The sequence below is a fragment of the Acinetobacter sp. 161(2023) genome, assembly GCF_037027805.1.
Lineage (GTDB): Bacteria > Pseudomonadota > Gammaproteobacteria > Pseudomonadales > Moraxellaceae > Acinetobacter.
The window spans coordinates 115,344-212,510 of sequence record NZ_JAZEYD010000008.1; the positions used below are offsets into that span (position 1 = coordinate 115,344).

General features: G+C 37.7%; 95 protein-coding genes (1 of these 95 cut by a window edge). 37 read left to right on the forward strand and 58 right to left on the reverse strand.

What is annotated here, in order from left to right; genetic code table 11:
* The 3 genes in view from WA249_RS09605 to WA249_RS09615 are tightly spaced (at most 17 nt apart) and all read right to left on the reverse strand, a layout consistent with a single transcriptional unit that may run on beyond the window.
* Positions 1-369 carry the 5' portion of a histidine phosphatase family protein gene (locus WA249_RS09605; RefSeq protein ID WP_336168238.1) on the reverse strand. Its footprint begins 330 nt before the window's first position, so 369 of the gene's 699 nt are visible here — the first part of the coding sequence; its start codon is at positions 367-369; the stop codon falls past the left edge of the window.
* A complete protein-coding gene (locus WA249_RS09610) occupies positions 366-1,487 on the reverse strand; it encodes a phosphotransferase family protein (RefSeq protein ID WP_336168240.1) in 1,122 nt (373 codons plus the stop codon). Before WA249_RS09610 ends, WA249_RS09605 begins: the two co-directional genes overlap by 4 nt.
* Positions 1,488-1,504: 17 nt before the next feature.
* Positions 1,505-2,749: an acyl-CoA dehydrogenase family protein gene (locus tag WA249_RS09615; protein ID WP_192453920.1), complete on the reverse strand. Its 1,245-nt coding sequence runs from the start codon at positions 2,747-2,749 to the stop codon at positions 1,505-1,507.
* An 88-nt stretch (positions 2,750-2,837) separates the two neighbouring features.
* Here WA249_RS09615 and WA249_RS09620 point away from each other — a divergent pair, with 88 nt between their 5' ends.
* Together WA249_RS09620 and pcaU are read left to right on the forward strand one after the other, a co-directional pair.
* Complete coding sequence (locus WA249_RS09620; RefSeq protein WP_336168244.1) at positions 2,838-3,758, forward strand: LysR family transcriptional regulator; 921 nt, start codon at positions 2,838-2,840, stop codon at positions 3,756-3,758.
* Positions 3,759-3,800: 42 nt separating this feature from the next.
* Positions 3,801-4,613, forward strand: coding sequence for an IclR family transcriptional regulator PcaU (pcaU, locus tag WA249_RS09625; protein WP_336168246.1), 813 nt, complete (start codon positions 3,801-3,803; stop codon positions 4,611-4,613).
* A 53-nt stretch (positions 4,614-4,666) separates the two neighbouring features.
* On the opposite strand, the gene WA249_RS09630 is transcribed toward pcaU, so the two are convergent.
* The 20 genes from WA249_RS09630 to WA249_RS09725 form a co-directional block, all read right to left on the reverse strand.
* Positions 4,667-5,533, reverse strand: coding sequence for an MBL fold metallo-hydrolase (locus tag WA249_RS09630; RefSeq protein ID WP_336168249.1), 867 nt, complete (start codon positions 5,531-5,533; stop codon positions 4,667-4,669).
* A gap of 4 nt (positions 5,534-5,537) precedes the next feature.
* On the reverse strand, positions 5,538-5,951 hold the full coding sequence (locus tag WA249_RS09635; protein ID WP_336168251.1) for a DUF6691 family protein: 414 nt from the start codon (positions 5,949-5,951) through the stop codon (positions 5,538-5,540).
* Positions 5,952-5,955: 4 nt separating this feature from the next.
* Positions 5,956-6,369, reverse strand: coding sequence for a YeeE/YedE family protein (locus tag WA249_RS09640; RefSeq protein WP_336168253.1), 414 nt, complete (start codon positions 6,367-6,369; stop codon positions 5,956-5,958).
* A 135-nt stretch (positions 6,370-6,504) separates the two neighbouring features.
* Entirely contained in the window at positions 6,505-6,963 is a 459-nt protein-coding gene (locus tag WA249_RS09645) for a DUF6438 domain-containing protein (protein WP_336168406.1), read from the reverse strand.
* Between the two features lie 650 nt (positions 6,964-7,613).
* Positions 7,614-10,043: a glucose/quinate/shikimate family membrane-bound PQQ-dependent dehydrogenase gene (locus tag WA249_RS09650; RefSeq protein ID WP_336168255.1), complete on the reverse strand. Its 2,430-nt coding sequence runs from the start codon at positions 10,041-10,043 to the stop codon at positions 7,614-7,616.
* A gap of 81 nt (positions 10,044-10,124) precedes the next feature.
* Positions 10,125-11,444 carry a carbohydrate porin gene (locus tag WA249_RS09655; RefSeq protein ID WP_336168257.1) on the reverse strand — a complete coding sequence of 440 codons (1,320 nt, stop codon included), beginning with the start codon at positions 11,442-11,444 and terminating at the stop codon, positions 10,125-10,127.
* A gap of 69 nt (positions 11,445-11,513) precedes the next feature.
* On the reverse strand, positions 11,514-12,968 hold the full coding sequence (locus WA249_RS09660) for a right-handed parallel beta-helix repeat-containing protein (protein WP_336168259.1): 1,455 nt from the start codon (positions 12,966-12,968) through the stop codon (positions 11,514-11,516).
* Positions 12,969-12,987: 19 nt separating this feature from the next.
* Entirely contained in the window at positions 12,988-13,815 is an 828-nt protein-coding gene (aroD, locus tag WA249_RS09665; RefSeq protein WP_336168261.1) for a type I 3-dehydroquinate dehydratase, read from the reverse strand.
* 75 nt (positions 13,816-13,890) lie between these two features.
* Positions 13,891-14,526: a protocatechuate 3,4-dioxygenase subunit alpha gene (gene pcaG / locus WA249_RS09670; protein WP_336168263.1), complete on the reverse strand. Its 636-nt coding sequence runs from the start codon at positions 14,524-14,526 to the stop codon at positions 13,891-13,893.
* 8 nt (positions 14,527-14,534) lie between these two features.
* Complete coding sequence (pcaH, locus tag WA249_RS09675) at positions 14,535-15,260, reverse strand: protocatechuate 3,4-dioxygenase subunit beta (RefSeq protein ID WP_016137964.1); 726 nt, start codon at positions 15,258-15,260, stop codon at positions 14,535-14,537.
* 10 nt (positions 15,261-15,270) lie between these two features.
* A complete protein-coding gene (gene pcaC / locus WA249_RS09680; RefSeq protein WP_005306044.1) occupies positions 15,271-15,684 on the reverse strand; it encodes a 4-carboxymuconolactone decarboxylase in 414 nt (137 codons plus the stop codon).
* 15 nt (positions 15,685-15,699) lie between these two features.
* Positions 15,700-17,055 (reverse strand): MFS transporter, encoded by a 1,356-nt coding sequence (locus WA249_RS09685; protein WP_336168266.1) that lies wholly within the window; start codon positions 17,053-17,055, stop codon positions 15,700-15,702.
* A 42-nt stretch (positions 17,056-17,097) separates the two neighbouring features.
* A complete protein-coding gene (pcaD, locus tag WA249_RS09690; protein ID WP_336168268.1) occupies positions 17,098-17,883 on the reverse strand; it encodes a 3-oxoadipate enol-lactonase in 786 nt (261 codons plus the stop codon).
* A complete protein-coding gene (locus tag WA249_RS09695) occupies positions 17,880-19,238 on the reverse strand; it encodes a 3-carboxy-cis,cis-muconate cycloisomerase (protein ID WP_336168270.1) in 1,359 nt (452 codons plus the stop codon). The genes pcaD and WA249_RS09695 overlap by 4 nt, the downstream gene beginning before the upstream one ends.
* 2 nt (positions 19,239-19,240) lie before the next feature.
* Positions 19,241-20,452 carry a 3-oxoadipyl-CoA thiolase gene (pcaF, locus tag WA249_RS09700; protein WP_336168272.1) on the reverse strand — a complete coding sequence of 404 codons (1,212 nt, stop codon included), beginning with the start codon at positions 20,450-20,452 and terminating at the stop codon, positions 19,241-19,243.
* A 12-nt stretch (positions 20,453-20,464) separates the two neighbouring features.
* Positions 20,465-21,118, reverse strand: coding sequence for a 3-oxoacid CoA-transferase subunit B (locus tag WA249_RS09705; protein ID WP_032006418.1), 654 nt, complete (start codon positions 21,116-21,118; stop codon positions 20,465-20,467).
* Positions 21,119-21,136: 18 nt separating this feature from the next.
* A complete protein-coding gene (locus WA249_RS09710) occupies positions 21,137-21,808 on the reverse strand; it encodes a 3-oxoacid CoA-transferase subunit A (RefSeq protein WP_336168274.1) in 672 nt (223 codons plus the stop codon).
* 341 nt (positions 21,809-22,149) lie between these two features.
* The gene (gene ispD / locus WA249_RS09715; RefSeq protein WP_336168275.1) at positions 22,150-22,866 is read right to left on the reverse strand and encodes a 2-C-methyl-D-erythritol 4-phosphate cytidylyltransferase; all 717 of its coding nucleotides are present in this window, start codon (positions 22,864-22,866) and stop codon (positions 22,150-22,152) included.
* On the reverse strand, positions 22,832-23,221 hold the full coding sequence (gene ftsB / locus WA249_RS09720; RefSeq protein ID WP_336168277.1) for a cell division protein FtsB: 390 nt from the start codon (positions 23,219-23,221) through the stop codon (positions 22,832-22,834). The genes ispD and ftsB overlap by 35 nt, the downstream gene beginning before the upstream one ends.
* 517 nt (positions 23,222-23,738) lie before the next feature.
* A complete protein-coding gene (locus WA249_RS09725) occupies positions 23,739-24,467 on the reverse strand; it encodes a sulfite exporter TauE/SafE family protein (RefSeq protein WP_336168279.1) in 729 nt (242 codons plus the stop codon).
* Positions 24,468-24,764: 297 nt separating this feature from the next.
* Here WA249_RS09725 and WA249_RS09730 point away from each other — a divergent pair, with 297 nt between their 5' ends.
* Entirely contained in the window at positions 24,765-25,442 is a 678-nt protein-coding gene (locus tag WA249_RS09730) for a DUF421 domain-containing protein (RefSeq protein WP_336168281.1), read from the forward strand.
* Between the two features lie 217 nt (positions 25,443-25,659).
* On the opposite strand, the gene eno is transcribed toward WA249_RS09730, so the two are convergent.
* From eno to WA249_RS09745, 3 genes are read right to left on the reverse strand one after another with little or no spacing between them, the layout of a single operon-like run.
* Entirely contained in the window at positions 25,660-26,949 is a 1,290-nt protein-coding gene (gene eno / locus WA249_RS09735; RefSeq protein WP_336168283.1) for a phosphopyruvate hydratase, read from the reverse strand.
* Positions 26,950-26,994: 45 nt separating this feature from the next.
* Positions 26,995-27,852, reverse strand: coding sequence for a 3-deoxy-8-phosphooctulonate synthase (gene kdsA, locus WA249_RS09740; protein ID WP_003652054.1), 858 nt, complete (start codon positions 27,850-27,852; stop codon positions 26,995-26,997).
* Positions 27,853-27,882: 30 nt separating this feature from the next.
* The gene (locus tag WA249_RS09745; protein ID WP_252612810.1) at positions 27,883-29,520 is read right to left on the reverse strand and encodes a CTP synthase; all 1,638 of its coding nucleotides are present in this window, start codon (positions 29,518-29,520) and stop codon (positions 27,883-27,885) included.
* A gap of 223 nt (positions 29,521-29,743) precedes the next feature.
* On the opposite strand from WA249_RS09745, the gene WA249_RS09750 reads away from it, so the two are divergent.
* Together WA249_RS09750 and WA249_RS09755 are read left to right on the forward strand one after the other, a co-directional pair.
* Entirely contained in the window at positions 29,744-30,217 is a 474-nt protein-coding gene (locus WA249_RS09750) for an internalin (RefSeq protein WP_336168288.1), read from the forward strand.
* A 244-nt stretch (positions 30,218-30,461) separates the two neighbouring features.
* Positions 30,462-31,307: a metal-dependent hydrolase gene (locus tag WA249_RS09755; RefSeq protein ID WP_336168290.1), complete on the forward strand. Its 846-nt coding sequence runs from the start codon at positions 30,462-30,464 to the stop codon at positions 31,305-31,307.
* Positions 31,308-31,370: 63 nt separating this feature from the next.
* On the opposite strand, the gene WA249_RS09760 is transcribed toward WA249_RS09755, so the two are convergent.
* The 4 genes from WA249_RS09760 to WA249_RS09775 form a co-directional block, all read right to left on the reverse strand.
* Positions 31,371-32,465, reverse strand: coding sequence for a YheT family hydrolase (locus WA249_RS09760; RefSeq protein WP_336168293.1), 1,095 nt, complete (start codon positions 32,463-32,465; stop codon positions 31,371-31,373).
* A gap of 19 nt (positions 32,466-32,484) precedes the next feature.
* The gene (locus WA249_RS09765) at positions 32,485-33,201 is read right to left on the reverse strand and encodes an SGNH/GDSL hydrolase family protein (protein ID WP_336168295.1); all 717 of its coding nucleotides are present in this window, start codon (positions 33,199-33,201) and stop codon (positions 32,485-32,487) included.
* Positions 33,202-33,239: 38 nt separating this feature from the next.
* Positions 33,240-33,647 carry a nuclear transport factor 2 family protein gene (locus tag WA249_RS09770; protein ID WP_336168297.1) on the reverse strand — a complete coding sequence of 136 codons (408 nt, stop codon included), beginning with the start codon at positions 33,645-33,647 and terminating at the stop codon, positions 33,240-33,242.
* A gap of 72 nt (positions 33,648-33,719) precedes the next feature.
* Positions 33,720-35,744, reverse strand: coding sequence for an NADPH-dependent 2,4-dienoyl-CoA reductase (locus tag WA249_RS09775; RefSeq protein ID WP_336168299.1), 2,025 nt, complete (start codon positions 35,742-35,744; stop codon positions 33,720-33,722).
* Between the two features lie 135 nt (positions 35,745-35,879).
* Here WA249_RS09775 and WA249_RS09780 point away from each other — a divergent pair, with 135 nt between their 5' ends.
* Both WA249_RS09780 and WA249_RS09785 read left to right on the forward strand, forming a co-directional pair.
* Positions 35,880-36,440, forward strand: a complete 561-nt coding sequence (locus tag WA249_RS09780; RefSeq protein WP_192835690.1) for a PadR family transcriptional regulator — start codon at positions 35,880-35,882, stop codon at positions 36,438-36,440.
* 2 nt (positions 36,441-36,442) lie between these two features.
* Entirely contained in the window at positions 36,443-37,360 is a 918-nt protein-coding gene (locus WA249_RS09785; RefSeq protein WP_336168301.1) for an alpha/beta fold hydrolase, read from the forward strand.
* A gap of 47 nt (positions 37,361-37,407) precedes the next feature.
* Here the strand turns inward: WA249_RS09785 and WA249_RS09790 are convergent, their stop codons facing one another.
* The 6 genes from WA249_RS09790 to argC form a co-directional block, all read right to left on the reverse strand.
* Positions 37,408-38,463 (reverse strand): 3-deoxy-7-phosphoheptulonate synthase, encoded by a 1,056-nt coding sequence (locus tag WA249_RS09790; RefSeq protein WP_336168303.1) that lies wholly within the window; start codon positions 38,461-38,463, stop codon positions 37,408-37,410.
* A gap of 425 nt (positions 38,464-38,888) precedes the next feature.
* Entirely contained in the window at positions 38,889-39,251 is a 363-nt protein-coding gene (locus tag WA249_RS09795) for a YnfA family protein (RefSeq protein ID WP_336168305.1), read from the reverse strand.
* 3 nt (positions 39,252-39,254) lie between these two features.
* Positions 39,255-41,531, reverse strand: a complete 2,277-nt coding sequence (gene clpA / locus WA249_RS09800) for an ATP-dependent Clp protease ATP-binding subunit ClpA (protein ID WP_336168307.1) — start codon at positions 41,529-41,531, stop codon at positions 39,255-39,257.
* A 9-nt stretch (positions 41,532-41,540) separates the two neighbouring features.
* On the reverse strand, positions 41,541-41,954 hold the full coding sequence (gene clpS, locus WA249_RS09805) for an ATP-dependent Clp protease adapter ClpS (protein WP_336168308.1): 414 nt from the start codon (positions 41,952-41,954) through the stop codon (positions 41,541-41,543).
* A 9-nt stretch (positions 41,955-41,963) separates the two neighbouring features.
* Positions 41,964-42,722, reverse strand: coding sequence for a DUF6776 family protein (locus WA249_RS09810; RefSeq protein ID WP_336168407.1), 759 nt, complete (start codon positions 42,720-42,722; stop codon positions 41,964-41,966).
* 75 nt (positions 42,723-42,797) lie between these two features.
* Positions 42,798-43,853 (reverse strand): N-acetyl-gamma-glutamyl-phosphate reductase, encoded by a 1,056-nt coding sequence (gene argC, locus WA249_RS09815; RefSeq protein WP_336168310.1) that lies wholly within the window; start codon positions 43,851-43,853, stop codon positions 42,798-42,800.
* A 188-nt stretch (positions 43,854-44,041) separates the two neighbouring features.
* Here argC and WA249_RS09820 point away from each other — a divergent pair, with 188 nt between their 5' ends.
* On the forward strand, positions 44,042-45,565 hold the full coding sequence (locus tag WA249_RS09820; protein WP_336168312.1) for a hypothetical protein: 1,524 nt from the start codon (positions 44,042-44,044) through the stop codon (positions 45,563-45,565).
* Here the strand turns inward: WA249_RS09820 and WA249_RS09825 are convergent.
* Positions 45,562-46,242, reverse strand: coding sequence for a YgjP family zinc-dependent metalloprotease (locus WA249_RS09825; protein WP_336168314.1), 681 nt, complete (start codon positions 46,240-46,242; stop codon positions 45,562-45,564). The two genes, WA249_RS09820 and WA249_RS09825, sit on opposite strands and share 4 nt — an antisense overlap.
* Positions 46,242-46,913, reverse strand: coding sequence for a ribose-5-phosphate isomerase RpiA (gene rpiA / locus WA249_RS09830; RefSeq protein ID WP_336168315.1), 672 nt, complete (start codon positions 46,911-46,913; stop codon positions 46,242-46,244). The genes WA249_RS09825 and rpiA overlap by 1 nt, the downstream gene beginning before the upstream one ends.
* 101 nt (positions 46,914-47,014) lie before the next feature.
* On the opposite strand from rpiA, the gene ilvA reads away from it, so the two are divergent.
* From ilvA to WA249_RS09845, 3 genes are all read left to right on the forward strand, one after another.
* A complete protein-coding gene (ilvA, locus tag WA249_RS09835) occupies positions 47,015-48,562 on the forward strand; it encodes a threonine ammonia-lyase, biosynthetic (RefSeq protein ID WP_336168318.1) in 1,548 nt (515 codons plus the stop codon).
* Positions 48,563-48,707: 145 nt separating this feature from the next.
* Positions 48,708-49,358, forward strand: coding sequence for a potassium channel family protein (locus WA249_RS09840; protein WP_336168320.1), 651 nt, complete (start codon positions 48,708-48,710; stop codon positions 49,356-49,358).
* Between the two features lie 17 nt (positions 49,359-49,375).
* The gene (locus tag WA249_RS09845; protein WP_336168322.1) at positions 49,376-50,713 is read left to right on the forward strand and encodes a TrkH family potassium uptake protein; all 1,338 of its coding nucleotides are present in this window, start codon (positions 49,376-49,378) and stop codon (positions 50,711-50,713) included.
* A 37-nt stretch (positions 50,714-50,750) separates the two neighbouring features.
* On the opposite strand, the gene WA249_RS09850 is transcribed toward WA249_RS09845, so the two are convergent.
* The 3 genes from WA249_RS09850 to WA249_RS09860 form a co-directional block, all read right to left on the reverse strand.
* Positions 50,751-51,902 (reverse strand): phospholipase A, encoded by a 1,152-nt coding sequence (locus WA249_RS09850; protein ID WP_336168324.1) that lies wholly within the window; start codon positions 51,900-51,902, stop codon positions 50,751-50,753.
* A 20-nt stretch (positions 51,903-51,922) separates the two neighbouring features.
* Positions 51,923-54,862: an insulinase family protein gene (locus WA249_RS09855; protein ID WP_336168326.1), complete on the reverse strand. Its 2,940-nt coding sequence runs from the start codon at positions 54,860-54,862 to the stop codon at positions 51,923-51,925.
* Positions 54,863-55,113: 251 nt separating this feature from the next.
* Entirely contained in the window at positions 55,114-57,228 is a 2,115-nt protein-coding gene (locus WA249_RS09860) for a TonB-dependent receptor (protein ID WP_336168328.1), read from the reverse strand.
* Positions 57,229-57,658: 430 nt separating this feature from the next.
* Here WA249_RS09860 and WA249_RS09865 point away from each other — a divergent pair, with 430 nt between their 5' ends.
* The 8 genes from WA249_RS09865 to WA249_RS09900 all read left to right on the forward strand — a co-directional run bounded on the left by WA249_RS09865 (position 57,659) and on the right by WA249_RS09900 (position 63,328).
* A complete protein-coding gene (locus tag WA249_RS09865) occupies positions 57,659-58,663 on the forward strand; it encodes an adenosine kinase (RefSeq protein ID WP_336168330.1) in 1,005 nt (334 codons plus the stop codon).
* A gap of 16 nt (positions 58,664-58,679) precedes the next feature.
* Positions 58,680-58,988 carry a Rieske (2Fe-2S) protein gene (locus WA249_RS09870; protein WP_336168332.1) on the forward strand — a complete coding sequence of 103 codons (309 nt, stop codon included), beginning with the start codon at positions 58,680-58,682 and terminating at the stop codon, positions 58,986-58,988.
* A gap of 25 nt (positions 58,989-59,013) precedes the next feature.
* Complete coding sequence (locus WA249_RS09875) at positions 59,014-59,622, forward strand: OB-fold-containig protein (protein ID WP_005306154.1); 609 nt, start codon at positions 59,014-59,016, stop codon at positions 59,620-59,622.
* Between the two features lie 371 nt (positions 59,623-59,993).
* Complete coding sequence (gene cydP, locus WA249_RS09880) at positions 59,994-60,188, forward strand: cytochrome oxidase putative small subunit CydP (protein ID WP_005306157.1); 195 nt, start codon at positions 59,994-59,996, stop codon at positions 60,186-60,188.
* Entirely contained in the window at positions 60,188-61,774 is a 1,587-nt protein-coding gene (locus WA249_RS09885; RefSeq protein ID WP_336168336.1) for a cytochrome ubiquinol oxidase subunit I, read from the forward strand. Before cydP ends, WA249_RS09885 begins: the two co-directional genes overlap by 1 nt.
* A complete protein-coding gene (gene cydB / locus WA249_RS09890) occupies positions 61,771-62,916 on the forward strand; it encodes a cytochrome d ubiquinol oxidase subunit II (RefSeq protein WP_336168338.1) in 1,146 nt (381 codons plus the stop codon). Before WA249_RS09885 ends, cydB begins: the two co-directional genes overlap by 4 nt.
* Before the next feature lie 10 nt (positions 62,917-62,926).
* Entirely contained in the window at positions 62,927-63,028 is a 102-nt protein-coding gene (cydX, locus tag WA249_RS09895) for a cytochrome bd-I oxidase subunit CydX (protein WP_336168340.1), read from the forward strand.
* The gene (locus WA249_RS09900; RefSeq protein WP_016137925.1) at positions 63,029-63,328 is read left to right on the forward strand and encodes a cyd operon YbgE family protein; all 300 of its coding nucleotides are present in this window, start codon (positions 63,029-63,031) and stop codon (positions 63,326-63,328) included.
* Between the two features lie 12 nt (positions 63,329-63,340).
* On the opposite strand, the gene WA249_RS09905 is transcribed toward WA249_RS09900, so the two are convergent.
* From WA249_RS09905 to WA249_RS09930, 6 genes are all read right to left on the reverse strand, one after another.
* Positions 63,341-63,865: a GNAT family N-acetyltransferase gene (locus WA249_RS09905; RefSeq protein ID WP_336168344.1), complete on the reverse strand. Its 525-nt coding sequence runs from the start codon at positions 63,863-63,865 to the stop codon at positions 63,341-63,343.
* A gap of 78 nt (positions 63,866-63,943) precedes the next feature.
* Positions 63,944-64,615, reverse strand: a complete 672-nt coding sequence (locus WA249_RS09910; protein ID WP_336168345.1) for a YccT family protein — start codon at positions 64,613-64,615, stop codon at positions 63,944-63,946.
* A 216-nt stretch (positions 64,616-64,831) separates the two neighbouring features.
* Complete coding sequence (locus WA249_RS09915; RefSeq protein WP_336168347.1) at positions 64,832-65,428, reverse strand: nitroreductase family protein; 597 nt, start codon at positions 65,426-65,428, stop codon at positions 64,832-64,834.
* Between the two features lie 187 nt (positions 65,429-65,615).
* Positions 65,616-66,728, reverse strand: coding sequence for a signal recognition particle-docking protein FtsY (gene ftsY / locus WA249_RS09920; protein WP_336168349.1), 1,113 nt, complete (start codon positions 66,726-66,728; stop codon positions 65,616-65,618).
* 120 nt (positions 66,729-66,848) lie between these two features.
* A complete protein-coding gene (locus WA249_RS09925) occupies positions 66,849-67,175 on the reverse strand; it encodes a hypothetical protein (protein ID WP_004791944.1) in 327 nt (108 codons plus the stop codon).
* Positions 67,176-67,279: 104 nt separating this feature from the next.
* A complete protein-coding gene (locus tag WA249_RS09930) occupies positions 67,280-67,639 on the reverse strand; it encodes a hypothetical protein (RefSeq protein ID WP_336168351.1) in 360 nt (119 codons plus the stop codon).
* A 217-nt stretch (positions 67,640-67,856) separates the two neighbouring features.
* Here WA249_RS09930 and WA249_RS09935 point away from each other — a divergent pair, with 217 nt between their 5' ends.
* The 3 genes from WA249_RS09935 to WA249_RS09945 all read left to right on the forward strand — a co-directional run bounded on the left by WA249_RS09935 (position 67,857) and on the right by WA249_RS09945 (position 69,506).
* Positions 67,857-68,090, forward strand: coding sequence for a hypothetical protein (locus tag WA249_RS09935; protein WP_003652111.1), 234 nt, complete (start codon positions 67,857-67,859; stop codon positions 68,088-68,090).
* Positions 68,091-68,555: 465 nt separating this feature from the next.
* Positions 68,556-68,930 carry a DUF2750 domain-containing protein gene (locus tag WA249_RS09940; RefSeq protein WP_336168353.1) on the forward strand — a complete coding sequence of 125 codons (375 nt, stop codon included), beginning with the start codon at positions 68,556-68,558 and terminating at the stop codon, positions 68,928-68,930.
* Between the two features lie 144 nt (positions 68,931-69,074).
* A complete protein-coding gene (locus WA249_RS09945) occupies positions 69,075-69,506 on the forward strand; it encodes a CBS domain-containing protein (RefSeq protein ID WP_336168355.1) in 432 nt (143 codons plus the stop codon).
* A gap of 53 nt (positions 69,507-69,559) precedes the next feature.
* Here the strand turns inward: WA249_RS09945 and WA249_RS09950 are convergent, their stop codons facing one another.
* Positions 69,560-70,768: an aspartate aminotransferase family protein gene (locus tag WA249_RS09950; RefSeq protein WP_336168357.1), complete on the reverse strand. Its 1,209-nt coding sequence runs from the start codon at positions 70,766-70,768 to the stop codon at positions 69,560-69,562.
* 227 nt (positions 70,769-70,995) lie between these two features.
* On the opposite strand from WA249_RS09950, the gene grxD reads away from it, so the two are divergent.
* Complete coding sequence (grxD, locus tag WA249_RS09955; RefSeq protein ID WP_004643080.1) at positions 70,996-71,337, forward strand: Grx4 family monothiol glutaredoxin; 342 nt, start codon at positions 70,996-70,998, stop codon at positions 71,335-71,337.
* Positions 71,338-71,384: 47 nt separating this feature from the next.
* On the opposite strand, the gene WA249_RS09960 is transcribed toward grxD, so the two are convergent.
* Positions 71,385-71,708, reverse strand: coding sequence for a hypothetical protein (locus WA249_RS09960; protein ID WP_336168359.1), 324 nt, complete (start codon positions 71,706-71,708; stop codon positions 71,385-71,387).
* A 243-nt stretch (positions 71,709-71,951) separates the two neighbouring features.
* On the opposite strand from WA249_RS09960, the gene WA249_RS09965 reads away from it, so the two are divergent.
* Positions 71,952-72,851: a LysR family transcriptional regulator gene (locus WA249_RS09965; protein ID WP_336168361.1), complete on the forward strand. Its 900-nt coding sequence runs from the start codon at positions 71,952-71,954 to the stop codon at positions 72,849-72,851.
* A gap of 42 nt (positions 72,852-72,893) precedes the next feature.
* Here the strand turns inward: WA249_RS09965 and map are convergent, their stop codons facing one another.
* Complete coding sequence (map, locus tag WA249_RS09970; protein ID WP_336168363.1) at positions 72,894-73,688, reverse strand: type I methionyl aminopeptidase; 795 nt, start codon at positions 73,686-73,688, stop codon at positions 72,894-72,896.
* Positions 73,689-74,040: 352 nt separating this feature from the next.
* Between map and brnQ the strand changes: the two genes are divergently transcribed.
* The 3 genes from brnQ to WA249_RS09985 all read left to right on the forward strand — a co-directional run bounded on the left by brnQ (position 74,041) and on the right by WA249_RS09985 (position 76,462).
* Complete coding sequence (gene brnQ / locus WA249_RS09975) at positions 74,041-75,342, forward strand: branched-chain amino acid transport system II carrier protein (RefSeq protein ID WP_336168365.1); 1,302 nt, start codon at positions 74,041-74,043, stop codon at positions 75,340-75,342.
* A gap of 191 nt (positions 75,343-75,533) precedes the next feature.
* Positions 75,534-75,953, forward strand: coding sequence for a GlcG/HbpS family heme-binding protein (locus WA249_RS09980; RefSeq protein WP_009392680.1), 420 nt, complete (start codon positions 75,534-75,536; stop codon positions 75,951-75,953).
* A 266-nt stretch (positions 75,954-76,219) separates the two neighbouring features.
* Entirely contained in the window at positions 76,220-76,462 is a 243-nt protein-coding gene (locus tag WA249_RS09985; protein ID WP_336168366.1) for a hypothetical protein, read from the forward strand.
* Positions 76,463-76,499: 37 nt separating this feature from the next.
* Here WA249_RS09985 and WA249_RS09990 read toward each other — a convergent pair whose 3' ends face one another.
* Positions 76,500-76,955 carry a hypothetical protein gene (locus tag WA249_RS09990; protein WP_336168368.1) on the reverse strand — a complete coding sequence of 152 codons (456 nt, stop codon included), beginning with the start codon at positions 76,953-76,955 and terminating at the stop codon, positions 76,500-76,502.
* Positions 76,956-77,099: 144 nt separating this feature from the next.
* Here WA249_RS09990 and WA249_RS09995 point away from each other — a divergent pair, with 144 nt between their 5' ends.
* The 8 genes from WA249_RS09995 (at position 77,100) to WA249_RS10030 (ending at position 88,788) form a co-directional block, all read left to right on the forward strand.
* Entirely contained in the window at positions 77,100-77,957 is an 858-nt protein-coding gene (locus WA249_RS09995) for an alpha/beta hydrolase family protein (protein ID WP_336168370.1), read from the forward strand.
* Positions 77,958-78,279: 322 nt separating this feature from the next.
* Positions 78,280-81,135, forward strand: coding sequence for a phosphoenolpyruvate--protein phosphotransferase (gene ptsP / locus WA249_RS10000; protein WP_336168372.1), 2,856 nt, complete (start codon positions 78,280-78,282; stop codon positions 81,133-81,135).
* A 15-nt stretch (positions 81,136-81,150) separates the two neighbouring features.
* Positions 81,151-82,098: a 1-phosphofructokinase gene (pfkB, locus tag WA249_RS10005; protein WP_336168373.1), complete on the forward strand. Its 948-nt coding sequence runs from the start codon at positions 81,151-81,153 to the stop codon at positions 82,096-82,098.
* Positions 82,085-83,803 (forward strand): fructose-specific PTS transporter subunit EIIC, encoded by a 1,719-nt coding sequence (locus tag WA249_RS10010; protein ID WP_336168375.1) that lies wholly within the window; start codon positions 82,085-82,087, stop codon positions 83,801-83,803. Before pfkB ends, WA249_RS10010 begins: the two co-directional genes overlap by 14 nt.
* Positions 83,804-84,646: 843 nt before the next feature.
* Positions 84,647-85,111 carry a MarR family winged helix-turn-helix transcriptional regulator gene (locus WA249_RS10015; RefSeq protein WP_004791909.1) on the forward strand — a complete coding sequence of 155 codons (465 nt, stop codon included), beginning with the start codon at positions 84,647-84,649 and terminating at the stop codon, positions 85,109-85,111.
* A 193-nt stretch (positions 85,112-85,304) separates the two neighbouring features.
* Positions 85,305-85,520 carry a hypothetical protein gene (locus WA249_RS10020; protein WP_336168377.1) on the forward strand — a complete coding sequence of 72 codons (216 nt, stop codon included), beginning with the start codon at positions 85,305-85,307 and terminating at the stop codon, positions 85,518-85,520.
* 599 nt (positions 85,521-86,119) lie between these two features.
* A complete protein-coding gene (locus WA249_RS10025) occupies positions 86,120-88,216 on the forward strand; it encodes a sensor domain-containing protein (RefSeq protein WP_336168379.1) in 2,097 nt (698 codons plus the stop codon).
* 128 nt (positions 88,217-88,344) lie between these two features.
* On the forward strand, positions 88,345-88,788 hold the full coding sequence (locus WA249_RS10030; protein ID WP_005046644.1) for a universal stress protein: 444 nt from the start codon (positions 88,345-88,347) through the stop codon (positions 88,786-88,788).
* 57 nt (positions 88,789-88,845) lie between these two features.
* Here WA249_RS10030 and WA249_RS10035 read toward each other — a convergent pair whose 3' ends face one another.
* The 6 genes from WA249_RS10035 to kynU all read right to left on the reverse strand — a co-directional run bounded on the left by WA249_RS10035 (position 88,846) and on the right by kynU (position 95,520).
* Positions 88,846-90,285 carry a glucose/sorbosone family PQQ-dependent dehydrogenase gene (locus tag WA249_RS10035; protein ID WP_336168382.1) on the reverse strand — a complete coding sequence of 480 codons (1,440 nt, stop codon included), beginning with the start codon at positions 90,283-90,285 and terminating at the stop codon, positions 88,846-88,848.
* 676 nt (positions 90,286-90,961) lie between these two features.
* Entirely contained in the window at positions 90,962-91,075 is a 114-nt protein-coding gene (locus WA249_RS10040; RefSeq protein WP_336168384.1) for a hypothetical protein, read from the reverse strand.
* Positions 91,076-91,255: 180 nt separating this feature from the next.
* Positions 91,256-91,531 (reverse strand): DUF6527 family protein, encoded by a 276-nt coding sequence (locus WA249_RS10045; protein WP_336168385.1) that lies wholly within the window; start codon positions 91,529-91,531, stop codon positions 91,256-91,258.
* Between the two features lie 543 nt (positions 91,532-92,074).
* Positions 92,075-92,815, reverse strand: coding sequence for an alpha/beta hydrolase (locus WA249_RS10050; RefSeq protein WP_336168387.1), 741 nt, complete (start codon positions 92,813-92,815; stop codon positions 92,075-92,077).
* Between the two features lie 7 nt (positions 92,816-92,822).
* A complete protein-coding gene (locus WA249_RS10055) occupies positions 92,823-94,229 on the reverse strand; it encodes an amino acid permease (RefSeq protein ID WP_336168389.1) in 1,407 nt (468 codons plus the stop codon).
* A gap of 40 nt (positions 94,230-94,269) precedes the next feature.
* Entirely contained in the window at positions 94,270-95,520 is a 1,251-nt protein-coding gene (kynU, locus tag WA249_RS10060; RefSeq protein ID WP_336168391.1) for a kynureninase, read from the reverse strand.
* A gap of 147 nt (positions 95,521-95,667) precedes the next feature.
* On the opposite strand from kynU, the gene gigD reads away from it, so the two are divergent.
* Together gigD and WA249_RS10070 are read left to right on the forward strand one after the other, a co-directional pair.
* Positions 95,668-96,117 carry an Lrp/AsnC family transcriptional regulator GigD gene (gigD, locus tag WA249_RS10065; RefSeq protein WP_004791887.1) on the forward strand — a complete coding sequence of 150 codons (450 nt, stop codon included), beginning with the start codon at positions 95,668-95,670 and terminating at the stop codon, positions 96,115-96,117.
* Positions 96,118-96,146: 29 nt separating this feature from the next.
* Positions 96,147-96,686, forward strand: a complete 540-nt coding sequence (locus tag WA249_RS10070) for a GNAT family N-acetyltransferase (protein WP_336168393.1) — start codon at positions 96,147-96,149, stop codon at positions 96,684-96,686.
* Here the strand turns inward: WA249_RS10070 and WA249_RS10075 are convergent.
* On the reverse strand, positions 96,668-96,961 hold the full coding sequence (locus WA249_RS10075; RefSeq protein WP_336168395.1) for a hypothetical protein: 294 nt from the start codon (positions 96,959-96,961) through the stop codon (positions 96,668-96,670). The genes WA249_RS10070 and WA249_RS10075 overlap by 19 nt on opposite strands.
* Positions 96,962-97,167: the final 206 nt, after the last annotated feature.

The following is a 97,167-nucleotide window of genomic DNA, read 5'->3' on the forward strand; positions in this document are numbered from 1 at the left end:
TCCAATTGCACCTTCAAATATTTTGGCAAGATATGCACGTGGGTTCTGTTCTTGTGCTACGTCAGCTTTTAACAGTTCAGGCTGTTCAAAACGCGGTTCATAACGGGCAAAAACCTGTTGATGATTAAACTCATTCCATAAATTTTTATGATGAATCACCGCATCTGGAAAGCATTCAGTGAGTGCGAGCTTTGCAGTTTGTTCGTGGCGCTGCATAGTTCCAGCAACCACATACGGTTGTTCTTTCAATATTTGCTTAAAATAACGACCTAACAAAGTCGCCTGAGCCTCACCATTTTCAGACAGCTCATCATAGTTACTTTTACCAAACGATGCCTGTCCATGTCGTACCAGATAAATTGTGGTCATCTTCTTAAAATACCCTGTATTTTCTGTAGAGATTGTTGAGCAAATTCAGATTCTTGCAATTTTTGCTGTGCGATAAGTTTTAAAGCTCGGATATGTAGCGCATGAATCACTATCCAGAAATCTTTAAAAGCAGGGTTTCGGGTTTGTTTATGGTAATAACGGTAATAGATTTGCTGGGCAATCACTGCTAAACGGAATACACCAAACACTTCATAAAAAGCCCAGTTTTGAGGTTCTAATCCTGTTTTTTGCAAATAATAGTCAATGACTTCTTTACGAGAAAACATTCCCTTTAAGTGAGTCGGCTGACGGCGTGTTGATCTAAAAATCATGTTATCCGTTAGCTCAACCCAATAAGCTAAAGCACTACCCAAATCCATTAGTGGATCACCCAAGGTCGCCATTTCCCAATCGAGCACGCCAATCACTTCTGTTGGATGCTCTGGATCTAAAATCACATTATCAAAACGCCAATCATTGTGAATAATACAAGTGGTGGAGTCTTGAGGGATATTATCATTTAGCCATTTTCGGACATATTTAAATGAAGGAACATTGATTGTGCGGACTTTTTCATAGCGTTTATCCCAACCTTCAACTTGTCTACGGCAATATCCTGTTCCTTTGCCTAGTTCAGCTAAAGGCGTGTTCTCATAGGGAACTTGATGTAGCTCAATCAACTTATCAATAACATTCACACAAAGTTGATGAACATTTTCTTCATTAAAGCCAAGTTCAGGCGGCAATTTTGCACGAGGAATAATGCCTTCAATGCGTTCCATGACATAAAAATCACAGCCAATGACCAATTCATCCTGACAAAGTGCCACCATTTTAGGAAGCACTGGATAATAAGGCGCAAGATTTTTTTGCACCATATATTCACGGGCCATATCGTGGGCCGATTTCGCTTTTGTTCCTTTTGGGGGACGTCGTAAAATTAAATCGGTATTTTCATATTTTAAACGATAAGTCCAATTCGACGCCCCACCTGTATATTGAGTAACGACTGCTAGACCAATCAACTCAACACCTTGGTTTTTTAACCAGTTTTCAACTGCCCCAATATTAAGTTCTTCACCTTCACGTACTTCACCGCCTATATCAATTACCGACATCTTCACTTCCTTTAAACTTATACTTTCTTATGACGACCGAAATAACCACGTTTGGCCAACTCTAATTTGGCAATCATGCCTTTATGTACTTCATCTGGACCATCAGCTAAACGTAAACTGCGTGCTTGAGCAAAGAAACCCGTTAATGGTGTATCTCTCGAAAGGCCCGCACCGCCATGTAGCTGAATCGCCATGTCGACTACTTTTTCTAAAACACTCGGAGCCACTACTTTAATTGCAGATATTTCTGTTAAAGCAGCCATATTTCCTAAAGTATCCATTTTATAAGCAGCATACAAGGTTAAAAGTCTGGCTTGATCTATGGCTACTCGAGCATCGGCTACGCGTTCGAGGTTTCCACCGAGTTTTAAAATTTCTTTACCAAACGCAGTTCTAGACATGCCTCTATCAATCATAAGTTCTAGAGCTTTTTCTGCAGCTCCAATACAGCGCATGCAATGGTGAATACGTCCTGGCCCTAAGCGCCCTTGTGCAATTTCAAAACCTTGGCCCGCTCCACCAATAAAGTTTTCAAGAGGCACTCGAACATTATTAAAGTGAACCTCACCGTGTCCATGCGGTGCATCGTAGTCACCAAACACAGGTAACATCCGTTGAATCTCGACACCTGCCGTATCAATCGGTACTAAAACCATAGAGTGTTGATGATGGCGGTCTTTGGTTTCATCTGGTGTATGTGCCATAAAAATAATGACTTTAGCATTTGGATCACCTAAGCCAGACGACCACCACTTTTTGCCATTTAAAACAATTTCATTACCATCGATGAGTGCAGTTGCTTGCATATTGGTTGCATCGCTTGATGCAACATCAGGTTCAGTCATGCAAAAAACCGAACGAATTTTTCCGTCTAATAAAGGCTGTAACCATTGTTGTTTTTGCTGTTCACTGCCATAGCGCCATAACAATTCCATATTTCCTGTATCTGGTGCATTACAGTTAAAAACGGTTGGTGCCAATAAGCTACGGCCAGTTAATTCAGCTATGTGTGCATATTCTTGAACAGTTAACCCTGCACCCAGCTTTTCATCGGGTAAAAACATATTCCAAAGACCAGCTTGCTTTGCTTTAGATTTCAAAGTTTCTAAAAGCTCAGGCCATTGCCATTTTTTCCAGTTTCCATCTGGATTTAACTCGTGAACTTCTTCCCAAAATTTTGCTTCGACAGGTTCTATTTCTTCTAAAATAAATTTTCTTGTTCGCTCAGTAAAATCCTGAGCTTTCTTGGAGAGTTCAAACATTCTTTTTCCTTTACATCATTATCTGGTCTTTACATCAACATAACTTGAAACTTAATATGAATGAAATGATTTTATTAAATAACACCTCATGAATAATATTCATAACTTGCATGGCCTAGACTTAAGTTTTTTCCACCGAATTGATATCAATTTATATCCGCTATTTATTGCGATTTATGAGCAAAAAAGTATTTCAAATGCGGCAAGCAGTCTCAATATTACACAGTCAGCAGCAAGTCATGCTTTACAACGACTACGCCAACAACTTGAAGATGATGTATTCATACGTGTAGGCAATAAAATGTCTGCAACGCCCTTTGCAGAACAGATTTATCCAACTGTTAAGCAAGCACTTTTAACGATTCAAAATATTAGTCAACAGAAACATGTTTTTGATCCAACCAGTTTAAAAAGCTTAAAAATCGCCGTGCATGATGAGATTGAACCGATTATTCTTCCAAGGCTTGCTCAACATTTTCAAAGTCTTAATTTAGATTTGCAGTTTGTCAGTATGAAGCTAGATCGAAAACATATTATGGCGGACTTGGCGACGCAGCAGCTCGATTTCGTGATTGACCTAGAACAATACTTATCTCCAAAAATTACCTTTGATCATTTGGTAACAGATGAGTTCGTCATTTGCAGTCAACTTAAAGAAGTCGATTTATCTCGTTATATTAATGGACGACACATTGGTGTTTCATCACGCCGTACGGGCGCTTTGCTTGAAGATATTTATTTAAACCAGCATCAAAAAATTTCAAGAAATGTATTTATGCGCTGTCAAAACTACTCAACGGCGTTACAAGTTCTGGCGGCTCAGGCCAACGCAATACTGACCATGCCTCGTATGATTTTGCAGCATTTATCTTATAGTCCTGAAATTTGCTTACATTCTCTGCCTTTTGAGATAACCAATATTAAAATGGGTATGTTTTGGCACGAAGATTTAAGGGATAATTTAAGACATCAATTTTTGCGAAATGAAATTATTAAACTTTTTCAATAAAGCAAATTGATCTACTAAGCTTCTATCGTACAAGGACCAGTAATGAGTAAAGATGAACGGATAATCCAGAATCAGGACAACAAAAAAACGATTCGTCATGAAGATTACATTGCTGGCATCGGTAAAGGCATGGCTATTCTAGATAGCTTTAGCAGTAATCAACATCGTTTAAATATTTCTATGGCGGCTGAAAAAACCGGGCTCACCCGAGCGGCAGCAAGACGTCATTTATTAACTTTAGAATATTTAGGTTATCTTGAGTCAGATGGCCACTATTACTATCTAACTCCCAAAGTTCTTAAATTTTCAGGAGCTTATTTGGGCGCAGCTCAGCTTCCAAAAGTATCGCAGCTTTTATTAAACCTATTAACTAACCAAACCTCTCTTATTTATTCGGTCATGGTACTTGACGGTTATGAAGCCATTACCATTGCACGTAGTGCGGCACACCAACAAACTGACCGTGTAAATCCATACGGCCTACACTTGGGTAATCGTTTACCTGCTCATGCGACCTCGGCGGGTAAAATTTTACTGGCGCATTTAAGTCAAGAAGAACAATTGGACTGGCTTCAAAAATACCCGCTACAGCGTTTAACCAAATATACGCATATTGAAAACGATAAATTTTTAGAGTTGCTACAAGAGATTCGAGAACAAGACTGGTGTTATTCACGTGAAGAACACGAATTAGGCGTTCACGCACTCGCCGTACCGATTTATGGACAAGACTTTAAAGTTGTTGCAGCCTTAAATATTGTTTCTCCCACCATGAAAACAACTAAAGAATATTTAATTCAACACATTCTGCCATTATTGCAAGAGACTTCGCGGGATTTAAGACAAGTTCTTTAAATCTTCCTTAGGCTATTTCCATGAGGTAATTTCATTATTTGCTTAGGCTATTTCTAGAAGTAGTTGAAAGGAATTTTCAAATACCGGATGCCATTCGATTCTGGTTCCGGAAAGTTTCCACCGTTCATATTAATTTGAATTGAAGGCAAAATTAATTTTGGCATTGCCAAAGTTGCATCTCGTTCTTGGCGCATTTTTATGAATGAGTCTTTGGAAACGCGTCGATTTAAATGAATATTACTTTGCTTTTGGGTTTTAATATCTGTTTGACAGACATATTCATCACGACCTTCGGGCTTATAGTCATGGCATAAAAACATGCGCATGTTGTCAGGAAGTGTATAAAGCTTTTGTACCGAATCATAAAGTGCAGCCGCACTTCCTTTAGGAAAATCGCATCTGGCCGAACCATAATCAGGCATAAATAAAGTATCACCTACAAAAACAGCATCGGCAATCACATAACTTAAGCAAGCGGGTGTATGCCCTGGTGTAGGAATGTTATAGGCTTCTACATCCCCTATTTTGAAATGTTCATGATCTTCGAATAAATAATCAAACGGTTGATTTTCATTGAATTTCTTAAAATCAAAATTATAAATAGCGGAAAATGTTTCTTGTACCACTGAAATTTTTTTACTAATGGCAATTGTGCCACCCAATTTAGATTTTAAATATTGGGCAGCAGTCATATGGTCTGCATGTACGTGGGTTTCTACAATCCATTGCACTTTGAAGTTTTGAGCTAAAACATAATCGATAATCAAATCAGCATTGGTTGTTTTCGTAGTCGCTGAAGCTGCATCGTAGTCAAGTACACTGTCAATAATGGCACATTGACGAGTCGCTAAATCCGCAACAACATAACTAAAAGTATTAGTATTTTCATCAAAAAAATCTTTTACTAGAGGTCGTTGCATAGGTTTAATTTCCTTTATTTAAAACTCGGTAAATAAACATTCCTAATAACATTGCCACAATAAAATAGAGTGCTTCAAAATGTCCTAATCCAATAAGTGTTAAAGCAGGAGCTGGACATATCCCCGCTATTCCCCAGCCTATACCAAAAATAAACGCACCAACAATTAACCTTTGGTCAATCTGTGTATTCATTGGTAATTGAATTTGTTCATTAAAAAGAGTTTTAGGTCTTTTTATAGCCCGTTGAAATGGAATAAATGCCACAGCAATCGCACCTAACATTACAAACATTAAGCTGATATCCCACTGACCAAAGATATCTAAAAAACCTAATACCTTTTCAGGATTAGACATACCAGAGATCATTAAACCCAATGAAAACAAGCTACCAAATATAAAAGCAAAGATATTTTTCATTGGATTACCCCAACACATGACGAATGATATAAACCGTTAACATGCCAGCAAACATAAAAACTGCTGTCGCTATCATTGAGCGTTTTGATAGCCTACTCATGCCACAAATGCCATGGCCACTTGTACAACCTGATCCTAGCCGTGTTCCAAAGCCAACAAGTACGCCAGCTAAAATAAGTGCAAATGTATTGGCTTTAATTTCAATTTGAGGCTGATAAAAGTAACCATATATGAAAGGTGTAATCACGAGTCCTGCAATGAACCAGAATGCAGAACTTTTAAAAGTATCTTTAGTAGGATTTATAACTTGAGCAAGTAATCCACTAATTCCGGCTATACGACCATTTATATATAAATATCCAACTGTTGCGATGCCGAGTAATAAACCACCCAAAAAGGCATAGACAATATTTGACATATAACCACTCTTAACAATATATGTTTTTATAATCTGTATTATACGCTGATTCTTTTAGAAATACTTAAAACCAAACTCTCACGTATATAATTCTTCTTAACAAGAAAAAGCCCCAAGAGTTTGGGGCTTCTATCATTAAATTAGATCTTTAATGCCTAATTGTTCAGGCAGTTTTTCCATAACTTTATTCAATCTATTATTTGCAGGAGAGATACAACCTGTGTAATGGCTTAATTTTGTTTCTGTACCATTTGGTTTAATCCAAGTAATGTAGTAGCTAGACATATCAGTTGCCGTCTGCTGACAACCCGCAGTTTTAGATTGTGTACCTGTTTCAGGACGATAAGCTTTTAGATCATCTGCAAGTTTTTTATAATCTTTTACGCTACCTTGAATTTCTTTAACACCGATAGCTTTAGTGTATTGCTTGCCTTCAAAACGAATTAAACCCGTAGGTGTTACTTCTACAGAATAGATTGGGCATGCGCCAAAGCATGGACTAGAAGCATAACGAATAGTTTCTTGTGTATTCGGTGCTTGCTGAACAGATGCACAACCCATCAAAGCTAAACCAGATAAAGTTGCAAGAACCAAAAATCTCATCGTATCACCTATTATTATCAAGTGGCTTTAATTTAACAAATCATACAGTTCTTGTCATTAAAGACTATTTTTTGTGATTGTTTTCATTAATTCATACAGCTTATTGCTTAGGCTATTTTATAATAATTAAATATTATGATCTAAAGCGCATAAAAAAAGGCCCATCTTGCGATGAGCCTTAAGCCAATAAAAGCTTAAATTCCTGAAATACAAATTATTACTGGGTAGTAATAACCTGCGATGACCATTCTAACGTAATGCTATAAATTATATAAATATAATATAAATATATATTTACGCTTGTTTTTCCAGCAAAAAAAAGCTGTTTTTTAGAATTTAGAGGTCAATAATGTTTATTTTTAATTAAAATTCACAATCTTAAGTTAAATAAAACTTAATAAACAAATAAGATTTAGTTATAGGTAAAACATTGTGAAAAAATATCTACGAGTTCGGCTACATCTAGTGTTCAAGCATTATCAATCTTAGGAATATTTTAGGTTTTGCAATAAGTTAAAGCACTTTTTTACTATTTGGTAAAGCTATCTAGTTAAAATAATAGGATTTACTACCAGACTTTAATACAAAAAATATATTAAAATTAAAGGCAAAAGAGAATTGCTCCCTTTTGCCTTATTTAATTATTTTTCTAAGCTATAAGCGACTACATAATCACCATGATCAGGTGACTGGCGAGCTCCGCCTGCAGTAACAACCACATATTGTTTACCTGTTTTCGGTGAAACATAGCTTATTGGAGTTCCTTGGCTACCTACTGGCATGCGTGATTTCCACAGTTCTTTACCTGTAGATGAATCAAATGCACGTAAGTAGTAGTCCTGTGTTGCTGCAAAGAAAACCAAACCACCTTGTGTAGCCATTGGTCCACCAATAGTTGGCATACCAATCGGTGCTTTTAGGCCCATCTTGATACCCATAGGTCCTGTATCTTCAACCGTACCCAGTGGTACTTGCCATGCGACTTGACGAGTTTTCATGTCAATTGCAGTCATAGTACCAAATGGTGGTTTCTGACAAGGAATACTTAGAGCAGACATAAAGCGGTTTTTATTCACTTTATATGGCGTACCTTTCATTGGTACAGCACCCATACCTGTATTTACTTTTTCACCCCCACTCGCCTGAATCTTAATATCTTCAGGTGTTTGCTCCATTAATTGAACCCATAAACCAAGGCGCATATCGTTGACGAACATATAGCGATGAGTCGGATCAAATGCAATACTACCCCAGTTCATGCCACCTAAAGAACCTGGGAAGCTTAATGAAACATCAGTACCCGGTGCAGTAAATAGACCTTCGTAACGCATTGACTTAAAGTTAATACGACACATGAGCTGATCAAACGGCGTTGCACCCCACATATCTGATTCAGTTAAAGTCTGATTACCAATTTGAGGCATTTCAACAGAACGTGGTTGAGTTGCACTGTATTGCTCACCCGGAATATTTGCAGCTTTAACGGGCTGTTCAATCACTTTAGTTAGTGGTTTACCGGTTACACGGTCAAGTACAAAGAATTGTCCAGATTTGGTTCCAATCACAACAGCTGGTTTAGTCGTACCATCTTTTAATGGGAAGTCGACTAGACTTGGTTGCATTGGTAAATCAAAGTCCCATAAATCATTATGAACAGTTTGATATACCCACTTCTCTTTACCTGTTGTTGCATCAAGTGCTAAAACAGAAGTATTGTATTTATGATCTAACGGATTACGATTACCACCCCAAATGTCGACAGATGAACTACCCATAGGTAAGAACACCGTATTCATTTGCGGGTCATATGACATTGCAGCCCAAGAGTTTGCCGAACTACGTTTATAAGTTTCACCCGGTTTTAGAACATAGTTAGGATCTGGATTACGCGCGTCAAATGCCCAGCGAAGTTTACCAGTAATGACGTCATAACCACGAATAACACCACCCGGCATATCTGCGGCTACGTTATCGGCAATACGACTCCCCACCACAATAGTTGTTCCAGCAATAGTCGGTGCAGAAGTCACTTCAAACCGTGGTGCTTTCGTTCCAGCCCCAAGACCTTCTAACAAATCTACTGTTCCATTTACACCAAAATCAGCACAGCGCTGACCGTTATCTGCATTCACTGCAATTAAACGACCATCAGGTGTATTGGTATATAAACGGCGCGGACATGCCGTATTTGCTGCAACTGTGGTTACTGCATTTGCACCAGCCAAAGTTGGTTGTACAAGTGGCTTGGTCGAATCAAAATATGCAACCCCACGGCAACGTTCCCAAGCATCGGCTTTAGAGTTCACTTCAGCTTTCCAGAGTTGTTTACCCGAGTCAGCATCTATCGCAAAAATGTTGTTATGTGGTGTACATAAAAAAACTTTATTTCCAACTTGTAGCGGGGTCATTTGGTCTTCAGCACCATTACCACTACCTGTTGTAAAATCGCCTGTTCTAAAACGCCAAGCTTCTTTTAGTTTATGAACGTTATCTCGGTTAATTTGATCGAGAGCAACAAAGCGACTACCACCTGCATCATTTCCATAATTTTCCCAATTCACCTGTTTTTTAGCAGGGTCAACTGGTACTAAAGGTAGCTTTTCACCTGAACTTGCTACTGTTGGATGCGGTTGGAACATTTGATAGAACGCAATCAACATACCGATTACAACTAATCCACCCACTGCATAGGATGAAGATGCCAAACCGCTTTGGAATTGGTAACGTCGAATTGAAGGCAAGGTAAATAACAATGCGGCAAAAAGACCAGCAGGAAACATTAACCGCGAGAATAACGGCCAAAATTCCCATCCTGCATCAACAAATGACCAAATGACTGTGCCAACAAAAACAGCCGCAAAAATCCAGACACCAAGTGCCTTTTTACGAAAAATACTAAATGCAGAAATGGTGATCAACAGTCCTGCGACTAGGAAATACCAAGATCCACCTAATGAAACTAGCTTGCCACCGCCTACGATGTAAAAAACACCAGTAGCCAATAAAACTAGGCCTAATAAAAAACACCATATTTTGAATAAGATATGAAACTTAGAATCTGACTCAGACATAGATGCTACTCCACATATACTGAACACAATAGTTCAAGCATTTGGGCCAGTTAAACTATGTCTAACCAGCCATCAACATTGTTAAAAATTGACTTTAACGCTTAAGCCCGCCACCCAAGCATCATCGACCGCTTTTACACCAGCAGGTTGATGGATATATTGAATGTTTGGACGTAACATAACGGCCGGAGACCATTGATAGGTATAATTCAATTCAACATTTAGCTCATCGTCTTGAATTGGAATATAGTCAGATGCAATCGCATCATAGCTATAATATCCACGACTTTCGTTTGTTGCGATTTGCTTATCTTTAGCGCGATCATTGACGACATAATTGGCAATACCAAAACCAATCGAATCATTTGGACGGCTATCAAATGGCCCTTTATACCAAAGAGCAAGTTGTTGGGTACTTTGAACAAAGGTCGTCGCCTTATCATTTACAACACCGTTCAAGCTTACGTATAAACCACGTTTAGGGTCTTCACCTTTATGGGTAAGTTGTTGCTGAGCATTAACCCAGAAACTTTGTTTTCCATCATGAACTTTACCCGCGGTTTTAATATCATTCGCTTCTGCGGTTGAGTACAGCGCACCGACTTTATATTCACCCGGTAAACCATTAAAAGCAGCAAGTTTTGGTTTCCATGCGAGCTCAACCGGTATAGTTGCACCCTTCACGTTGTTCATATCCAGATTAAAACCATCACTATTTGATTCGGTTTTAATGTTGTCTGGATTTACCTCATAAACACCGACACCCAAAGTCCACTCAGGCACAAACTGATATTTAACGTTTGCAGCCCAAACACCAACTGGTGAGTTGTACCAAATTGAACCAATTGATTTTCCTAGCTGCCCACCGCAAAGCAATAAGTTCTGAAACTCACATTGAGAACCATTAAAGTCTTCTGACATGCCCATACGGCCAACTTTGACCTGTACGGTATTATCAACAAAGCCTTTCTTTACCCATGCTTGAGACAGACGCCAGATTTTACCGCGGCCATAAATCTCTTGAGCATTACCTAATTGGCTAGAACGAGGGTCTTTAATACGCTCCAAAGTAAGCGCATTCCCGTCACGTTTAGTCACGACTAAACTGGCTGTTGTATCTTTCCACCCAGCAATCTTTTCTAAATCGAAGTTTGCACCTAAAGAAAGCTGCGCGGCATTTTCAAAAGTATTGTTGTCGTTGTAACCACCATCTAAATTTGTGGCACTTTGGCTCATAATAGAAGCTGTAAATTTATAGCCTTGTTGCTCTAGCTGCTGGCGTTCACCATTCCAGTCGCCTAGCAACCATTGACGGTCTTGTGACCAAGGCTCATTAGCAAGCGCAAATTGACTGCCCAATACTGCGATTGTTAACACACTCAGTTTCATTATATTTGGCATTTCAAGTCCCTTTTATCATTTCTATATTTCTATGCTGCGCCTCGGTTTGAGGCGCTTCCCTTATTGTTATTATTTAGTTTGTACGGCCGAACTAAGTTCAGACGTCGCTCCAAAACGATCAGTTACATTCGCTGTAATTGAAGCAACTTTGAGAGTTGGCTTCCAATTCGCTTTTGCATTGCCTTCAGCATCTGTGGCAACGGTAACCGCTCCTAAATATTGCTCAGCTTCTTTTGATGCCGCATTTTGATTTCCAAAGAACTCAACTTGATAGCGTTGGTTTGGTAAACCATTAATTTCTACAGCAACTGAACCTTTATTACCGGTTAACTTAGGCGCTTTAATGCCCTGATTCGGCTGAGCATTACAGTTTTGTTGATTTGGTTGAGTACATGTTTTTTGTTGCTTAGATGGATCAACAACTACACCGCCACCACGAGAACCGACAAAACCTTCATGCTCAAGTGCAGGTACACCAAATACAATTGCACCTAAACGCTGATTTGGTGCACATGAACCACCAGCTTCACAGCGCTTAATATCTTTACCATTGTCCCAAATCAGGTTTTTAGTCAATGTAATTTTTGCGTTTGCATCTTTTTCCGAACGAATAGCAACACCAATACGGTTGCCATGCACTCTATTGCTATCAAGAATGTTGCCATCACCTGTCATGTTAAAACCAATCGAGTTATTGGTCATTTCGTTGTAGGCAATATAGTTACGCTTGCCCCAGTTAATCTGTAAGCCATCCGAGTAGTTTTCGAATTTATTACCGACTACGGCATTGTCATTACCCCACAAAATTTCAATACCTTGTGATGGTTCTGGGTTTGCTTTCGTTGAAACAAAATGGTTATTTGCAATTAAGTTAAACGCAGCGCCACGTGTCAGTTCTAAACCATCACCATTGTCTTGGAAGATATTGTCTAAAACTTTGTTGTTATTGGTCGTTGTTGCAGTTGGGTTACCTTGCCCATCATCACCAGTAAGCATGACACCTGCACCACCGTAGTTATTACTAATACGGTTATGTTGAATAAGATTATTGCTTGAACGGTTAACCAAAACACCAATACAGAAACGATGAATGTCTAAACCTTTTAAAGTGACATTGTTGACGTCACGTAGTACTAAGCCCGGTAAAGTCATGGTACGGACATTTGTTCCATACTGTTCAGGGTTTGCACCTGGGCAAGCTTTTGCACCTTCGCCTTTAATATAATTTGATCCATCAATTGCGATGTATTCACCAGTTTTATCCCACTGGGTACCAATGATTTTGACAGGTGCTTTAATTTCAGGAAGTGCGCTATTTAATTTAATCGCATAAGGTGCTTTGCCTACAGCCTGAATCAAGATCTCGCTCGCTTCGCTTGAATTTACATTGGCTTGTTCAATTGCCCAGCGTAAAGAGCCTTTGTTGCTATCATCCTGATAACGGTCAACAACATAAGTTTGTGCCGCAGCAATTCCTGAAACCATCAAACCTAATGCAAGAGTAGTTAAACGTAATGTATTCATTTCATCATATCCTTATGATTTATGGGTTTGTTGGCTGAACGGTTTTTAAAATCTGTTTGAGCTTAGTCACATCAATTTGACCCGGTGCTGACGCCTCACCAATCATGCCAAAGCTATAACTTCCACCCATATTGGCAGTCGCAACACGAGAAATCGTACCAAGTTGTCCCATCGACATCGTTAACAATGGTTTAGTGGTTTGCTGACTTACTTTTAAAGTTGCGTTCATTAAAGTGAAAACGTCTTGTTTAGATTTTGGCATTACGGCAATTTTTAGAATATCTGCCCCCATTTGATCTTGTTTTAACAGGCGTTTTTCAATTTCGTCTTGGCTTGGTGTTTTTTGGAAGTCATGATTAGACATCACAATCAACACTTTCTTTTGATGTGCTTTTTGAACAATTTCTGAAACTACTTTTTGATCACGGAACATTTCAACATCTAACCAATCCATGAACGGATTTTTTAAATAAGCCTGATAAGTCTTACCATAATCCACATCGCTAATTTCAAGCTGACCACCTTCGTTTTTGGTACGAATTGTGGCAATCATTGGTTTATTGCCTAATATCTTTTTCAATTCATGCCCCAAAGCAATCACTTGTTTTGTATCACTCGCAAAACTGAGTAAATCGATACGGAATTCTGCTAAATCAGCATCTGCTGTATTTGCAATCACTTGTGCTTGCGCTAAAGCTTGTTCTTTGGTTTTTGCTGTAATTGGAACAATTGTTTTAACTGCTGTAGTCGCAGGTTGTGTTTGAGTAGCTAAAGCAACAGGTTCAGCATTTACCTGTGCTGTAAAAAATGGGAGTGCAAGCAAACTTAAGCTTAATAATGTTTTCATTTTCATCTCTTTCATACCATCCTTTAAAAAGGCTACACGCATCCATGGAAAATCATGTGTAGCCTTAGGTGTTTCTTAAATATCAAAAAATACTGTTTCGTCATCGCCTTGAATACGAATATCAAAGCGGTAAACAATTTCACCATTTTCTTCAAAACGTTTTGCAATAAGAGTTTGGCGACGCGGTGCCCACTCAATGCTATTTAAAATAGGGTCATTGCCATTTGCTTCGGCTTCATCTTCAAAATAAACACGTGTATGAAGACCTAAGTTAATACCGCGAGCGAAAATCACTAATGCAATATGAGGTGCCTGAATTGAACCTTTGCGACCTGCTGTAGCACCTGGCTTAATTGTATTAAAGCTCCAGATCCCTGTTTCAAAGTCAGCACCAGTACGTCCCCAACCCTGAAATGCAGGATCTGCTTTTTGCTCACGCGTATCTGCCTGACTTGGGTAAATACCATTTGCATCAGCTTGCCAAATCTCAATCAGCACGTCGCGCAGCGGTAAACCTAATCCGTCAAATACTTGACCTTCAAGACGAATACGTTCGCCTTTGGTTTGGTCTTGTAATAACTGGTTATTAAAGTTGTTTTCAAACACTTCAATATTTGCTTGTTGTGGCAATAAACCAATGTGAACGTAAGGACCACCTGTTTGAGATGGAGTTTCTTTTAATTCCTGAAAATTCCAGTTATTCATGCTCATACTCCCGATTAAGTCAAATCATTTTCGAAGTAAGTCGCTCGACGGCCACGTAAAGTGATGTCAAAACGGTAACAACGGCTATCAGCTTCGATAAAGTTGTTTTTATCTTCTAGTGCAATCAATGCACGACGTTGATCTTCAGAAGGAATCGTTTTTAAAATCGGGCAAGTGTCAATGAGTGTATCGCCTTCAAAATAAAACTGTGAAATTAGGCGCTGAGCCCAACCATCAGCAATTAAAGAGAAGTGAATATGAGCTGGACGCCATTCATTAATACGGTTACGCCACGGATATGGACCTGGTTTAATGGTACGGAAAATATAAAAACCATTTTCGTCAGTTAATGTACGGCCACAACCACCGAAGTTAGGGTCCATTGCACCAATAAACTTATCGTTTGGATGGCGATAACGACCTGAAGCATTGGCCTGCCATACTTCTAAAAGTGCATTTTTTACAGGACGACCAAACTGGTCACGGACATAACCATGAACAATGACACGTTCACCAATTGGTAAACCATCTTTGGCATAGTTCAAAATCAAATCATTATCTTTTGGACCAAATAGGTTTGAAGAAAAATGCGGTGAAGTAACTTCAGTTAAAGTCTCATTAATAGAAATCAATGCATTTTTTGGCGAACGTAAAACACTTGTCTTATAACCTTCCGCATATGCAGGTGGATGATCTTCTGTATTACGTTGGGCGTAAGCACCCCAGCTATGTTGTGACATCTTTATCTCCTTAATCCTGTTCTTTTGCTGCAACTGAGTTGACTTCTATTCCCAACTCTTTAAAGACTTCTTCGGCCATATGCATTGCAGCGTTTGCAGCAGGTAAACCTGCATAGAGCGAGCTATGTAAGATCAACTCTTTTAAATCTTCTTTAGTTACACCATTGTTGAAACAAGCACGTAAATGCATGCGTAGTTCATCTTCACGTCCAAGCGCCAATAGAATTGCGATCGTCACTAAACTACGTGTATGGCGTGGCAAGCCCGGACGAGACCACACTTCACCCCATGCGTAACGGCTAATAAAGTTTTGAAAATCTTGGTTAAAGTCATTTAAGTTTTGCAAAGACCGACCAACATGCTTTTCACCCAAAACTTCAGTCCGCACCTCAATGCCTTGTTTATAGCGTTGTTCATCATTCATTGTGATAGACCTCTATTAAGTTGCATCGGTATGCGCAACAAGTGATTTAACAAATACAGCAACAGCCGCAGCAGTCGCTGGAATTAGTAATAAACTGAGAATGGCAGTAAACGACCAATCATTACCAAGTAGTACGGCACCAATCCAAGCACCAAATACCGCACCGAAACGTCCAATACCTGTCATCCACGACACACCCGTTGCACGGCACTGCGTTGGATAGAAACGTGCACTTAATGCTGGCATTGAAGATTGCGCACCATTAATCGCGATACCTGCGCAAAGAACCAATACAGCAAGTAATGTTGAGTTTCCTAAACTTTGACCAACAGCAATCGCAAATAGACCCGCAGCAAAGTAGAAAATGGCAATAACTCGGTTCGGGTTAAATTTATCCATCGCCCAACCGATGAATAATGCACTTACCACACCACCGAACTGGAACAATCCACCAATAAATGCAGCACGCTCCATTGAAGCACCTGTTTCACGCATCAGTGTTGGTAACCAGCTTGTAAGCAAGTAAACAACCACTAAGCCCATGAAATAGGTCAACCAAAGTAAAAGTGTTCCTTTCGCATATGGCTTAGAAAACATAATTCCAAAGACATTTTTCTTTTGAGCTGTTTCAGTTTTCTCTTCAGGTACGTGGAATGCAGTCGCATTTTGAATTTGAGCAGGTGCGATATGATTTAAGATCTTGCGTACTTTCTCTGGGTTCTTACCTTTAACAATTAAAAAGCGGTAAGACTCAGGTAAGACAAAAATTACTAAAACCATTAAGATCAAAGGTGACCAGCCGCCAAGTAAAAATAGACTGTGCCAACCATAGGTCGGGATGAGCCAGCTACTAATAAAACCGCCTGTAGCCATTCCTAAGTTATAACCACAAAACATACATGTCACGAGTAATGAACGTATACGAGTTGGACAGTACTCAGAAAATAATGTAGTGGCATTTGGCATAGCCGCGCCCAAACCAATACCTGTCAAAAAGCGTAAAACGACAAGGCTATCTAAGTTGGTTGCATACGCAGATGCTAAAGTAAAACCACCAAACACAAGCATCGAAAAAGCTAAAACGATTTTTCGACCAAAACGGTCAGCTGTTGGGCCAGAAACTAAAGCTCCAATAATCATTCCACCAAGTGCAGCACTCATCACTGGGCCTAACTGAGAGCGATCAACACCCCAGTCTTGAGCCAAAGCTGGAGCGATAAAACCCATTGCAGCAGTATCGATACCGTCAGTAAAAATAATTAAGAAACAGATGATTGCAATCATCCATTGATACTTACTGAGTGGAGCATCATTAATTAATGCTTGAGCATCGATACTTTTATTTGGTGCAGCGTAATCCTGAGACGCCATATTTGCCTCCTTAAGGCCAATTCCTTTTAAACGACTAAGCTATTAGATTTGCTGAATAAACCTAGTCAATTCCTGAGTAAATCTTTGCGGTTGCTCAATATTAGAAAGATGAGATGCTTCCAATTTAGCAATTTGACTGTTCTTGATAGCATTCTGCATAAACTCAGCATCTGCTACTGTTGTCACTGGATCTGCCGTTCCTGCAATTAGCAATACCGGCACTTGGATTTGTGTAATCTCATCTCTTAAATCAGCATGTGCTAAAGCACGACACGCATTGGCATAACCTTGTGCTGGTGTGTTTGCCAGACTTTGAATCGTCGTTTGTGCAACCACATTATGTTGATAGTCGAATTTTTCACTAAACCAACGTGTATGCGTGGTTTTAACCAATTCAGCCAGTCCATTTTGTTCTACTGATTCTGCGCGACTCAACCACGCCTCAACCTGTCCAATTTTTGCCGCCGAATTTGCGACAGTAATGCTTAGAAAGCGCTCTGGGTAATGGATAGCTAACCAAAGCCCTGTTATTCCGCCCATTGAAATGCCACAAAAATGAGCTTTTTCAATGTCTAAGGCATCTAAAATATCAGCAACATCTTCACCTAAATTTTGTAAAGATGATTCAGCGATTACATCACTTTCGCCATGACCACGTGTGTCGTATGTAATGACATTAAAATGACTTTTAAGTTCATCTACTTGCGGCTGCCACATTCCATGATCTGTTCCTAACGAGTTAGATAACACAAGTGCTGGAGCATCTTTTAAACCGTCGGTATATACAGCGAGCTGTTTACCTTGTCGATTGGTGATAAGCTGTTTCACTTTATGTCTCCTCCTTGTGCTTCTTGCAGAACAGCATCAATTTGAGCTTGAATGTTGCCCAAATAGTTTTCTGCTTTAAATATTTCCAAAATTTCTTTTTGACTAAAATGTTCTTTTACTTCATCTAACTGACTAACAACCTCAGATAAATGCTGCTTTTGAGCCACGGCTGTTTTACAAGCTGCTTCAACAACATGATGCGCAGTTAAACGTCCAATTTTTGGAGCAAGCGCCATCATCACAGCTTCTGCCATAATCAGCCCGTTGGTACAGTCAAGGTTCTGCTGCATACGCTCAGCATTAACTTCGAAACCTTGTAAAACTTCACCAGTACGAGTTAATGCTCCAGCACAAAGCTGAAAAATTTCAGGGATTGCTAACCATTCTGCATGCCATGCGCCTAAGCTACGCTCATGTTCCTGCACCATACTTTGATAGATACTAGACATAAGTGCTGGTACGCGATTCGCTGCTGCAAGTACTGAAGCTGCTGCCACTGGATTACGCTTATGAGGCATGGTCGATGAACCACCACGACCTTTTGCAGTTGGCTCAAACAACTCTGCAATTTCTGTTTGCATCATGAGTGACCAGTCACGCGCCATCTTGCCCGTATTCCCAACAATCATGCCGAGCACACTTGCGATTTCTACAATACGGTCACGCTCACCATGCCATGTGCTTGTGGGTACAGTCAGATTCAACTGCTTAGCAAATGCATTTACCACAAGCGAACCTTGATCTTGCAAAGAAGCTAATGAACCCACAGCACCGCCTAACTGAGCAGTGAGCACTCGTGATTTCATTGCTTGTATACGGTCTAAATCACGTTTAAATGCAGAAGCCCAACGTGCAAGCTTATGTCCTAAAGTAATTGGCAAAGCTTGCTGTAACCATGTACGCCCAATCATGACCTGATGGCGATATTGCTTAGCTTGTTGTAATGCAGTGGTGTAGCACTGTTGAAGTTGTGCTTCCACAATGTTTAACGCATCGCGGCATTGCAAAATACAAGCTGTGTCTAAAATATCCTGACTCGTTGCGCCCCAATGCACATAGCGTGAAGCATCTTCATCAACATCTTTAACAATTGCCGTAAGCTGCTTTACAAATGGAATTGCGATATTTCCAGCTAAGCCAGTTGCTACAGCCAACGCTGGAAAATCAAACTTTTCTAGTGCCTGCTCAGCTACTTGGGCAATTGTATGAGCAGCATTTTGAGGAATCACGCCAACTTGTGCCTGTGCTTGAGCTAGCGCAACTTCAACCTGAATCATATATGTGATTAAAGATGAGTCACTAAAGATGTCAGTGACGTCTTTTTGATAAAACAAGCTGGCATATAACTGGCTCATGATTAGACTCTCTCAATAATCAAAGCGATGCCTTGACCTACACCAATACACATTGAACACAAGGCATAACGGCCACCTGTCTGTTCAAGCTGGTTTAATGCTGTAGTGACTAAGCGTGCACCTGACGCACCAAGCGGATGACCCAAAGCAATTGCACCACCGTTTGGATTTACTTTGTTGCTATCGTCTGGCAAACCTAAATCACGGGTCACTGCCAAAGCCTGTGCCGCAAAAGCTTCATTGAGCTCAATCACATCCATCTGATCTAAAGTCAGGTTGGCTTGTTTAAGTAATTTTTTAATCGCTGGCGCCGGAGCAAAACCCATAATGTGGGGTTCTACACCCACTGCTGTTGAAGCAATGATCTTGGCACGTGGTTTTAAGTTGTAAGCTTGAACTGCATCATCAGAAGCAATCAGTAGAGCTGCTGCACCATCGTTAATGCCTGAAGCATTACCTGCAGTCACAGAACCATCTGCTTTGACAACAGGTTTAAGTTTGCTTAAAGCTTCAAGTGTAGTTAATGCACGTGGATGTTCATCGGTATCAATCACAACAGCATCACCCTTGCGCTGAGGGATTTCAACTGCCACGATTTCTTTAGAAAAAAAGCCTTTGGCTTGCGCGCTTGCGGTGCGTTGTTGGCTCACCAAGGCAAACTGGTCCTGATCTGCACGATTCACGTTAAACTGTTCAGCGACGTTTTCGGCAGTCTGGGGCATGGTGTCTACACCATACAATTCTTTAAGTTTTGGGTTAATGAAACGCCAGCCCATGGTGGTGTCTTCAATCTTCTGGCTACGGCCAAAAGCACTATCTGACTTACCCATCACATAAGGTGCACGGCTCATGCTTTCTACACCACCTGCAATCACCAAGTTCGCTTCACCTGCTTTAATGGCACGGGCAGCAATGGCAATTGCATCGAGTGAAGAACCACACAAGCGGTTAATAGTCGTTGCTGGTACTTGATACGGTAAACCCGCAAGTAGTGCTGACATACGGCCGACATTACGGTTATCTTCACCGGCTTGGTTAGCACAGCCATAGATCACATCATCGACCTGTTCCCAATTTACATTTGGGTTACGCTGCATGAGCGCTTTAATCGGCACAGCGCCAAGGTCATCAGCACGGACAGGAGCAAGACCACCGGCATAACGGCCAAATGGAGTACGGATGGCATCGATGATATAAGCGTTTTTTAATGTCATTTCCCTACTTCCTTACCCTTGAGTCGCATCAATCAAAGTTGCACCAGTCAAAGCCTGTAACTCTTCAAAGCTAAGACCTTCCACTTTCTCAATCACCTTTAAGCCATCTTTAGTCACATCAATTACGCAAAGATCGGTGTAAATACGGTCAACGCAGTGTTTACCCGTTACCGGATAAGTCAGCTCAGCCACAATTTTCGGCTCACCTTGTTTGGTCACATGATCTGTGGTGATAAATACTTTCTTGGCACCCACAGCTAAATCCATCGCACCACCTACTGCAGGAATCGCATCTGGTGCACCTGTGTGCCAGTTCGCCAAGTCACCATTCGCAGCAACCTGAAATGCACCAAGCACGGCAATATCAAGGTGACCACCACGCATCATCGCAAATGAATCGCCATGGTGGAAAAAGCTGCCACCTTCAAGCATGGTCACAAACTCTTTACCCGCATTAATCAGTTCAGGGTCTTCTTCACCTGCGGCTGGCGGTGGGCCAAATGCCAATAGGCCATTTTCAGAATGAAGGAAAATATCTTTGTCGTTAGGTAGGTAGCTTGCAATCTTGGTTGGTAAACCAATGCCTAAGTTCACATAGGCGCCATCTGGAATATCTTGTGCCACACGTTTTGCAATCTGGTCACGGCTGAGTTTCTGGTAGCTCATGTTATTTCTCCTTATTGCTTACTGTGAGGGCTGTACTTGGACAACATGCTGTACAAAGATACCCGGGGTGATGATGTGCTCTGGATCTAGTCCACCTAGCTCAACGACCTCAGACACCTGAACAATGGTGACATCAGCGGCCATGGCCATGATCGGGCCAAAGTTACGTGCAGATTTACGGTAAACCAGATTACCCCAGCGATCGCCCTTGTAAGCTTTAATCAAGGCAAAATCAGCTTTAATCGGATATTCGAGTACGTAATCTTTACCATCAATATGACGGGTTTCTTTGCCTTCAGCTAAAAGTGTTCCAAAGCCTGTTGGGGTAAACACAGCACCAAGTCCCATACCTGCTGCCTGAATACGACATGCCAGATTACCTTGTGGAACCACTTCAAGCTCTACTTTTCCGGCACGGTACAGCTCATCAAACACATAAGAGTCTGACTGACGAGGGAAAGAGCAAATCACTTTTTTAACCGAACCGGCTTTAAGCAGTTTAGCCAGACCGTAATCGCCATTACCGGCATTATTACTCACAATAGTCAGGTCTTTAATACCCAGTTCAATCAGTCCGTCAATGAGTTCAGCGGGTTGTCCTGCGGTACCAAAACCACCAATCAGGATGGTTGCACCATCTTTAATCTGCGATAGTACCTCGCTTAGAGAGGACTTACTTTTGTCAATCATTAGACAACTCCATTGTGCTCATTCAGGAAGGAATAGATAAGAGATTTAGACACACAGAGGCAGAATGAACAGATAGATATTTCACTCAATCCCGAGTGTTTCCCTTAGATTTCCTTTTAAACATTCTTGATAATTTTTGTAAATTGATCTAGTTATCAAACTATGGTTTTGTTCGGTATAAATATTTTTTGTTCGATGATCGAACATTATCTAGTATAGTTGTACGATCTTGATAAATCCTAAAACTTATCAATGTAAAAGAATATGAGTGGTTATAAATAGATATGTAGAAAACTTGCTTAGATGGGCAAATCATCCAAGCAAGTTAAAAAATAATAGAATTAAGACTGAGATTGAAGAATCAAACGCGCAAGTTCTAAATCATCGGGATAGGTAATTTTTATATTATCCGAGCGCCCCATCACGACCTGTACAGTTTCACCCATATACTCGAGTGCACTTGCCTCATCGGTAATAGTGACGTTATTTTCTAAAGCATGTTCAATTGCTTTTTTTAGTTTACCGATTTTAGTAATTTGAGGAGTTTGAGCTTGCCACAATAAATCTCGGCTTACCGTTTTATCAATTTGATTACCTGACTTAACCTGCTTTAAAGTATCACGAACAGGAATTGCTAAAATAGCACTCTCATTTGATTCAATTGCATTTGCCACAAGTGCATTTAGACAATCAATGGTTACACAAGGGCGAGCCGCATCATGCACAAGGACCCAATCATTTTCATCGGCAAAATTTAAAAGATGATTTAAAGCATTTAACACTGAATGAACTCGCTCAGCCCCACCAGTGCAAAAATGCGCCTTATCTATATTTTGAAATGCAAGAGTCTGAGCAAAGGTATCTTGTGCACCAATTGCCAAAACGTAACCATTTAATGGAAGTTGACTTATACGGCCAATAGTATGTTCTAAAACAGTCCTATCCTGAATATATTGATACTGCTTCAATTCAGTTTTAGAAAATCGACTTCCTGATCCTGCAGCTGGAATCACTGCCCACAATTTAGTCTGGGATATCTGGGGATGCAGGTGTCTCATTCGTTTCCAAATCAACTTTAGCGTTCGGGTCAATATAAATAGGCTTATAATGGGTACTGATTGTACTCATTTGAACAAACGTCTCGTGAGGTTTAACCAAACCAAGATCAAGGCGAGCATGCTCTTCTATTGCTTCTGTACCATTTTTCAGGTCAAAAACCTCTGCTGCCAAAATACGGTTTCGTTCTTTAAGCTCTTCATTTACATCAGTTTGTTGCTGAATTTGTTGCATGAGAGCTTGATGAGGGATATAACCACCCTCACCTAACCAAAATTGATATTGCAGTATAGCTATTAAAACAATAACAAGTAGCAATATCAGTTTGCTTGAAGTGGATCGAAATACTTCTAACATATCATTAAGATTTTTAATTAAAAACTTTCGTTAAGAGTTTGTATTGTATAGTAATTAACAAGTAACATACGCAATTCCTGCAAAAATTTAAGCAAAATTATTAATGGGCATATTACTTTAATTGACCATTGTGACATGTTTCATTTTGTCAAAAATGAATGGAATTTGAAAGGGAAATAATATTTATAAGTACAACTGCTTATAAATCAATCTATGGACTTAAGATCAATCTAAAGTATAAGGAAATGATGCTAGGCAAATACCAAAAAAGTCCATCTAAAAAGCTATCTAATAATTTTAGAAAAAGAAGCCACAATAGAAAAGTTATTTAAATCTCATGACCACCGAGCAGCAAAATCTTGATGCACTAATATGAATATTCATCTTGAATGAGCACATTTTGAGTTACGTGAAATGATGAAATTCGCATAAGCTGGACTAAGAGTAGCTTTAGTATCATTCATATATGGATTATTCATTTGATACGTTCACAGTAAAAGAATTAAAAAAAGTAATTTTATTTCAAAGTAATAACTGCAAATATCATTGAGAGCCCTGCAACCATTAACATACAGTCTAACAATAAATTAAATGTTCTTTCCGACATCTTTATTACAAATGTTTTACCAATATAATTACCAATAATTAACGAAGTCCCCACAGCAACTCCAGCAATTAAGATATTTTGCTGCAAAACACCAAGTGCCCCAAAAGTTAAACTTTTAGTTAAGTAAATACCAAACGAGGCTGCTGCTTCAGTCGCTAAAAGTGCTCCCTTCGTTAAACCAAAACCATTAAAAATCGGAAGTAGTAGTGGACCCGTTGAAAAAACAATCCCCGTTATATAGCCTAGTATTCCACCTGCAATTACCATTTGCCAAGAACTAAATTTAAAATTATGGCGTTTGGTATAATGTCTAATCGGTATTAAACATAAGAAAAATAGGCCTATACATAAATTAGATAACATCGGTGACATTACCCATAATGTATTGGCTCCAAGAACCGTTGCAGGTATCCCAAGGCTTATAAATAAAAGAAATGCTTTAATATTAAGTTCATTACGCCACATTATTACACGTGAAATATTTCCCATAATTGAAGCAATTGCCATAATTGGCACTGCAAGCTTCGGCCCAAAAATATAAGCAAGAATAGGTAATAAAATAATAGATGATCCAGTTCCCACTACCCCACTAATTACTCCTGACAGAACCCCAATAATTGCAAGTGCTACATAGATCATGCATAAATAACCAAAATAATAATTATGAGTCTACAATAGTGTATGTTTTAAAAATGTACTATAGCCCTTCTTTTGAAATAGCTTAAAATATTTATATATAAACCTAGAAAGCATCTTCAAAGATACACTGACAATTTTTATTAAATTTTATAAATTCCTTGTTCAGATTTTTATACCATAAAGTTCCATATCTTTCTTATTTTTAACCAATAACTACTCAAAAAGTATATTTTTTCTATTTTTAATTTGCTAAGAATTTCATAAAGATTTCTTCAACCTATTAAAAAAGGAAAAAAAATGGATTTTTTTAATATTTTCATAGGTGACACTACCTGGACCTTCGTTCTGGAAATTTTGGTTCGATGTTTCGTCATGTTTATCATTATTATTAGTTTTCTAAGACTTTCAGGTAAACGAGGTATTCGCCAACTCTCTCTATTTGAACTCGCAATTATTTTATGTTTAGGTTCGGCTGCTGGTGACCCAATGTTTACCAAGGACTTGCCTATCGCACATGCTTTAGTCGCATTTATCGTTATTCTTTTTCTCTATCGTCTTGTAACTTGGGCCATGGTGAAACATCAGAAAATTGAAGACTTATTGGAAGGAAAAGCCCTCTGCGTAGTCAAAGATGGACTTTTAGTCTACAAAGATTTCCAGAAACAATCATATTCACATGATGAGTTTTTCTCAGAAATGCGCCAACAAAATGTTGAACATTTAGGTCAAGTGAGAACAGCCTTACTTGAGTCTGACGGTATCCTTAGCTTACTGTACTATGAAGATGAAGAGGTAAAATGGGGACTCCCCCTATTCCCTGATGCTTATTGCAAAGCTGACGTGCTTAAAATCAATACTTTTTATTCATGTATGAAATGTGGTGAAACGAAAATTCTAAATACACTCGATCAAGAGTGTTCTCGTTGCAAACACCATAGTTGGGCTAAGTCATTAAAAAACCGTCGTCTAGGATAATAAAAACAATTGAGTATTATAAATATCAGATATTAGGTTTTTCTAAAAAGGCGATAAAAGATAGAATTTTTGTATTTTTCAGATGTATAAAAGAAGTCCTAAAAAATGAAAAACTAACTTATTTTTTTATAAATTAAAAAAGGTGCTATTTCCTAATAGAATAGAGAAATAGCACCTTAAAATGTTAAAAAACTAATTTTAACTTTTTATTTAAAGATTAGTTTAAACCTTTAAACTCAGCTTTACCGCGGTAAGCAGCATGTGTCAATTCTTCAATACGAAGTAATTGGTTATACTTAGAAACACGGTCAGAACGGCAAAGTGAACCAGTCTTAATTTGGCCAGCCGCTGTACCTACTGCCAAGTCAGCAATAGTTGAATCTTCAGTTTCGCCAGAGCGGTGAGAAATTACAGTGGTATAACCATTTTCTTTAGCAAGGTAAATTGCATCTAGAGTTTCAGTCAACGTACCAATTTGGTTGTACTTGATTAAGATAGAGTTACCTACTTTCTCATTAATACCACGTTGTAAAATCTTAGGGTTTGTAACGAACAAGTCATCACCCACCAATTGGATTTTGTCACCTAAGATTGATGTCAAGTAAGACCAACCTTCCCAATCTGACTCATCTAAACCATCTTCAATTGAGATAATTGGATATTGGTTTACAAGGCCCGCTAAATAGTCAGAGAACTGGTTGCTTGTGAATGCTTTATTGCCTTCACCTGCAAGAATGTATTGACCATTTTTGTAGAATTCTGAAGATGCACAGTCAAGCGCCAACATAATGTCAGAACCAGCTTTGTAACCAGTTTGACCAATAGCTTCAAGAATAACAGTGATTGCTTCTTCGTTTGAACGCAAGTTTGGTGCAAAACCGCCTTCATCACCCACAGCAGTGTTTAAACCTTTTTTGTTTAACACTGATTTTAGTGAATGGAAAATTTCAGCACCAGCACGTAATGCTTCAGCAAATGAAGTGAAGCCTACTGGCTCAATCATAAACTCTTGAATATCAACGTTATTGTCTGCATGCGAACCACCATTGATGATGTTCATCATTGGTACAGGCATAGTCAAAATCGTTTGACCACGTAAGTCAGCGATGTATTGGAAAAGAGGAATTTTCTTTTCATCAGCAGCAGCACGTGCAGCAGCTAATGACACAGCTAAAGTTGCATTTGCACCCAATTTTTCTTTGTTTTCAGTACCATCAAGTTCGATCATCGTATTATCGATGTCTTTTTGTTCAAATACTGATTTACCCACTAAAGCATCACGGATAATGGTGTTTACGTTGTTAACCGCAGTTTTAACACCTTTACCTAAATAACGTGCTTTGTCGCCATCACGAAGTTCTAAAGCTTCACGAGAACCAGTTGAAGCACCAGATGGTGCACATGCACGACCAACAACCCCAGATTCTAAAATTACGTCTGCTTCGATGGTTGGGTTACCACGAGAGTCCAAAATTTCACGTGCACGGATGTCAACGATTTGGCTCATGAACAATTCCTCTGTTGAATAAATAACAAGATGCAGATTATTGCATCAATGGGTATCTAACTTTTTGAATCCTTTAACTAAAGTATCCAATTCTTTTATTTGCGCCAAGAACGGCTCAAGCTGCGACATACGTAATGCACAAGGTCCATCGCATTTTGCATGTTCTGGGTCCGGATGACCTTCTAAGAACAATCCAGCCAATCCTGTTGCCATTCCAGCGCGTGCTAAGGTTGTAATTTGAGCACGACGACCACCTGCCGAGTCAGCACGACCACCAGGAGTTTGCAACGCATGTGTTACATCAAAGAAAACAGGAACATTCATTTCTTTCATGATGTCAAAGCCAAGCATGTCTACAACAAGGTTGTTATAGCCAAATGCTGATCCACGCTCACAAAGAATAAGTTTATCGTTTCCTGCTTCTAAACATTTATTCAGGATATGACGCATTTCATGAGGTGCCAAAAACTGAGCTTTCTTAATGTTAATAATAGCTTGTGTTTTCGCCATTGCTTCAACAAGATCAGTTTGGCGGCTTAAGAAAGCAGGTAACTGAATAATATCAGCTACCTCTGCCACTGCTTCAGCTTGGTGTGGCTCATGAACATCAGTAATGATAGGTACATTAAAATGCTTTTTAATATCACCTAACCATTCAATACCTTTTTCAAGTCCAGGACCACGGAACGAATGCAGACTAGAACGATTTGCTTTATCGAAACTTGCTTTAAATACATAAGGAATATCTAAGCGTTTGCAAATATCCACATAAGTTTCTGCAATTTCGAAAGCTAAATCTTTTGATTCAAGTACGTTCATTCCGCCAAATAATACAAATGGCAAATGATTTGCCATTTGTATATCGCCTAAACGTACAACTTCTTGTGGTTTTAATTGTGACATTTAAACTTTCCCAGTTTATTTAAAATCGCATTATTTACTTTTTTGATGCTGAGTTTTCGCAGCGCCAATAAAACTAGCAAATAATGGATGTCCATCACGTGGTGAACTTGTAAATTCCGGGTGGAATTGTACAGCAATAAACCAAGGATGTTCAGGAATTTCTACAGTTTCAACCAAATGTTGTGCCGTAGAGTAACCAGAAATCTTCATACCCGCTTGTTCAATCGACTCAATGAAACGGTTATTCATTTCATAACGGTGACGATGACGCTCAGTGATTTCTGCTTTACCATAAACTTCACGAGTTTTTGTGCCTTCAACCAATTCAGATTTTTGTGCACCTAAACGCATAGTTCCACCTAAATCAGATTCTACGCTGCGTTGTTGTAACTCGCCACGCTCATCTAACCATTCGGTAATTAAACCAATCAATGGATACTTTGTAGAACGGTTAAATTCTGTAGAAGATGCTTCTGGCATTGCTGCAACATGACGTGCATATTCAATTACAGCCAATTGCATGCCTAAACAAATACCCAAGAATGGAATTTTGTTTTCACGTGCATATTGAATAGCTTTCATTTTGCCTTCAGTACCACGCTCACCAAAGCCACCTGGGACTAAAATTGCGTCAGCTGTTTGCAAAATAGAAACGTCTTGAGTTTCAAGTTCTTCAGCATTGACATAGTCAATCTGTACTTTCACAAGGTTTTGGATACCAGCATGTAAAAGTGCTTCATTCACAGATTTATAAGCATCTGGAAGTTCTACATATTTACCAACCATCGCAACACGTACCGTGTATTCAGGATTTAGTAATGCTTCAACTACATTATCCCAATCGGTTAAGTCAGCTTCTGGAAGATCATTAAATCCAAAACGTTCACAAATCAAGTCATCAACGTTTTGTTCATAGAATGTACGTGGAATTTGATAAATCGTTTTCGCATCTTTACATACCACAACGGCACGCGCTTCCACGTTAGTGAACAATGCAATTTTACGTTTAGTATCAACATCTACATCATATTCAGTACGGCAGATTAAAATATCTGGCTGAATACCAATTGAAAGAAGCTCTTTCACTGAATGTTGAGTTGGCTTGGTTTTTAACTCAGCCGCAGATTTGATATATGGCAACAATGTTAAATGCATTAGCATGGTACGTTTATGACCAAGCTCAACCATTAACTGACGAACTGATTCCATAAATGGAAGTGATTCGATATCACCAACCGTACCACCAATCTCTACGATTGCAACGTCGTAACCTTCACCTGCGCGAAGTACACGTTCTTTAATGTTATCTGTAATATGTGGAATAACTTGAACCGTACCACCTAAGTAATCACCACGACGTTCTTTATTTAGAACATCTTGATATACACGGCCACTGGTAAAGTTATTCAGTTTGGTCATTTTAGCACGACGTAAGAAACGTTCGTAATAACCCAAGTCTAGATCAGTTTCGGCACCATCCTCTGTGACAAAAACTTCACCATGTTGGAAAGGGCTCATTGTCCCTGGATCGACATTAATGTAAGGATCCATTTTAACCATTGTGACTTTTAAGCCACGGGCTTCCAAAAGTGCAGCAACTGAAGCAGCAGAAATACCTTTACCTAGCGATGAAACCACACCACCAGTAACAAAAATAAAATGGGTCATTAAGTTTCTCGTACAATCAAGCCGAAATCGGCCTACAATGTTGGGCAATTTTACTGTACTCTGCCCCTATAAAGCAAAGTCAAACCGCACCAATTCAAAGATCATTAAACAACTGGCTATTCTATCAGCATTTTTAATAAAAAATTAGGTCAATCTCACATGATTTTTTCATTCTCTTTTGCTGTTATAATGCGAGCTCCTCAATTAAATGTTGTTTAGGGCAATGGCAAATAAAAAACTTTTAATCTGCGCTGCAATTGCGGCTGGACTATTGTTAACCGCATGCGTCAAAAAAGAAACACCTGAAGAAAAGCAAGAAAAGGTTGAAACTGCTGTTTCAGAACCTAAGCCTGCTGAACCTGCAAAATTTGAGTCTTTAGAAAGTGTTAAAACTGAAGAAGCTCAAACTCAGGAACCAACGCAAGTTGAAGTTCATCACGAGGAAACTGCGAATACTACAACTGTAATTCGTAGTGAAACTCGCCCTGCCCATTCTGAGCAAAATTCACAAACAACTGTTTCTGAACAACCTAAAGCAGAGCCGAAGCCTAAGCCAGAACCTAAACCTGAGCCAAAAGCAGAACCGAAGCCTGAAAAAGCTCAGTCAAAACCAGCTAAGCCAGCAGAACCATCTCAAACTGAAGATGATGCTGTTGCCGCTGCAATTGCTGCTGCTACACCAGCGCTTAAAAACTAAGCTCTCGTACGAATATGCCCAAATTGAACAGTTGATTTGGGCTTTTCAAATATTATTAAAATTATCAATTCAATAATCAGTTTTACTTTTCTTATTCCAATTTGTCTTTAAAGTTTTCCCAGATATCAATTTAGGACAATCTACTTCTTTCACTTGAAAAAGCATTGACGTTCCACACTCTGAGATGTAGCTTTTTACCAAGTTCCTTTTTGGAACCTCAATTAAAAGAAGATTGGAGCTTAAAATGACTACTGTATCAAATCGTGCACTTGCCTCATTTCCAGTCCGTCGTATGGACTATAATTTTGAAAATACACCTCGTTACTGGTGTAATAATGAACCCTCTCTTACCCATTATTTTACTGGCTTATCTACTCTGTTTCCTGAAGGTGAATCATATTTTGTTCGTTCAGTCCGAGCTTTACGCGCCAAAGCAAAGTCGAATGAACTTCTAGATCGTGAAATCAGTGCTTTTATTGGCCAAGAAGCCATGCATTCTAAAGAACATCATGCTTTTCACGTGAGTGCACAACAACATGGCTTAGATCCCGAATCTTTAGAAAAAGTAACAGGTCTTGTTTTAAAGAGTATTGAAAAAGTTTTTAGTAAAAAATGGAACCTGCTTGTCACTGTTGGCTTAGAACACTATACAGCTGTACTTGTGGTTAACATGATGCAGTCTGTTAATGAACTAATGACGGATTCAACTATTCGTAATTTATGGTTATGGCACAGTATTGAAGAAACTGAACATAAAGCTGTGGCCTTTGATCTTTATCAACACTTATATGGAAGTGGGCTGAGCGCATATCTCCCACGTATCACTGTTTTCACTTTAAGTTTACTTTTAATTACTGGCTTCTCAACATCCTATCAATTCATTCTTATGAAACGAGATCGCCAACTTCTAAACCTCAACTCTTGGCGTAATTTTTTTAGTTTTGCTAATAAACAATATAGAGCATTGATCCCTAAATTTTTTGACTATTATCGCTTTGATTTCCACCCCAACCAAACAGATGAAAAAGACCTCGTTGCGAGTACCAAAATCAAAATTGGACTAAAAAATTCAAAATTACTTTTATCCTGACCCAATCAAGTCATAAAGCCCATCTATTGAATGGGCTTTATTGAACCAATTACGGCAATACCGTCACTTTTTATGGTCAACCATAAAATAATTCGATATTAATTTAGCAGCCCATGAAGTACTTTTCCAACCCTCGTAAAAACCACAATGACTTCCCTTTTTAGTGGTTATCACTGCAATATTACTCATTTGCTGAATCGTTTCTTTATAAGGTTCTAAATTTTTAATAGAACATACTGGATCATCTTCAGCATTAAGAATCATTAATGGAATTTTGACATTCTCAAATACATAAATTGGATTAATTGCCTGACAATAACTTTGATAGTCCTGAAAGCCAGCCATTTCAAAGTATTCTTTTTCAAACTCTTCGAGACTAGTCGTTGCAAGAACTTTTTCTAAAGAAGCAATCTGATTCCAAGTACTTTGATAAGGATGAATAAAATATTTGAATAACTTTTTGGTCATCATTTTGCTGTAAAACGGGTGAACATTTTTAAAGCCAATCTCTGTGTTGTAGCCTGGACACATTGCAAAAGCAGCTTTAAATGGTGTGTCAGTGCCTTGCTCACCCAAATAACGAACTAATAATCCTGTGCCAGCAGAGGAACCGACTGCGTACAAATCCGATTTAGGAAACAAACTTTCAATATGCGTAAGCTGCTCTTTAAGGTCACTGGTTGACCCAAAAAGAGAAATCTGTGGTACAGGCATAGGTAAACCCGCATGCCCACGGCGTAAGCATAGTGCTATTCTCCATCCCGTATATTGATGAATATCTCTCACTAATTCACGCATACTTTCAGGTGTCCCTGTAATGGTGTGCATGACAACAACTGTAGGAGTAGATTCTGGAAGATTATAACCATACCATGCGATTGCAGTTATACCACCATCTTTCATGCTGAGCTGGTCAATACGGTCATATTCAAGCTTGATGGTTTTTTTTCTAATAATATCGAAATATAAAAGATGGACATGATTGTTAGTTAACCATGGCGTAGGACGATATTTTTGTTTAAGTTGGGGCAACTTATCCAAAACATCTTTAATTTTCCCTTGTGGATCATAATAGACTTTTGGCTGTTCAGCACCGAGTACTGAATCAAACAATTCTGAACCGAAAGCTTTAATTTTATTTAAAGTAGATATGCCCATATCCAATCACGACCTCTGATTATGAGTTAAATGATTGCCGCACTAATGCTGCAACCTGCTGTCCCCAAATTGCATAAATTTCTTTGCTCGGATGAAAACCATCACTTGCCATAGGTAAGTTCATCGCTTGAAAACTTTCAATATCATATTGAATGAATCTAAATTGGTTTTGTGCTGCTACCCATTTATACAACACTTGATTCATTTGCTCCGCATATTTCCCAAACAACCAAGCCAATGGATTTGGTAAAGCTGGAAAATGTTGCATGGGCGGAACGCCAGAAACAATAATTAATTTAGGCTGAAAACGTGCTTGTATATATTCAAATAATTGCTTTTGTTGTTTTATCCATGAGTTTGCTGACGTTAATTTTGTTACATCATTAACGCCAATAGACGTAACAACAACATCATAATTTTGCTGTTCTAAATGCTGTAAAGCTTGAAAAACCTGCTTAGTAGTATCACCTGTTTTTGCGTGAAGCTTCCAACTTATCAAATATTGATCTTGTAACTCAGCAATAATTGCGCCTGATAAAGCATCTTGTTGTGTTTCAACGCCAACTCCCGCTGCGGCAGAGTCTCCTAAAATAAGCAGAGACAATGGTCTGCCCTTGCCAACCATGCCTTCTCTTTCACCACTGGCTTCTAGCAAGCGTGGTGTATTCTTACGAACCTTTGTTCCCTGCACAAAAAGTACAGGCAACAATGCTAAAGTTGAAAGTTTTAACCACATTCTATTAGTCTCTATCTTACTTAGGCTATTTACTAAAATTATTGCGGTTGAAACTTGGCAATTCTTATACCCATTTGTTCAGCCAATGCAGCTAATCCACTCATTGGACGAATCATTACCTCAAAATCAATAATTTTGCCTTGCTCATTAAAACGAATCATATCAATACCTTTTAATGATTTGCCACTGACATTAGCGCTGAACTCAAGCACTACATTCTCGCCATCTTCTGTATAAAACTCACGATGATATGTAAAGTTTTCGAACACCTGAATGACATTGGTAAGAATGAAGAAAACGACCTGCTTTCCTTCGTAAGGTTTATAGGCAACCGGTGAACGAAAAACCACGTCATCTGCCAGCAAATCATTTAGTTCGGACAAGTTACCTGCCTGAATCATGTGATGCCATTTTTCTAAAGACTGTTTTGTTCTTTCAAGTGCCATTGTTATTTTATCCTGTAATTTAACCAATGAAGTTATGGACATTTCCGTTTAAAAGAAATGTCCATATAACATTTATAGTGTCGCTGCTAATTCAGCACCTTGACGTATTGCACGTTTTGCATCTAGCTCACCTGCCTCTTTAGCACCGCCAATTAAATGAACATTTTTACCTTCTGTTTTTAATTGGTCATACATTGCAGTGAAAGATTCTTGACCCGCACAAATCACAACATGATCAACTTCAAGCACACTCGGTTGCCCATCTATAGTGATATGTAAGCCCTGATCATCTACTTTGTTGTATTGAACGCCTGCAAGCATTTTAACTTGGCGATTTTTAAGGCCTGCACGATGAATCCATCCTGTAGTTTTACCTAAACCTGCACCGACAACAGCAGTCTTACGTTGCAGTAAATAGATTTCTCGCTCAGAAGTCTCAACTTTTGGCTGTTTTAAACCGCCCACATGCTCATATTGAGTGTCAATTCCCCATTCTTCATAAAACTTTTCTGGATTTAAACTGCCACTTTCACCTTCATGAGTGAGATATTCAGCCGTATCAAAACCAATACCACCCGCCCCAATAATGGCTACACGCTGTCCCACTGGCACACGTTCTTTTAAAACTTGTAAATAGCTAAGTACTTTAGGATGATCAATACCTTCAAATTGTAATTGACGAGGCGTTACACCAGTTGCGACCACAATTTCATCAAAATTTGCTTGGCTTAATTCTTCATAAGTTGCTTTATGGTTCAAAATCAACTCAATGTTTGGTCGTAACTCAATTTGGCGAGCAAAGTAGCGTAAGGTTTCATAGAACTCTTCTTTTCCAGGAACAGTCTTTGCAATATTAAATTGGCCACCAATTTGATGACTAGCCTCAAAAATTTTAACTTGATGTCCACGGTCAGCTGCATATACAGCAAAACTTAAACCCGCAGGTCCCGCCCCAATAACAGCAATATTCTTTTGGACTTGTGCATCTTTAAAAATAAGTTCAGTTTCATAACATGCACGCGGGTTCACTAAACAAGTTGCAATTTTCATTGAGAAAATGTGATCTAAACAAGCTTGGTTACAGCCAATACATGTATTAATTTCATCACTACGGCCTTCACTTGCCTTTAAGACAAACTCAGCATCAGCGAGCATTGGCCGTGCCATAGACACCATATCAGCATGACCAGATGCCAACACATGTTCAGCCATTTCTGGTGTATTAATTCGGTTAGAAGTGACTAAAGGAATAGAGACTTCACCTTTAAGTTTTTCAGTAACCCACGTAAACGCAGCACGAGGAACTTTGGTCGCAATTGTTGGGATACGAGCTTCATGCCAGCCAATCCCTGTATTAATAATAGTTGCACCTGCTTTTTCAATTTCTTTTGCAAGCTGAATCACTTCTTCAATACTTGAACCACCTTCAACTAAATCAAGCATCGATAGACGATAAATAATGATAAAGTTTTCACCCACTAAAGCACGTGTACGTTTTACAATTTCAATAGGAAAACGAATACGGTTTTCGTAACTACCGCCCCATTCATCATCACGATGATTCGTACGTGCGGCAATGAACTCATTAATTAAATAACCTTCAGAACCCATGATTTCCACGCCATCATAACCCGCATACTGAGCAAGTTTGGCGCAGTTTGCAAAGTCATCAATGGTCTGCTGCACTTCGGCAGAACTTAAAGCTTTTGGCTTAATTGGGTTAATCGGTGCTTGAATTGCTGAAGGAGCAACGTTATTTGCCTGATAGGAATAACGCCCAGTATGTAAAATCTGCATAGCAATTTTACCCCCAGCGTCATGAACAGCTTGGGTAATCACTTTATGTTTTTCAGCTTCTTCAACTGTATCCAACTTCGTACCATGGCTAAATACAACACCATCATCATTCGGAGAAACACCGCCAGTTACAATCAACCCCACATCACCTTTTGCACGCTCAGCATAAAACGCAGCCATGCGTTCATATCCCTGTGGTGCTTCTTCTAAACCAATATGCATAGACCCCATAAGCACACGGTTTTTTAAAGTAGTAAAGCCTAAATCAAGTGGCTTCAATAAATGCGGATAAGCTGACATATTTTCTCCTTTGGCTAGCAATAAGCTTGCTAATGCAACTTGTTGCATTAATTTATAATCAAATTTTGACTTTTATGCAACATGTTGCATAATCTCATCAGTCACACTTTACTTTTGCTTACAAACCGGATTGCTATGTCACTTCCTCATGTTTTATTAACCAGTTTGCTTGAACGACCAAGTACAGGGTTCGAACTTGCCCGCCGGTTTGATCGTTCAATCGGTTTTTTCTGGAATGCTACCCATCAGCAAATTTATCGTGAACTCAATCACATGCTTAAAAAGGGTTGGGTTTCAACGCTAGAAAATGAAATGGAAAATAGTCGAAAAAAGACCTATCAAGTTGAACAATTGGGACGTATTGAACTAGCTTCATGGATGACACAACAAAGTGAACCCGCGCAGCTTCGTGATGATTTAATGGTTAGATTGCGTGCTGAAGCACAATTGAGCAATAATCAGATATTACCTGAGCTATTAAGGCATCTTGGTTTACATCAAGAGAAACTAAAACTTTATCAAAGTATTTATGATAAGGATTTTAAAGATAACGATGATCTAGATAACCGTGTGTTATACATTCACAAAATGATCTTAGAACTTGGGATTACGATGGAAAGCGAATGGATCAAGTGGTTGGAACAAGTCATCCCTCAATTAAAACGCTTTGCCCAAAATAGCGTAGCCGGAGAATAGTCATGCCATATTACACCATGCCCGATCGGGAAAATTTATTTGTACGTCGTGTTGGTCGTGGTGAACCAGTTTTAGTTTTATCTGGTCTTGGCATGCAAAGCTGGCAATGGCTCCCTTTTATTTATGCAAACCGTAAAGAATATGAGTTTATCATTCCAGATTGGCGTGGTTTTGGGGGTTCAAAGAACTGTGCAATCCCTGAACAAGATGCAATTTCTAGCCACTGGCAAGATGTCGCCCATTTAATAGAACAATTAAAACTCGATAACTTTATCTTGATGGGTTATTCAATGGGTGCCACGACAGCCATGCATGGTATGAAACATGCACATCTGGCGCAGCAGTTAAAGGCCTATTTACATATCGATCAAACACCCAAAATATCTGTGGATTCAACATGGGAATATGGTCTATTTGGCCCTCTACATCCCCAGTTCAAACAATTATTAAATGATATCTATCAATTGTTATCAAAGCATAAAAATGCCAAATATCTTTATGAATTAGCGCTTCCAGATCGACAAGAACTGGTTCGTCTTTGGGTAGATTTTATTGAGTTACAAAGCAGCAATCCATTTAGCCCTTTAGTTTTTAAAACAGCGCTCAAACAGCCTTTTCTACAAAAATATTTATTACCAATTCAGCGTTTAGATTATTTATTTTGGTATGTCGAAAATTATCTTTATCACAATGAAGATTATCGTGAAGCCATTCAACAATTACAATGCCCAACAACTTTCTTTATTGGTCGTAATTCGACGCTTTATCCAGAAACTGGTCAGACACTTATTGCACATAGTGTTGAACACGCCAAAGCAATATATTTTGAGCGCTCAGGCCATACGCCTTTATTAACCGAGCCGAAAAAATTTGGGCATGAAATCACTACATTCTTATCAGAACTAAAACATGCTTCTTAAAAAATAAAGGGATCTATTCGTAGATCCCTTTTTAAGTCGACAAATGTTTAAGCAGAGTGAGCTAACTCTTTCACTTTTAATTGCTCAGAAACACTTAATAAAAGTTGCTCAGTTTTTTCCCAACCTAAACAACCATCAGTTACTGACTGCCCATAAGTCATATCACAAGAAATCTTTTGGCTACCATCAACCAAATGACTTTCAATCATGACACCCTTTACTTGTGTTTTTAAACGTTCAGCAACGATTTGCTGTAAAACTTCTGGCTGACGCAACGGATCTTTACTGCTGTTGCCATGACTACAGTCAATGACTAATGCAGGAAGATTTTGTTTGTGTTTTTCTCTTATCGCCTGAATTGAAGCTAAATCGTAATTTGGCCCATGATTTGCTCCGCGCAAAATCAAATGTGGTAATGGATTGCCAGCACTCTGAATCACTGAAGGCAAGCCTTGTTGATTCATTCCTAAAAATTGATGCTCATTTTGTGCTGACTGAATTGCATCTAATGCAATCTGAATTGAACCATCCGTACCATTCTTGAAACCAATACTGTATGGCATATGACTTGAGATTTCACGGTGAATCTGAGACTCGCTGGTACGAGCACCAATTGCGCCCCAAGCCAATAAATCATCAAAATAACCAGTTGCCATTGGGCTTAAAATTTCACTCGCAATTGGCAAACCCTTTTCAATAATTTGCAGGTAAAGTTCACGAGACTTTTCTAAACCAAGTTGTAAATTTGATGAACCATCTAAATTTGGATCGTACATGAAACCTTTCCAACCCACGGTTGTACGAGGTTTTTCAATGTATGCACGCATCACGATAAAAATCTGATCTTTTACTTTTTCTTGTAATTTTTGCAATCTTTCAGCGTATTCAAGTACTGCAACCGGATCATGAATTGAACAAGGCCCTGTAATTACCATTAATCGAGGATCTTTGCCGATAAGAATATTTTGAATAGTTTGGCGATGTTCGGCAATTTGACGCACGAAAGAATGTGCAAGCGGATATTTTGCTTTTAACTGGAGAGGTAAACTAACTGGTGTTTCTTTTGTATTGCTTTGTGTCAATAAAGTATTTAGGGCATTCATTGGTCTTTCCTTAGGACTGCAATCTATTCAGTCCGATCATTTATTTGAGCGTTTTGGATCTATTCGTTGGTAAAGGTAAGCAAAAGTAAAACCAATAAAAGTTGCTAAAGTATGAATAAGTCATGTTGTTCATTTTAAGTTCCTCGATTCAAAAAAGATAAAGCATAAAAAAACCTGATCGGGGTTGCCGATCAGGTATTAACTGTGATGGGCAACTTTCTCATGCCCGAATACGCTCAGGCAACTATCTAAATTGCCAAAAATAATAATATGCGTTAGTGTTCACAGATAGATTTAACATCTTTATCTCAAATATAAAAAAATGTTCCTTAAATCTAAAATACGCATTGTTGAGGGCTTTGACAAGTCTTTTTTTTGAAAAAAACTTTTTATTTTCACGCTTAAGATTTGATTCACTCATTGTTTTAACGAATCAGCCCTTGAGGTTGTAAAATAATTAAGCCAGCTCCACAAAGCACGATTAGACCACCCAATATATCCCATCTTGTTAATCCGACCTGATCTACAAAACGTAACCACATGAGAGCAGTAAAAATATAAATACCGCCATATGCAGCATAAATACGCCCAGAAGCCGCTGGATGTAAAGTCAGCAGCCAGACAAAGATAGCTAAACTTAAAGCTGTAGGTAGCCACAGCCAAGCAGACTTGCCTTCTCTTAAAATCAGATAAGAGAAATAACAACCAAGAATTTCAGCAATTGCTGTGATAATAAATAACCCGAATACACTCAGTATTCGGGTTATTGCAAGACTATCAATTAACATGAGTTACGCTGGTTCTGCCGTATGATGATCTTCAAAAACTTCTAGCTTTAAGCCGACAGCTTTGCCATCTTCATTTTTCACTGATACAGCCACATTACCACCATGATCTGCAAGTTCGCCAAACAGAATCATTTCAGCTAATGGTTTCTTCAAGTGTTCTTGAATGAGGCGTTGCATTGGACGTGCGCCCATCAAGCGGTCATAACCATTTGTTGCCAACCAATCACGAGCACTTTGATCGACATCAAGTACAACTTGTTTGTCATCCAGTTGAGCTTGTAATTCTGTTAAGAATTTATCAACCACAGACTCAATCACAGTTGTTGGTAATGACTTGAATTGAATAACACTATCTAGACGGTTACGGAACTCTGGTGAGAAAGCACGTTTCATTGCTTCTTGGTTATCAGAACTATGATCTTGTTCAGTAAAACCAATACTCGCGCGAGAAATACTCTCTGCCCCCACATTCGTAGTCAGGACAATAATGACGTTTCTAAAGTCTGACTTACGTCCGTTGTTATCCGTTAAAGCACCATGATCCATGATTTGCAGCAAGAGATTGAACACATCTGGATGTGCTTTCTCAATTTCATCTAGCAATAAAACACAGTGCGGATTCTTATGGATCGCATCAGTTAACAGCCCACCCTGGTCATAACCCACATAACCCGGAGGCGCACCAATCAAACGTGAAACAGCATGACGTTCCATATATTCAGACATATCGAAACGCACCAGCTCCACACCTAACAACTTCGCCAGCTGTTTAGTCACTTCAGTTTTACCCACACCTGTTGGGCCAGCAAAAACAAAACTACCTACTGGCTTATCTGGTGATTTCAACCCAGCACGAGATAACTTGATCGCTGAGCCTAATGCAGTAATCGCCTCATCTTGACCAAACACAACACGTTTTAAATCACGCTCAAGATTTTCAAGCACTGACTTATCATCTTTAGAGACAGTTTTTGGCGGAATACGAGCAATCTTAGAAACGATATCTTCGATATTCTCTACCGTAATTAAACTATCATCGCTTTCAGCTTTCAAACGACGCTGAGCACCAGCTTCGTCAATCACATCAATTGCCTTGTCCGGCAAGAAACGATCATTAATGAATTTAGCAGAAAGCTCTACAGCTGATACCAATGCTTTATCTTCATACTGTACGTGATGGAAATCTTCAAATTTAGATTTTAAGCCACGCAAAATATCAATTGTTTCAGAAATACTTGGCTCATTAACATCAATTTTCTGGAAACGACGTGATAACGCATGATCTTTTTCAAAAACCTGACGATATTCTTGGAACGTCGTTGAACCGATACAACGTAAAGTACCATTAGCCAAAGCCGGTTTGATCAAATTCGAAGCATCCATTGTGCTGCCCATACTTGAGCCTGCGCCAATGATCATATGAATTTCATCAATGAATAAAATCGCATTTGGATTTTTCTTCAAAGCATTAAGCAATTGTTTTAAACGTTTTTCAAAGTCACCGCGATATTTGGTCCCAGCAACTAATGCACCAATATCTAAGCTATAGACTTCAGCCTGACTCAAAGGTTTAGGCGCCTTGCCATTCACAATTAACCATGCCAAACCTTCAGCAATCGAGGTTTTACCAACGCCCGGATCACCTACGAGTAATGGATTATTTTTGCGACGGCGGCACAGAATTTGTGCAGTACGCTCAATTTCTTTTTCACGACCAATCAGCGGATCAGTTTTGCCTTTTTGCGCTTCAATATTTAAGTTCAGCGTATAAAGCTCTAATGGCCCTGCATTGCCCGTACTCGTTTCACCTTCAATATCTTCAACTTCTTCTTCAACTTGCACTTCGTCTTTACGCGTCCCATGAGACAAGTATTGAGTCAATGTCAATCGATTGATTTGATGACGTTTAAGTAAATACACAGCAAAAGAATCACGCTCTGAATACATTGCGACCAGCACATCTGCACCTTCAACAGTACGGTCGCCGCCACTAGATTGAACGTGGAAAATAGCACGCTGCAATATGCGGTCAAAACTTTCTGTTGGATGAGGAGCTTGCTCGCTATTTTCGCCAAGCTTAGGAGTATGTTGTTCTACATATTCTTCTAATTCTTTACGCAAAGAAACTATATCAGCCCCACATGCTTTTAAAGCATTTACGGCCGAATCGTTGTCGAGTAATGCTAATAATAAGTGTTCAACTGTAAGAAACTCATGTCTCTTTTGACGAGCCATGCTAACAGCCAAACGTAATGATACTTCTAATTGACGACTGAGCATGTAACCCCCTTATGCTTTAGGCTCAATCTGGCAAAGTAATGGATGACCTTGCGATCGAGCGTAATTATTAACAAGGTTTGCTTTGGTTTCCGCGATGTCTCTTGGATATACCCCAGCAATACCTTTACCTTCATAGTGTACTGTTAGCATTACTTGAGTTGCTTGGTCAAGATTCATTGCAAAGTATTGTTGTAAAATTTCAATTACAAAGTCCATTGGCGTGTAATCGTCATTCATTAATACAACTGCATATAACGGCGGACACTTGAGTTCAGGAGGTGCTGTTTGTACAACAACCTCTCCGTCATGGTCTTCGTTTTGCGAATCACTTAAGCGTGGATGGAAGTGCCAATCGACATATCCAGACTGCTGAAAAGAAGCTTTGATATCTTTTAAGTTTGTTTGACGCTTATTTGTTCGCATAGGATGTTACTATTGTGAATTTGGTTCAGCTTGAGGAATTTCTGCCACAAAAGCAGAAGATGTTTCGACAGGTTTACCGCGCTGCCAACTAAAACGTTTAATAACTGGTGTATCAGAACCGCCTGTTAAACGCACCTCAATAAATTGAGGTACAAAACCTTTAGGCATTGTCCAACGACCTGTTAAACGCTCAAAATCAGTAAAGTTAAAGTTTTTAGCTTCAAGTGGTACAACCAAAACTTCTGTATCTTTAATGAGTCTTATCTCAATCGATCCTGAAGCACGGCGCTTAGTTGGGCTCACTTGCACTAAATCTAATTGATATTCATAAGCATTTTCAGGTAAAGGTTTGATCGCCAAATTTTGAATGGTCAAGCTTAAACCACCGCGCTGCCTCAAGATATCACGGTAGATATTACTCATACCTTCTTGTTGCGTTTTATCAGCATTAGCCTGATTAAGGGCTTTAAACAGATCATTTGCATTTGTTACAGCAACATCACGCTCTTGTACCGCAGCATTCAGGCTTTTATTAACTGCATCTAAAGCTGTTTTTTGCTTTTGCACGACATCTACCAATTGCTCTGCATCTGCATCGTAACCTACAACAGTCAGACCTTGACGGTGACCAATTGTATAGCCGAGCGCAAGACAACCACTCATTAAAATAGCCGCGCCAATAAACAAAGGTTTATTGGTATTTAAAAATTTTTTCTTTTGCAACGAACTTTCTGCCGAAGTCGTCTGTCCAGAGTTTTGCATCGTCATCTCAGTGTTTAAGATCAGAGTCAAGACACACATTTAAATCGAAATTTAAATGTGTGTGAAGCAAAAAAGAGTTTTTTATGGTAATAAACCAATCCCTTGTAAGCCTTCATCTTCATCAAAGCCGAACATAAGGTTCATATTTTGTACAGCTTGACCAGATGCACCCTTCACAAGGTTATCTTGTACCGCAAGAATAATAAGTTTATTCGGCTGCGGCTTATATAAAGCAATACGAAGCTCATTCGCACCGCGCACACTACGTGTTTCAGGCGAACTGTTAGCAGGCATCACATCAACAAATTTTTCATTTGCGTAAAATTGCTCATACAATGCCTGAATATCAGTTTGTTTTCCAGTTTCTGTCAAATCGACATAAATTGTACTGAGCATACCGCGGATCATTGGAACTAAATGAGGAACAAACAGGAGCCCTTCAAAACCACCTTTTTGACCAGAAATATTTTCTAATGCTTCAACAATTTCCGGATGGTGACGGTGACCCGCAACACCATAAGCTTTAAAGTTATCAGCATTTTCACTATAGATCATGCCTAAACTTGCTTTACGACCAGCACCAGAAACACCTGACTTCGCATCAATAATAATATTTTTTGTTTCAATCAATGCTTTCGCTGATTTCAAAAGTGGCGCCAAACCTAATTGAACGGTAGTCGGGTAGCAACCAGGGTTACCAATAACTTGCGCCTGTTTAATTTTTTCGCGGTTTAATTCAGCCAAACCATATACTGAGTTTTCCAGAACATCTGGGCATGCATGCTCCATGCCATACCATTTCTCAAACTGCTCAAGATTTTGCAAACGAAAATCAGCAGCCAAATCAATCACTTTAGTGCCAGCTGCAACCAACTCTTTGGCATGCTGCATCGCAACGCCATGAGGTGTCGCAAAAAATACAACATCGCAGTTTTTTAAATCATCAATATTTAAATCTGAAAATTGAAGATCAGTATGTCCACGTAAATTAGGGAACATATCTGCAACTGGTTTGCCCGCTTCTGTACGTGAAGTAAGAACTCGAACCTGCGCTTTAGGATGTCGTAATAAAATACGTAATAGTTCAACGCCTGTATAACCCGTTCCACCAACAATTCCGACAGAAATCACGTGCATTACCTCAATTTTTGAATCTATACTTGTGCAGTAGTATGACAGGATGTCCAAGCTTACAAAACCATTTCATACCGAGTAATTTTAATTTTTTTAATTTTAGCGACAATTAGATAGTACTTATTCAACTGTCAGAACTAAACAAATATCAGCAAGCAAATAAATATCAGATTCAATTTTGGAGAGCTAGGATGCTTCATCAATCAAAAGAAACAAAATTACACACTTACCTTGGCTTGAGCACATTAATTTTAAGTGCTGCACTTATAGGTTGCGGAGGTGGAGGCAGTAGTGGCAGCAACTCATCAAGCACTCCAACACCCGTTGATCCTACTCCTGAGGCAACGACTGATGTTACTGTGAAATCTCCTGTGGAAATACGTAATATCCAACTAAAAGTATATGACAACACCACTAACTCTGTTGTAGTAGATACTTCAATTGCGAGTTTAAACAACTTTAATGTCAAAATTCCTACCGCTAAATTAAATCGTTTATATCGCGTAGAAATTACGACTCAAGATTCATCTCAAGTATTTGATCCAATTACTTCAACATATCAAAATTTCTCTGGTGTTTATCATGCCTTTATTACGCCAAGCAGCGTAAGTGGCAGAACACTGTCCATAAGCCCAAGCAGTGAAGCGGTTTACCAACGAGCTGTAGTACGCTCAGGTCAACTTCCCCAAGAGACGATTGACCCAACCCGCATTGAGCAATTACATGTGGACTTAGCTTCTCAAGATGTCTATAGATCTTTACTTAATGCATTCAAAGATGTCGACATTCCAAGTTTAAGTCCAGCCAATCCCCTCACTTTTTTAACTATATTGCAGTACTCAACTACAAAACCTAGTACATATGTAGATAGCTACCTTAGCTTTGCCTACTTACAATATTGGTCAACTTTTCATAGTGGAACAAACACATATCAAGAGCTCATTAAAAGTTTGGCAACCGATTTAAAAGATGGCTTTTTAGATGGTAAAAAACTTAATGGTGATCAAACAACATTCACTCCTATTTTCACACCCGCTCCAGATAATATTGATCCAGTTAAAAATACACTGTTAGATATCGCAGCTAATCAAAAAGCAACACGCGATAATTTTGCAACCAATTTAAAAACCGCTACTTTTAAATTGGCAGATGCTCAAAGCCAATCCAGTTTAGATCAAACAGGTTATGATCTACTGCAAAAGAAACTATATTCAGGGAGCGTACCTGCTGGAAATACAACTGACTTTGTCCGTATAGATGGTGCTGGTGATTATCGTCGTGCTGTAGGTTTTAGCGGTATTACAGCGACCTGTAATGGTTCTGCATATCCTTGTAAACAAGGTTTAACTAGCATTAACCTTTCTGACCCAAAACTACCTGCTACGGACTATTTAGTTGGTCACTATGACGATACCGCAACAGGCTGCCAGCTTAATTTCCGTGCGAATGGCCAAATCGAACTTATTAAAGGATCACAGACTTATCGCTCTGCGTTAAGCGCAGATAGTACAGACAATTTATTGCAAACAGATGCTGCAAGCTCAAGTTATTTACTCAACTCAAGTTCAGCCGAACCCAATAACTCAACGCAGCAATACAACTTTATACAATTATCAATTAAAGCAAATAAAATCGTGAGTGCTAAAGCAGGTCTCGATAGCCGAAAAGCACCTGATAACTTACAAACACCACAACTAGAATGTAGTTTTAGTTAATTTGAGACATACCACCATGCAGGCAACGGATTTGATTTAAGTTGTCTGCGGTGTTTTTGAAAATATGGATCGTATTTTTCAACTTCAGCCCAAAAAGCTGGGCTATGGTCAAAATGTTTAGTGTGAGCTAACTCATGAATAGAGACATAACGAGCAATTTCATGAGGCATCAACACTAATCCTGCATGTAGCATAATATTATGCTGACTGCTACAACTTCCCCAACGAGTTTTAGGACGGCGAATTGTACATTCCCTATAAGCCAAATGAGTGTGTTCACTTAACTCTTTTAAAAGTTTTGGCAATTCTTGTTTTGCAAAGGCAATCACTGCACTTTGTAATGCCAAATATGGCTGTGTGTCTTTAAGAAATAAACAACTACTTTCCCAATCGAATTGAAAAACTCGATGCTGCTTTTGAACAATGACCTGAAACGGTTGGTCTTTATTAAAAAAATAAATCTCAGAAGGAATTTCAATCGATGCCGATTGGACGTTTTGCTGCTTATTCCACGTCTCGATCAACCATTGTTCAGATTGAGCCAAAAACTGCTGAATTTGTTTTTTACTACAAAACAAAGGAACCGTGAGACGGATTAAAGTAGGCTCGACACGTAAGCGCAATTTTCTTGCGCTTACGTGTCGAACGATTTTAATTTCTGGCATCTTTGCAGACATTACTGTGCAGTACGCTCTTCAATACCATTATTTGTTGCAACAATTGCAATCGTTGCTGGGTTTAAAGCGAAAATACCATTAGTCACAACACCCGGAATATTGTTAATGGTTTTTTCTAAATCAAGTGCATTTAAAATATTAAGATTAAATACATCCAAAATCACATTGCCGTTATCTGTTACGACCCCTTCGCGATAAACCGGATCACCACCTAAAGCCACTAGTTTACGAGCAACTGCCGAGCGAGCCATTGGAATAACTTCTACTGGAAGTGGAAAATCACGTCCGAGTTGATCAACCCATTTTGAATCATCAACAATACAAACAAATTTCTTAGCAATTGAAGCTACAATTTTTTCACGTGTTAATGCAGCACCGCCACCTTTAATCATATGCATATGACGGTCAATTTCATCTGCACCATCAACATATGCATCTAAACCACCCACATGGTTCATATCTACAACTTCGATGCCTAATTTTTTAAGACGATCGGCAGTTGCTTGAGAACTTGCCACAGCAGCTTCTAATTGTAATTCAGGCAATAAATCAATTAGAAAATTTACGGTACTTCCAGTCCCAACCCCCAAAATGCCACCTTTGGGCAAGTGTTTTAAAGCAGCTTTCGCAGCAGCTTGTTTCTTTTCATCTTGGGTTGCATATAGACTCATGACATCACTCAACTATTTTTTGACATTTATGCACCAATAATCGGCGCAAATGCACAAGGGTTTGCTACAATAATTTCCTATTTTAAACTGTTATAGGGAAGATGAACATGCTGTCTCGTGTGGTACGACAAATTTTACAAGCAACGGTTTATGATGTTGCAATTGAAACACCTCTCGAAGCAGCTCCACGAATTAGTCAAAAATTAAATAATACAATTCGTTTTAAGCGTGAAGATTTACAGCCTGTTTTTTCTTTTAAATTACGCGGCGCCTATAACCGTATTAGCCAATTACCTAAAGAACAACTCGAACGTGGGGTAATTTGTGCCTCTGCCGGCAACCATGCTCAAGGTGTAGCATTGTCAGGTCAACGCTTAGGAATTCCAGCAATCATTGTTATGCCAAGTACAACACCTGACATTAAAGTTCAAGCAGTTAAACGCTTGGGTGGTCAAGTTGTATTACATGGTGATAGTTTTGATGTAGCAAATAAATATGCGCAACAACGTGCCGAAGTCGAAGGCCTTGTATTCATTCCACCCTATGACGATGAACTTGTTATTGCTGGCCAAGGCACAATTGCAAATGAAATCTTACGTCAATGGCGTGATGTAGAATATGTGTTTGTTGCTGTAGGTGGTGGCGGCCTTATTTCAGGCGTAGCAGCTTACCTTGGAGAAGTTGCACCCCATGTAAAAATTATTGGTGTTGAATATGAAGAGTCGGCATGTTTAAAAGCAGCCTTAGAAGCCAATGAGCGCGTAATTTTGCCACATGTAGGCTTGTTTGCAGATGGCACTGCCGTTGCTCAAATTGGTGCTTTACCATTTGACATTATTCGTCTGCGCAAATCTGATAACTCAGGCCCAATTGTTGAACCTGATATTGTGACAGTAAACACAGATGAAATCTGTGCTGCCATTAAAGATACGTTTGACGAAAACCGCAGCATTGTTGAACCATCTGGTGCAATGGCCCTTGCTGGTATCAAGAAATATATTACCGAACATAAAATCAGCAATAAAAATATGGTATCGATTGTATGTGGTGCCAATATGAACTTTGACCGCCTACGTTATATTGCTGAACGCACCGAGTTAGGTGAGCAACGCGAAGCGATCTATGCGGTTACCTTATCTGAAGAAAAAGGCGCATTCCTAGGGTTTTGCCGTGCTTTACAAGGCCGCAATATTACCGAGTTTAACTACCGAGCAAACAATACTGATGAAGCGCAAGTATTCGTCGGTATTAGCTTAAAAGGTGGTGATGCAGAACGTCATGAAATTTTAGAACAATTAAAGCAACAAAATTATGTAGTAGATGACCTATCTGATGATGAGGTTGCCAAACTACATATCCGTTATTTAATTGGTGGTCATGCAAATCTAGATGATGAAAGATTGTTCCGCGTTGAATTCCCAGAACGTCCAGGTGCCCTATTAACCTTCTTAACTCGTTTAGGCCCTACCCATAATATTACGTTGTTCCATTACCGTAATCATGGTGCTGCAGAAGGACGTGTTTTAGTAGGCTTACAAGCAACTGATGCGAAACAAAACCCTGATGGTCTAATTGAAACTCTGGAGCAGATTAGTTATCCGTATGCAGAAATTACGAATAATGTGGGCTACAAACGTTTCTTGAAATAATCTTCAATTTTGATGAATAAGCTGACAGATCTGTCGGCTTATTCATATAATTCTTTTAATATTCCTATCATATTTACATTGCCTCTCTTTATCTCAAAGAAAATATCCTTAAAAATAAACGTCTAATCAGGAAACAAGGACCAACATGGCACAGTTTGCAGTCATTGGCTTAGGAAGTTTCGGAGCAACTGTTGCTCAAGAACTCACGAAATTAAATCATGATGTTATTGGCATTGATACGGTAAAAAAGAATGTTGAAAATCTTGCCAACGTTTTAACTCATGCCGTCATTGCAGATGCGACCGACGAACATGTACTTGATGAACTTAATATTCAAAATTGTGATGCAGTTGTTGTAGCAATTGGTGAAGATATTGAAGCAAGCATCTTATGTGTACTGAATTTAAAAAATTTAGGCATGGAAAAAGTTTGGGTAAAAGCAAAAACCAAAGCACACCACACTATTTTGTCGCACCTCAATATCAATAAAATTATTCATCCTGAAGAAGATATGGGGGTACGAGTTGCCCAAGCGCTGAACTATCCAATGGTGAGTCGCTATATGTCTTTAGAAGATGACCATTACATTATAAAAATTGAAATTCCCGAAAAGCTTAATGGTATTAACTTATATGGCATTATGCAGCAAGCACCACAGGTTAAAACATTGCTCGTAAAAAGACAGCAACAAATTTTGTTTGAGACCGAAGAAAATTTCACCTTGCAAACGCATGATATTCTTATTTTAGAAGGTCATTTACCGCAGTTAAAGAAACTTTCTAATTGCTTCCTATAAGAGGCGAAATCTAGAATATGTCTATATATCCCAAGCCCCATAAAACATTAAATTTAAGCCCTCCTTCACTCTTGGCACTGGGGTTTCTGGGCTTTATTATTTTTGGCACTTTATTACTCAAACTTCCATTTGCCAATACGGGTCATGTGAGCTGGATGGATGCGCTCTTTACAGCCACATCAGCAGTCACAATTACTGGTTTATCTGTTTTAAATATTCATGAGTCTTTTACCCTGTTCGGGCAAACTATTATTTTATTGCTGATTCAATCTGGTGGTTTGGGTTTTATGACTTTTGCCATATTGGCTGCATTAAGTTTGTCACCCAAAGTTGGTCTTAAACAACAAATGATGGCACAAGATAGTCTTGGTCAAACAAGCCTATCAAAGGTTACTTTTGTTGCTAAGGGAGTTGTCACTTACACCCTTATTTTTGAGCTTATTGGTACAATTATTCTCACTACTGCTTTTACACCAACTTACGGCTTTGCACGTGGACTGTACTATGCGCTTTTTTATAGTATTTCCTCATTTAACAATGCTGGTTTTTCATTATTTAATAATAGTTTAATGACTTTTCAAAATAATTATATCATCTGCCTTACAGTGAGTTTACTCTACACAATAGGTGGACTTGGTTTTTTGGTTCTCATGGACATTAAACAAAATAAAAAATGGAAAAAACTTAGCCCAAACAGCAAACTCATTCTAACTACTATTGCCATTATTAATTTAGTAGCCTTTATCTTAATCTGGGCTATGGAAGCTCAGAATCCTCATACACTAGGAATGTTAAGTGTAAGTGATCAAGCTTTACATGCTTGGTTTCAAGCGACTGTTCCGCGTTCTTCAGGGTTTAATACCATTGATACAGGTGCAATGACCAATAGCAGCTCTTTGCTTATGATGTTGCTCATGTTTATTGGTGGTGGTTCACTGAGTACTGCTGGCGGTATTAAAGTCGGTACTTTTGTCATATTAGTTTTAAGTGTATTGTCCTTTTTAAGACGTACCGATGAAATTAGGATCTTCAATCATTCTGTTTCTCACGAAACGACTTATAAGGCCTTGGCCGTTACCGCGATTACCAGCATTCTCATATTTATTGGGTTCTTTGTTCTTTTAATTTTAGAACCTAAAGCAGACTTTATGAACTTGTTGTTCGAGGTTGTTTCCGCAGCCTGCACAGTTGGGCTTTCTCGTGGAATCACGCCAGAGCTTCATAATGGTAGTTTATTCATTTTAAGTTTGTTGATGTTTGCTGGGCGACTTGGCCCATTAACACTGGCTTATTTAATTGCCACTCCGAAAAAAAGTCGACTCAAGCATCCTCAGGCCAATATTCAAATTGGATAATAAAAAGCCGCTTTTAAAGCGGCTTTTTTATGGCAATTTAGTACCAGTTCAAGAGTGAAACACCCAAACCTGCATAAGTTGCTCGGTGGTTATAATCAATTAAACTTTCACCATAACCATTAAACAACTGGAAGTGTCCACGCAATTTACCGCTGATTGGAAAAGCCCAATCGAATTGGGCAGCACCATGAGAGTTATCACCACCTTTTAAAGAGTGACGTAACATTAAAGAGAAGTCATTATCTTTCCACTTATAAAAAGCGGTTAAATCGCCACGTCCTACGTAATCTTCAATATCAGGGTTGTTATCATCTTTAGTCGCTTCGTTAATACGCACCCAAGGACGAAGCATTACAGCAAAATTGCCACGCTCTAAGCCTACATTAAAGATGACACGGTTCCAGCTACGAGATAACGGATCTGAACGTCCATTTGATTGGTGATTTAAAGTCACTCCAAGCAAACGACCATCTAAACCAAGCAATTCATAGTTCGTTCTAAACATTAAACTTGCTTCAGGCTCATAATTCGTTTCACGGAAAGGACGAGATTCTTCAGCATTAAATGTCTGCCAACGAGAAGACTGTGTATAACCTACCCACAAATCACCATTGTTGCCAAAAATATTTTCCCAAGCTTTGGTTTTTAAAGAAATCTGGAATTTACTTTCTGTTGATTTTAAATTTTGAGGTGTATGTTCTACATTGTTCGGATTTGGGCTAGTAGGTAATTCATTTCTATCACTCGTCCAAAATACAGGTAGCAAATAGACGGGTTGATAGGCACGAATATTCCAAACCCCTAGTTTACTTTTTTCAGACAACTCCCAACGTTGATCTAACAAAGAAGTGGTAGGTTCAATTTGTGGTGCCTTACCTATCACTTTAATATTACTAACCGTATCTACAACCTTCTCTTTAAAGGTTTCAGGTTGAACCGCAGGTGCGTCAATTTTTTTAACAGGCTCTGATACAGCCGCAGCTTGAATAACTGGTAAAGCTGATGGTTTAAATACAGAGTCATAACAAGCCAGACGATCGGCATTCGAAGCAAGAGCAACACATGCATCTACTGTCGCAGGAGTTGCAGGTGCCAAAGTATCAGCATATGTCACAGACGCACACAAACAGCTAAGCACGATTCCCATGCTTAGCTGTAAAGATGTGCGTTCAAATTGTCTGAACGCCATGTTCATCTCCAATCTTTATTTTAATTCACTTGTTGAATGGTAAAACCTAATTGCTGCAATTCATCGCGTTTGGCAAATGGTGCAACTACAGCTTTTACAGGAGTTTGCTCAACCAAATATTGACGAGCAACACGTTGTAAATCATCTAATGTTACATGCAACAATCTCTCACGTAAGATACGGCGGAAAGCCGGTGTTCTTGCATGCAACAATGCATAACATGCAGTAATCGCTTCACCTGCCGGAGAACCTGGTTTATCCATACTTGCAATTAGCCCAAGAATCGCTTCTTCAAGCTGATGAGGTTGTTGTTCCGTATTTAATAACCATTGCACGCTTGCTTCAAAGTCTTTAAAAGTTTCTGCTAAACGTGGGTCACGGTAACTATAGAAACGGAATGAACATGCATTGCCATCATAACTTGCTCCACCACCATACGCACCGCCTTTCTCACGAATAGCGCTATGTAAGAACCCATTACGTAAATAAGCTGCCAATACCATTAGCGGAGCTGCATCTGGATGTGAAACATCCACCGCCTGATATGCAGAAGCACAGAACTGAACATTTGCCTGAATTAACCATGCTTCATGATTATTATCATTTGCCTGTTCAACGTGAGTTAACTCTGTTGCAGTTGCATCAACGTTTAGCTTATCCCAAACATTTTGGATTTCTTCAACCAAGCGTTCAGACTGATGTTCTTCACATACAAGCAAGAACTGTTTAGGTGCTTGCAATAATTTACGATGAATACGCTTTAATTCTGCAATCAGATCATCATAGGCAACAGAGTCTTGAGTAATCTTAGTAACAAGCTCACCTAACCAGTTTAATGCACCTAAACCAGTGTTTTGATAGTCGCGTTGAGCCAATGCACTCATATTACGTGACGCGATTTGCATTGCGTAGCTATGACCTGCTCCAGATAAGCGAGATTGCCAACGTGTTTTACGTTGTTGCAATAACTCAATAATTCGTTCTTTCTCATCAAATCGAAGCTGTTCAAATGCTAATTTTAATAAATGAATGGCATCGAACTTCTGAGTCAAAGATTTAGTCGTTAACGTTAACCAAGCACTAATTTTATCTTTGTCATCAACTTTACTACGCAATGAAGCGCCCATTCCTAAACCACCACTTACAGCCGTTTGTAAGTTTTGTAGTTCAAGATAGTCATATTCACCTGCACCCACTTCTCCCATCAAGATAGAAAGCAAATTGAAGTAAGGTGACTTCACAATATCTTCAGGAATCTGAATAAGTACTTGTTGATAGTAAATACCATTTGTACCAGCATGGTACAAATTCAACGGCGTATCCATACGATTACAAAGAATTTCACGTAACTGCCCCTGCACAATATGCAAGTCAGCAGGTACATCTTCCAAACCTACTTTTGGTAATAGTTCAAGGTTATCTGGAGTATCCTGACGTTCCTCTAGAGCCTTGGTATTAGCAATAATTTCAGCCTTATCAGCATCTGTTAACTTTTCACCAATAGCAGCTAAACGAGCTTTTTCCGCCTCTTGCTCTTTTACAGACTTAGTTGGGTCTGGAACTAGAGTCATCTGCACACGATGTGGGTTGTCAAGCAAATGTGTTTGAATCAGATTTGATAACCACATTGGATCTTTCAACTCTTCTTTAACTTGTGCAATGGCGCTGTCAACATCCCAAATTTGAATTGGGTCATTGTGGTGAATCGCACCGCTTAAGCCATTTAAAATTAAACTTAAGCCATAAGGTGTACCATCACCATTAATTTCACGTTGATGCAACTCAATCTGATGCAAGATTGCATCGACTAAATTACTATCAATTGGTTTTGCAGCAACATCACGCAGAATATTTAAAACACCCTCTCTAAAGCTTTGCGCATGTTCTGGGTTTGAACCTTGAACACCACAGTAGAAAGTCATTTCAAAATTACTATCGTCTACGCCCATTAATGGACCTGTTGATTGAGCATAACCACATGTTTCTAGGTAATGGCGCAGTGGTGAAGCTGAATTTTCTAACAAAATTCCTTCAACCAAACGCATTCCCAAACGCAATTTCACTTCATTTGCTTCTGGTAATAACCAAGATAAGACATGATAAGTTTTATCTTTTAAATCATCACTATCAACACCATAGTTTTCTGTTACTTCAATTGGCGCTGCTAAGCGTTTTTCGGGCTTAGAATATAGAGTTGTTCCTGCAGAAAATTTATGTAGGGCTAATTTTTCAAATTGCTCTTGCAACTCGTAGGCTGTTTGATTCCCAAAGGTCATAAATACAGCATTACTTGGGTGATAATGTACCTTATAAAAATCGACTAACTGCTCATAGGTTAAATCAGGAATATCTTTCGGGTCACCGCCTGAGTTGTAATGATAGGTCGTTTCAGGAAATAAATGATGAGCCAACTGATGGTAAAGTTGGTCAGACGGTGCACTCATCGCGCCTTTCATTTCATTGAAAACAACACCTTTATAAACAGGTTGCCCATTTTCTAGTTCAATACGAATACCTTCTTGAGCAAAATCAAGCGGATTCAAATTAGCAGCAAATGCCGCATCAAGATAAACAGAAAGTAAGTTTTGGAAATCTTTTTTGTTTTGAGTAGCAAATGGATATGCCGTCCAATCTGCTGCTGTAAACGCGTTCATGAACGTATTTAAAGAACGGCGAATCATTAAAAAGAACGGATCACGTACTGGAAACTTTTCAGAACCACACAAAGCGGTATGTTCTAAAATGTGTGCCGTGCCTTTAGAGTCCATAGGCTGTGTTCTAAAAGCAACAAGAAATACATTTTCATCATAGTCAGTTGCCAAGTGATAATGCACCGCACCTGTGACTTTATGCTTATATTCAGACACTAAAATATCTAATGCTTCTACATGGTGCTGACGTAGCAACTGAAACGCAGGGTGAACAGTTTGAGAAATGGTTTCAGTGACATCTACAGTCATGTGATCTCCTAACATATCGGATAAGTGAATAAGTCTCATTATAGCCTGAGTCAGCTTGAGATTGGCGAACAAAAGCCAAGTAAAATACTATGTTTTTGTTGAGTATTAGTTTTCATTAGCACGGCTTTGATATCAAGCACATAGCCATGAATGTTTTATCCTACCAGAACAAAAGCTTTTAATTCTATTTATATATTACCCAATAAATAAAAAAGCCCATCAAGTTGATGAGCTTTTAGAAAAACTTTTACTTAAAAACGATAACGAAGTGCAATTTGAGCATTTAATGGATCACCCATCATGTTTGAATCATTGGCTCCACTATGTCCCGAAACAAAATAATCGCGATCAAACAGATTATTTAAGTTGAAGTTCACATCATAACGTTCACTTTGATAACCTAATGCAGCATTTACAACTGCATACCCCGGTAAAACATTTTTGTTATCTGGCGCACTAAAGCGTGAGGATTCCCCACGACCACCTACAGCCGCATACCAATGATCATTTATTTGATATTTTAACCAAAGGTTAGCCGTGTTATTTGGCGTAAGCGCAGAGTGATTGCCCGTAAACCCAAGAGTCGACTTTTCAATCTTACCATCCATATAAGAATAGCCTGCTAGTACTGAAAGTTGATCAGTCAATTGACCAGCTACCGATAACTCAACACCCTTGGTTTTTTGCTCACCTGCTAAAATTGCACTTAAACCCTTAGGATCATTTGGATCTTTATTTTGAATATTGGTTTGGCTCATCTCAAATAAAGCCAAGGTTACATTCAATTGATCATTTACATCCCACTTCGCACCCACCTCATAATTTTCAGTTTTAGTAGGCTTTAAATCATCACTGTTTTTATAAAAAACAAATGCATCAGCCAAAGGTTGGAAAGATCGGTTATAAGACGTATAGAATGAAAGATTACTTACTGGCTGATAAACCACCCCAATTCGTGGAGAATAAGTATTATCAGTGCGGCTTAAATCTAAATTATTACTTGTTTTATCATTACGATCTTGCGATAAATTGTCATAACGTAAACCAACTAAGACTTTAAGCTGGTCTGTCACTGTCATTAGGTCTTGCAGATATACACCGTAGTTTTCAAAGGTATTAGTATTGTTAGTCCCAGCAGCTACACTTGTATCTAATGGTGCCCAATTTTCAAGTTCTGGATTAAATATATTCGTAATTTGACGGAATTTACTCCAGACAAGTTCATCTTTATGCTGCTTGCTATATTCAGCACCAATTAAGGTGTTGTGCTTTAAGAAACCTGTATTAAATAAAGCGCTCAACTCTTGCTGAACATACACTCCATCTTCATTACGTATTCGTTTACTTTGACTTAATTGAATTTGGTCAGCTGGCAATTTATTTTTTTTAGGGTCTTGATGTGAATCAACACTATATTGACGGTCTAATGAGTAGTTATAGTGACGAACTGCACCATGATATTTTAGATTATCGTTAAACTCATGATCTAAGCTTATGGTTTGGCTTGAAATTTCAGTATCAACATCACCAACTTCTTTACCGTTTAATGCACCATAAAAAGTTTTAGGGTTTGTTTTAACTGGTTTACCTGTAATTGGATCTGTCGGAAAACCTTGATCTGCTAAACGATCATCATGCAAATAGTCAGCCTGAATTAAAAGCTTCGTCTTATCTGAAATATCCCATTGTAAAGATGGAGCAACCGCTTGGCGTTTTAAAAAGGCCTGATCACGATAGCCATCTGAATCTTCAACTGCGCCCGTTAAACGAACCTTAACATTCTCTGCTACTTTTTCATTCACATCGACTTCTGCACGGCGTTGCCCTGTTGTACCGCCAATAAGACTCACTTCGCGCAAAGATTCATCCAGTGGTTTTTTATTAATTTTATTAACTAATCCACCCGCAGAACCGCGTCCATATAATACAGAAGCAGGACCTTTTAATACTTCAATACGCTCAACATTCGACATGTCGCGAAAATACAATGCATCATCACGAATACCATCTACATAGTTATCTGTGATTGCAGAGAAACCACGAATCATGACCTGATCACGCTGCCCATCACCCACACTAAAGCTCAGACCAGCAACGTTTTGCAAGGCGCCTTGCATCGAAGTTACAGTTTGTTCTCTTAAAACTTGTTTAGGTACCACATTTACGATTTGAGGAACATCTTTTAATTGCATAAGTCCTTTAGTTGCAGTTGATGCTTGTCCCACTTCTTGTTTTAAGCTTTGTTCCTTTTCAGCTTTTACTGAAATTGTTGGGAGGTTCGTCACAGCCTGTTGCTCTGCCTCTACGGCATATACATGGCTTGTCATAACCCCAACTGATGAAATAAATAAAATAGAACGCTTCATGTAAGTTCGCTACGAAAAATTTCATGCGAAGTTTCAATGAAATACACTGTATTTGTAAATATTAGCAAGAATCATTATTAATTGATAATATTTATTAAAACTATGAGTTCAATGGTCTTGTTAAATCAGCCCTGACTTTAAAAATCATCTTATTAAAAAAAGAATTACTATGAGGTGTATTTATTCCCCTATCCCCTCATTTTTAAGAAAGTAACGGACCTCTCTCGATAACCATCTTTAAATTTCCTAAGATTGATAATGAAGATGCCCACAAAATGCCTGAGCTGACCTACTTATGATCTTAATAATATTCAAACAACAATATTTCGCTTCTAATTTTTGAATTAACTGAATTTTATTCAACAAACTACAGCAAATCCAAGCAATGGTGTAAACTTAGCAACCTGATTTTTTATTTGTGACAACACATATGGCAACTGTAGATCTTTTTGCAATTGGTAATGCATTAATCGACCAAGAATTTAAAGTGTCTGATGATTTTCTGAATCAACAAGGCTTGCAAAAAGGCACAATGCAGTTGTCCGATGGTGACACTCAATCTGCTCTTTATGCAGAGTTAAAACAGCACCAAGACTACAAAGGTCAAGCAAGTGGTGGTTCAGCGGCAAATACGACTGTAGCTTTCAGTGCATTAGGCGGAAGCGCTTTTTACGGTTGCCGCGTTGGTAACGATGATTTAGGTGCAATTTATCTGCAAGGTCTAAATGAAGCTAACATCCAGACCACACCAAAATCGATCAGTGAAGGCGTAACTGGTACCTGTATGGTACTCATTAGCCCAGACTCTGAACGCACAATGCACACATATTTGGGTATTACAGCTGAACTTTCTCAAGATCAAATCGATTTTGAACCATTAAAAACAGCAAAATGGCTTTATATTGAAGGTTATCTTTCTACAAGTGAAACGGCTCGTAAAGCTGTAAAACAAGCAAGAGAAATTGCAAAAGAAAATGGCGTTAAAATCGCCCTTTCTCTTTCAGATCCAGCTATGGTGCAATACGCTCGTGAAGGCTTGGAAGAACTTATGGATGATGGCGTAGATTTACTATTTTGTAATGAACAAGAAGCCTTAATGTATACAAATACAACATCTGTAGAAGATGCTCTTGCTCAATTACGTTTTAAAAATCATACAGTAGTCATTACACAAAGTGCTAAAGGTGCTTTAGTTTCTAACCCAGCTCAACATTTCCATGTTGCTGGACGTCATGTAGAAGCCGTTGACACAAATGGTGCAGGCGATGCATTTGCAGGCGCATTCCTATATGCCCTAAATTACCATCAAGATTTGAATGCGGCAGCTCAGTTAGCTATCTTAATTTCGAGTGAAGTCGTCTCTCAGTTTGGTCCACGTTTAGCTGTTAATGATTATGCTAAACTGCTTGAAAATTTTCAGAAGGAATGTGCTTGAAATGGAAAGGATCTGTATGACGGAAGAAGTTCCTGAGCGCGAAGCTAGGGCTTTTGACACTTTACAAGGAACTACTATTTTCGTTACGCAACGTGACGGCGCATTCTATGCTTATCAGAATTTATGCCCTCACCTAAAAACTGAGCTTGAATATCTAGAAAATCAATTTCTAGATCAAGACAAAGAATATATCCAATGCTCTACCCACGGTGCTTTATTTTCTGTGGAAACAGGCGAATGTATTTCAGGTCCTTGTTTAGGTGATTTTTTAAATAAAGTTGAGCTTAAAGTACATTCAGATGGCGGTATCTATATCGTAGACTGAGACGATTAACATTAGAGTTTCTGCCATGGCTGATTTCTTTTTCAATTATTATCTTATGCCATTTCACTTAAGTGTAGTGGCTTTGATATTGCTCAGCGTGGTAGAAACCATTGGTATGTATATTGGACTCCGTCCAAGTCAGTTACTCAAAAAAATTGCACCCGATTGGCTTTCTAACTCACCATTACTTAATGTTAAATTTTCTAAAGCTCTAATTTTCGTTTTTTTACTCATCAATTTCAGTTATGCAGGTTACTTTTTACAACTCTCTTTCTTCGCAATTCAACATTATTTTATTTCACCTTTTTATTTAATCGTCCCCGCACTAGTCATCGCAATCTTCTTTACTGTGTTCATGATTCACTGCCTTGACCAAGTAATTAAGCCAAAGCTTACTCATACTAACTATAACCTCTTAGGCCGATTAGCAACCATTTCTAGTGGTAATGCTAGACCTGGTTTTTCTGCTCAAGCACGCGTACGTGATGAATTTGGCCAGCTACACTACGTGCAAGTAGAACCAGAGTATGGCGAACTCGAATTATACTCTCAAGTTATTCTTGTCAGAGTGCATAAAAGCCATTATGTGGCCAAAAAAATCTCTGTATCCAACGATCTTTTTGCACCCGATTAATTCTTAATAATTGTTGTAGTCCATTATTGCTTTTTGCACGCTTTATTACGCCCTTATTTTCTTATTTATTTAATTAATTATTATTCCGAGCACCTTAGTTGGAAATAAAGTTAATAAATATTATATACAACCATTTTAGTTGGTATTAAATTAAAACAAACTATTTTAATAAACTTTATATTTTTATTTACAAGTGTTTTAGTTGGAATTAACAATCAATTCAAACCATTTTGGTATGGTATTTATTTTAAAATAACAAGTATTTGTTTTATATAAACTAATTATTTAAATATTCATTTAAAATATATTTAATGTTTATTTTTATTATATTTTGATTAATAATAAAATTATTATCAAATGAGGTTTAATTCATGAGCCTTTATTTTAAAAATCTTAATAGTCGTTTAATTAAAGAAATCACTATTATTCTAATAATAAAAATAGTGCTTCTTTTAACGATTAAACATATTTGGTTTGATGCTCCCACCATCCCCAAAAATTTCGACAATCAGGTCGCTGAGCATATTGCTGGCGATAACATTTCCAACATTAAGGAGACACGTTGATGATTTCTGAAAGCGTGGTTGATCTTTCGCGGTTTCAATTTGCGATGACCGCAATGTATCACTTTCTTTTCGTCCCTTTAACTTTAGGTTTGGCATTTATCCTTGCCATCATGGAAACCACTTATGTCATTTCTGGTAAAGAAATTTACAAAGACATGACTAAATTTTGGGGAAAATTATTTGGTATTAACTTTGCTTTAGGGGTAACGACTGGCTTAACAATGGAGTTCCAGTTTGGAACGAACTGGGCTTATTACTCACACTATGTAGGTGATATTTTCGGTGCACCACTGGCAATTGAAGGCCTGATGGCATTCTTCCTTGAATCGACATTTATTGGTCTATTCTTCTTTGGATGGGACCGATTAACTAAGGTTCAGCATCTAGGCGTAACATGGTTAGTTGCACTAGGTTCCAACATGTCAGCGCTCTGGATTTTAGTGGCGAATGGATGGATGCAAAACCCAGTAGGTGCAGCATTCAACTTTGAAACGATGCGTATGGAATTAGTTGGTTTCGGCGCACTTATTTTCAACCCTGTGGCTCAGGTTAAATTCGTTCACACTGTATCAGCGGGTTATGTAACTGGTGCAATTTTTGTACTTGCCATCTCTAGTTATTATTTACTTAAAAAACGTGATCTACCTTTCGCCCGTCGTTCATTTGCAATTGCTGCGATTTTCGGTCTTGCATCTACACTTTCAGTGATTTTACTCGGTGATGAATCTGGCTATGAACTAGGTGATGTTCAAAAAACCAAATTGGCTGCTATTGAAGCCGAATGGGATACTCACCCTGCTCCAGCTCCGTTTACTTTGTTTGGTGTACCAAACCATGAAGAGATGCGGACAGATTATGCGGTTAAAATTCCATACGCATTAGGTTTAATTGCAACTCGCTCAACAACCAAAGAAGTTACTGGTCTTAAAGACCTCATGCAACAACATGAAGTTCGTATTCGCAACGGTATGCTTGCCTATGCTGAACTTGAAAAATTACGTGCAGGCGATCGCTCACCAGAGTTATTAGCTTCATTTGAAAAAAATCAAAAAGATCTAGGTTATGGCCTACTTCTTAAAAAATATGCACCAAATGTAGTTGATGCAAGCGAGCAAAATATTAAAGCCGCTGTAAAAGATACTGTTCCAAATGTTACAGCACTATTTTTCTCTTTCCGAGCAATGGTTGCCTCTGGCTTCTTAATGCTATTACTTTTCATTTTAGCAACTTGGGCAGTAGCAAAAAGAAATGCTGAAAATAAACCTTGGCTACTTAAATATGCATTGTTTGGTCTGCCACTTCCTTGGATCGCTGCACAAACTGGTTGGTATGTAGCTGAAGGCGGCCGTCAACCATGGTCTATTGGTGAAATTTTACCAACACACCTCTCTACTTCTAGTTTAAGTACTGGCGATGTATGGGGTTCGATTCTTGCGCTAGCAGCGTTCTATACCGCACTTTTAATTATTGAAATGTATTTAATGATTAAGTTTGCTCGTCTAGGACCAAGCTCTTTGCACACTGGTAAATATCATTTTGAAAAGCAAGAACCGAAAACCGCAGTTAATGGGGAGGCCTTATCATGATTGAATATGAACTATTAAAAATCATTTGGTGGGTGTTAGTTGGCGTACTACTGATCGGCTTCGCTCTTACCGATGGCTTCGATATGGGTTCCATGGCTCTCATGCCTTTTGTTGGAAAAACCGATAGCGAACGCCGTGCTGCGATCAATACGATTGCACCGCACTGGGATGGGAATCAAGTCTGGTTTATTACGGCGGGTGGTGCACTATTTGCCGCATGGCCGATGGTATATGCTGTAGCCTTCTCAGGTATGTATTGGGCTTTACTACTGGTTTTATTTGCCCTTTTCTTGCGACCAGTAGGTTTTGATTACCGTTCAAAACTTGCAAACACCAAATGGCGTAATTCTTGGGACTGGGGCCTGTGTATTGGTGGTGCTGTTCCTGCCCTTGTGTTTGGTGTTGCCTTCGGTAATTTATTTCTAGGCTTACCATTTAGTTTAGATGACACGCTACGCTCTGAATATACAGGCAGCTTTTTTGCCCTTCTCAACCCATTTGCCTTAATTTGTGGTGTTGTCAGTCTATCTATGCTCTGTGCGCATGGTGGTGCATGGCTCATGTTGCGTACAGACGACGCTTTAAAACAGCGCTCTGCCAAAGCAACGCAGATCATGGCAGCTATATTTTTAATTTGTTTCCTTGTGATTGGGGCATGGCTGTATTTCGGGCAAGTACCAGGTTATAGCTATGCAGTTGCTATTAATCCAAATGCTGCACTCAACCCTTTAGCTAAAGAAGTAGTGACTAATAGCAACCCTGGCTGGATGAACAACTACAACACCTATCCAGTGACTAAAGTTGCTCCAGTTCTTGCAATTTTAGGTGCAATCATTACAGTTTTTGCATCTTCAAAAGCAAAAGCAGGCTTAAGTTTTACTGGCACAAGTTTAATGATTGTCGGAGCAATTTTAACAGCAGGCTTTGCACTATTCCCATTCTTACTTCCATCTAGCATTAATCCTAATTCTAGCTTGACGATGTGGGATGCTGTGTCAAGCCACCTTACTTTAGGCGTTATGACAGTCGCTGCTGGCATTTTTGTACCACTCATTTTGATCTATACCAGTTGGTCTTATTACAAAATGTGGGGCGTCATTACCAACAAACACATCGAGTCAAACTCGCATAGCTTGTATTAAGGAGAAGCAAATGTGGTATTTCGCATGGATCCTTGGCATTTTGATGGCATGTTTTGCAGGTGTACTCAGTGCACTTTATATCGAAAATCATCAAAATCTAGATGAGGAATAAATGATGGCAAAAGCAATGACAGCATCAAATCATCGAAAAGCTCAAGCATTCGCAATGGCCCTTTCATTTCTGTTGGCATTGCCTCTTGCTGCAATTTTGCTGGTTTACCCTTCACTCATGTTAGATGCAAACGGACACTATAATCATAGCCAACTCATGTTAGTGATGATCGGTATTTCTGGTGGTTTCATTTATGGAGTAGGGTTTGTACCAAACTTCTGGTTATGGAAATGGTTATTTAGTCCATGGATAGCATGGCCTCTCATGCTTTTAGGCTATTACATCTGGTTTCTAACCTAAACAAAAAAGACCTCATTTGAGGTCTTTTTTCATTTCAATTAATTTAATAGGTACCCTTGGCACCCCTACATTTGCTTCAACTGGATACGGCTGTTCATTACCCGTTTTCGCATATCCACGACGTTCATAATAAGCAATCAACTCTGAACGTACATCTAGAACATACATGACAGCGTTGGTCAGATGAGGGTCTTCTTTCAATGCATATTGCTCTGCATATTCTAAAACAGATCGGCCTACTTTCATATTTTGAACATGCGGATCTGTACAGAATGTTCCAATCTCAACCTGACTATTTTCAAATGTGAGCCCAACACACGCAACAATTTTGGAAGAGTTAGTTTCCCCTACCAATAATATTGAATTCTCAAACTGTAGCTGTTCTTTTAATTGAAGTTCTGTAATGCGTTGCCCTTTTACAAACGCAAGCTCTGTTGTCCAACTTCGACCTTGTTGTTCTCGATAAGACTTGTTAATTAAATCTATGAGTTCTGGAATATCAGCAGATTGAGCTAAACGGAAATTTAAATTAGTCATAAAGTATACTTAGGCTATTTATAAAAATTCTAAAAATAAAGCCGATATTAAATCGGCTTTATTTTAAATAGCAATTAATTAATTTGATTGTTCCGCTAACCATGCCATAAATTTTTGACGCTCAGCTTTAGAGGCTTTCTGCCAACTTTCCACTAAACGTTGATCATTCGTTTGTGCTACACCCGTTACTGGCATAGACGTTGGAGCTGGCACAACAACCTGAGCAGAAGTAGGTTTAGCCGATGCATACACAGCTTCAGGCTGTGGCTTAGATGATTTAGTTGTAAAGTCAGCGACTTTACCCAACAATCCAGTTGCAAACCATGGTTTTGCTTCATTGTTTGCACCCGTTTGTTTCACAATTAATTCATTATTTGCACTGTACAAAGCAACTGTTGGTTGCTCAGCATATTTTTTCGCATTTTCATAATCTTTAGGTACATCTACCATCGAAAGCTTATAAGTTTTCCCATCTTGCAATCTAGGTGTTTGAATTGTGACTACGCCAGATTTAACAATGTCATGCTCACCATTTAAATGTTCAAAATATTCTTGGTAGCGCACGCTTAAGCTAGTTTCACCCGCATCGACTTTATAATTATTTTTAGATGAACGAAATAACCCAGAATTGACTTCTTGACCATTCACAGCAAGGATTACAATTTCCTCAGGTGCTGTAATTGTAACTGCTGAAAATACTGAACCGCTGAGTAATAAACCAATTGCAGCAACACTTAATCTTAAAGTCATCTGTCTCTTTCTCTATATTTGATAAGCTATGAAATCATGAGCAATATGCAATATGATTGTGACTATTTTATGACAATACAGTTATCAGCTATTTTTCCAATTTATTATTTTTAAATATACATTTGAATTTCATCAGCTTTCATTCTATTTAATTCTTCTATTAATTCTAAATACATAAAAAAGAGCACCTAAATAGATGCCCTTTTTGACTTTCAATTAATTGAAGGTTTTGAAACGATCAGCATCATTAATAAATGCTTTTTCACCAGCAGGTGCTTCAACAGAACCAAATACTAACTGAGCACGTAACTTCCAATTCGCTGATACATCAAATGCTTCAGCAGCAGCAGAGTCAACAATTGGGTTATAGTGCTGTAAAGAAGCACCTAAGCCTAGCTCTGAAAGTGCTGTCCAAGTTGCAAACTGCGCAATTGCAGTTGAATGCTCAGACCAAACTGGGAAATTATCTGCATATAATTCAAATTGCTCTTGTAAACTTTTAATAACAGCTTGGTCTTCATAAAATAATACAGTACCAACACCGGCAACAAAGCTATCAATTTTTGCATTTGTACCAGCAAAAGAATCTGCAGGAACAATTTTACGTAATGCTTCACGAACTAAATTCCAAAATTTAGCATGTGATTCACCATAAAGCGTCACTACGCGTGAAGATTGTGAGTTGAATGATGAAGGACTATGTTTAACCGCTTCACGGATAGTTTCTTCAATTTTAGTGCGATCTAATGCAACATTTTTACCAATTGCATAAATAGTACGACGGTTTTTAATTTTATCTAAGAAAGTAGACATTTTGTTATTTCCTACCTATTTGATTGACCATGGGCCGTTGTTTGGGAATGAATACAGTGTATTGAACTCATTTTTTATAATCAGCATTAAAAATATGACAGTTCGTTTTATTTTCGCAACAATAAAAAAAGATATACATATAAAAAAGCTCCACCATTTAGTGAAGCTTTTTACTGCTGATAACCAATTATTTATCAGTTTCAAACAGTGCAGCAACAAATGATTTAGCCGAGAATGGTCTTAAATCATCAATTTTTTCACCAACACCAATAAAACGAATTGGCACATGGGTACGACTTGCAATATTAAAGAGTACACCACCTTTTGCAGTCCCATCTAACTTGGTAATTGTAATACCAGTTAAACCTACAGCTTGATCAAACTCTTGTACTTGGTTAATCGCGTTTTGACCCGTACCTGCATCTACCACCAACATAATTTCGTGAGGTGCAGTTGCATCGATTTTTTGCATAACGCGTTTAACTTTTTTAAGTTCTTCCATCAGGTTGCTTTTATTATGTAAACGACCTGCTGTATCTGCGATTAATACATCAATTCCTTTAGCACGAGCACTTTCAAAAGCATCAAAAATAACAGAAGCACTATCAGCGCCATGACCTTGAGCCACAACAGTGATATCGTTACGTTCACCCCAGATTTGTAATTGCTCTGTCGCTGCGGCACGGAATGTATCACCCGCAGCCAACATCACTTTTTTACCTTCACCTTGCAAACGCTTTGCTAACTTACCAATAGTTGTAGTTTTACCAACACCATTTACCCCAACCATCAAAATAACAAAAGGCGATTTGTTAGGGTCAATATGCAAAGGTTTAACACGTGGAGCCAACAAAGCAACCAACTCTTCTTGTAACGCTTTATATAGAGAGTGGGAATAGATCAAATCACCACGAGCTGTACGCTCTGTCAAATTGGTAATGATCGTTCTAGTTGCTTCAACACCAATATCTGCAACCAACAATTGCTCTTCAACTTCTTCCAGTAACTCATCGTCAATTTCCTTTCCACCGATCAGGATATTGACCATACCATCAGCGAAATTACGACGAGTTTTGGTTAAACCTTCTTTCATCCGGCCAAAAAAACCAGATTTTGGTTGTTCAACCGCGGTATCTGTAGAAGCCAATTCAACTTTGGCTACTTCAATATTTTCTTGTGATTTAACAGGAGATTCAACGATGGGAACATCGATAGCAGGTAAATTAGGTAATGTGACATCGTCATCACCGATCTCAGCATCTATCAAGAATTTATTTTGCATATTCGATTGTTGCTCCATGCGGATTCCTTGAAAAGCAGCGCATTTAAAAAGATAAAGTTTAGCATAAATTCAAAATTTTGCCTGCCACAATAGTGCTCAAAAAGCTTTGTAAACCAAGATTTAGCCTGATTCACTCATTTACTGAGTGTCTTCCTGAGCGAGTGCCGGATATTGCTTAATATGCGCACCTTCAAATTGGTAAGCATGCATTAACTTTAAATACTCTGCCCGATGAATTTCTGACTGAGCTATAAGTAACTCAGCCATGTCTTGAGTTCTTGGATAAGTCGCCTGATGAGAAAGTTGTATAATTCGTTGATATTGATCCGGACTAATAGGCCGAAGTAATGCTAAATATGACAGCACAAAAATACAGCCAATGACAATAACCACAAATAGGTTAAAACATTGATCAACTTTTAACTCAGACTTTAATTTAAGAAAATTTTGTTTGAATATGAGCATGACCTACCTCGAATTAGTGTAGTGTAGGGTTCAATACTCATAAGTACAAGATCAAACATCCAGTAAGGTTAATAATCGTACCTTACTGGATAGTATGAGTATGCTTAACTTATTAGTGAACGAATGACAGAAAAGTATAAAATTGCTGCAATAATCACCAAGACTAAAAACATCGCAAACATACTTAACCCTTCTTCTGCATCTGCTGGATGCAATTCGTCTTCATCAGCAATTTTTCGAAGTTCCCCATCATAAACTTGATAAAACCAGTTTTTTTGGGTGGGTTCCAAATGTCCAGCAAAATCAAATACCCTTTTGCGCTGTGCGAGACAATAATCCCCTAAATGGATTTCCTGATGAAAGATAGCTTCGTCTAATAGTTTACGGTGATAATGGGCCAGTTCTATGATTTGCTCCTCTTTAGGCGGAGTATCAAAAACAAAGCCATCGATTGTATTTGTCATATTTTATTCTCCTTGTCTTTTATTCTCATATTGATTTTAATCAAAATTATTTGTGAATAATGTTTAATCATGTATTCTAATAGTGAACTAAGCGATATGCACTAATAGTTGACAAATCCATCAATTTGTAATATTAGTTTAATAATTCTAAGTTAAATTAATTTAAAGGCAGTGGCCTTTAGAAAAAAGTAATCATAATTACAATAAGGAGTTTTATATGATTCAACGTATCTCTCATCATGATTTAGAACATGTATATGCAACTGCAGTTAACACAATTCATTCTCAAATGAACTTTCAAGATGCAGTTACACAGTTAGAAGAAGTTGCTCGCGCTGGGCACGGTAAAGCTGCGCTATTCTTAGCAGAATTGTACTATCAAGGTTTCCGTGTTGAACGTGACTCACTTAAAGCACAATATTGGCAAAAGTTAGCCACAATGCAAGCATAAAAAAACGTCACTTAGGTGGCGTTTTTTTATGTCCGTAAAAATTTGATATAAACCAATTCATTTCTTATCTCTTCTTGTGCTTCACCAAAGCTTTAATCGCTTTGTTTTGCTCAGGTGGCGTTTTTTTATACCCGTAAAAAATCAAAAGTTATCAATTTATCTAAAGCCTTACTTCGCCACTTCAGTCATGGCTCAGGTGGCGTTTTTTTACGTCTGTAAAAAAATTCTATAAATATAATTTGCTACGTACTTCGTTTGTCTTGCTCAGTTGGTATTTTTCTTATGTCTGTAAAAATACAAAATTATCAAATTATCTTAAGCTGCATCTCTCTACTTCTAGTCGTGGCTTAAGACGAATTTTTCTTAGCTGGGAATATTTGTTTACGATTTGATACCTGTTTAAACTGAAATGTCATCTATTTTTTCTATAATAAGCAAGACAAGTTAAGAACCATTAAATTGACAATGAATAGTTTAAGCAATCTACAACCGGTTTCAAAAGACTTGATGATTAAGATTTATATTTTAAGAACCATGATGTATTGCGGAGTTCTTTGGGGATTATTTCATGAAGGTTGGGCAATTAAATCAGATCAGGAAGACTTTATTTTTCCTTTCTGGCTCAATGGATTGCAAGCTCACCGCTATGCCAAAGAACATTGGCCACATTACAAACCGAGAAGAATTACTCCTAAGGATTTTCACGAGTCTTTATTACCAACCTTAACTCGACTCAATGTTACACCAGCTTTGTTTAATTCTTCTCATCGTAAGTTGAAGTTATCTACACAGCAAATGCATCATTTCTTTTTTAAACATCCGCACTGGCAAGGAGCCTAAAGTTTTCTTTAGGTTCTTAACTATTATTAGAATGCTTTTTGAACGCTTGAGTGTAAAACTTGTATTTGAATGACTATGAAGTCTTTGCATTTTTATAAAATCAGGCTAATTTAAAACAAAATGATAAAACACAGGACAGAAGAAATGACAATCGTTGCACAAGTAATCAAAAACAAATCAGAGCAAGATATTTTTACAATTTCTCCAGAAGCCACTGTCCTTGAAGCAATTAAGATCATGGCCGATAAAGGAATTGGTGCGTTAGTGGTAGCCGAAGGTGAAAAGGTTGTCGGAATTTTATCTGAACGTGACTACACGCGAAAAGTGACACTGATGGAACGTTCTTCATACAGCACTACAGTTGCTGAAATTATGACATCTAAAGTTCTTACTGTAAGCCTAAACAATACTGTTGAAGAGTGTTTACATTTAATGACAGATCGCCACTTACGTCATTTACCTGTATTGGACAATGAAAAATTAGTTGGTTTTATCTCTATTGGTGACTTAGTAAAAGCAGCAATGGAAGATCAGAAAAACTTAATTGAACAGTTAAAACAGTATATCTCTGGTTAATGACTGGTAATAAAAAATGGGCCTATAAGAGCCCATTTTTTTCATACTGAAATTTAAAGATAGTCACTGATCAAGCCAACTAAACGCTCTAATAAGTCATCAGCCTGTGCTTGAGTCATATTAATAGGTGGTAATAGACGAACTACTGAACCTGCCGTAACGTTGATAATAAGCTTATGTTGATCACGAGCAATAGCAACCAGTTCAGCACAGTCTTTAGGTAATTGAATACCAATCATCATCCCAAAACCACGCACTTGAATATTCTTGTCTGCTAACTTTGCGCGAAGTTGATCAACAATATAGCGTCCTACTACTGCCGCATTTTCTACAGCATTCTCTTTTTGGATTGTATCGATTACCGTATAAACCACACGAGAACCTAATACAGTACCGCCGTATGTAGAACCATGACTGCCAGGTCCTAATAAACCAACAGCTTTACCCTGTGTCATTACTGCTCCAACTGGAAAGCCATTCCCAAGTCCTTTCGCAGTCGTCAAGACATCAGGCACAATGTTGGTGTGCTGATATGCAAAATATTTACCAGTACGTCCATTACCTGTTTGAATTTCATCTAACATCATTAGCCAGTTATGCTGATTACAAATATTACGGACTTCTTCAAGATAGCTAAAGCCTTGAGGAGCAGTATTAATACCACCCTCACCTTGAATTGGTTCAATCAAAATTGCAACAATATCTGGATGTTGCAAAGCGGCCTCTTGAATTGCATTCACATCACCAAATGGCACACGAATAAAATCATTCAACAAAGGAGCAAATCCGTCTTGTACCTTTTTATTGCCCGTTGCTGAAAGTGTTGCCAAAGTACGACCATGAAATGATTGTTCAGCCACAATAATTTTTGGCAAACGCACACCTTGTTGGGTACCAAATTTACGAGCAATCTTAATTGCACCTTCATTTGACTCAGCACCACTATTTGAAAAGAAGATTTCTTCCATACCAGAAACTTCAGCAAGCTTCTGAGCTGCGGCAGTTTGCCAAGGAATTTCAAATAGATTACTTGTGTGCACAAGTGTTGCAGCTTGTTCAGCAATTGCTTCTGCAATAACTGGGTGAGCATGACCTAAACCACATACAGCAATACCCGTTAAGGCATCTAGATATTCTGTGCCATCTTCAGTATATAGATATGCCCCTCGGCCTCGTACAAAACTGATCGCTTGGCGACCATAAGTAGCCATTAAGTGTGATGGTTGATCAGGTTGTATTGGAGCTAGGGTAATATCAGTCATAACGAACTCTGTCTGTATGAGGTTTTAAGAAGGGTTTATATAAACAAAAACTGGCTCTGATGAAAAGTCTCATCAATCATTTATCTAAAATTTCGTCTGCTTTTCGCTATCACTTCGGTTTATACAATAAAATATTGAATATTCAATGCAACTTTAAGTATTCAGGTGGTTTGCAAAGCAACATAAACACCCCCTATAATGCTGCTAGATTAGTTGAGGATCTATTTATGACTGAACAAGCACGTGATACTGAAGCGTTAATCCGCGATCAAATTGCGAAGCATCCCGTTTTACTTTACATGAAAGGCACTCCACAGTTTCCACAATGTGGTTTCTCTGCACGTGCTGTAGAGGCGCTCAGTCAAATTGGTCGTCCATTTGCATATGTAAATATTTTGGAAAATCCTGATATTCGTGCAATCTTACCAGCAATTGCGAATTGGCCTACATTCCCGCAACTTTGGGTAAATGGCGAACTTATTGGCGGTAGCGATATCATGCTTGAAATGTTCCAAAATGGCGAATTAAAACCATTAGTTGAACAATATAGCGCTGCACCAGAAGCGTAAATAATAAAAAAGCCAATCAATAGATTGGCTTTTTTATGCTCTCAATATTACAAGTCGCTCACGCCAACATAGCGAAACAAACCTTCCACACCTAAATCAGATTTTAAGACAATCAAATTTCCATAAGGTGTTGTCGTTAACGCTTTAAAAATATTCATGTTTGGATCTTCGTGTAACTCATCCACGCTCTTGCTCATGCACTCTTCAAATCGGTCTGCAACAAATTCGAATCCTAAATCCATAGCAATAAATAAAGTGTGCTCACATGGCTGAACATACTGTTCTTGTGCCCAGTCAATTATTGCTTGTTTGCAAAATGGACACTCAATATTTGTAGAGGCATCGTTAAGTTCTATCAATTGATACGGCATTAGATTTGAAAAGTAGAGAAAAATATAGTGTAAAAGAAATTGATGAATTGTTCTATAGACAACCTATAAAGCCTTTTTAAATACATACATTCAAATTACAAGGTAATTACAATATAATTTCAAAACTCTTTCTATCAATTAAATAATGAATTTATCTCCTACTTACAAAAAACTTAGCATAAGAATTATCGTTGCAAAAATAATAATGTAAAATCATGGTTGTTGCAGAAATAGGATATTTTAATGCTCACTGATCTTGATGATTTTTATTGTTTTGCTCTTGTTGTTGAGCATGGTGGCTTTAGTGCTGCTGAGCGTGTAACGGATATACCAAAATCAAAATTAAGTCGCCGCGTGTACAGCTTAGAAGAAAATTTAGGCGTCCGCTTAATCCAACGTAGTTCTCGACACTTTGCTGTTACAGATATTGGAATGGATATTTATAGACATGCTCAAGTCATGATGAATGCTGCGCAAGCTGCTCATGATTTAGTTGATCATTTAAGTATTCAACCTAGAGGCGTGGTGAAAGTTAGTGTGCCTGTTGATATTGCTCAAAATCAACTTCCTAAAATCCTACCTGCTTTCTTAAAAAAATATCCAGAAATTCGTTTGCAACTAATGGTCAGCAACCGCCGAGTAGATGTTATTAATGAAGGAATTGATATCGCATTACGAGTTCGCTCAAAACTGGATGACGACCCTAGTTTAGTTCTTCGACAGTTCGCGCTTATAGAACAAAGTTTATTCGCAAGTCAGGCATATTTAAATGAGTTTGGGGATATAAAAAACCCAGAGCAACTCAGTGAACATCGCATTTTAAGTTTATCTGAAGATCATCTTGATCAACAATTCATTTTGCATGGACCTGACAATCAGCAAAAGAAAGTCAAAGTTAGCCCTATTGTAATGGGCACAAACATACACATGTTGGCTCAATTGGCTAGTCAGAACTGTGGTATCGCATTATTGCCAGAGACTGCAGCAGAAGACTTCCTAAAATCCGGGCAACTTATACAAATCTTACCAGACTGGAAAGCACCTCATGGAATATTACATGCCGTATATCCATCACGCCGAGGGTTACTGCCTGCTGTTCGAGTATTCATTGATTATTTAGTAGAACATCTTTCTGAGCGTTAAAATAAAAAAGTTCGATAATTTATCGAACTTTTTCTATATTTTTCAAATTGCAGGATAGTTTCCCACACCTTCAGGCCAACGGGTTAATAGTTCAAAACCAGTATCTGTTACTGCAACCATATGTTCCCATTGAGCCGATAACGAAAGATCTTGAGTAACAACTGTCCATCCATCATTTAACTCTTTCACTTGCGGTCTACCTGCATTTACCATTGGCTCAATGGTAAAAACCATTCCTTTTTTTAAGACCAAGCCTTGCCCGCGTTGCCCATAATGCAAAACATTAGGTTGTTCATGATAAACCTTACCAATCCCATGCCCACAATATTCTCGAACAATACTATAGCCCTCGCGGTGAGCAACTGACTGAATAGCATAACCAATATCACCCAATGTAGCTCCTGGCTTAACAGTATGAATACCTGCAACCATCGCTTCATAAGTTGTATCAACCAGTTTTTTTGCTTGTGGGTTTACATTACCCACAAAATACATGCGGCTCGTATCACCAAAATAACCATCTTTAATAATTGCGACATCAATATTAATAATATCGCCATCTTTTAAAATTTTATTGGGTGATGGTATGCCATGGCAAACAACTTCATTTACTGAAGTGCATATCGTTTTTGTAAAACCGTGATATCCCACATTAGCCGGAATAACTTTTAAATTATTTACAATATAGTCATTACAGAGGTTATCTAAATATTCAGTAGATACGCCCGGTTTAATATAGGCCCCTATCATTTCTAAAACTTGCGCAGCCAAGCGTCCAGAAATTCTTAACTTTTCCAGATCTTGTTCAGTTTTTATTGTAACAGTAGAAGCTCTCATTTAGTTTTATCCTCGTAGATGCTGCTTTTACAACGCCTACAAAAATGTAAGTTAATTTAGAATATTTTAGAATGGATATAGGAGAGGTTGGAAGCTTTAAACGCCCAAATATTCAACATTCATAATAGAAATTTATATTTTTATTTTTGCATAATTTCTTTAAAAAGTCAGATATAAAAAATGATTTCATGATTTCTTTCAATGATTTTTCAACTAGATACCTTAACCAGTTGATATTTTTAATATCTCTTAAATTTTTTTAAGCCTCCAAAAAAAGCTTTTTCACATAAAATACCACTTGATCATGCTCTCTTTTGCTCTAAAATTCCTTCTTTTTTATTAAATTTAATTTATGCAACATCTTCGCACTGGAGATATTATTGCCTTAGGTTTTATGACCTTTGCCCTTTTTATTGGGGCTGGCAATATTATATTTCCCCCTATTGTCGCTCAACAAGCTGGTGATCATGTATGGCTAGCCGCTATGGGCTTTTTGATTACTGCAGTTGGCTTACCCGTAATTACGATCATGGCACTCTCTCGCATGCAGGGTTCCATTGAAATTATTAGCTCTCCCTTAGGTCGAGTAGCAAGTCTGATTTTAACTGTTGTTTGTTACTTATCAGTCGGCCCTTTATTTGCTACCCCACGTACAGCTACAGTTTCTTATGAAATTGGTTTCTCCTCTTATTTTGGAACATCAAGTAGTAGCCTTTTAATCTATAGCGCAATTTATTTTTCATTTGTAACTATAGTTTCACTTTATCCAAACAAGTTATTGGACACAGTTGGACATGTGCTTGCCCCGCTAAAAATTATTGCTTTAGCAATTTTAGGCATTGCAGCAGTCATGATACCTTCTGGTTACGTACCTGCTCCAATTAACCATTACATTACATCTCCAGTTTCTGAAGGTTTCGTAAATGGTTATCTCACCATGGACACGTTAGGTGCACTAGTATTTGGTATCGTTATTATTCAAGCGATTTACTCTCGTGGCGTAACTGATAAAAAGTTAGTGACCAAATATGCAATTATTGCCAGTCTGATTTCAGGTGCCGGTCTTACTTTAGTCTATTTGAGCTTGTTCAAATTAGGTCTAGGTAGCCATGAAGTAGCACCAAATGCAGCAAATGGTGCAGTAATTTTACATGCATATGTTCAGCATGCTTTTGGAAATATGGGTTCATTATTCTTAACTGGACTAATTTTTCTAGCGTGTATGGTTACAGCAATTGGCTTAACTTGTGCGTGTGGTGAGTACTTTGCTCAGTTAACGAAATTACCATACAAGCTTTTAGTATTTATTTTAGTTGGTTTCTCTTTCATTATTTCGAATCTTGGATTAACTAAACTGATTGCTATTTCAGTACCTGTCTTAAGTGCAATCTACCCACCAGCAATTGTGGTGATTATGCTGAGCTTCTTCTGGAAATTTTGGCATAAACCTTCATTTATTGTCGGTTCAGTAACAAGTATTTCTTTAATTTTCGGTATTATTGATGGTCTTAAAGTTGCAGGTTTCGGTGATTATTTACCTGAATTTCTTCAACATTTACCATTAAATGAACAAAACTTAGCTTGGTTGATCCCATCTTTAGTTGTTCTTGCAATTACCGTAATTATCGACAAATTTAAATTCAAAAATATTTAATCTAGTGGCTTTTTTGAAATCGAGTTTTATCCAAACATGATTTTATATATTGAATAGAATGCTGTGTTTACCCAACCAGCATTTTATTTCCACACTAGTTTTTAATGACAAATCAACAATAGAAATAATCAATTTTTACTGTAAAATTACACTAAAATAATTTTTAGCTTACTCAGGAAAGAAGAGCAACAATGAAAACTAAATATTACTTAACATTAGCAGATGCAGAGTTTTTAATGGAAGAAGCTCAAAAATATGCAATTGAACACAACTTTAAAGTCAGCATTGCTATTGTTGATGAAACAAGCTCCTTATTACTCATGAAACGTTTAGATGGCGCCTCTCCTTTAAGTTCACACTTATGTTTAGAAAAAGCAAAATGCTCTTCAATATCAGGTAGACCGTCAAAATTTTATGAAGAACTTCTGCAAAGTGGCCGTCTTGGTTTCTTAAGTATGCCTAGCGCTCAAGGCATGTTAGAAGGTGGAAAACCAATTATTCACGAAGGTGAAATTTTAGGTGCTATTGGTGTATCGGGTGTTCAATCTTTTGAAGATGCAGAAATTGCTCAACATGCAATTGATACCTTTTTTAAAAAGCAAAATAGCTAAGATAAATTGATAGGAAAGAGAAATTAATCCACTTTTCACTTAAATAGTTTCTCTTTCCGAAAAGAACAAGTATTTCATACAAAAATATTTAATATTTACTTTTTTAATACCTTAAGCTTTTATAAATATAGAGGTTTTTATAAAACTGTTTAAAAAATTTTCTATTCGCTCTTGAATTGAGTTGAAAATAGCAGTACAACATTAAGCTTAAAACTTATTCTTGACTAAAACATTAGGTTTTAGCGCAACCACAAGGAGGGATGGAGATGTTATCATTACATTTCAACAAACAAGTCTTCATTAACACTCTGAACAGCAAAGATTCAGTTGTTTATGGAGTGACACCGCTTGCTCTTATGCTGACTTTACTGTTTCAAGGTATGATTAAAGGAAATCTAAAACCCGAATACTTTATGTATGCGATGGTGGTTTCTTTCATATTTTGTCTGTGGGCCTTTGTCGATCATAAGATGCGAAAATTAGCCAAGCGACATCTTAGTCAACAATAATTGTAAGATTAAAAAAATGGATGAGCCATCATCCATTTTATATACCCAGAAATAAAAAAATTGTTCCTATAACTAAAATAGCTGTAGCTAATAACTCAGTAATAATCAATCCAACCATCATTAAAGACATTAACCACGAAGGTAAGTTAAATCTACCTAACTGATGTGGACTTTTAAATTGATTTGTCGTGTCCTGTAAATAACCGTGTACCATATAAATTAATATTGAAAAGCTAAAAAACAACACATTTGCTAGCACACACCACAAAGCAATATTTTCATTTAAAACAGTAAAATAGCTCAGTACAGCAAGAATTAGAGTAGCAGCTGCATAAAGTAAACTGCTGCGATGAGCGATATCAACATAATAGTGGGCACGATGTATCTCTGAACGGCGTATTTGCCAATATTTCCACACCCCTGTGAACATTCCCATCCATAAAAATATGCCACTAAATACAATCGCTAACTGTACAGCTTTCGGTAAATCCATCTTTTTCTTCCCAATTATTCGTTTTATTAAAATTTAATGAGCGGTATAGCATAAATCTTGACTTTATAGTCACACTTTAATCAAGTATCGTTTTGGAACTCATGTAAATTAAAGTCATCAATAAGCTAATCATTAAGTAATATTATGGATAACACTTTTGAATCATTTTGGATGACCTGCGAAGACGGTTATCAACTTGCTGCACAATTTTATCCAACCCAATCAAAGAAATCAGTACATCCTGTTTTGATTTGTCCAGCTACAGGTATTACTAAAAACTTTTATCATCCTTTTGCTACATGGTTAAGCCAACAAGGTTATGAAGTATTAAGCTTTGATTTCCGTGGTATTGGAGATTCATTGCATGGGCCGTTAAAGCAAAGCGATGCAAGTATTAATGATTGGGGAACGCTTGATATTCCTTGTGCAATTGATGCCTTATTAGAAAAAACTCAAGCAGAAAAAGTTACTCTTCTTGGCCATAGTGCGGGTGGGCAACTGTTAGGGATTGTGCCAAATTTTCATAAAGTAGCAAAAGTTGTTGCGGTAGCAGGTTCTACAGGCCATGTAAAAGGACTTAAAGGTAAAACCAAGTTTCTGGCCCCTGTTATGTTTAACGTTATCTTCCCAATTTCTAGTACGTTAAAAGGTTATGGTGCTACTCATTTTATTGGAATGGGTGAAAACTTACCTAAAAAAGTTGCACAACAATGGAGAGAATTTTGCAGTCATCCAGGCTATGTGAAAAATGCGATTGGTAAAACTATCTTTCATGACTTTCACACTGAAATTATCTGCCCTATTACTTCTATTTGGGCAAGTGATGACGAAATTGCCACTCAACACAACGTTGCAGATTTATTAAATTTATATCCGAACGCATCTACTAAAATGCTAGAACTGAACCCGACAAAACTCGGCTATAAATCAATTGGGCACATGTTAATGTTTAAAAAATCACATCAAAAGCTGTGGTCACTCTTAGAGCAAGAAATTCAATAGTAATTTAAATTCTATCATTTAGTTTTTGCCTCTATGCCCGTAATCCGGTGTAGAGGTTTTTTTATTATTAGCACTCCCCTTTTTATTAAATAACTTTATTAAATTTATAGTTACCATAAGAAACTAAAATATATTAAGTCGTGATCCCTTTGTATTTTTAATAAGCATTATTTACGTAAATACGTCGATATAAGCTTAAAGTTCTGCTATGGTAATTTGTCTGAAGCTGTTGTTTAAAAACAGGTAAACCAACCTATTTTAATACAAACAGCTTCTTTTTTTCTGTTTTAGTTAAAACCTAAGAAATTGTTCAAGGATAAGTATGCTAGCACTCGAGCCTCGACATATTCATATGAATCAACATGCTGTTGATAAAAAGCATGCATTACAGTGTCTAGTAGATATTTTAGTAAAAGATGGGTTAGTTACACCTGAATATGTAACAGGGCTCATCAATCGCGAACAACAAAGCGCCACCTATTTAGGCCAAGGAATTGCTATTCCACATGGCACTCCACAATCTCGTGAATTTATTTTAGAGACAGGTATTCGGTTAGCTCACTTCCCTGAAGGAATAATATGGGATGGGGAAAATACGATTTATTTAGCTGTTGTTATTGCAGCAAAATCCGATGAACATTTACAAGTACTACAAATATTAACTAGAGCGTTAATGCAGGATGTAAGTGAACAGGTAAAAAATGCGACTCAACCTGAGCAAATTATTGAACTCTTACAAGCTCAACCCCTATCTTTAACTCTGCATGAAAATTTAATTCAAACTGAAATTGAATCTCAAGATATTGAAGATTTGTTATGGTCAGCCTCTCAAATTCTAAAAAAACATAATTTCGTAAAATGTGGTTTCCTCAGCTCACTTGAACCAGATCAAGTTATCCAGTTACAAGACCAGATCTGGTCTATTTCTAGCAGTAAGTTTGTTCAACAGCCAGCAATCAGTATTGTAAAGCCACGCCATGCTTTAAATGTAAGTGGACAAAAACTAAATACACTCGTCTGTATTGCTGCCAATGAGCAGTTAGATAGCCAAAAATTTAATCGACTGATTGATATTTTATTTAACCCAGAACAAGTCGCACAACTAGATCAAACACAAGCACCAAATGAAATTGCTAAAATTATTGGTGCAGATGTTATTCCAGATTGGCCTCATCGCTCGGTTGTATTAGCCAATGCCCATGGATTACATGCTCGACCAGCGACTCATTTGGTGAACTTAACTAAAAGTTTTCAAGGTGATATTCAGGTCGCAGTGGACGATGGTAATTTTGTTTCGGCCAAAAGTTTGACGCGCCTCTTGGCTTTAGGATGTAAACGAGGTCAGACTTTACGTTTTATTGCCGAGCCAGAAACAGATGCTGTTGAAGCTTTAGATAAAGTTATTCAGGCCGTGCAACAAGGCTTAGGAGAAGAAGTCGAACCTATTCAATCTTCAGATACCCAAGAAGCTCAATCGCATCAAATAGTAAAGTCATTGCCGAAAACATTGAGTACAAATACAGGTATTCCAGCTTCTAGTGGTCTAGCTTTTGGCCCCGTACATGTCATCAAACCTAAGGTTTACCAATATGAACGTATGGGTTTAAGCGTTAAAGCAGAAAAAGAAAAACTTGATATTGCTCTTCACGCAGTTAAAAACAATATTCACCAAGTTATTGCAAAATCTGAAGCGAATGAAATTAAGCAAATTTTCCAAGCACATTTGGAAATGCTAGACGACCCTGATCTTATTAATGGTGTTTATCAAAAGATTAACTTAAACCTTTCTGCTCCTGCTGCTTGGCATGAACATATTGAAGCAGCAGCTAAAGAGCAAGCAGCTTTACCAGACCGCTTACTGGCTGAGCGTGCTACAGACTTACGTGATATTGGCGATCGTGTTTTAGCTCAACTCTGTGGCGAAGTTATCATCGAAGAACCTAAAGAGCCTTATATTTTGATCATGTATGATGTGGGGCCAAGTGATGTGGCTCGCCTTAATAAAGATCAAGTAGCGGGTATTTTGACAGCTGTAGGCGGTGCAAGTGCACATAGCGCTATTGTTGCTCGTGCTTTAGGTATTCCTGCAATTGTTGGTGCGGGTGATCAAGTACTAGAGATTGAACAAAAGAGTTCTCTTTTAATTAATGGAGATACAGGAACTTTTGTATTAAACCCTAACACTCAGCAAATCGAACAAGCAAAACAAGAACGAGAGCTTCAACAAAAAATTCGTGAAGAGGCTGAACGTCACAGCCAAGAACCTGCGATTACCTTAGATCAACATCAAATCGAAGTTGCTGCCAATTTAGGAAAAGTTCAAGCTACAGCCCACGCTGTAGAATGTGGTGCCGAAGCAATCGGACTACTAAGAACCGAACTCGTTTTTATGGCTCATAGCAGTGCTCCAAGTGAAGCTACCCAAGAAGCAGATTATCGTGTTGTGCTAGATGCTCTCGCTGGACGCCCACTTGTAGTACGTACTCTTGATGTAGGTGGTGACAAACCGCTTCCTTACCTGCCAATTGCTGAAGAAGAAAATCCATTTTTAGGCCTAAGAGGTATCCGTTTAACGCTAAGACAGCCAGAGCTGTTACGTCAACAACTTATCGCTTTGCTTAAAGCCGCAGATGATCGTCCTTTACGAATCATGTTTCCAATGATTGGCCGTATGGAAGAATGGCGTGCTGCCAAAGCTATTCTTGATGAAGTTAAAGCTGTACATCCATGCGCCAACTTACAAGTTGGTATTATGATAGAAGTTCCTTCTGCTGCCTTACTTGCGCCTATTCTTGCTCAAGAAGTGGACTTTTTCAGCATAGGAACAAATGACTTAACCCAATATACTTTAGCTATTGACCGTGGTCACCCTATCCTCTCGGCTGAAGCAGACGGCCTTCACCCAAGCATTTTGCAATTGATTGATCACACCGTAAAAGCTGCGCACAAACATGGCAAATGGGTGGGTATATGCGGAGAACTCGCAGCGGATCCAAGAGCTGTACCGATTCTTATGGGATTAGGCATAGATGAGCTCAGCATGTCTCCAAATAGTATTCCTTTAGTAAAAGCCCAAATTCGTACACTTAACTACAGCCAAGCTCAAGCGCTTGCAAAAAGCGCACTAGAATGTGAGAGCGCTACTGCTGTACGTCAGTTATCCGAACAAGAAATCTAAAGATTAGGAACAGTAATGGCTAAAGTTTTAACAATTACTTTAAATCCTGCAATTGATGTAACGATACAACTCAATGAGTTACACATTGGCGAGGTAAATCGCCAAGAATATGTAGAAATACATGCAGCAGGCAAAGGATTAAATATTGCACAAGTTTTAAAAGATTTGGGGCATGAAGTTATTGTTTCTGGCTTTCTAGGAACGACGAACAAACAAATTTTTGATGACCATTTTAAAGAAGCTCAATTCCAACCTGAGTTTATTTATATTGAAGGCGAGACTCGTCAAAATATAAAAATTGCTGAACATTCTGGGCGTATGACCGATTTAAATGGAAAAGGTTTCTTAGTTTCTGAACTAGATAAAAAGAACCTCTTTCAAAAAATCGAAATGATTTTGCCACAAGTAGATGTAGTTGCAATTGCCGGGAGCCTTCCACAAGGTTTCAGTGTTGATGAATTACAGCAACTTATTAAGCTCATTCAACAGCAAGGGAAAAAAGTTGCACTAGATACAAGTGGTAAAGCATTGGTCGCTGCAATTGAATGCCAACCATGGATGATTAAACCAAATACAGATGAGTTAGTAGAAAGTTATCAACTTCCTGCCGCGACTTATTCTGAACAAAAAAAGCTTTTTGAAAACTTAGCTAAAATTGAGCATGTCGTTATTTCGATGGGCGAAGACGGAGTAAACTGGCTACACGACACTCACCCGCTTCATGCCCAAGCCCCTAAAGTGATCGTTAAAAGTACCGTTGGTGCAGGTGACTCTCTTTTAGCAGGCATGATTCATGGCTTAATAAATGGCTTCTCTGATGAAGAAACATTAAAAACTGCTACTGCAATCGCAAGCCATGCTGTCACACAAATTGGCTTTCGTATTCCCAATGCCGAAACGCTAAACCAGTTAAAAGCCCAAACTACAATCAATTCATTGAGTGAATCTGATGCTAACTGCTAAACATTTATTATTTGTCATTAATAGTCCGCAACAGCAAGTCAATGCTTTGATTTTAGCTCGGAAACTTTCACAGGTTGCATCTCAACAGGGTTATCCGAACAACATTATTTCGCTTGATGAATTTGAAATAAGTGAAAACTTTGATCAAGTTATTGTTGTTGGACAACGCCCGAAAGATCTTAATAGTTTTGGTACACATCCATTATCTTTCATTAGCATTGAAGAGATAAAAAATGATGCTCACACAGCTTTCCAAACTGCCTTAGATCACTTTAAGCCAGCTCAAGATTGGCTAAGTGATAATATCTTGGCAGTAACTACTGCTAAAAAGTTTGTAGCAATCACTGCGTGTCCTACGGGTGTTGCACATACTTTTATGGCTGCTGAAGCTTTACAACAAGGTGCAGAAAAGCTTGGGTATGAGATTGAAGTAGAAACACAAGGTTCTGTTGGTGCAAAAAATATTTTATCAGCTCAAGCTATTGCTGAAGCAGACATTGTGATTCTTGCCACTGACATTGAAGTTAACACAGACCGTTTTGTAGGTAAGCGTGTTTATCGGTGTGGTACAGGTTTTGCTCTAAAGCAAACAGATAAAGCCTTTGCTGAAGCAATCAGTAATGCACAAGTTTTAGAACAAGGTAAGCAACAAGCATCAGCCGAGAACAAAGATAAAACCGAAAAGGTGGGCGTATATAAACATCTCTTAACTGGTGTTTCTTTTATGCTGCCTATGGTGGTGGCTGGAGGTCTGTTAATTGCTCTCTCCTTATGCTTTGGCTTAAATGCTGCTGAACAAGCAGGTAGCTTACCCGCCATATTAAAACAAATTGGTGCTGCTGCATTTATGCTCATGGTCCCAATGTTATCAGGTTATATTGCCTACTCAATTGCTGATCGCCCTGGTCTTGCACCTGGTCTAATTGGAGGGTTACTCGCCTCTCAACTACAAGCAGGTTTTTTAGGCGGTATTGTTTCAGGTTTTCTTGCGGGTTATATCGCACTATTTATTGCTAAAAAACTTAAACTCCCTACCAGTTTAGAGGCACTTAAACCGATTTTAATTATTCCATTATTAGGTACATTATTTGTCGGTCTCATTATGTTCTATGTGGTTGGACAACCTGTAGCACATATTTTTGAGCTAATGAAAGACTTCTTAAATAACATGGGTACAACAAATGCTGTGTTAATGGGAATTATATTAGCAAGCATGATGTGTATCGATTTAGGAGGTCCAATTAATAAGGCAGCCTACGCTTTTACTGTCGGGTTACTTACCACAAATACCTATATGCCAATGGCAGCAACAATGGCAGGCGGTATGGTCCCTGCAATTGGTATGGCTATTGCGACGTTCGTGGCTAAAAATAAATTTAGTACAGGAGAGAAAGATGCTGGAAAAGCCGCTTTTGTATTAGGGTTATGTTTTATTTCAGAGGGGGCTATTCCTTTTGCTGCTAAAGACCCAATGCGTGTTATTCCAACTTGTATTTTAGGTGGGGCTGTGACTGGAGCACTTGTTGCATTATTCCATTGCGAATTAGTTACTCCTCATGGCGGCGTATTTGTCCTTTTAATTCCCAATGCGATTAATCATGCTTGGTTATATCTCGCGGCTATTGCAGCAGGTAGTATCGTTACAGGCATAAGCTATGCGATTGTTAAGAAAAAAATAGAAGAAAAAGTTGTGACCACTGCATAATTAAAAAAGGGAGAATAGAAATTCTCCCTTTTTTACATTTCATATGTTTCAACAAATAAAACCTTTCAATTACCCACTTTACGCTACTCGCATAATTTAATCTAAATAACTGTTACTAATAAGCTGCGCTAGCACTTCCTCTTCCAACTTTATTGTTAAACTGAACCTATGTGTGATTTAGAAGATGAGTAGCATGAGTAAAAACTCTTAAAAATATAATTTATAGACAAAAAAACTAAAAAAATATGGTTAATCTTTCCACCAGTTATTTAATTTTATACATAACAATCAATGAGTTAATAAATAAATCAAATTTATTTCACTAAATAATAGATGATTCATGTTAAATGTATGGTAAATTCCACCAATCCCAAAACAAATCAAGTTTTTGATATTTATAAATATTTATTATTTAAATATCTTGATTTTTCATAATTATGACTTTAGAGACAAAAACTATCTCGTTCAATGCCACGTTCAAATCATAATTTTTTTTCTACGATGCGCTTGTAATCCAGTATCGTTCAATTAACGATCAAGCAAGCCTAGATGCAATCTTGTATATCTGTTCAAAGATTTTAGGAAACTAATGATTATGACTCATCAAGTCACATTAACTTTCAACAAACTTTGACTATAGAAGAAGAGTATTTTTAGTTTGTGCAAAGTATAGAAAAACTTATCAAGACAAGGTCCTTTAAACCATGTCATTGTTAAATTTAGCTATATAAATTTTGCTCACCAAGTAAAGTCCTGATATAACTTGCTTGATGAAACTATATTTTTCAACTATTAAAGATAGTTCACCAGAAATGCGATCCACCAAGGTATGGGGAAAAGTCAATGACAAAGAAGTATGCGCGTTTTTTACCTACAACAGAATCTTTTACTCTTGAAGATTTTCCATATTATTGGATTACTCAAGTACATGCCCAATATGTACAAAACATTGATAATGCGTTAAAAAAATATGGTTTAGATAACTCACGTCGACGCATTATGTTGGCTTTAAGTAGTAAGCCCCATGCAAGTGTTTCTGAACTTTCAGATATGATTATTTCAAAAATGTCGACGACCACCAAGATTGTTTATCGTTTAAAAGATGAAGGTTTGGTAGAAACTTATTCTTGCCAGACTGATGGTCGAATTACTCGCGTAGTACTTACAGACAAAGGTACTGAAATGATCAATAAGATTAATGATCTAACTAGCGTAGTACTCGAACAATCTTTCGAAGGTATTACCCCTTTGCAATTAGAAAAAATGATGGAAAGTTTAAAATTACTTTTAAAGAATCTTTCTCGTTAATATGAAATAGATGTCTTATAGTAAATAAAAATTAAGCTCTTTTTACGAGAGCTTTTTCTATTTTAATGCCTCATCAAAGTATGGATAGAAACAACCCTCACATAAAATAAGCAATTAACCTCTTATCTGTTGACTTGAGCCCATAACTCCAGTAGAAATTCTTCTTCAACAACTGCATAGCAAATTTTTGAAAATGGCTAAAAGAAAATACAAAAGTGACAAGTTTCAAGTGCGTCGTATTAACCGTCAATGGTGGGTACTTGAAAAAGACCTTGAATCAAGCTGCTATTTAAAACATGAACAAGTGGCAACAAAAACCTTAGCAAACAACTATGCTGATGATTATATTGAACAATATTATATGAATCTTTATATTCAACAAGAGTTGAAAAAACCTGAAACTGTATAAAAAAGCCATTTGGCTTTTTTTTATTTTTAATATTTAAAGATTATAAAATAAAAAATTAAGGATAAAAAAAACCTACATCTTGGGGAAAATGTAGGCTATAAAATGCACAAAAAGGAAATATATATCCTTCTTGATGAGAAGAATTTTACGATAATATAAGCCTTTATTTTATATTACTTTTGTAAACTTAATAGTGGTTATTGTATTTATTTAGCCTTTTTAAAATTTCCCTCTTTTAATATATTATGGTTAAATTTTGTTTTATTAAAAGTTTAACTATTTCAATTTACTCCGTATCTTTTTATAATTTACTTTCATTTTTTCTATTAAGATAAATTTATAAAGATAATTATAAGCTTCTGTTTTAATAAGTTTTTTACAAAAATAAGCATAAATCTTTTTTTAACTTAACACAGATAAAAATCAATAAATAACAAAAACATAAATTAAATTTTAAGTATATAATATATTTTAAACTTCCATTTTAGATCAAAAAAAATACAGGCAGAATTTATTTATTGCTGTTTTGATTACTACAGAAAGATTACAATAATGGCTAATTAATAGATTAGCCCCCATACAATCTTTCTAGGCATGTTATGACTTCAATGTCGAACAACACCCAAAAGCATTTTATTGTTGAGCAAATTCCACTACCGACTTGGGTAAGTGATGAAAATGGCTTGATATTATATTGTAATGTAGAGTGTACAGAATATTGGCAGGATACTTTTTCTCCATTACCTCAGCAATGGTTAGATTTTATATCTCCTGTCGATTTAGACGAAGTCAAGAATAGATGGCTCGAAGCAATTCGCCTGCAAAAAAGAATAGAATTAAAATGCCGACTTTTACAAAGTGGCAATCAATATAGATGGTGCAAACTTTCCATTCAAGCCTCCAAATATCGCGGCTCTTCTCTAGCGAGTGAATGGTATGTCAGCTTTTTAGATATTGATCACGATATTCAAGAGCAACAAAACTTGCAAAAGAATATTGAAATACAAAATCAAATGTTAGACATCAGTGTAGATTGCATTAAGGTACTAAATGTAGATGGCACAGTTTCTCATATGAATAAATCAGGATGCCTCGCTTTAGGTGTCCCTGTCGATGAAACAAAATTTGGGATGAAATGGCTTGAGCTTTTGCCACCTCATATCCGTAAACGTGGACGTGTCGCTTTAAAAAAAGCCCTTCAAGGCAAAGTTGCCAGATTCGCTGGAATGAGCTGTTTACCAGATCAGGACCCCGAATATTGGGATAATATGTTGACCCCAATTCATCGGGAAAATGGGGAAATCATACAAATACTTTGTGTATCACGTAACGTTACTCAGCAGCATTTGACAGAAAATCAGCTTAGAAATATAAGTGAACGAGATGAACTGACCGGATTATGTAATCGGCGTTCATTTAAATTTCAACTTAAACGTACCCTTGCATATTCAAAAGATAGCCAAACAAGTGTGGGTTTACTATTAATTGATCTTGATCATTTTAAGCATATTAATGACACTTTGGGGCATAGCGCAGGCGACCATCTTTTAAAAGTCTTATCCAAACGGTTTAGTCATTGTGTTGATGATGAAAAATGCTTTGTTGCACGACTAGGTGGTGATGAATTTGCGGTTATTATTAATAACCTTAAATCTGAAAATGATGTACGCGAGCTAGCAGCTATTTTACTTCAACAGTTAAATCAGCCGATTACTTATTTGGGTAATGTTTTAAATGGTGGAATGAGTATTGGTTGTTCAATCTATCCTCAAGATGCCGTAGATCAATCAGGTTTACTTAGTTGTGCAGATATGGCATTGCATGACTTAAAAGCGCGTGGTCGCGGTGGCATTCGCATGTATGATCCATGCATGATGCAAATGACCGAGACTGTGGCCTCTCAGCTTAATTTAGCACGTCAGCTTATTCGTCATCATACCATCCAGCCCTATTATCAACCTAAAGTCGATTTAAAAACTCATCGTGTTGTAGGTTTTGAAGCTTTATTACGATGGCATACAACTTCAGCTCAAAGGGGTTATCCGTCACAAATTGCAGAAGCTTTTAAAGATTATAATTTAGCGAGTAAAATCGGTGAAACAATGCAACATCAAGTTTTACGTGATATCGCAAAATGGATAGATCTTGGTATTAAACCTCTTCCTGTTTCACTCAATGCCGCACCTGTTGAGTTTTTAAGAGACAACTATGCTGAGCGGCTCTTGAAAAAGATCAATCAATTTCAAATTCCAACACATTATATTGAAGTAGAAGTCACCGAACATATGCTAGGCGACCGAGGTTCAGAGTATGTGATCCGTGCACTTAACAAATTAAAACAACTTGGTGTACATATTGCGTTAGATGATTTTGGTACAGGTTTTTCATCACTTACCCATATCCGTGACTATCCAATTGATAGTTTAAAAGTAGACTGTAGTTTTATACAAAAGATGCAGCATGACCCATCAATTTATGCGATTGTTCAAGCAATTGGATTGCTCGCTCCAAATTTATCACTGGGGCTTATTGCAGAAGGAATTGAAACTCCGGAACAAGAAGAGCTACTTCGACAATTTGGCTATAGTATAGGTCAAGGATTCTTGTTTGAATCTGCTATAGATGCCAATCAAGTCATTTCAATACTTAAACAGAATCAACCTTACTTAGTAAGTCATTACAATGCTTTAAAATAAAATTTCTCATCTTTCCCCATACTAAAAATAAACAATAATCTTTCGAAAATTGTTCATAATATAAGCACAAAGATAATAAATTGGTGTTTTGGCACCCTACATTATCATAGGGTAATAAGGAGCAATATATGAGTTATCACCATATCTTAGTTCCAGTCGATGGTTCTCCTACTTCACTCATTGCTGTCAATCACGCAGCAGCACTTGCTAAAGCCTTTGGTAGTAAAGTGACTCTCGTATATGCGCTTACTATAGATCCTTTTATTTCTGTAGAGTTTATTGATAGTACAGAATTAGCACAGGATTATTTTAATAAAGCTAGAGCGTCTATTCAGGGTATTTTAGACCAAGCGAAAGAACAATTTAGCCAACATGGAATTTCTGTTGAAACAAAAATTGTTGAGGGTCAAACAATTCACACAGAAATTATTAAAGCAGCGACTGAACTCAAAGCAGACCTATTAGTTATTGGTTCTCATGGTCGAAAAGGGTTTAAAAAGTTCTTCTTAGGAAGTGTAACTCAAGCTCTTTTAGGAGAAATTCATTTACCGGTATTAGTCGTAACTGAATAGTTTTTCTTAAGCTAAAAAAAACCGATCTTATATAGATCGGTTTTTTAATAGCCGGTGTTACTGAGCCTTATATGTAAATCTAATCAGAGACCCAGGGTTTTCTAATGTGTTCGTTACAGAGCCGTCATCTTTTTGGACATTTCCGGCTGTATCAGTCAACACGTATAAGACATTCCCATCTGGACTTGCAATCACGTCACGATAACGGTTGTTGCTCTTAAACATTGGGATAGCATCATCATAAGTTGTACTGTAAGTTGGATCTAACTTAATACGGAAAATAACACCGCGTTTTAAAGAGGGAACCAATAATGTATTTTCCCAACCAGAAATTGCTTTTTTGCCGCCCTTATAGACATACGCAGATGACGGCGCAACTGTTGGCCAGCAAATGTAGGTCATATCTCCACAAGTTGGGTCATTATAATTGTAGGTATCTTGAACGGTATATAAAGTTTTTAACGGCGGTACAAAGTTTTTACCAGTCCATTCAGACTCTTTCATCACAGGTACACCTGTCGCTACTTTTACTCCGTTTTGCCCTAAATCTTTAATTTGTGACTTATTAGTTGCTGCCGAATAATTTGCATAGGCATAGCCGCTGTCATCTTTGTAACCAGCTACATTTGGCCAACCATAGTTACCACCTTTAACTATGAGGTTAATTTCATCGTCAGAGTTTGGACCTTGTTCAGATTGCAACAGTTTACCATTTGGAGTGAATGCTAAGCCCTGAGGATTACGGTGTCCAAGCGTATAAATATGGCTAACTACCCCGTTAAAATTTGGATTATCTTTTGGAATACTTCCATCAAGATTTAAGCGTAGTACTTTACCCATGTAGGTATGATAGTCTTTGCTACTCACTTCTTGTTGAGTCGGCGTATGCTGTGCTTGATTTGGCAAGAACAAATAAGCAAGCTGGTTACGTCCTTGGTCACCAATCGTATAGTAAATCTTTTGATCTGGACCAATTACAAGACGACCTGACTGATGGTCTTTCGATGAAGGTAATCCTGCTAATAAATCGACTGGCTTTTCAAGTGTATCTGTTGCTTTGTTATAGGTATATCGACGGATAATCGTTTGATTCGGTAATTCTTTATCTGTAGATTTCGGATTTTTAAATGTACCTGAAATATAAATATAAGGGTTATTTTTAAAGTTAGGATGGAAGGCAAAGCCTAACAAACCATTTTGTCCATCGGCATCATTTACAATCTCAGGCACCTGAAAAACTGTTTTTACACTGCCCGACTCTGGATTAACTCTTAGAATCTTACCTGTTGCGCGCTCTGTTAACCAAATTTGATTATCAGGCCCCCACAACAAAGCATGTGGCTTATTTAAATTAGATAGAATAACTTTCTTGTCAAAGTTTTCCGATTTCGCTTTAGCAAATTGAGATGGAGTTAGAGGAACATCAGCAAATGCTGAGAGTGTAACTAGCTGAGCAGCGCCTAATAAAGTAATTTTAGCCAATAAATGTTTATTCATGTGTTCACCTTATAAATTGTCAAAATTTTCCGAGAATTTTTAAACCTTTACTTACTGGTTTGTACGAGTTCTCTATATGATTTGTATTATGATGAATAACAAATCTATTAAAATCTAAATTTCTGAAAGGCTCTGTTGCATAAAAGTATGCTATTCAAGATGGATGAATACTGACGCAAGGTCTCTTTAAGATGAGTAACTTTAATTTACGACTTATATATTTTTAACTACTCTACTCGCTTTATATCTTTATCATTTTGAAATAAAAAATAAGTTAAATACACAGTTATTAACGAAGTCATTGATAGTTAAGGAGACAATTCCAAACATAAAATATATATTAATCAAAGATAAAAGTTAGAAGCTGTAATTAAAAATAGGCTTATAAACAAGGATATTTTATGTGCGACCTTTAAACCTATTAAAAATCACATATCAATCATTATTAATAAAAAGGTACCCACTTAACAAAATATCAATTTAATAAGATTTATTTTTATTTTACTTATTTTTCAGACAACCTTACAAGCAATCCCACATCCAATCTCAAATAAATTAAATAATATTATACAAAAAAAACTATGAAGAACTTTAATTTATAAAATACTATATTTTTCAATTATAAAAATAAAATACTTAGAACTAAGTGTAAAATCCAGATTATCACCACATAAAATTACACAGGATTAATAATGTAAAAATATATAACCATGACAAACAATATGAAAATAAAAATAATAAGATATGTGCCAACAGTATTAAAGCTTCTTAAAAACTTCCAGATATCCATACATATATAACAAAAGATAAGTTATAAAAATTATTTCAAGATTTTCTTTAATCTGCAACAAAAAGACATTTACAATTTTTTTAACTATAAAAGTTCAGTACAAAATGCGTAAAAATATATTTCAAAAGATCTATTACTTGACTATTGAGCAAAATCAAAAAAGTATGGTTATAATAAATATTATATAAATTTTAATTTTAGTTCTGGCAACTCGACCTTACATCCTGCTAAGCGATGTTTGCAATCGGAACTGTACTCAATGAATCCATCTTTAATAAAGTAATTGCAATAACCATTCATACTGATGCTTGGATCAAATGTTGGTTTTTCAAAGTTCCCATTAAAAATCCACTGACTCCCATTCGAAAACGGATAATGTACAGGAATATAATGAAGGTATCCGCAACCTGGACACATATGTTCGTACATACCACCTTCAAAATATTGTACTTTCATAAAGACTCTTCTATAAAAAAACAATTCATGTACGCGAAAAAATAAAATCATTTAGTTATCCACCCTAACTCTATATTTTTTATTCTTTTAATTTATCAACCGTATATGACAAATTTATGAAGAATAGAAATGCATCTCTACACTATTTCTGATCAATCCGATTACTTTATTCTTTAAAATGAAAAATTTTTAGATAGTTATTAATTTCAAAAGATATTTAACTTAGTATTTAGTTCTTATTATTTTACAGACCTATGTTAGATATAAAGCAGTTACAAGAAAATATATAAAATAAAAAAGTCCGCATCTTGGGAAGCTACGGACTTAAAAACTCAACTAAACAACAGCTAAACAACAGCTAAACAATTTATTGTTTAGTGAGAAAGCACTATCTCTTTAATCTAATTAAGTTCCACTGTTAGGTCAACAACAATAAATAATTTCTATAAAAAAATAGGTTAAGATGTGATTCACCTCACACTTTATCTTTCTATAAAATTAATTACTCATACAATCACATTGTATATATTCTAATTCGACTGCTTAAACTAATATCGACTTAAAATAGTATTCTAAAATAGAATAATGATTAGTTTTAGGAATAAGCTTAAAAGAAACAAAATCTTGGTCTTTTTTTATTTCAAAATAATTTTGGCTTTGCCATTTCAATTCTTCGAGCTCAAGTTCACCACATAAAATTGAACATGGAATAGGAATTCGATCACTGTGATAAATAGGACTATATTTTAAGATATCTTCGCTTGAAAGATTGAGAGCATGATTTAAATGGGTACTTTGTATAGGGTCCAAATCATAAATTCCACTTAGCAAAACCATCTCAGATATGAGTGGATGATCTAATGACAAAGCAGCAAGATGTGCTCCTGCTGAATGCCCAACTAGAATAACCTCGTCGGTTCTCCAATATTGCTCTCGAATAAAATCGAGAGCTTGAAGAACTTGAGAAGCAATATCTGAAATTTTGCTTTGTGGGGCTAGATCATATTCTAAAAGGACACACTGTGCTCCTTTTGCTAGAACATACGGTACGATAAATGCAAAATCTGATTTGTCACACCATTGCCAATAGCCACCATGAATAAAAATCATAGTCTTTTTGGCTTGCTCTAAGGGAAATAAATCTAAGGTTGACCTTGGGTGTTTGCCATATTGGATATCTCTACTATGAGTATATTCTTGGTAGCTAAGTAAACTTTTTCGTTGAAATTCTGCCAATGTCTCAGGTTCATTCGTCACAGTTCTAGCATTGTCATATGGTCTCATAGGTCTCTCACTTCAATGATTCTTCATGAGCATTTAAAGCAAGCTTGGCTGATGACCGCTTTAAATAGTAGAAAACCGTAAGAACAACAACTAATGGAACTCCAAATTGTAAAGTTGACTTGAATTCATTGGTAAACCATGTGGTGATTGTGATGCTTAAAATTGCAATTAACCCCAACAGTGAAATTAACTGACTCGCTGGAACCTTAAACTTTAACTCCTCTCCTTTTCGCGCAATATTCCTTCTAAAAAACATATGGGTAATGAAAATACTGCCCCAAGTGAACAATGCGCCAAACATAGAAAGAGCAATCATGATTGGGAAAGCAGAAGCTGGGTTAATTGTATAGATAATACTCGCAATACCAATACCCACTGCTGACAATAACAACGCGTTAATTGGTACGCCATTATGACTAATACGACCAAATAGTTTTGGTGCATCACCTGCGCGTGACAAGCTAAATAGCATACGTGTTGAGATATACAACATACTATTCATGGCTGATAAGGCCGCGACAATTACAATAAAATTTAAAATACTGTCCGCATATGGAATGCCTACAATTTTCATTACCATCACAAAAGGGCTGGTCGCATCGGCTCCAATTAAAGTTGTCCAAGGAACAAGTGCCACAATCAGAAATAAAGACAGTAAATAAAATAGGATTAAGCGAATTGCAGTACTTTTAAACGCTTTCTTAACGGCTCTTTCCGGATCTTTAGCCTCACCAGCCGCAACAGCGATCATTTCAATACTTAAATAACTAAATATTGAAATGATTACCCCAATCCAGACCCCACTAAAACCATGAGGAAAAAAGCCACCATGCTCGGTTAAATTAGAGAGAACCTGTTCTGTTCCTCCATGACTTTGGGTCAGAATGCCAATTGCTAAAAGAATAAATACAATAATTGCAAAGACTTTTATTGTCGAAAACCAATATTCAACCAAACCAAAAGCTTTAACACTATATGCATTAACCACAAGCAAAGTCAGCGAGAAAAAAGCTATCCAGACCCAAGAACCTATATGCGGAAACCATAATTTCATATAGTCAGCTACTGCTGTAATTTCTGTACCGACCGCTAATACAATACATGCCCAATAGCAATAACGGACTAAAAACCCAGCAAGAGGACTTACATAATGCTCAGCATATGCTCCAAATGAGCCTGACGTAGGATGCTGAACTGTCATCTCAGCCAAACAAGCCATAATAGCAAATGCAATTAAGCCGCCAATGGCATAGCTCACGATGACAGCGGGACCAGCAAAGCTAATTGCAAACTTGCTTCCCATGAACAGCCCTGTACCAATCGCTCCACCAATTGCAATCATTCCCATCTGTTTCGCGGATAATTTCTTATGTAAACCCGCTTCTCGATTTTGTATTTCATCAAAACTGCTCATAGGCCCTCCTAGCCATTATTCTGATATTAACCTTTAACGATCAGGTCACTTCGCTACGTACCAGATAACGCTCATTTTTCCATTCACTATTCAACATAATCTGCTTAAGTTGCTGTACGGCATTCCAAATATCTTCGAAACCTAAATATAGAGGTGTAATTCCAAAACGTAATACTTCCGGCTCTCGGTAATCCCCAATCACACCACGGGCAATAAGCGCCTGAATAATTTCATAACCAAACTCATGTCTATAACTGACATGGCTGCCACGATATTTATGGTTTAAAGGTGTAATCAGCTCAAAACCAAACTGAGGACATTCTTGTTGAACAAGTTGAATAAACAAATCAGTTAATTTGAGGGATTTCTCGCGTATTTGTTGCATATCAGCTTGTAAGAAAATATCGATACCACATTCGATTAGACTCATCGAAATGATAGGTTGTGTTCCACACAAATAACGACGAATACTGTTAGCTGGTTCATAGTGCTGAGCCATATCAAATGGTTTTTTGTGCCCCCACCAGCCTGATAAAGGTTGCCAGAACTGATCACGATGCTTTCGATTTACCCATAACAATGCTGGAGAACCTGGGCCGCCATTTAAATATTTATAAGTACAACCAATCGCAAAATCACTGTTGCTCTGATTAAGATCCATAGGCACTGCACCAACCGAGTGACATAAATCCCAAATAATCAAAGCATCCTTAGCGTGAATTTGTTGATTAATAGATTCCATATCATAGAAATATCCAGTCCGATAATTCACATGAGAAAGAACAACGACAGCCACATCTTTTGCCAAAACACGAGGCAAATCATCGGCCCCATTAATCAACTCAACTTGATAACCTTGATTAATCAAGTCTATAAAGCCTTCAATAATATAAATATCGGTTGGGAAGGCATCTTTTTCCGCAACAATAATTTTACGTTCCGGAAATTTTTCGGCTTGAATTTTTACCGCTGCCGATAAAACTTTAAATAAATTTAAGGTCGTTGAATCTGAAATAACCACTTCCCCTTTTTCGGTACCAATAAGCTGTGCGACTTTATCTCCGAGCCTAGTCGGTAGCCCCCACCAATCTGCTTTATTCCAACTATTAATGAGGTCCTCGCCCCACTCTTTTGAAATAATATGCTGAGCAACCTCTAATGATTTCTTTGGTCTTGCACCTAAAGAATTACCATCTAAATAAATGACATTTTTTGGCAGTGCAAATTCATCCTTAAACTTTTTGAGTTCATCTTCCTGATCCCAATAGAGGCATTGTTCACGAGTAATCATTTGTTATTTCACCTATTTTCAACATTTCCTTTGTATTTGAATTTTATCACGCCAATTCTTTCGATTTATTCGATAATATTTGATTAAAATTTGCTATTTTCGTATAAAATTCGAATTAAAATTAAAAAACATGGATAGAATTCGAAAATGAATGTAGATGCAATCGACCTAAAAATTCTGAAGTATTTACAAGATAATGCTCGGTTAAGTAACCAAGAACTGGCCGATCTCGTTAACCTTTCGGCTTCAGCTTGTCATCGGCGTGTTAAAATTTTAGAAAGCAATGGTGTAATTGAAAAATATCAAGCGAAAGTTAATTATGAAAAACTAGGTATAAAAATTGAGGCAATCGTCGAAATAAAACTTGCCCAGCTAACAGAAAATGATCACAACTTCTTTTTAAGTCAGATCAAAAATTTTGATGAAGTCATTAATGCATATATTATTACTGGTGAATCTAATTATGTTTTACACGTTGCGACCAAAGATTTGAGTTCTTTTTCTCATTTCGTCATTAACACCTTAAATAAAATAAAAGGTGTAGTGAGCATCAATTCCAAGATTATTTTGCAGAAGATTGTGCAAAAACCACTTTGACCCCTCATTTTTAATTAAAGAGTCACCTCATGATCGAAACAAAGCGTTTAATTTTAAGACAGTGGAAAGAAAGTGATTTTGAGCCATTTATAACAATGGGCTTAGATCAAGATGTTATGCAATTTTTTCCAAATCTCTTAACGCCCCAAGAAAGCCTTAATTTAATCCAAAAAATTTCATCTCTTATTCACGAAAAAGGTTGGGGCTTTTGGGCAGTAGAATTAAAAGAAACCCATCAATTTATCGGATTTATTGGTCTACACAGCCAACCTGAACAATTTGATTTTTCTCCATGTGTGGAAATTGGGTGGCGACTTGCAAAAGAATTTTGGAAACAAGGTTATGCAACAGAAGGTGCAAAAGCAGTTTTAGATTATGGTTTTAATATACTGAATTTAGATAAAATCGTTTCATTTACCGCTACGATTAATACACCCTCTCAAGCTGTCATGAAAAAACTTGGAATGCAAAAAGTTAAAAACTTCGAACATCCTAAAGTTCCTCTTCATCACGAATTAAGAGAACATGTGCTATATGAAATCACGAATGTTTACTCATCAAAATCATAACCGACAGAGGTCGAACATTCCCAATATTCATTAAGTTTATCTGCTATTTCTTCTTTTTCCATAGTGGTAAGCACATAAAAAAGTTTAGCTTCTTTATTCTTTCTTAGAATTAATAAATTGTAATAATCATACTCAGGTCCATTCAGCCCTAAGGTAAGTTGTGACTCGCAATGTTTTTCTGCTTTGTAATGCCATTCAAGTTTATAAGTATCAAGGCCATCGGCAGCATTGATTACGATACCGTCATTGATTCCACCAATAAATCCAATTTTCATTGCATTCTCTAAATTCTTATTAGGATAATTCTCAATATAGCGCTAATTGAGTATGCTTCAATTTATATATTGTTTATCAAAAAGTATCGTATGTAAGCAAACTTAATCCTAGGGGCTAAAAACCTTAAATAAATTTGAAATATTTTTAATTTAAAGGAGGAATTTTCTACTAAAACTGCTTCATTATTATTTTTTGTTTTACAAAA

What these genes read in the sequence shown, in the direction of transcription:
- WA249_RS09960 (WP_336168359.1), bottom strand. Translation starts at nt 71,708, where the DNA reads ATGCCGTATCAATTGATAGAACTTAACGATGCCTCTACAAATATTGAG.
- WA249_RS09795 (WP_336168305.1), bottom strand. Translation starts at nt 39,251, where the DNA reads ATGTTAATTGATAGTCTTGCAATAACCCGAATACTGAGTGTATTCGGG.
- pcaF (WP_336168272.1), bottom strand. Translation starts at nt 20,452, where the DNA reads ATGACATTAAAAAACGCTTATATCATCGATGCCATCCGTACTCCATTT.
- WA249_RS09760 (WP_336168293.1), bottom strand. Translation starts at nt 32,465, where the DNA reads ATGGGCATATCTACTTTAAATAAAATTAAAGCTTTCGGTTCAGAATTG.
- WA249_RS09870 (WP_336168332.1), top strand. Translation starts at nt 58,680, where the DNA reads ATGACGGAAGAAGTTCCTGAGCGCGAAGCTAGGGCTTTTGACACTTTA.
- clpS (WP_336168308.1), bottom strand. Translation starts at nt 41,954, where the DNA reads ATGCGAACAAATAAGCGTCAAACAAACTTAAAAGATATCAAAGCTTCT.
- pcaU (WP_336168246.1), top strand. Translation starts at nt 3,801, where the DNA reads ATGAGTAAAGATGAACGGATAATCCAGAATCAGGACAACAAAAAAACG.
- WA249_RS10030 (WP_005046644.1), top strand. Translation starts at nt 88,345, where the DNA reads ATGAGTTATCACCATATCTTAGTTCCAGTCGATGGTTCTCCTACTTCA.
- WA249_RS09855 (WP_336168326.1), bottom strand. Translation starts at nt 54,862, where the DNA reads ATGACTGTAGATGTCACTGAAACCATTTCTCAAACTGTTCACCCTGCG.
- WA249_RS09750 (WP_336168288.1), top strand. Translation starts at nt 29,744, where the DNA reads ATGGCAAATAAAAAACTTTTAATCTGCGCTGCAATTGCGGCTGGACTA.
- WA249_RS10055 (WP_336168389.1), bottom strand. Translation starts at nt 94,229, where the DNA reads ATGAGCAGTTTTGATGAAATACAAAATCGAGAAGCGGGTTTACATAAG.
- WA249_RS09825 (WP_336168314.1), bottom strand. Translation starts at nt 46,242, where the DNA reads ATGTCTGCAAAGATGCCAGAAATTAAAATCGTTCGACACGTAAGCGCA.
- WA249_RS09820 (WP_336168312.1), top strand. Translation starts at nt 44,042, where the DNA reads ATGCTTCATCAATCAAAAGAAACAAAATTACACACTTACCTTGGCTTG.
- argC (WP_336168310.1), bottom strand. Translation starts at nt 43,853, where the DNA reads ATGCACGTGATTTCTGTCGGAATTGTTGGTGGAACGGGTTATACAGGC.
- ptsP (WP_336168372.1), top strand. Translation starts at nt 78,280, where the DNA reads ATGCTAGCACTCGAGCCTCGACATATTCATATGAATCAACATGCTGTT.
- WA249_RS09725 (WP_336168279.1), bottom strand. Translation starts at nt 24,467, where the DNA reads ATGATCTATGTAGCACTTGCAATTATTGGGGTTCTGTCAGGAGTAATT.
- WA249_RS09755 (WP_336168290.1), top strand. Translation starts at nt 30,462, where the DNA reads ATGACTACTGTATCAAATCGTGCACTTGCCTCATTTCCAGTCCGTCGT.
- WA249_RS09985 (WP_336168366.1), top strand. Translation starts at nt 76,220, where the DNA reads ATGTTATCATTACATTTCAACAAACAAGTCTTCATTAACACTCTGAAC.
- WA249_RS09940 (WP_336168353.1), top strand. Translation starts at nt 68,556, where the DNA reads ATGAATAGTTTAAGCAATCTACAACCGGTTTCAAAAGACTTGATGATT.
- WA249_RS09770 (WP_336168297.1), bottom strand. Translation starts at nt 33,647, where the DNA reads ATGGCACTTGAAAGAACAAAACAGTCTTTAGAAAAATGGCATCACATG.
- WA249_RS09915 (WP_336168347.1), bottom strand. Translation starts at nt 65,428, where the DNA reads ATGTCTACTTTCTTAGATAAAATTAAAAACCGTCGTACTATTTATGCA.
- WA249_RS09650 (WP_336168255.1), bottom strand. Translation starts at nt 10,043, where the DNA reads ATGTCTGAGTCAGATTCTAAGTTTCATATCTTATTCAAAATATGGTGT.
- WA249_RS09990 (WP_336168368.1), bottom strand. Translation starts at nt 76,955, where the DNA reads ATGGATTTACCGAAAGCTGTACAGTTAGCGATTGTATTTAGTGGCATA.
- pcaC (WP_005306044.1), bottom strand. Translation starts at nt 15,684, where the DNA reads ATGAATGATGAACAACGCTATAAACAAGGCATTGAGGTGCGGACTGAA.
- WA249_RS09840 (WP_336168320.1), top strand. Translation starts at nt 48,708, where the DNA reads ATGGCACAGTTTGCAGTCATTGGCTTAGGAAGTTTCGGAGCAACTGTT.
- WA249_RS09710 (WP_336168274.1), bottom strand. Translation starts at nt 21,808, where the DNA reads ATGATTGACAAAAGTAAGTCCTCTCTAAGCGAGGTACTATCGCAGATT.
- clpA (WP_336168307.1), bottom strand. Translation starts at nt 41,531, where the DNA reads ATGCTCAGTCGTCAATTAGAAGTATCATTACGTTTGGCTGTTAGCATG.
- WA249_RS09785 (WP_336168301.1), top strand. Translation starts at nt 36,443, where the DNA reads ATGCCATATTACACCATGCCCGATCGGGAAAATTTATTTGTACGTCGT.
- WA249_RS09620 (WP_336168244.1), top strand. Translation starts at nt 2,838, where the DNA reads ATGAATAATATTCATAACTTGCATGGCCTAGACTTAAGTTTTTTCCAC.
- cydB (WP_336168338.1), top strand. Translation starts at nt 61,771, where the DNA reads ATGATTGAATATGAACTATTAAAAATCATTTGGTGGGTGTTAGTTGGC.
- WA249_RS09905 (WP_336168344.1), bottom strand. Translation starts at nt 63,865, where the DNA reads ATGACTAATTTAAATTTCCGTTTAGCTCAATCTGCTGATATTCCAGAA.
- WA249_RS09950 (WP_336168357.1), bottom strand. Translation starts at nt 70,768, where the DNA reads ATGACTGATATTACCCTAGCTCCAATACAACCTGATCAACCATCACAC.
- WA249_RS09775 (WP_336168299.1), bottom strand. Translation starts at nt 35,744, where the DNA reads ATGTCAGCTTATCCGCATTTATTGAAGCCACTTGATTTAGGCTTTACT.
- WA249_RS09780 (WP_192835690.1), top strand. Translation starts at nt 35,880, where the DNA reads ATGTCACTTCCTCATGTTTTATTAACCAGTTTGCTTGAACGACCAAGT.
- WA249_RS10040 (WP_336168384.1), bottom strand. Translation starts at nt 91,075, where the DNA reads ATGGATATCTGGAAGTTTTTAAGAAGCTTTAATACTGTTGGCACATAT.
- WA249_RS10050 (WP_336168387.1), bottom strand. Translation starts at nt 92,815, where the DNA reads ATGAGACCATATGACAATGCTAGAACTGTGACGAATGAACCTGAGACA.
- WA249_RS10075 (WP_336168395.1), bottom strand. Translation starts at nt 96,961, where the DNA reads ATGAAAATTGGATTTATTGGTGGAATCAATGACGGTATCGTAATCAAT.
- WA249_RS10035 (WP_336168382.1), bottom strand. Translation starts at nt 90,285, where the DNA reads ATGAATAAACATTTATTGGCTAAAATTACTTTATTAGGCGCTGCTCAG.
- WA249_RS09865 (WP_336168330.1), top strand. Translation starts at nt 57,659, where the DNA reads ATGGCAACTGTAGATCTTTTTGCAATTGGTAATGCATTAATCGACCAA.
- WA249_RS09615 (WP_192453920.1), bottom strand. Translation starts at nt 2,749, where the DNA reads ATGTTTGAACTCTCCAAGAAAGCTCAGGATTTTACTGAGCGAACAAGA.
- WA249_RS09850 (WP_336168324.1), bottom strand. Translation starts at nt 51,902, where the DNA reads ATGGCGTTCAGACAATTTGAACGCACATCTTTACAGCTAAGCATGGGA.
- WA249_RS09935 (WP_003652111.1), top strand. Translation starts at nt 67,857, where the DNA reads ATGATTCAACGTATCTCTCATCATGATTTAGAACATGTATATGCAACT.
- grxD (WP_004643080.1), top strand. Translation starts at nt 70,996, where the DNA reads ATGACTGAACAAGCACGTGATACTGAAGCGTTAATCCGCGATCAAATT.
- WA249_RS09965 (WP_336168361.1), top strand. Translation starts at nt 71,952, where the DNA reads ATGCTCACTGATCTTGATGATTTTTATTGTTTTGCTCTTGTTGTTGAG.
- ispD (WP_336168275.1), bottom strand. Translation starts at nt 22,866, where the DNA reads ATGAGACACCTGCATCCCCAGATATCCCAGACTAAATTGTGGGCAGTG.
- WA249_RS10020 (WP_336168377.1), top strand. Translation starts at nt 85,305, where the DNA reads ATGGCTAAAAGAAAATACAAAAGTGACAAGTTTCAAGTGCGTCGTATT.
- kynU (WP_336168391.1), bottom strand. Translation starts at nt 95,520, where the DNA reads ATGATTACTCGTGAACAATGCCTCTATTGGGATCAGGAAGATGAACTC.
- WA249_RS09730 (WP_336168281.1), top strand. Translation starts at nt 24,765, where the DNA reads ATGGATTTTTTTAATATTTTCATAGGTGACACTACCTGGACCTTCGTT.
- rpiA (WP_336168315.1), bottom strand. Translation starts at nt 46,913, where the DNA reads ATGAGTCTATATGCAACCCAAGATGAAAAGAAACAAGCTGCTGCGAAA.
- WA249_RS09925 (WP_004791944.1), bottom strand. Translation starts at nt 67,175, where the DNA reads ATGCTCATATTCAAACAAAATTTTCTTAAATTAAAGTCTGAGTTAAAA.
- aroD (WP_336168261.1), bottom strand. Translation starts at nt 13,815, where the DNA reads ATGAAAACATTATTAAGCTTAAGTTTGCTTGCACTCCCATTTTTTACA.
- pcaG (WP_336168263.1), bottom strand. Translation starts at nt 14,526, where the DNA reads ATGAGCATGAATAACTGGAATTTTCAGGAATTAAAAGAAACTCCATCT.
- WA249_RS09705 (WP_032006418.1), bottom strand. Translation starts at nt 21,118, where the DNA reads ATGAGCTACCAGAAACTCAGCCGTGACCAGATTGCAAAACGTGTGGCA.
- WA249_RS09635 (WP_336168251.1), bottom strand. Translation starts at nt 5,951, where the DNA reads ATGAAAAATATCTTTGCTTTTATATTTGGTAGCTTGTTTTCATTGGGT.
- eno (WP_336168283.1), bottom strand. Translation starts at nt 26,949, where the DNA reads ATGAGCCAAATCGTTGACATCCGTGCACGTGAAATTTTGGACTCTCGT.
- WA249_RS10070 (WP_336168393.1), top strand. Translation starts at nt 96,147, where the DNA reads ATGATCGAAACAAAGCGTTTAATTTTAAGACAGTGGAAAGAAAGTGAT.
- WA249_RS09695 (WP_336168270.1), bottom strand. Translation starts at nt 19,238, where the DNA reads ATGAGCCAGTTATATGCCAGCTTGTTTTATCAAAAAGACGTCACTGAC.
- map (WP_336168363.1), bottom strand. Translation starts at nt 73,688, where the DNA reads ATGAGAGCTTCTACTGTTACAATAAAAACTGAACAAGATCTGGAAAAG.
- WA249_RS09610 (WP_336168240.1), bottom strand. Translation starts at nt 1,487, where the DNA reads ATGTCGGTAATTGATATAGGCGGTGAAGTACGTGAAGGTGAAGAACTT.
- WA249_RS09640 (WP_336168253.1), bottom strand. Translation starts at nt 6,369, where the DNA reads ATGTCAAATATTGTCTATGCCTTTTTGGGTGGTTTATTACTCGGCATC.
- WA249_RS09980 (WP_009392680.1), top strand. Translation starts at nt 75,534, where the DNA reads ATGAAAACTAAATATTACTTAACATTAGCAGATGCAGAGTTTTTAATG.
- WA249_RS10045 (WP_336168385.1), bottom strand. Translation starts at nt 91,531, where the DNA reads ATGAAAGTACAATATTTTGAAGGTGGTATGTACGAACATATGTGTCCA.
- WA249_RS09860 (WP_336168328.1), bottom strand. Translation starts at nt 57,228, where the DNA reads ATGAAGCGTTCTATTTTATTTATTTCATCAGTTGGGGTTATGACAAGC.
- gigD (WP_004791887.1), top strand. Translation starts at nt 95,668, where the DNA reads ATGAATGTAGATGCAATCGACCTAAAAATTCTGAAGTATTTACAAGAT.
- WA249_RS10025 (WP_336168379.1), top strand. Translation starts at nt 86,120, where the DNA reads ATGACTTCAATGTCGAACAACACCCAAAAGCATTTTATTGTTGAGCAA.
- cydX (WP_336168340.1), top strand. Translation starts at nt 62,927, where the DNA reads ATGTGGTATTTCGCATGGATCCTTGGCATTTTGATGGCATGTTTTGCA.
- WA249_RS09745 (WP_252612810.1), bottom strand. Translation starts at nt 29,520, where the DNA reads ATGACCCATTTTATTTTTGTTACTGGTGGTGTGGTTTCATCGCTAGGT.
- WA249_RS09910 (WP_336168345.1), bottom strand. Translation starts at nt 64,615, where the DNA reads ATGACTTTAAGATTAAGTGTTGCTGCAATTGGTTTATTACTCAGCGGT.
- WA249_RS09685 (WP_336168266.1), bottom strand. Translation starts at nt 17,055, where the DNA reads ATGGCGTCTCAGGATTACGCTGCACCAAATAAAAGTATCGATGCTCAA.
- WA249_RS09945 (WP_336168355.1), top strand. Translation starts at nt 69,075, where the DNA reads ATGACAATCGTTGCACAAGTAATCAAAAACAAATCAGAGCAAGATATT.
- WA249_RS09655 (WP_336168257.1), bottom strand. Translation starts at nt 11,444, where the DNA reads ATGCCAAATATAATGAAACTGAGTGTGTTAACAATCGCAGTATTGGGC.
- ilvA (WP_336168318.1), top strand. Translation starts at nt 47,015, where the DNA reads ATGAACATGCTGTCTCGTGTGGTACGACAAATTTTACAAGCAACGGTT.
- WA249_RS09995 (WP_336168370.1), top strand. Translation starts at nt 77,100, where the DNA reads ATGGATAACACTTTTGAATCATTTTGGATGACCTGCGAAGACGGTTAT.
- pfkB (WP_336168373.1), top strand. Translation starts at nt 81,151, where the DNA reads ATGGCTAAAGTTTTAACAATTACTTTAAATCCTGCAATTGATGTAACG.
- ftsY (WP_336168349.1), bottom strand. Translation starts at nt 66,728, where the DNA reads ATGGAGCAACAATCGAATATGCAAAATAAATTCTTGATAGATGCTGAG.
- WA249_RS09900 (WP_016137925.1), top strand. Translation starts at nt 63,029, where the DNA reads ATGATGGCAAAAGCAATGACAGCATCAAATCATCGAAAAGCTCAAGCA.
- WA249_RS09845 (WP_336168322.1), top strand. Translation starts at nt 49,376, where the DNA reads ATGTCTATATATCCCAAGCCCCATAAAACATTAAATTTAAGCCCTCCT.
- WA249_RS09790 (WP_336168303.1), bottom strand. Translation starts at nt 38,463, where the DNA reads ATGAATGCCCTAAATACTTTATTGACACAAAGCAATACAAAAGAAACA.
- WA249_RS09630 (WP_336168249.1), bottom strand. Translation starts at nt 5,533, where the DNA reads ATGCAACGACCTCTAGTAAAAGATTTTTTTGATGAAAATACTAATACT.
- WA249_RS09765 (WP_336168295.1), bottom strand. Translation starts at nt 33,201, where the DNA reads ATGTGGTTAAAACTTTCAACTTTAGCATTGTTGCCTGTACTTTTTGTG.
- WA249_RS09810 (WP_336168407.1), bottom strand. Translation starts at nt 42,722, where the DNA reads ATGACGATGCAAAACTCTGGACAGACGACTTCGGCAGAAAGTTCGTTG.
- WA249_RS10010 (WP_336168375.1), top strand. Translation starts at nt 82,085, where the DNA reads ATGCTAACTGCTAAACATTTATTATTTGTCATTAATAGTCCGCAACAG.
- brnQ (WP_336168365.1), top strand. Translation starts at nt 74,041, where the DNA reads ATGCAACATCTTCGCACTGGAGATATTATTGCCTTAGGTTTTATGACC.
- WA249_RS09885 (WP_336168336.1), top strand. Translation starts at nt 60,188, where the DNA reads ATGATTTCTGAAAGCGTGGTTGATCTTTCGCGGTTTCAATTTGCGATG.
- ftsB (WP_336168277.1), bottom strand. Translation starts at nt 23,221, where the DNA reads ATGTTAGAAGTATTTCGATCCACTTCAAGCAAACTGATATTGCTACTT.
- WA249_RS09660 (WP_336168259.1), bottom strand. Translation starts at nt 12,968, where the DNA reads ATGAATACATTACGTTTAACTACTCTTGCATTAGGTTTGATGGTTTCA.
- kdsA (WP_003652054.1), bottom strand. Translation starts at nt 27,852, where the DNA reads ATGTCACAATTAAAACCACAAGAAGTTGTACGTTTAGGCGATATACAA.
- WA249_RS09875 (WP_005306154.1), top strand. Translation starts at nt 59,014, where the DNA reads ATGGCTGATTTCTTTTTCAATTATTATCTTATGCCATTTCACTTAAGT.
- cydP (WP_005306157.1), top strand. Translation starts at nt 59,994, where the DNA reads ATGAGCCTTTATTTTAAAAATCTTAATAGTCGTTTAATTAAAGAAATC.
- WA249_RS10015 (WP_004791909.1), top strand. Translation starts at nt 84,647, where the DNA reads ATGACAAAGAAGTATGCGCGTTTTTTACCTACAACAGAATCTTTTACT.
- WA249_RS09930 (WP_336168351.1), bottom strand. Translation starts at nt 67,639, where the DNA reads ATGACAAATACAATCGATGGCTTTGTTTTTGATACTCCGCCTAAAGAG.
- pcaH (WP_016137964.1), bottom strand. Translation starts at nt 15,260, where the DNA reads ATGTCACAACATAGCTGGGGTGCTTACGCCCAACGTAATACAGAAGAT.